This window comes from Rhodopseudomonas palustris BisB18 (assembly GCF_000013745.1).
Taxonomy (GTDB): Bacteria; Pseudomonadota; Alphaproteobacteria; order Rhizobiales; family Xanthobacteraceae; genus Rhodopseudomonas_A; species Rhodopseudomonas_A palustris_F.
This window is the reverse complement of record NC_007925.1, coordinates 3,798,322-3,911,756: the sequence shown is the minus strand read 5'-3', so window position 1 is coordinate 3,911,756 and position 113,435 is coordinate 3,798,322. Positions and strand designations below refer to the sequence as shown.

Below are 113,435 nucleotides of genomic sequence, written 5' to 3'. Positions count from 1 at the left end.
AGGTGATGGTGTCGGATCTGAAGTATTTTGACGGCAGCGTCGGGCAGATCGACCGTGTTCCCGACGATCTGAAGGCGCTGTACGCCACCGCCTTCGAAATCGACAGCGCCTGGTTGATCGAGGCTGCGGCACGGCGACAGAAGTGGATCGACCAGTCGCAGTCGCTCAACCTCTACCTTGCCAACCCGAATGGCAAGAAGCTCGATGCGCTGTATCGGCTCGCCTGGCGTCGCGGCTTGAAGACGACGTACTACCTGCGTTCACGTTCCGCCACCCATGTCGAGAAATCGACGCTCAAGGGCACCGACGGCAAGCTCAACGCGGTCTCCGCCGGGCTTGCCATGGATACCCCGCGTGCTGTCGCTGTGGCCTGCGGCGCAGTTGCCGGTCAAGCTTGCGCGATCGATGATCCGACCTGCGAGGTGTGCCAGTGAGCAGCAACAAGGAATCCATCACCATGCTCGACTGGTCCGAGACGAAAGCCGATCCGATCCGTGGTCTGCATCCCGCGCGCGCGGCTGCGCAGGCCAAGCCGATCGACGCGACCGGCCTCGGTGCGATCGATCGCAGCGGCGCGCGGGTGTCGATCGACGACAAGGCGATGATCAATTGCCGTGCCGACGTCAATCAACTGCTGCCGCTGAAGCACAGATGGGCCTGGGAAAAATACCTTGCGGCGTGCAACAACCACTGGATGCCGACCGAAGTCTCGATGCAGGCCGACATCGCGCTGTGGACGTCGCGGGACGGCCTGACCGAAGATGAACGCCGGGCGATCAAGCGCAATCTCGGCTTCTTCGCCACCTCGGAAAGTCTGGTCGCCAACAACATCGTGCTGGCGATCTATCGCCACCTGACCAATCCGGAATGCCGGCAGTACCTTCTGCGCCAGGCGTTCGAGGAGGCGGTGCATACCCATACGTTCCAGTACATCGTCGAGAGTCTCGGGCTCGACGAGGGCGAACTGTTCAACATGTACCGCGAAGTCCCCTCGATTACCGACAAGGCGGCATGGGCGCTCAAGCACACCCAGCATCTCGACGACCCGACTTTTGCGACCGGCACCGTGGAGGCCGATCGGGCATTCCTGCGGGATCTCGTCGCATTCTACGTCGTCTTCGAGGGCATGTGGTTCTATACCGGATTTGCGCAGATTCTATCGTTGGGTCGACGCAACAAGATGGTCGGGATCGCCGAGCAGTATCAGTACATCTTGCGCGACGAGAGCATTCACCTGAATTTCGGCATCGACGTCATCAATCAGATCAAGATCGAGAATCCCAAACTCTGGACCGCGGGCTTTCAGGAGGAGCTACGCGGAATGTTGCAGGAGGCTGCCGAGCTCGAAGCGGCGTACAGCCGAGACACCATGCCGCGCGGCTTCCTCGGCCTCAACGCGGCGCTGTGCGAGCAATACATGCACTTCATCACCAACCGCCGATGCGCTCAACTCGGTCTGGCACCGATCTTCGCGGAGGTCGAAAACCCCTTTCCGTGGATGTCGGAAACCATGGATCTCAAGAAGGAGAAGAATTTCTTCGAAACCCGTGTCATCGAGTACCAGAACGGTGGCGCTTTGACCTGGGACTAGCCGGGGTCAGAACCGCGTGCCGAAGCGCGCGAGGCCGCGTTGGTCGGCTGGAGCGAAGGTGGCTGTCCGAGGCGGGCCGCACGCAGCAAGTTTGTGTCCATTTGCCGAACGACTGCCAAATCTGCGTTCCTGCAATGCATCTTCGAAAGTCGGGTTAGATTGCAGAATCAACCTCGCGGCGGGAAGAGAGCATGCCGATCCGGCCAGGCAATGCGCGATGCCGCCGTTGACATCCGAGGAATCAAAAACTACAATATATAGTGTTACGGTCTCCACATGTTACATCATGTGGGGCTAAGAGGGAAGCCGGTGTGAATCCGGAGCTGCCCCCGCAACTGTCAGCGGCGAGCCGCCGTCCAGCGATATCACTGATGCCGCAAGGTGTTGGGAAGATTGGACGGAAGCTGTGACCCGTGAGCCAGGAGACCTGCCGTAGCAACGTGAAACGTCCTCGGCGGGGTGATCCGAAGCGACGCTTGCAGGTGCACGGCGCTCGCCGTCCGCATCAACCGCAAGTCGTCTGTCGGGCATGACGCCGATTCCAACCTAGGGATCGCCGATGTCTATCCATGCCGTTGCCACTCCGCCCCGACGCGTCATCAAGCGCAGCGGTGAACAGGCGCCGTTCGATCCCGCCAAGATCCACTCGGCGATCGAGCGGGCCGGCAAGGCAACAGCGGAATTCGACCGGCCCGAAGCCGATCTGCTCGGCATCCAAGCGATCAAGGTGATCAGCCACCGATTTATCGACCAGGCGCCGCACATCGAGCAAATCCAGGATGTGGTGGAGCAGGTGCTGATATCGGCCAATCATTTTGCCACGGCGCGCGCCTACATCGTCTACCGCGAACAGCGCGCCCGGCTGCGCCGCGATCGCCATACCGTGGTCGATGTCGAAACCTCGATCAACGAGTATCTCGACCGCGCCGACTGGCGGGTCAGCGCCAACGCCAATCAGGGCTATTCGTTGGGCGGTTTGATCCTCAACATCTCCGGCAAGATGGTCGCCAATTACTGGCTGTCGCACGTCTATCCGGCGGAAGTCGGCCGCGCCCATCGCGATGGCGACATTCATATCCACGATCTCGACATGCTGGCCGGCTATTGCGCCGGCTGGTCGCTGAGGATGCTGCTTGCCGAAGGCCTCAACGGCGTACCCGGCAAGGTCGAGGCCGGACCGCCGAAACATCTGTCCAGCGCGGTGGGCCAGATCGTCAATTTCCTCGGCACCTTGCAGAACGAATGGGCCGGCGCGCAGGCCTTCAGCTCGTTCGATACTTATATGGCGCCGTTTATCCGCAAGGATCGGCTCGATTATGCCGAGGTGCTGCAGTCGATTCAGGAACTGGTCTACAACCTCAACGTTCCCTCGCGTTGGGGCACCCAGACGCCGTTCACCAATCTGACCTTCGACTGGACCTGTCCGGAAGATTTGCGTGACCAGACCCCGGTGATCGGCGGCGAGGACATGCCGTTCGTCTACGGCGATCTGCAGCCGGAAATGGACATGATCAACCGCGCCTATATGGAGGTGATGACCAAAGGCGACGCCAAGGGTCGCGTCTTTACGTTTCCGATTCCGACCTACAACATCACCCCGGAGTTTTCCTGGGACACCGACAACGCCGAACGGTTGTTCGAGATGACCGCGAAATACGGCCTGCCGTATTTCCAGAATTTTCTCAATTCCGATCTGAAGCCGAACATGGTGCGCTCGATGTGCTGCCGCCTGCAGCTCGATCTTGGCGAACTGCTGAAGCGCGGCAACGGATTGTTCGGCAGCGCCGAGCAGACCGGCTCGACCGGCGTGGTGACGGTGAATTGTGCGAGGCTGGGCTATCTGCACAAATCCGACGAGGCGGCGCTGTTCGCAAGGCTCGATGAATTGCTGCAGATCGCCCGCACCAGCCTGGAGATCAAGCGCAAGGTGATCCAGCGCCACATGGATGAAGGGCTGTTTCCCTATACCAAGCGCTATCTCGGCACCTTGCGCAATCATTTCGTCACCCTCGGCGTCAACGGCGTCAACGAAATGATCCGCAATTTCACCGACGATCGTGAAGACATCTCGACCGACTGGGGGCATGGCTTTGCGGTGAGATTCTTGGATCACGTCCGCGCCCGCATCGTCGGCTTTCAGGAAGAAACCGGCCACCTCTACAATCTCGAGGCCACGCCGGCGGAGGGCACCACCTACCGGTTCGCGCGGGAAGACCAGAAGCGCTTCCCGGATATTCTGCAGGCCGGCACGCCGGATCAGCCCTACTACACCAATTCCAGCCAGCTTCCCGCCGGCTTCACCGATGATCCGTTCGAGGCGCTGGAACGGCAGGACGAACTGCAGTGCAAATACACCGGCGGCACCGTGCTGCATCTCTACATGGGCGAGCGGATTTCCTCGGCGGACGCCTGCAAGAAGCTGGTTCGCCGCGCGCTGGAAAACTTCCGGCTGCCTTACGTCACGATCACGCCGACCTTCTCGATCTGCCCCAAACACGGCTACATCGCCGGCGAACACGTGTTCTGTCCGAAATGCGACGCCGAACTGTTGGCGCGCAAGCAGCTTGAAACCGCTCATTAGCCCAAAGGAAAAATCATGGACCAAATTTGCGCAGCCGATCAGAACCTCACCATCGAACTCCGCGACGACGAACGGCAGCCGTGTGAAATCTGGACCCGCGTCATGGGCTATCACCGCCCGGTGTCGTCGTTCAATCGCGGCAAGAAGGGCGAGTTTTCCGAGCGCACCTATTTCAGGGAAGACCGTGCCAAGCTCGACTGAGATCAGGATCGGCGGCCTGTCCCGGCTATCGACTTGCGACTGGCCGGGCCAATTGGCCGCCACGGTGTTCTGCCAGGGCTGTCCGTGGGACTGCGCCTATTGCCACAATCCGCAGCTGTTGCCCGGCAAAGCCGACGCGGCATTGCCATGGTCAGAAGTGCTTCAGTTCCTACAGCGCCGACGCGGACTGCTCGACGCCGTGGTGTTTTCCGGCGGCGAGCCGACCCTGCAGACGGCGCTGCCGCGCGCGATCGAAGCGGTCCGCGCGATGGGATATCGCGTCGGCCTGCACACCGGCGGGGCCTATCCGCAGCGGCTGGCAAGCATCCTGCCGCTGCTGGATTGGGTCGGGTTCGACGTCAAGGCGCCGTTTGAAGATTATCAGCGGATCACCGGCGTCGCCGATAGCGGCGCTAGGGCACTGCAAAGCCTGCGTCACTTGCTGGGCAGCGGCGTCGCCTATCAGCTCCGTACTACCGTGCATCCGGCGCTGCTAAGCGCCGACGACCTTGCCAATCTGGCCGCGCAACTCGGCCGTCTCGGAGTCAGAGATCATACGATCCAGCCATTTCGCGCGCTGGGATCCCGTCTCGATCGCATTCGACCGCATTATGCAGAGCAACCAGCGCTTGCGCGGCAGTGAGCAGCGTTCAACGTCTCAAGACGAGGTCGCGTAGGGGGCAAAATGCGCGCGCGTCTCATCGACGTTGAGCGCATGACCAATCGGCGGGAAGGCCCGCTGGGGACAATTCGGCCGTTCGCAGACCTTGCAGCCCATGCCGATCGGCGTCGCGATTGCCGGATCGATGTCGAGTCCCTCCGAATAGACGACGCTACCGGCATGGCGGACGTCGCAGCCGAGTGCCACCGCGAAGGTTTTCCCGGGCGCCCGATAGCCGCCCTGGCTATGCGACACCGTGCGGGCGATCCAAAGGTAGGTTCGCCCGTCCGGCATTCGCGCCAACTGGGTGAGGATTCGTCCAGGACAGGCGAAGGCTTCATAGACGTTCCACAGCGGACAGGTGCCGCCGACCCGCGAAAAATGAAAGTCGGTCGCGGATTGACGTTTCGAAATATTGCCGGCCCGATCGACGCGAATGAAGAAGAACGGGACGCCCCGGGCATTGTGGCGCTGCAAGGTACTCAAGCGATGGCACGCGGTTTCAAATCCGACGCCGAAAGTGTGGCCGAGCAATTCGATATCGTAACGGCGGCGCTGCGCCTCTTGGAGGAACGCCGAGTAGGGCAACACCAGCGCGCCCGCGAAATAATGCGCGAGCCCGATCCGCGCGAGGCCACGCGATTCGTCGCTGGTGAATGCTGCGTTGCTGACGATTGAACGGATGGCGTCGTCGAAATCGAGAAAAGCGATGTGGGTTGCCAATTGGAAAGCTTGCTGTCCGGGGTGAAGGCTCGACGACAGCCGCACGGTGCGGGTTTGCCGATCAAACTCCCGCTGCAGACCGGATTCGGTGGAGCCGCCGATCAATATCGTCATGCCGCGATCTTCGAGAAAAGACGACAGAGCGGGCGCCATCCGTCCGGGCGGCAGGTTCATTCGCAAGGCGATTGCCTCGGCGGCTTCGTCGAGTTCGGGAATGTAGTTATGCTGGGCATAGAAGAAATCGCGGACCTCCTCGAACGGGGTCGAAGGCAGAATCGCCGAAGCGGCCTGGCGATCCTCCCCGAGCCGGGCGGAGAGCGCCGCGGACTGCTCGATGGCTTGGCGATATCTCTGCGACAGCGCAACCAGCGTCCGACCGATCGCCGGCATATTGAGTGCCAGTTCGCGCAGATCGGAGGTGGCGATGGTTTCGCCCAAGGCGGGATCGGCAACCGCCTCGCGCAAATCGGCAATCAAACGCGCTTCGTCGTCCTCTGAAAAAGACTGGATGTCGAGTCCGAACGTCTTGTTCAACGCCAGCGCCACCGGAAGCGTGAGCGGTCGCTGATTATTCTCCAACTGGTTGAGGTAACTCAGCGAAATACCAAGCTTGGCGGCGAGCGCGGCCTGGGTCAGGCGATGCTCCTCACGCAGCCGTTTCAACCGGACTCCGAGAAAGGTCTTTTTCATATCGCCTTCGCAAACTTCGCAAACTTCGCAAGCCGCAGGCCGAGGCTTCGCTAAACTACGCCAATTCAGCACTTCTCAGTCTGTGGCATTAGTAGATATTGCAAAGTGCATCGCAAGCACAAGCGACCAGGGCGGAAAAATGCGACAGGCCACGTTACCGATCGAATATCCGCCTGAAACCCGGTTCGTTGAAATGGTGTTTCCGGAGCAGGCCAATCACTATGGCACGCTGTTCGGCGGCAACGCGCTCAGCCTGATGGGAAAGGCGGCCTTTGTCGCCGCCACCCGTCGGGCGCGGGCCAGCGTCGTGATGGCGACGTCCGACAAGATCGCGTTTCACGAACCGATCCGGGTCGGTGAAATCGTCGAACTCGTGGCGCGCGTCGAGCGGGTCGGGCGATGTTCGATGACCGTCTCAGTGGAAATGATCCGCGAGGATCTGCTCACCGGGCTGCGGCGATCCGCCGTGCGCGGAACATTTGAAATGGTTGCCGTCGATCAGCGTGGCAGACCGGTGCCGATCACATCCAAAGCCAAATCGAATCCAACCGAAAAGGAATTCGTCTCTTGAAGCAGCACGGCGTTCGTACCTTCAGATCCACCGAACATCTTCCCCGCGCCGATCAGCTGGCTTGGAAGATCGCGGACGTCGCCTGCGATCCGGTGGCGGTCGAAACCGACGTCGCCGAGATGATCGGCAATCGGATCATCGACAACGCCGCGGTTGCAGCAGCGTCGCTGGCGCGACGCCCGGTCATCAGCGCGCGGTCGCAGGCCGAGGCACATCCTTCCAAGCCCGGGGCCACGGTGTTCGGTCTCAGCCGATCGTATCGGGTCTCCCCGGAATGGGCAGCCTGGGCCAACGGCGTCGCGGTGCGTGAACTGGATTTTCACGACACCTTTCTGGCCGCCGACTACTCGCATCCAGGCGACAATATTCCGCCACTGCTCGCGGTCGCGCAGCACTGCGGGCGCTCAGGGGCCGATTTGGTGCGAGGGTTGGCCACGGCCTATGAAATCCAGGTCGATCTTGTGAAAGGCATCTGCCTGCACGAGCACAAGATCGATCACATCGCCCATCTCGGTCCTTCCGCCGCCGCGGGAATCGGCGCGTTGCTCGGTTTGCCGACCGAGATCATCTATCAGGCGGTGCAGCAGGCGCTGCACGTCACCACCACGACGCGACAATCGCGGAAAGGCGAGATCTCCAGCTGGAAGGCCTACGCCCCGGCATTTGCCGGCAAGATGGCGGTCGAGGCGGTCGATCGTGCGATGCGCGGCGAGGGCGCGCCGTCACCTGCGTACGAAGGCGAAGACGGGTTCATCGCGTGGCTGCTCGGCGGTCCACAAGCGGAATACGTCGTTCCGCTTCCCGAGCGCGGGGAGCTGAAGCGGGCCATTCTTGACACCTACACCAAGCAGCATTCGGCGGAATACCAGAGTCAGGCGCTGATCGATCTGGCGCGGCGGCTCGGCCCGAGGATCGGCGATCTGTCGAAGATCGACAGCATCGTGATCCACACCAGCCATCACACCCACAATGTGATCGGCACCGGCGCCAACGATCCTCAGAAGATGGATCCGAATGCCAGCCGCGAAACGCTCGACCATTCGATCATGTACATTTTCGCTGTCGCGCTCGAAGATGGCAGTTGGCATCACGAGAGGTCATACGCGCCGCAGCGTGCCACGCGCGCATCGACGGTTGCACTGTGGCACAAGATTTCGACGGTCGAAGATCCGGAATGGACGCGTCGTTATCATAGCCACGATCCGGAGCTGAAGGCGTTTGGCGGCCGGGTCGTGGTCACCCGCAATGATGGGTCGGAGATCAGCGATACGATCGCGCTGGCCGACGCCCACCCGCTCGGGGCGCGGCCGTTCCGGCGAGCCGACTACGTTGAAAAATTCCGTACTTTGGCGGATCGCGTCATCGCGCGGCCGGAACAGGATCGCTTTCTCGCGGCGGCCGAACGGTTGACGTTGTTGCCGGCCGGAGAGCTCGGCGATCTGAGCTTTGCCGTCGCGCCTGAATTGCTGGAATCGGCCAATGCGCACGGCATCTTTGATTGGCCAAACCCGGGGCAGCGCAAGTCAGAGCCGTGGCGTTTTCAAGGAGCCAGCAGACCATGACGGATGTCAAACCTCCGCCCAAAAAGTCGGTCGCGCTGTCTGGCGTGATCGCGGGCAATACGGCGTTGTGCACGGTCGGACGGACCGGCAATGACCTGAAATATCGGGGCTACGACATCGGCGACCTCGCCGATGGCTGCGAATTCGAAGAGGTGGCCTACCTGCTGATCCATGGCGGTCTGCCGACCGTGTCGGAGTTGCGCAGCTACAAAGCAAAACTTGCAGCGCTGCGCGGGCTCCCCGTCAGCGTGGCGCGCACCCTCGAGCTGCTTCCGGCCGCCGCCCATCCGATGGACGTGCTACGCAGCGGGGTTTCGGCGCTCGGTTGCGTGCTGCCGGAGGCGCACGACCACAACGCCCCCGGCGCACGGGACATCGCCGACCGGCTGCTGGCGTCGCTCGGGTCGATGTTGCTATATTGGCATCACTATTCGCATCACGGACGCCGCGTCAACGTCGAAACCGACGACGCGTCGATCGGGTCGCATTTCCTGCATCTCCTGCATGGGCGCAAGCCGTCCGCCGCGCATGAGCGGGCGATGCACAGGTCGCTGATCCTCTATGCCGAACATGAATTCAATGCGTCGACATTCACGGCGCGATCGATCGCAGGGACCGGAGCCGACATGTATTCCGCCGTCACCGGCGCGATCGGCGCGTTGCGCGGTCCGAAACACGGCGGCGCCAACGAGCACGCTTTCGAAATCCAGAAGCGCTACGGCAGCGCCGATGAGGCGGAAGCCGATATCAGGCGTCGGATCGCCGGAAAAGAAGTGGTGATCGGGTTTGGCCATCCGGTCTACACGGTCGCTGATCCGCGCAACAGGGTCATCAAGGACGTTGCGCGTCAGCTCAGCGTTGAGAATGGCAGCACGCGCATGTACGAGATTGCCGAGCGGATCGAGGCGGTGATGGGCGAAAGCAAGAAGATGTTTGCCAATCTCGATTGGTTCAGTGCGGTATCGTATCACGCGATGGGAATACCCACGGCGATGTTTACGCCGTTGTTCGTGATCTCCCGGACGTCCGGTTGGGCTGCGCATGTGATCGAGCAACGGCTGGACAACAAGATCATTCGACCGGCGGCGAACTACATCGGTCCCGAAAATCAGGCGTTCGTGCCGCTGGAACATCGCGGCGCCGCTGCACTGGCGACCTACCTAGCATAAGGAAAGATAATGACTTACCTCATCGGAGCGAATGTGCCGGAGCAGCCCGCCGGAATTCGCTTCCGGGATTTGCTGAATCATCCCGGCATTCTGCGCATCCCGGGGACCCATAATGGCATGGCGGCGCTGCAGGCGCGCGATGCCGGGTTCGCGGCGGTGTATCTCTCTGGAGCCGCCATGACGGCGTCGATGGGGCTGCCGGACCTCGGCATCATATCGGTGGAGGAGGTGGCCTTCTTCGTCCGTCAGGTCTCGCGAGCGAGCGGACTTCCGGTCCTGGTCGATGGCGACACTGGCTACGGCGAAACCCTCAACGTGATGAATATGGTGAGGAGCTTTGAAGACGCCGGAGCGGCAGCGGTCCATATCGAAGACCAGTTGCTGCCGAAGAAGTGCGGGCATCTGAACGACAAAAGACTGGCCGATCCGCGCGACATGGCCGCGAAGGTCGCCGCGGCCGTCAGAGCGCGGCGCCATCTCTATGTCATCGCACGGACCGACGCGGCGGCGAGCGAGGGAATGGACGGGGCCGTGGCGCGGGCCAAGCTGTATCGCGAGGCTGGCGCCGACGCGATCTTTCCGGAAGCGCTGACGTCCGCCGACATGCTGCGGGAATTTGCGCGCCGCATGCCCGGCGTTCCGCTGCTCGCCAACATGACCGAGTTCGGCAAGACGCCGTTCTTTACGGCGGCGGAATTTGAAGGCATGGGGTATCGCATGGTGATCTGGCCCGTGTCATCGCTCCGCGTTGCGAACAAGGCCCAGGAGGCGTTATATGCGGCGATCAAACGCGACGGCGGCACCCAATACGTCGTCGAGCAGATGCAGACCAGGGCGGAACTATATGCGACGATCGGACTGCAGGACTACGAGGCGCTCGATGCCAGCATCGTTCAGACCATCATTCCGGAGGCGCCGTTGCCGAGGTGATCGCTCTACCTCTGGTCGCGGATGGCAATGAACGAGGTGAGGAGGCCGGCGCTATCGCTGCCGGCGGGCCATGCCAAGGTGCTGCTGCATTCGTGCTGCGCGCCGTGTTCGGGCGAAGTAATGGAAGCGATGCTGGCCGCTGGCATCGACTACACCGTGTTCTTTTACAATCCGAACATCCATCCCGAGCGCGAATACCTTCTGCGCAAGGATGAAAATGCACGATTTGCCGCCCGGCATGGCGTCGCGTTCGTGGACGCGGATTACGACGATGCTCTCTGGCTGGCACGAACCAAAGGACTGGAATGCGAGCCGGAACGTGGCGAGCGTTGCAGCATTTGCTTCGACATGAGGCTCGAGCGAACCGCGCTCTATGCGTATGAGCACGGCTTTTCAGTCATCACCAGTTCGCTCGGCATATCGCGGTGGAAGGATTTTGCGCAGGTCGTCGCAAGCGGAAAACGCGCCGTGTCGCGCTATGATGGCTTGGTCTATTGGGATCACAACTGGCGCAAGGCTGGAGGCTCGGCGCGGGCCGTGGAGATCGCCAAGCGTGAGAAATTCTACCAGCAATCCTATTGCGGTTGTCTGTACTCGCTGCGCGACGCCCATCATCGACGCGGCATTGCGCAGCGATCGTAGACCGGGACAGGAGATCTCCGCCGTTCAACTGCCGCTGCTGTGATGGTCAGATGACCAAGGCTGCGGCCGCACAAGTTGAAGGTTGACCGATCGAGGGAAGCTGCTTCATAAGTTAGCCATCGTGGTTCTCCGGGCAAGTCGTGCCCGGAGCTAAGAGGGAAGCCGGTGCGGCGCAAGCCAAGGCCGGTGCTGCCCCCGCAACTGTAAGCGGCGAGCCGCTGTCCAATAATGTCACTGAGACCGATCAGGTTTCGGGAAGGCCGGACAGCAGCGTTGACCCGTGAGCCAGGAGACCTGCCACGATGAAATGCAACGTCCACGGGCGGGGTGTCCCGGTGGTGCGATCGAGCCCGAGGCGGCGAATGTCCGTCCGGGGTCCGACGTGTCACTTCGGCCTTTTGCCCCCAATCTCTTGGGGTTCAAGCCATGTCTACTTCGATCATATCTACTTCAACCAAGTCTACTTCCACATTGTCTGTCGCAACCCTCGGCACGCCGAGGATGGGTCCACGCCGCGAACTCAAATTTGCGCTGGAGCGCTATTGGGCCGGTCAAACCGACGCGGAATCGCTGACCGCGACCGCAGCCAAACTTCGCGCCGCCAACTGGGCGCAACAAAAGTCACTCGGCGTCAACGTCATTCCATCGAATGACTTTTCTTTTTACGATCAGGTGCTCGATACCAGCGTGATGGTCGGCGCCATTCCTGATATCTATGGTTGGAAGGGTGGGCAGGTTTCTCTGGCGACCTATTTTGCGATGGCGCGTGGATCGCAAACGGCCGCCGTGGACCTCGCTTGCGCGCATGACGCCGACGGCCATGCAGAGGGGATGCCGGCGCAGGAAATGACGAAGTGGTTCGACACCAATTACCATTTCATGGTGCCGGAACTGACCAGCAATCAGCAGTTCGTGCTGTCGTCGCTGAAGCCAGTTGAAGAGTATCGCGAAGCGAAGGCGCTCGGCCATCGCACGCGGCCGGTTCTGCTCGGACCGGTGACATTTCTGAAGTTGAGCAAGAGCAAGGATCTGTCGCTCGATCCGCTGTCGTTGCTCGACCGATTGCTGCCGGTCTATGCCAGCGTATTGCAGCAGCTTGCAGCGGAGGGGGCCGACTGGGTGCAATGCGACGAGCCATGCCTGGTGCTCGATCTCAATGATGCCGACAGGGCCGCGCTTCAGCGCGCCTATGGGTTTCTCACCGCGGAGGTGCCGCAACTCAAGTTCATGCTGGCAACCTATTTCGGCGGGCTCGGAGACAATCTCGAGGCGGCGCTGTCGTTGCCGGTCGATGGTCTGCACCTCGATCTGGTTCGCGCCCCCAATCAGTTGGATGATGTTCTGGCCAAGGCCCACGACGATCTGGTGCTGTCGCTCGGTGTAATCGATGGCCGCAACATCTGGCGCGCGGACCTGCCGGCGCTGCTGGATTGGTTGGAGCCGATTGTTGCCGAGCGGGGAGCAGACCAAGTCCAGATCGCGCCATCATGTTCGATGCTGCATGTTCCTGTCGATCTGCATCAGGAGGCCGCGATCGATCCGGACCTCAAGAGCTGGTTGTCGTTCTCGGTTCAGAAGATGGCCGAGCTTGCGACGCTCGGCGCGGCGCTCGCGGGCGGCCGCCGCTCTGTGCAGGATGCACTGGCGGCGTCAGCCGCCGCCGCTGCGGCACGGAAGGCATCTCCGAAGGTCCACGATGCCAAAGTGGTAGAACGCGCCGCCGCCGTGACGCCGGCGATGTCAAAGCGCAGCTGTCCTTTTGAGCAGCGCGCCAGGACCCAGCGAAGCGAATTCAACCTTCCGGCATTTCCGACCACGACAATCGGGTCGTTTCCACAGACCCAGGAGGTGCGCGTGGCACGCGGCGCGCATGCCAAAGGAACTCTCAGCGACGCGGACTACAAGACATTTCTCCGAGAGGAGACTTCTCGCACCATTCGTTGGCAGGAGGAGATCGGGCTCGACGTGCTTGTGCATGGCGAGTTCGAGCGCAACGACATGGTGCAGTACTTCGGTGAACAACTTGCCGGCTTCGCTTTCACCGAGCATGGTTGGGTGCAGAGCTACGGTTCACGCTGCGTCCGGCCGCCGATCCTGTTTGGCGACGTTTTCCGGCCCAGCCCGATGACGGTGGAATGGTGGCAATTTGCGCAATCGCTTACGGCCAAGCCGGTGAAGGGAATGCTGACTGGGCCGGTGACGATCCTGAACTGGTCGTTCGTCCGGAACGATATTCCCCGTAGCGCGGCCTGTCGGCAAATCGCGTTGGCGATCCGCGATGAAGTCGCCGATCTGGAAGCGGCCGGAGCCAAAATGATCCAAATCGACGAGGCCGCCTTGCGTGAAGGACTGCCGCTGCGGCGCAGCGAGTGGAGCAGCTATCTCGACTGGGCCGTGGAATGTTTTCGTATCTGTTCGTCCGGGGTCAAGGACAGGACGCAGATCCACACCCATATGTGCTATTCGGAGTTCAATGATATCATCGATGCCATCGGCGCGATGGATGCGGACGTTATTTCGATCGAAACCTCCCGCTCCAAGATGGAGCTGCTCGACGCCTTCAAGACCTATCGCTATCCGAACGAAATCGGTCCTGGCGTCTACGACATTCATTCGCCGCGGGTCCCGAAAGTCGAGGAAATGACCGAGCTGCTCAGGCTGGCCCGTCTGAGGCTCGCGGATGATCAGCTTTGGATCAATCCGGATTGTGGGCTGAAGACCCGGAAATGGCAGGAAGTCCAACCGGCGTTGATGAATATGGTGGCTGCCGCCAACCAGATTCGCGCGACGGTCAGCTAACACGCGACGAGAGCGCGGTAGACGATGCCGCGCTCTCGTCGATGCGCCAGACTTTCGTTAGGGTGTGGCTGCGTCTGATTGAGGTGATCAATTGGGCGACGATTGGGTATTCCGTTGGTATACCCCTTGGTTTCGTCGTTCTTAGGCCGAGCGACGAGACTATTGGCGCGGTCGAGGGCGCGGCGTTGCTGGAGAGTTGAACGTCGGGCGACGCTTGCAAAGCCTTATCGCGGATGCGATAGTTAACATGATGGTGCCTCAATCTCGAGTCTGCGTGAGTGGATGCGATCTTGAGGATAATAGGGAACACGGTGCAAAACCGTGACTGCCCCCGCAACTGTAAGCGGTTAGCCTGTCGTCCGATACCACTGGGAATTTCGTTTCCTGGGAAGGTGACGATAGGTCAGCGAGCCGCGAGCCAGGAAACCTGCCATCGCACGATCAATTTCGGCTCGCCGGGTGAGGCGGTGCAGGAGGTATCATGATTATTTGCTCAGTATTCCGGCTGCGCTCCAGCTATCTGAGGCTGGTCGGCGCCTGATCGGCGGCGTTCGCCGCCGCCTGCGCGGTCGATGATCCGTATGACGTGACTGCCTGAATCGCCTGTGACGCCAGGTCGGTGCCGACGTGGGGCTGCGGCGTCGTGCGGTCTGGCCAGGTGGCGCGTTTATCTCACGCGTTTATCGGACGCCTCGACAAATTCACCAGCTATGGACCGGCGCCCGTGGTGGATGCCGCGACGATGTTTGCAGGAGACGGTCGCATGCGGATCGTTCTAATCCATCCTAACGGTCACCGCAGTGGCGCCGAGATCGCCGGCAAGCGCTTGCCGGCTAGGGTGACGTACCTGGCGGGCGTCCTGAAGGCGGCGGGTGACTCTGATACCTGGTCGGTCGATGCGCTGGCGGACAACGGGCCGGATGCGAGCGCCACCGAGGCTTGGAAGAGCGCGCCCAAGCGCGAGCAACAGGCATCGCCCACAGCGGCGGCTGCCGCTGCGATGCCGCCGTGCGGTGGCAGCATCGATCAACTCGACGAACAACCGCAGGTCAAGCCATGAGCGGGGCGCGGACCCGCCAGCGTCGGGACGGCAACGTTCCGGCTGACATTCCGGTTGCGATCGGGGCGGCGCAAACGGTGCCCGGACGGAGAGGCTTACGCCACGCTTCCGAGGTGGCTCCGACCGACGGCTCAGTGCGGCGCCCGGTCTGGCCGTTGCGAGGAGCGCCCGAGGGATTGTGGTGGCGGCTCAAATTCAGGTTTTGGCGCGGATTGGAAGCGGCTGTCGGCTGGATTGTTCTGGATCGTGCGCATCGCCGCGAAGTGCAGCAATCGGCGATTTCGCGCGTGGGCGCGGATGACGATTTCAGTCGGCGACAACTAAGTGTCGGACACGGCTGTCCGGGTCCGGATCTTCTGGTCGGGTCGGCGGATGCCGCTGGTCCGTCCTCGCATCGTGAGCCGGGGCCCCGTCAGATTGAAGTTTGCATCGTCGGCAACGGCACGGCGACGATGGAGTTGATCCGCTACCTGGTCATGCTGGGCGCAAATGTTCACGCGACGGCCGAGACGGTGGAAGACTACGTCTTGCTAACCGCAGAAGGCGCGACGCCACATCGTTTTGAGGATCTGCCGGCGGTGGCGACCGGGCTCGACGTTCTGATCTCGACCAGCCTGTCATGGTTTGTCGGAGCCAGCATCATCGCCCGTCTGCCGGAATGTGCCGTGATCGTCGATACCGCCGGCCCGCCCGGCAGTTGCGATTTCGAGACCTCGCGGCGGCTCGGGCGCGAGGTCCTCTGGGAACATGATTTCCTTGCGTCGCCGTTGTCGGGAGCGTCGGGCGAGACATGGAAGCTGATCCGCACCCTGATTAGCAAGCAACAACTTGACTCCGCCGCTGCGCAGCCCGGCAAGTAACGCCGCAAAGCACCACGGGGACTTTGTATGACTGAATGCACCGAACGGGAGCCGCGCTGCAACGCGTGGGGGCTGCCGTAACTGCGCTTTCCGTTATTGCGACGAGCGTGACCGTCGCCATGGCGGAAGAGGGTTTGGCGGAGCGCTCCCGACTCACTGGCGATTGGGGCGGCACGCGCACCGCGCTTCTGAATGCGTCACATTTCGTGTGATGCCTCGCGGCAGGCGCAAGCGCCGCCTCTTTATTGCTATTATAAACTACGACAATTGCCGATCCATTTGCATCGGGATATTGCGGGAATGGTCTGCAGCGCACCGCGCATTCCGGCGTGACATCGGTCCACACGTCTACCTGAATAATCTGCAATGAGAGGTCAAAATGAATTTTAGGGCAGTCGGCGTTTCGCTTCTGGCGACATGCTTCATCGCCGTCGGTGCGATGGCGAAGGAAGTTCCGATCGGGACTCCACAGGAGAAGAGTGGACTGCGCGTCGGCTTGGTCTATCTCCAGCCCATCGAGATCGACACTCCCGAGCTGATGCGGGATCCGAAACAGTCGGACTTGCACATGGAAGCGGACATCAAGGCCGCAAAGGGCAATCCGTGGGGTCTTGAGGAAGACAGCTGGTTTCCGGGCTTGCTCGTCAAGTATAAGATTACCAGCGTTGAAAATGGCGAGGCCGTGGAAGGCGAGCTGACGCCTGACGTCGCAACGGACGGCTTTGCCTATTGCAACAACATCAAGCTGCCGAACTCCCGCCCGGTCGGGAAGTACAAGGTGACGCTGACGGTGCTGCCGCCGAGCAAGAACCCGAAGCAGCGCATCGCGCGGCATGTCGATAAGGAGAACGGCGTGCCTGCCTGGTTCGAGCCGCTCTCCCTGGATTATGAATTCACATTCGCCGGCACCGGCAAGAAGGGCGCGTATTGACGCGTTGAGTGTCTCAAGAGACGCAGCCTACTGCGATCGACGAATTGCATTCGAGGCTTTGGCCTCGAATACAATTCGTCGATTGTGAGCATTGATCGCTCAGCGAAGAGCGACGGAAGAATGTCGGAAAGAGAGTTGGCATGAAGAAGTATTGCTGGATGGCAACCGCATTGTTGTTGGTGCTGACGCCGCCGGTGCAGAGCCGAGCCGATGAAGTCACCGTCGAGATCGAGATGAATAATGGTGTGATCACGCCACAGCGATTGGAAGTTCCGGCGAATACGCGCTTCCGACTCATTATCAAGAATACCGGCACGATGCCCGCGGAATTCGAATCCAAGGAATTGCACAAGGAAGAAGTCGTCGCGGCCGGCGCTACCGGGCGGATGATCTTCCGCAAGCTGGAGCCTGGCGAATATAGTTTCGTGGATGACTTCAGCCCGGACGCTCCGCCCGCCGTTCTGATTGCGAAATGACGGCGGCGCGCCGATGGATATCAACTGCGCTGGCTCTCTCACAGGCTGGCGATCGCCAGCAGCCGCGCGACAACCGCTGGTGTCTCAGTCAATCGCCGCGTTCCGAACACTGCGCGCACGTCCCCTCGATCTCGATGATCGGATGTGACGGCTTGAAGCCGGAGGATTTTGCGGCGCTGCGAAGCCCCCGGCCGACCAGCGCTGACGCCGCCTCTTGGACCACGCCGCATTGGCTGCACACCATGAACACGACGGTCTCGCCGTGCGCATGCCTGTGATCGCAGGCGAAATACGATGACCGCATCGCGAGGCGGTGGATGCAGCCAGCCTCCTGCAGGAAGTCCAAGGCGCGATAGACCTGAACGGCCTGCACTTTCTTGGTTTGGCTGAGCCGGTCGGCGATCTCATAGGCGGTGAGCGGGTGGTGTGAAGTTGAAACAAGCGTCAGAACGCGCTCACGCATGGCCGTGAAGGGCAGGCCTTTCGCCGTTGCGTAGGCTCGCGCCCGCGCCATGACGTCGTCACGCTGACAGTTTCCGTCGCCTGGTGCCTCGGCGCCGCTTGCGTTGTGATTTGCATGGTCACGCATTCAACAACCCGTGAGGTCCCGCGGCTGCAATGTCGCGACAGAGTATGCCGCAACATTACACCCCTGAGGGGAATGGCCAATGCCAGACCCGGTCGGCACAGCACCGTGGCCATCGATCATTTTGCGGCGGGCGTCGCGGCAGAATTGACGCCGGCTGCGTCAGGCAGCGTTGGTCCGTCCCCATCCCGGGAAGGGATCCGGCAGATGCCGATAGGCGCTCGGATCGAAACCCTCGGTGTCGGCGGGCTCCGCCAAGCATCGCTCCAGCATGGTGGTGATGCGCGCGCGGTTCATCGTTCCCAGCATGCCGATGAACACGATCTCCTGGCGCCGGTCGCCGTACACCAGATCGAATTTGCCGGTGATCTGCTGGCGGGCCTGAGCCTCTGCCGGCCAGCGGGAGGATGGCACCGCGGCCCACCAGAAGCCCAGCGGACGGGTGGTTGCCAAGGCGCCTGCAAGGCTGAACTCGCCAACCCAGTCGGGGCGCGTGGCGAGCCAGAAATGCCCCTTGGCGCGGATGACGCCGGGCAGCGGCGTCTGCAGAAACTCGTTGAAGCGTTCGGGAATCAGCGGGCGTCGCGCGTGCCAGACGAAGCTCGTCACGCCGTATTCGGCATCCTCCGGAACGTGATCTGCGAAGCCATAGAGTTCCCTGAACCACATCGGATGCTGGTGGGCGCGCTCGAAATCGAACAGGCCGGTGTCGAACAGGTCGGTCGGGGCGATACGCCCGTAGTCGGTCTCGATCAGGCGGGCATCAGGATTGAGTGCATGAATGATGGCGCGGGCGGCGTCGCGTTGCTGTGGCGTCGCATCGGATACCTTGTTCATCACGACGATGTCCGCGAATTCAATCTGTTCGACGAGAAGGTTCACCAGCGTACGTTCGTCGTCCGCCCCCGCGGTCTCGCCGCGATCGGCCAGAAAATCGGTCGATGAGTAGTCCTTCAAGAGATGGATGGTATCGACCACCGTTACCATCGCGTCCAGCCGCGCCACATCGGACAGGCTCTCGCCGGTCTCCTGGCGGAATTCGAAGGTCGCGGCCACCGGAAGCGGTTCGGAGACGCCGGTGCTTTCGATCAGCAGGTAGTCGAAGCGGCCCTCGTCGGCGAGCCGTCGCACTTCCTTCAAAAGGTCGTCGCGCAACGTGCAGCAGATGCAGCCGTTGGTGAGTTCGACGAGCTTTTCTTCAGAGCGGCTGAGCGCGGTCTCCTCGCGGACCAGGTCCGCGTCGATATTGACCTCGCTCATGTCGTTGACGATCACCGCGACGCGTCGCCCGTCGCGGTTGTTGAGCACGTGATTGAGAAGCGTGGTCTTCCCGGATCCGAGAAATCCGGACAGCACCGTGACCGGGAGGCGATTGTCAGCCGTCTCAACTTGCATCGTATGTGCACCGTATGTAATGTAATAACATTACATACGGTTATCTTGCAGCGACGGAGCGTTGTCAAGTGGCTGGTGGGATTGTTTCGCCCGAATTGGGACAAGGATTTCTCACCTTGCTCGTGGCCCGCGCCATGTTGAAAGCTTGCTGAGCTTCCTGCAGAACGAGCAGAATATCCTTACTCGTCGGTACGGTGACCTTTGCGTATGTGAAAGACATCTTCGGGGATGGGATAGTATGGAACGAACTGAACTATTTGCCGAAATCGCAGGCTGAGCACAGAAAGATCGTTCGGATGTGCCAGGCCGGACAGGAAAGCTGAGATGCGAGGCCTTCGTGAAGGTCACATCCGTCGAACCGGTGACGTCATTATAGGACATCTCGGGACGAAAGCTGGTGTCAAGGAGGCGAAGACGTCGTTGAAAGCGAGGCGTCCTGTCGGCGTAGTTTCTCGATAAGGAGGTCGCCCGTCGCCAAAATGTGATCTTTCAGGAGGCGGTGTGCCGGCTTTGTTTTGCGGGTCCGGCACAGTTCGAGGATTTGCCGATGCTCTTCCTGGGATTTGGCGCGATGCGATGTCGCGGTCCAGGTGTAACGCAGATATCTTTCGAAACTCGATCGCAGCGAAGAGATAAGGTAGTCAAGCTGGAGAGATTGGCTGTCGATCCGGGGCGAGCCGATGCCGATTGGCAGTTAAGGCACGCCTCTCGCGTGGGCCTTCGCTCGACGGCGCTTGAGGGTTTTAGGATAGGCGCAGCGGGTCTGCTGTGGCGGCTTTTTCAAAGAAGCGCGGGTTGTGCGGCGAGCGGTCATTGCGGATCCCAGCATCATGCTTGCAAATACGAATGATTCGTCGTATTAGGCCAATGCGTGCCAGGGCGCGCCGCACTGAGGCACGGCCTTTGCCGAAGCGCATCCGGAGCGGGTCGTTACACTTCGCTTTGGAGCGATCGTAAGCGTTCACGTTAGTCAACGCGCAACTTTGCGGCCTTCGCCAAGCATCAGGCGTACGATAGCAGTCGGAGGCGAAGCAACTGATCGGGCCGATGTCCGACGTGTAAGCGCCGACGCTGCAGTCGTGTCCTGGCTGTCTGTGCCCGGAAAGAGTCGTCCGCCGCCTGAAAGAACTGTGTCTGCTCATGACCCGCTCGCCCTCAAGGCAGCCGCTTGATCTCAATTTGCTGGTGACCCTTGACGCTCTTCTTTCGGAGGGCAGCGTCGCCGGCGCAGCCAATCGGATGAACCTGAGCCCGCCGGCCATGAGCCGGCAGTTGGCACGTATCCGTCACCTGATGAACGATCCTGTTCTGGTCCGCGCAGGCCGTGGATTGGTGGCGACGCCGCGTGCCGAGGCCGTCCGTGCCCAGGTGCGGCAACTCGTTCAGGACGCCGAAGGCTTGGTACGCGGCAATGCGGATCTCGATCCTGCGACGATCGAGCGGACGTTTACAATCCGGAGCAGCGACGGGTTCGTCGGGACGTTCGGCGCGGCGATCGTCGAATTGGTGGTGCAACAGGCACCCAACGCGAGATTGCGCTTTGTCGGCGAAGGCAACGAAGACGTCGATTCATTGCGCGATGGCCGCGTTGACCTCGATATCGGTGTGATTGATGGGATGGGTCCCGAGATTCGATTGCAGACGCTGTTCCGCGATCGTTATATCGGCGTGGTGCGTGCCGATCATCCGTTGGCGCAGGAGACCGTCACAATCGAGAACTTTGTCGCGTATCCGCACGTATCCGTTTCTCGCCGCGGCCGGTTCGAAGGGCCGGTCGACACGGCGTTGGCCCTGCAGGGGATGCGTCGAACGGTGTCTGTGGCGGTGGCGAACGTCGCGGACGGACTTTCCATCGTTTCCAGGTCGGACCACATCGTGCTTCTGCCCGGCCGCATAGCCGCCTGGTATCGTCGGGATTTCCATGGCTTCGAACTGCCGGTGGTGACCGACGAACTTCCTCCGATCTCGATTGCGTGGCACCCGCGTTTTGAGAAGGATGCGGCGCATCGATGGCTGAGGACGTGCGTAAGAGAGGGAGCTCTATAGGTGCATTCCGTGCACTCATAACCTAGCCGATATGCACTGGAATGCATGTGTTTAGAGGAAGATGGTCCCCGCTGAAAGGAGACCATCATGTACTTTCTAACCATGCCCGATCGGGGGACCCGACTTCCCAGCTTTAGTCAACTCTTCATCTATCTCGTCGGGTGTGTGGTCTTTGCCGCCGGCGCGTTCATGTTCATCTATTCGAATCTTGGTACTGATCCGCTCGACGTGTTCTCGCTTGGGCTCCAGCGATACCTGCCGATTACGATCGGTATCGCTCAGACGCTCATCGCGGTGATCTGCTTAGGCATCGTGGCACTGTGGACGCGCCGGCGACCGCTGCTTTCACCGATCTTCACGTTCTTCTTCTGCGGCAGCTTGATCGACCTTTTGAGATTGTTTCAGCCGGCGGACCTTCTCGGCATGAGTTCCATGTCCGTGATGCTGTTCGGCACGCTGCTCTGCGCCTATGGCTCATCGCTCATCATCATGAGTGGCTTTGGCATCCGTGGGATGGACCTGCTCGCGATCGAGATGACCAAGCATTGGCGCCTGCCATTCTGGTCGACCAAGGGCGCACTGGAGGCGGTCTTGCTGATTTCCGGCTGGCTGATGGGCGGCCCGGTCGGGGTCGGGACCCTGTCTTTTCTGATCGGCGTGAATGCCTTCATCCAACCGATGATGTGGGCCAACGCCCGAATCCTGCGTCTCAGGAATTTCGGTCTGCCGCCACGCGAAGCAATGGCGGAGACCCTGCCGATCTGACGGCTCACGCGGCCGATCAATCAGTGCGCTGGACGCACGTTCTTAGAACACAGCTGCACGCCGAATGTCGGAACAAGCGACCGACGTCCGTTGACCCATGACTTATAAGGAAAACAACATGACATCTACTGCTCGCAATTCCTTGCTCGACCCGAAAGTCCGCACCGTCATCGACCGGGTGTGGGCCATGCAGGCTGAACTGAATCCTCCTACTGTTGCTAAGCTAATGGCCGACATGGCCCAACGCGAGACGCCATATACGCATCGTGAGATTGTCGAGATCTTTGTGCCCGGCTCGTTCTCGTGCCCGCCGGAAACGGGCCGCAGCCTCTACGCATTGGTGCGGGCGATCCGGCCAAAGGTCGTGGTGGAGTTCGGTACGGCTCATGGCTTCTCGACCCTCCATATCGCCGCGGCCCTTCGGGACAACGGCGAGGGGCGGATCTACGGATCCGAAATGCACGCGCCGAAGGCGAAGGCGGCCCGGGATCATCTGGCCGAAGCGGGCCTTGGCGACTGGGCGGAAGTGTTGGAGGGCGACGCGAGCGAGTCGCTCGCCGCCGTCTCGAACGTCGATCTGCTGTATCTCGATGGCTGGGTCGATCACTATCTCGACGTGCTCCAAGCCGTTGAGCGCAATTTCCGCCCCGGCGCTTTCATTCAGGCCGACGATGTCGGCTTGGATTGGTCGAAGACGAGAGAGGGGACCAAGGCCTATCTCGCCTATGTCGGCGACCCCGGCAACGGCTACAGCTCCGTCACGTTCAGTGACTATCAGGGTTTTGTTCAGTCGTCTTTTGTGGGGCGTCCGTGATGTCGGACGCTCTCAGGTCGAATATTCCGACGATTGACGTGCCATCCTCTCCTCCGCAAACGCCCGTGCGCCGCTCCGCGATTCTCACGGTGATGGTGTCGTGCGCCGCGCTCGTGTTCAGCCTTGGGGCAAGCCTGAACCTTGCAATCGGGCGCATCTCCACAAGTGCGCTTCATCCGTCCGCAACGGAAGTGCTGTGGATCGTCGATACCTATCTGGTTGTTTTCGGGTGCCTGCTGATTCCGGCTGGAGCCATCGGCGATCGATACGGCCGCAAGCTGGCCATGCTGGCCGGCCTTGCATGTCTAGGTGTCGGCTCACTGCTCTCCGCAACCGCGGCCACCGTGCCGATGCTGCTGGTCGGTCGGGTGATCGCCGGCGCAGGGGCGGCACTGATTCTGCCGAACAGCCTCGCTCTCCTTTTGCATATCTATCCGGCCGACCAGAAATCTCACGCCATTGCGATGTGGACGGCGATGACCGGTCTAGGCGGCGCACTTGGGAATGCCCTCGGCGGCCTCGTCATGCAGTTTGCCGAATGGCAGGCCATCTTTGCGGTCTCAGTGCCGTTCGCAATGATAGGTTTTCTCCTGACGGCGTGGCTCGCGCCGCGTCAGGCAGGCCACCAGCACCCGATCGATTTTTTGGGCGCCGGCATCCTGATGCTCGGCATCTTCGCCCTGTTGACCGGCCTCATCGAAGGGCAGGACCAGGGCTGGGCGTCGGCGGAGGTTATCGGCAGTTTCGGCGCGGCGGTTTTGATCTTGGCTCTGTTTCTCTGGAGCTCAGCGAAGCGGAAGCATCCGGTCGTAGATCCACGAATCTTCAAAACGCCCGGCCTCCGCGCGGGGATGCTGGGCGTCACGGCATCGTTCATCGGCATGTATTCGATGTTCTACCTGAACGGTCAATATCTGATGAGCGTAAAGGGCTATCCGCCGCTCCTCGCCGGCCTTGCGATACTCCCGCTCGTTGCTGTGTTGTTCTGGGTTTCTCCGCGAAGTGTCAAGCTCGCCCGGCATCTTGGTGCGCGAACGGTGGTGACGGTCGGGCTTGCGCTGTTGATTCTGGGCCTAGGTCTTCTGCGGCTCTGCGGGCCGGACTCCTCATACTGGCTGTTCGCGCTCAGTATCTGCGTTGTTGGCGTCGGTATCGGCTTGTCAAATCCCGTTCTTTCGACGGCAATCATCGGCTCGCTGCCGCCGCATCAAGCAGGCGTCGGTTCCGGCATCAACAGCTTTGCGCGGGAAATTGGTGGCGCGTTAGGCGTCGCTCTCTTCGGCAGCTTATTGGGAACCGCACTCCCGTCATATTTGCCCGATTCCCTCGCTGACGCGCCCAGCCGCGCGAAGCAAACCGTTGGCGCTGCCTTGGCCTATGTCGATGCTGTTCCTGCTCTGAGCAATCAAGTCCACGTTGTGCGCGAGGCATTTGCGGGGGCGACGGCACAATCTCTACTGGTCGTAATGCTGCTGTTGGGTGTCGCGACTTTGGTAGTCGCATTGTGGTATCCAGTCAGCCCGAAGGAGCCGCGCGGCGGGTAGTCCGCCTCCGCCGTTAAATACACGCGCGGGGCGCAGTGATGTAATCAAGCGATGTGATCTCCAAAGGGCGCCTGTTCGCGATGACGCGGATGAGGTTGCCGGATTAGCAGTCAGGCCGTCGGCGCCATAACTAGAAGTCGTCGTGATGGACCGCGAGGGGCAAAACCCGTTCGGTCCGAATAGCTTGGCTGTGTCCCGCGCGGCCTCGGATCGACCGGCTGTGGCAGCGATGCTTGGCCGAACTACGCGCGCACCAACACCGCTCTCGACTTCGCACGACTCTCCAGCCAGTTCGCGAAGCCGTCGAGAAGCTCCGTCATGACCTCGCCGTCGCTGCGTCCGAAGCGGGCCGGGACGTGGAAGCCGTGATCGGCCTGCTCGATCCAGTGCAGCGTCGCGATCGAGGCGAGGCCTTGGACGACGGGACCGAGCAGGCCCGGTTCGGCGAGCTTGTCGCGGGTGCCCTGGATGAACAGCATCGGGATCTCGATTTCGGCCAGGTGCTCGGCCCGCGTCACCGAAGGCTTGCCGGACGGGTGCAGCGGAAAGCCCAGAAAGGCGAGGCCTTGCACGGCCTCGAGCGGCAGCAAGGCCTGCGCCTGCGAGGTCATGCGTCCGCCGAACGATTTGCCGCCGGCGATCAGCGGACAGCCGCGGCAGCGCCGCGCGGCCTCGGCGACCGCGGCGCGCACCGCGGTCTGCGCGACCGCCGGCGAATCCGGGCGCTTGCTGCCCTTCTCCATGAACGGAAACTGATAGCGCAGCGTGGCGATGCCGCGCGCGTACAGCCCGGTCGCGACCTGTTCCATGAAAATGTGCGACATGCCGGCACCGGCGCCGTGCGCGAAGACGTAACAGGCGCGCGCCTTGGCCGGCTTCAGTAGCAGCGCCGACAGCGGCGTCTCGCCGCCGATTGTCACGGCTGTGGCGCGTGGCGCAGTCATTTCGTGGGCAAGCTCCGCTCCGGCGCCAGATCCTCCTCCAAGCCGAACACCGAGCGGCCGCCGAGCGCCGGCGAGGCCTTGCGTTCGGCGGCGACGAAATCCTCGAAGTCCGGCCCGCGGGCAGTCCGCTCCAGTCGCCGCGCGTGGTCGTCGAGCCGCCGCAGCGTCTGCATCTCCTCGTCGCGGCCGAGCTTGGCCTTTTGCACCGCAGACTTCAGCACCCGGATGGTCTCGTCATAGACCTTGATCGGGACCGGGTAGGGGTGACGGTCCTTGCCGCCATGCGCCAGCGAGAACCGCGCCGGATCGGCGAAGCGGTAGGGCGCGCCGTGCACCACCTCGGCGACCATCGCCAACGACTGCACGGTGCGCGCGCCGACCCCGGGCGTCAGCAGCAGTTCGGGAAAGTCGACCGGGCCGCGCTCGGCGGCGGCGGCCAGCGTGCCGTGCAGCCGTCGCGTGAACACGTCGCTGCCACGCACCTCGTGATGCGCCGGCATCACCAGATGCGGCAACATCGGCTGCGCCGGCGGCAGCGTGGTCAGCGCGGTGTATTCGCGGACGATGCTGTCGGGTCCGAGCTCGGTGAGCAGTTCAAGCTGTGCGCCGCGCGACGAGGCGGCGAGCTTGTCGGTGAGGTTGACGATCTCGCCCTGCTGCGGCCCGTCGATCGCGCTGTGCGGCGCCTCGACGAAGCTTGACAGGTTTTCCGAATGCCAATGGTAGCGGCGGGCCTGCCGCTTGTCCGCGTTCATGCCCTGCTGCACCACGGTCCATTGGCCGTCGGCGGCGGCGAAGAAGCCGTGCAGATAAAGGTCGAAGCCGTCCTGCACCGCGGCGCTGTCGACCTTGGCGACCAGCCGGCTCGCCCGGGTCAGGGCGGCGCCGTCGAAGCCGACGCGGTCACCGAGCGCCATCAGTTCGTCCGGAGTGCGGCGCGAATGCCGGCCGCGGCCGCCGCACACATAAATGCCGAGTTCGTCGCCGAGCGGCGCCAGCCCGCGCTTCAGCGCGCCGATCACGCTGGTGGTGATGCCGGAGGAATGCCAGTCCATGCCCATTACCGCGCCGAACGACTGGAACCAGAACGGATGCGCCAGCCGCGCCAGCAGTTCTTCGCGGCCGTAGTGGTGGACGATGGCCTGACAGACCACGGCGCCCAGCGTTGACATGCGGTCGGCCAGCCATTGCGGCACCCGGCCGCCATGCAGCGGAAGGTCGGCGCTGCCGCCGCGTCGGGTCATGCGATCGGATGCTGCCGGGACATCATGACGTCACCCTAGCATCGGAGCGGTGCGGTGACCAAGTGGGCGCGGGTCGCCGGGCGCCGCATCGGGGACGCCGGCATGACGGCCCTTGGCCGGTGGGGCACGAGGCCTGGCTGCCGGTCGTGCCCGGCCGCGCCATCACCGGTTTGATTTGTTGAAAATGCCGCGCGATTGGTTCAGCGCTGCACGGCCACATGCGCGCGAAGCGTTTGTGGGTTGCGGGCAGCCGTGCGACAAGACCGCTGATCGTCGTCGGTCGAGTTCGGCCGGCGATGCCGTGGAGGACAAAACGGGAATATGGGCGAGCGTGGCGCAATACCGATGTCGAATCTTCCGATGATGCGGCCATGACCAGACCTCGCCTGCCATCCTTGATTGCGTTGCGCGCGTTTGAAGCCGTCGGCCGCACCGGCAGCGTGCGTGCCGCCGGCGACGAACTCGCGGTCAGCCACACCGTGGTGTCGCGGCATCTGCAGAATTTGCAAAAGAGCCTCGGCGTGGTGCTGGTGCGCGGCGAGGGCCGCGGGGTGATGCTGACCTCGGCCGGGTTGGCGTTTCACAGCCAGATCTCCCAGGCGTTCGATATCATCGCCCGCGCCACGATGTCGGCGCGGCCGACGCCGCGGCCGACGCTGAACATCTGGTGCATCCCGGGAATCGCCAATCGCCTGCTGCTATCCCGCCTGCCGGAATTGACCGGACCTCCGCGCAACTGGGAGGTCAACATGCAGCCGACGCTATCGCATCCGGATCTCGCCCGCGGCGAAGCCGATGCCGAGATCGTCTATGCCGACGTGGTGGCGTCGCCGGGCGCGGTGATGGCGGAGGCGCTGGTGCGGCCGCGGGTGTTTCCGGTTGCAAGCCCGGCTTACCTCGCGCGTTATCCGGCGATCTCGAGCCTCGAAGATCTCTCGGAGATCGCGCTGATCCACGAAGAATCCACCGCGCAATGGGGGCGCTGGTTTGAACTCGCCGGGCTCGCTGATCTGCCGCCGCTAAGCGGCCAGCGGCTGTGGCACGCCCATCTCGCCATCGAAGCGGCGCGGCTCGGCCAGGGCGTCGCGCTCGGCAACGACGTGCTGGTCGAAGACGATCTGCGCTCCGGTGCGCTGGTCGAAGTGATTAGTTCATCGGTCTATATGGAGACCTATCAGCTGGTGGCACTCAAGGAACGCTGGAGCGATCCCGCCATCGTTGCGCTGCGCGAGTGGCTGAAGCGGGTGCTGGTGGGGCGTTAGACCGCCGCACGCGCCAGCCCCGGCGACTCACCGACTGCCGCGCCCGGCCGGCGACATGCCGCGAGCCGCCTTTGAACCGCGCCCACGACCGACCGGACGCGCGTCTTGCGTGCCATGCGTGAATCGCGGGGTGATCGATTTGCGGGCGCCGTTGGCTGCGCTTTAGGCGGTTCGCTCAATAGAATATCAGCATTTGCCCGCATTGAAGCAACCTCTCTCGACTGGTGCATGCAAGTCACCAGAGCGAACTGACAAGCTGATTGAGTGCGGCGATCGGCGATCTACGCTGGCGATCAGTGCAGGAGAGAGCTGATGACCAATGCGGATTTGTTGACGCGCAGACAAGCGGCGGTGGTGCGGGGCGTCAGCCACGCCACCCCGATTTTTGCGGAGCGGGCGCTGAATAGCGAAGTGTGGGACGTCGAAGGCAAGCGCTACGTCGACTTCGCCGGCGGCATCGCGGTGCTCAATACCGGCCACTGCCATCCGCACATCGTGCAGGCGATCCGCGACCAACTCGATCGTTTCACGCACACCTGCTTCCAGGTGCTGCCATATGAATCCTACGTCGAGCTCGCCGAGCGGCTGAACGCCTTGGCGCCGATCAACGGGCCGTTGAAATCCATTTTGCTGAGCACCGGCGCCGAAGCTACCGAGAACGCCGTCAAGATAGCACGCGCCGCCACCGGTCGTAGCGGCGTAATCGCGTTCACCGGCAGCTTCCACGGCCGCACCGCCTTTGCCTCGGCGATGACCGGCAAGGTCATTCCCTACAAGAAGCTGTTGGGACCGCCGTTGCCCGGCGTCTGGCACGTGCCGTTTCCGGCGGCGGGCGGCGACGTCAGCGTCGACGACGCGCTGCGCGCCATCGCCTTCATCTTCAAGGCCGACATCGACGCCTCGCAAGTCGCGGCGATCATCATCGAACCGGTGCAGGGCGAGGGCGGCTTTCATCAGGCGCCCGACGAACTGATGCGCGGGCTGCGCCGGATCTGCGACGAGAACGGCATCGTGCTGATCGCCGACGAGGTGCAGACCGGATACGGCCGCACCGGCAAGATGTTCGCGATGGAGCATTTCGACGTGCAGGCCGACATCGTCTGCGTGGCGAAGAGCCTCGCCGGCGGCATGCCGTTGTCCGCGGTGATCGGCCGCGCGGCGATCATGGACGCCGCCGAACCGGGCGGGCTCGGCGGGACCTATGCGGGCCATCCGTTGGCCTGCGCCGCGGCGCTCGCGGTGCTCGATGTGTTTGAAAAGGAAAATCTGGTGGCGCGCGCCAATCAGATCGGCGAGCGGCTGCGCGCCGGCATCGACCGCTTCGCGCTGTCCAACACCCTGCTGCCGACCTCGGCGGCGCGCGGGCCGGGCGCCATGGTGGCGTTCGACATTCTCAAACACCGCGACAGCAACGAGCCGGATGCCGCGGCGACCAAGCGCGTCACCAAGCTCGCCTATGAGAACGGCTTGATCCTGCTGTCCTGCGGCACCACCGCCAACACCATTCGCATCCTGGTGCCGCTGACCGCATCGGACGCCATCATCGACGAGGGGCTGGCGATTCTGGAACGCTGTCTCGCCGCTTAACGGCGGCACTGAGTAACTGACACTGAGCAACCGGCGCGCCGAACCGCGCCGCACCATCGGGAATGATCGAGATGCTGAAGCCGAGTGATCCGGGCCTGTTGGCCGAGCGCTGCCTGATCGGCGGCGAGTGGAGCGGTGAGCCGGTCGACGCCGTGTTCAACCCGGCCACCGGCGAACGCATCGGCGCGGTGCCGCGGTTCGGCGCCGACGAAGCCGAGGATGCGGTGCATGCCGCGGGCGTGGCGTTCCGGCAATGGTCGAAGCTGCTGGCCAAGCAACGCGCCGCACTGCTGCGCGTCTGGTTCGACCTGATCATCGCGCACCGCGACGAGCTGGCGCGGCTGTTGACCGCGGAGCAGGGCAAGCCATTGGCCGAAGCGCTGGGCGAAATCGATTACGCCGCGTCGTTCGTGGAGTTCTACGCCGAGGAGGCGCGGCGCATCTACGGTGAAACCATCCCGTCGCACCGCGCCGATTCCCGCACGCTGGTGATCCGGCAGCCGGTCGGCGTGGTCGCCGCGATCACGCCGTGGAATTTTCCCGCCGCGATGATCACCCGCAAGGTCGCGCCGGCGCTCGCCGCCGGCTGCACCGTGGTGGTCAAGCCGGCGCCGGAGACGCCGTTCACCGCGCTGGCGCTCGGCGTGCTGGCGCAGCGCGCCGGAATTCCGCCGGGCGTGATCAACATCATCACCGGCGACGCGCCGGCGATCGGCCGTGTGTTGACCGAGCATCCTTTGGTGCGCGCGATCAGCTTCACCGGCTCGACCGCGGTCGGCAAGATTTTGATGCGGCAGGCCGCGTCCACCGTGAAGCGAGTCGGGCTCGAACTCGGCGGCAACGCGCCGTTCATCGTGTTCGACGATGCCGATCTCGACGCCGCGGTCGAAGGCGTGCTGGTGTCGAAGTTTCGCAACATGGGACAGACCTGCGTTTGCGCCAATCGAATCTACGCGCAGGACAGCATCTACGACGCCTTCGTGCAGAAATTGACCGAAAAGGTCGCGGCGCTGAAGGTTGGCAACGGCCTCGAGGCCGGCGTCACCCAGGGTCCGCTGATCAACAAGCAGGCGGTCGACAAGGTCGAGCGGCACATCGCCAATGCCACCGCCAACGGCGCCAAGGTGCTGTTCGGCGGCAAGCGGCACGCACTCGGCCGCACCTTCTTCGAGCCGACGGTTCTATCGGGCGTCACCACCGACATGGTGATCACCCACGAGGAAACCTTCGGCCCGGTGGCGCCGGTGTATCGCTTCAGCGATGAGGCCGACGTGATCGCCAAGGCCAACGCCTCGCCGTTCGGGCTGGCGGCCTATTTCTACGCCCGCGATCTCGGCCGCGTATTCCGGGTCGCCGAGGCGCTGGAGGCCGGCATGGTCGGCGTCAACTCGGCGCTGCTCGGCGCCGACGTGGTGCCGTTCGGCGGCGTCAAGGAGTCGGGGCTGGGCCGCGAAGGCTCGCATCACGGCATCGAGGAATATGTCGACATCAAATACATCATGCTCGGCGGGCTTGACCGCTGAGCTGATCGATTACGGCACGCGATGATTTTCTAATCCCAAGGAGGCGGACACGTGGCTGCAGAAACACCGATGAAACCCGATCAGATCACCGAGGCGCTGCGCGCCGCAGTGAACGCGAATTTCGAGAATCAGGTCGGGTTTCTGTCGCGCATGGTGCAGTTTCGCAGCCTGCGCGGCGAGGAGACGCCGCAGCAAGACTGGCTGGCGCAGCAATTCGCCGACCGCGGCTACAAGGTCGACACCTTCAGCCTCGCCGATGTCGACCTGCAAAGCCATCCCAAGGCGGCGCCGCTCGACGGCATCGATGCCGCCGGCTCCAAGCAGGTGGTCGCGACCTATGACAGCGAGGGCAAAGGCCGCAGCCTGATCCTGCAGGGCCACATCGACGTGGTGCCGGAAGGCCCCGCCGATCTGTGGAGCGATCAGCCCTATAGCGGCGCGGTGCGCGACGGCTGGATGTTCGGCCGCGGCGCGCTCGACATGAAGGCCGGCGTCTCGGCGATGATCTTCGCGCTCGATGCGATCCGCAGCGCCGGCTACGCGCCGGATGCCAGGGTGCATCTGCAGACGGTGACCGAAGAGGAGAGCACCGGCAACGGCGCGCTCGCCACCTTGATCCGCGGCTATCGCGCCGACGCCTGCCTGATCCCGGAGCCGACCGGCCACACCCTGACCCGCGCGCAGGTCGGCACCATCTGGTTCCGGCTGCGGGTGCGCGGCACCCCGGTGCATGTGGCTTATTCGGAGACCGGCACCAGCGCCATTCTGTCGGCGATGCATCTGATCCGCGCGTTCCAGGACTACACCAAGACGCTCAACGCCAAGGCGGTTCGCGATCCCTGGTTCAGCCAGGTCAAGAACCCGATCAAGTTCAACGTCGGCATCATCAAGGGTGGCGACTGGGCGAGCTCCACCGCGGCGTGGTGCGAATTGGATTGCCGGCTCGGTCTGCTCACCGACGAGACGCCGCAGCAGGCGATGCGCGGCATCGAACAGTGCCTTGCCGCGGCGCAGGCCGCCGACAGTTTCCTGTCGGAAAATCCCGCCGAGCTGATCTGGAGCGGCTTCCAGGCCGATCCCGCGGTGTGCGAGCCGGGCGGTGTCGCCGAGGCGGTGCTCACCGACGCGCATCAGGCGGCGTTCCAGGCGCCGCTCGACGTGCGGCTCTCCACCGCGGTCAACGACACCCGTTACTACTGCGTTGACTACGGCATTCCTGCGTTGTGCTACGGCCCCTATGGCACAGGCCCGCACGCCTTCGACGAAAAGGTCGATCTGGAAAGCCTGCGCAAGACCACGCTCAGCATCGCGCTGTTCGTCGCCAAATGGTGCGGAGTGAGCAAGCTGTGATGGATAGGCCCGTGTCCCCCGCGACGTCGAGCGCGCAGACCATGACCGGTGCCGACCGGTTGTGCGACGCGCTGCTCGCCCACGAGGTCGACGTCTGCTTCGCCAATCCAGGCACCTCGGAAATGCATTTCGTTGCGGCGCTGGATCGCCAGCCGCGCATGAAGTGCATCCTCGGCCTCTTCGAGGGCGTCGTGACCGGCGCCGCCGACGGCTATGCGCGGATGCGCGACCGCCCGGCGGTGACGCTGCTGCATCTCGGCCCCGGCCTCGCCAACGGCTTGGCCAATATCCACAACGCGCGGCGCGCCAATTCGCCGATGATCAACATCGTCGGCGATCACGCGGTCGAGCATCTGCCGCTGGATTCGCCGCTCACCAGCGACATCGACTCCTTGGCGCGGCCGATGTCGCGCTGGGTGCGCCGCATCGCCGACCCGGTGCAGATCGACAGCGACGTCGCCGAGGCCTGGTCGCAGAGCCTGACGCCTGGCATTTCCACGCTGATCCTGCCCGCCGACATGGCGTGGAACGAGCATCGCTACACCGCGGCGTTGGCGCGCGGCCAGCGGCCGCAGCGCGAGCCGCTCAACCCGGACAGCATCACCCGGATCGGCGCGGCGCTGCGCGGCAAGCGCAAGGTGGCGCTGCTGCTCACCGGCGCGGCGCTGCGCGACGCGCCCTTGCAGCTCGCCGCCCGCATCAGCAGCGCCACCGGCGCGGAAATCTTCGCGCAGGGCGCCAACGGCCGGATCGAGCGCGGCCGCGGCCGGACGCCGATCGCGAAGTTGCAGCTCACCCACGAGGTCGGCGGCCGGATGCTGCGCGATGTCGAGATGCTGGTGCTGATCGGCAGCCAGGAGCCGGTGTCGTTCTTTGCCTATCCGAACCAGCCGGGCCGGCTGGCGCAGCCGTCGTGTGAGATCGTGCAGCTGGCGCGTGCCGATCAGGATCTGGTGCAGGCGCTGCAATGGCTGGCCGACGAGGTCAAAGCGCCGGCATCGCCGCTGGCCTTGCCCGCGCCGACGGCTGCTGCGCCGGTCGGGCCGGGCGACGCGCTGACCATTGCCGCGGTGAACCGGCTGGTCGCCGACCGGCTGCCCGAACAGGCGATCGTCTGCGACGAGGCGCTGACCTCGTCGGGCTTCTACGATTGCTCCTACGAGTCCGAGCCGCACGATTATCTGCAGATCACCGGCGGGGCGATCGGCATCGGCATTCCGATGGCGGCGGGCGCCGCGGTGGCCTGCCCGAACCGCAAGGTGATCAACCTGCAGGCCGACGGCAGCGGCATGTACACCGTGCAGGGGCTGTGGACCCACGCCCGCGAAAATCTCGACGTGCTGACCATCGTGTTCTCCAACCGCTCCTACGCGACGTTGTGGGGCGAGATGCACAAGGTCGGCGCGCAGGTGCCGGGCCGCAACGCCGAGCGGATGCTGCGGCTGGATCAGCCGGACCTCGATTGGGCCAAGCTCGCCGAGGGCATGGGCGTCGAGGCCAGCCGCGCCGCCACCGTCACCGCATTTTCCAAAGCGCTCGATGCCGCGCTGAGCCGCCGCGGCCCCTGCCTGATCGAGGCCATCGTTTGATCAACCCGACATCCCGACATCCATTTCTCTCAAAGCGAGGACGCCATGAACAGACGTGAATTTGCCAAATTGGGTCTGGCCGCGGGCATGGTCAGCATCGGCGGTTTTCCGATCGGCGTGACCCGTGCGGCGGGACAGAGCCGCGGCGGCACGCTCAACACCATCATCCAGCCGGAGCCGCCGATCCTGGTCACCGCGCTCAATCAGCAGCAGCCGACGCTGACGCTCGGCGGCAAGATCTATGAGAGCCTGCTGCGCTACGATTTCGATCTGAAGCCGATGCCCGGCCTGGCGCAGTCCTGGGAGATCTCGCCGGACCGGCTGACCTACACCTTCAAGCTGTATCCGAACATCACCTTCCACGACGGCACGCCGCTGACCTCCGAGGACGTGGTGTTCTCGGTGATGAAGATTCTGATCGAGAACCACTCCCGCGCCCGCAGCACCTTCTCGCGGATCGACAAGGCGGAGGCGCCGGACCCGGTCACCGTGGTGTTCAAGCTGAAAGCGCCGTTCTCGCCGTTCCTCACCGCGTTCGATTGCACCACCGCGCCGATCGTGCCGAAGCACATCTATGAAGGCACCGACTTCCGCAAGAACCCGGCCAATGCGCGAGCAATCGGCTGCGGTCCGTTCAAGCTGAAGGAATGGGTGCGCGGCTCGCACGTGCATCTGGTCAGGCACGAGGGCTACTATCGTCCCGGCGAACCCTATCTCGACGAGATCATCTATCGGGTGATCCCGGATTCGGCGTCGCGCTCGGTGGCGCTGGAGCAGGGCACCGTGCAGCTGACGCAGTGGTCGGACGTGGAGTCGTTCGAGGTGCAGCGGCTGTCGAAGCTGCCCAATCTCGCGATGACCACCAAAGGCTATGAATTCTTCGCGCCGCATCAGTGGCTGGAATTCAACAACCGCATCGCGCCGATGAACGACAAGCGCTTCCGCCAGGCGGTGCTGTTCGCGATCGATCGCAAGGCGCTGCTCAATCGGGTGTATTTCGGCCTCGGCAAGGTCGCCACCGGGCCGGTGTCGTCGAAGACCAAATTCTACGAGAAGGACGTCAAGCCCTACGACTACTCGCTCGACAAGGCTAAGGCGCTGCTCGACGAGATGGGCCTGAAGCCCGGTGCCGACGGCAAGCGCGTCAGCATTCCCTATCTGGTGCCGCCTTACGGCGAATCGCATCAGCGCACCGCGGAGTTCATTCGCCAGTCGCTGGCGCGCGTCGGCATCGACCTGCAGCTGCAGGGCATCGATCTCGCCGGCTGGGCCGACAAGTACAGCAACTGGGATTTCTCGATGACCGCGACCGTGGTCTATCAGTTCGGCGATCCGGCGCTCGGCGTGGCGCGGACCTACGTCTCCTCCAACATCCACAAGGGCATTCTGTTCTCCAACACCGCCGGCTATTCCAATCCGGAGGTCGACCGGCTGTTCGAGGAAGCCGCGGTAGCGGGCGACGATGCCAAGCGCCAGCAATGCTACAGCGACGCGCAGAAGCTGATCGTCGAGGACGTCCCGGTGGCCTGGCTGCTGGAGATGGATTATCCGAATTTCATGGATAAGCGGCTGAAGAACGTCATCACCACCGCGATCGGCGTGCACGACACCTTCGGCACGGTCTCGTTCGCATGAGCGTGATGGCGCTGGATACGAAGGTGGGCCGCGGCGTCGCCGTGGCCCTGGCGATCGCGGGCTGGTTCGCGCGGTTCGTCGCGGTGGTGCTGGTGATCGCGACGTTCAACTTTGTTCTGGTGCACGCCGCGCCCGGCGATCCGGCGCAGGTGATCGCCGGCCAGAGCGGCTCGGCGGACGCCAAATTGCTGGCGCAGCTGCGCGCCGAATACGGCCTCGACAAGCCGTATCCGGTGCAACTCGCCACCTATCTGAAACGCATCGTGACGCTCGATCTCGGCTATTCCTATCGCCAGCAGCGCAGCGTGCTGTCGCTGCTCGGCGAGCGGCTGCCGGCGACCTTGCTGTTGACCTGCACGGCGTTCTTTCTGGCGCTGGCCGCCGGCGTGCTGCTCGGCACGTTGGCCGGAATGCGCGCCGGCAAATGGAGCGACACCGCGCTGACCATCGTGTCGCTGCTGCTCTACGCCATGCCGGTGTTCTGGCTCGGGCTGATGCTGGTGCTGCTGTTCTCGGTCAAGCTCGATTGGCTGCCGGCGTTCGGCTACGTCACCATCGGCGTCGAGATGACGGCGTTCGAGCGGATGCGCGACGTCGCCTCGCATCTGGTGTTGCCGGCGGTATCGCTCGCGGCGGTGCATATGGCGATCTACGCCCGGCTGATGCGCTCCTCGGTGATCGAACTCGCGCATCAGGACTTCATCAAGACCGCGCGCGCCAAGGGCTTGAAGCAGGGCCGCATCGTCGCCCATCACATCCTGCGCAACGCCATCCTGCCGGTGGTCACGGTGGCCGGGATGCAGGCCGGCGCGCTGGTCGGCGGCGCGGTGGTGATCGAGACGGTGTTCGCCTGGCCGGGGCTCGGCCGGTTGACCTACGACGCGGTGCTGCAGCGCGACTATCCGGTGATGCTCGGCATCTTCCTGATGATGTCGGTGATCGTCATCCTGCTCAACCTGGTGACCGACGCGATCTATCGGCTGGTCGATCCGCGCGTCTCGCTGCGTGCGGCCTCATGAGCGGAGTTTGATCATGGATACGCTCAAAGCTTTCCTGCGCCACCCGACCGGCCTGATCGGCTTCGTCATCCTGCTCGCGGTGATCGCGCTCGCGGCGGCGGCGCCGGCGCTGTTTCCCGAGGATCCCTGGGAAATGATCGGCGCGCCGTTCCAGCCGCCGTTCAGCGAGGGGCTGTGGCTCGGATCCGACATGCTCGGCCGCGACATCGCCGCCGGCATCGCCCACGGCGCGCGGGTGTCGCTCTCCATCGGCGTCGCCTCGACGCTGGCCGCGGTGTGCATCGGCGTCGTGGTCGGCGCCATCGCCGGCTATTTCGGCGGCAAGGTCGACGACCTGATGATGCGCGTCACCGAACTGTTCCAGACCATCCCCGGCTTCATCCTGGCGATCCTGCTGGTGGCGACGCTGGGGCCGACGCTGAGCAACGTCATCATCGCAATCGGCGCGGTGAGCTGGCCGCCATTGGCGCGCCTGACCCGCGCGGAGTTTCTGCGGCTGCGCGGCCGGGAATTCGTCCAGGCCGCGGTGTGCCAGGGCCAGCCGCCGATGGTGGTGGTGCTGCGCCACATCCTGCCCAACGCGATCTCGCCGATCATCGTCACCGGTTCGCTGACCATCGCCACCGCGATCCTGATCGAGAGCGCGCTGAGCTTCCTCGGGCTCGGCGATCCCAACCTGATGTCCTGGGGCTTCATGATCGGCGCCTCGCGCACCGTGATGCGCCAGGCCTGGTGGATGAGCGTGTTTCCCGGCATCGCCATCCTGCTCACCGTGCTGGCCATCAATCTGGTCGGCGAGGGACTGAACGACACGCTGAACCCGCGCATCTCCCGAAGGGGCCGAACCGTATGACCGACGATGTCCTGCTGTCGATCGAGAATCTGTCGGTGGCGCTGCCGCAGGGTGGCGACCGCGGCTTCGCGGTGGAGGAGGTGTCGCTGAGCGTGCGCCGCAACGAGATCGTCTGCCTGGTCGGCGAATCCGGCTCCGGCAAGTCGATCACCGCGCACGCCGTGCTGCGGCTGTTGCCCGCCAACCTCGACGTCGCCTCCGGCGCCATCCGCTTCCATGGTGCCGACCTCGCCGCCGCCGACGAGGCCACCATGCGGGGCTTGCGCGGCGGCCCGATCTCGATGATCTTCCAGGAGCCGCTCTCCGCACTCAATCCGCTGGCGCGGGTCGGCGATCAGATCGCCGAAGCCATCCTCACCCACACCAAGCCGCGGCCGAGCAAAGCCGCGCTTGACGCAAGGGTGCTGGAACTGGTCGCCGCGGTCGGCTTACCGGACCCGGCGACGCTGGTGCGCAGCTATCCGTTTCAATTGTCGGGCGGCCAGCGCCAGCGCATCATGATCGCGATGGCGATGTCGAACAACCCGGCGCTGCTGCTCGCCGACGAGCCGACCACCGCGCTCGACGTCACCACCCAGAAGCAGATCCTGCTGCTGATCCGCAAATTGCAGGCCGAGCGCGGCATGGGCGTGTTGTTCATCACCCATGATTTCGGCGTCGTCGCCGACATCGCCGACCGCGTCGTGGTGATGCGCGGCGGCCGCGTGGTCGAGCAGGGCAGTGTCGACGAGGTGTTGCGCGCGCCGAAGGATGACTACACCAAGGCGCTGATCGCCGCGGTGCCGGGCTCGCGGCCGGCCTCGACCCTCGATCGCGGCATCGGCGGCGACCCGTTGCTCGACGCGCAGGGTCTGAACAAGAGCTTCGTCACCGGACAGGGGCTGTTTCGCCCGGATCGCCGGGTCGCGGCGGTGCATGACGTAGCGCTGACGTTGCGGCCGCGTGAGACCGTGGCGGTGGTCGGCGAATCCGGTTCCGGCAAATCGACGCTCGGCCGCATCATCATGCGGCTGATCGAGCCCGACAGCGGCGCGATCGATTTCGACGGCACGGATTTCCTTCAGCTGCGCGGCGTGCAGCTGCGCTCGATGCGCCGCAAGGTGCAGATCGTGTTCCAGGACCCTTATGCGGCGCTCGACCCGCGGCAGAAGGTCGGCGACGCCATCGCCCGCGGGCCGATGGCTTACGGCGTGCCGGCGGTCGAGGCGATCGCCGACGCCAAGCGGCTGTTGGCCCGCGTCGGCCTCAAGGACAGCGCCATTGAACGCTATCCGCACGAATTTTCCGGCGGCCAGCGGCAACGCATCTGCATCGCCCGGGCACTGGCGCTGAAGCCCCTGGTGCTGGTGGCGGACGAAGCGGTCTCCGCGCTCGACGTCTCGGTGCAGGCGCAGATCCTGGCGCTGCTCGCCGAACTGCGCGAGGAGATGAATTTGGCGATGCTGTTCATCACCCATGATCTGCGGGTGGCCGCCGAAATCGCCGACCGCATCGTGGTGATGCGGCGCGGCGAGATCGTCGAGCAGGGCGAAACCCGCTCGGTGTTCAGCGCGCCGCAGCACGCCTATACCCGCGCGCTGCTCGACGCGATTCCGGGGCGCAGCCTGTTCGCCGGTCCGCAGGCGGTGGAGCTGCCAGGCGCTATGATCGCCTGATCGCGGCTTGCGCTGCTATTTGCCGTCGCCGTTGCTCGCGGCGGCGGCCGCCGCGGCGCCACGTTGGCAATCCATCGAGAACACCAGTTCGCCGCGCGCGGTGCGGCCGATCGGTTGGCACGGCGGGAAGCGATCGTCGGCATCGGCGGCGGCCGGCGCGAGGCTGGTCGCCGCCGGTTCGGTGGCGGCCTCGCTGCTCGGTGCCGCTGGGCCAAACACCGATGTGTTGCGCATCAGGTAGAGCGAGCCGAAGCCGATCACGCCGGCGACGATCGCCAGCCGCAGCGCCCATGTGGCGAAAACGTGAAAATATTGCATGCCCGCACTCCGAACCACGCCCAAGACCGGGCGACGGGGACCGCGCAATTACGCGCTGTCGGCCGCGCGGCGCAATAAGGCTTCAGCCTAAGGCAGGCGTCCCGACAGGTGGCCAGTTGGGGCGGATTGCCAACAATGTGATTTTGGTTTTTCGCCGGTTTCCGCATGGTGGGTGGTGGAAACGCCAATCGGGTGCAGATGTCACGCCGTCGCCGCCGCTTGCATACTGAAGGGGGACCGACCGTCGGCCTGGCCGTCCTCGCCGCCATTTTGCTGTTGCTCGGCCTCGGCCACGAGCGCGCCCGCGCGGGACCGGAGCCGCGCTTTTCCGGCATCACGCAATATTTCGACGGCGAGGTCGCGGCCGGCCGGTTGCCCGGCGCGGTGGTACTGATCCAGCGCCACGGGGTGCCGGTCTATCTGCGCTGCTTCGGCGTCCGCGAGGTCGGCAGCGGCGTGGCGATGACGCCCGACACGCTGTTCGCGCTGCATTCGATGACCAAGCCGATCACCAGCTTCGCCGCGATGCTGCTGATCGACGCCGGCCGCCTCGCGCTCGCCGATCCAGTGGCGAAATTCATCCCGGCGTTCGCCGCGGTCGAGGTCGGCGTCGAGACCGTCGATGCGGCGGGCCATCCGGTGCTGCAGCGGGTGCCGCCAAAGCGTCCCGTGACGATCGCCGATCTGTTGCGCCACACCTCGGGCATCACCTACGGCTATATCGGCGGCGACTTGATCAAACAGGCCTATGCGGACGGCCATCTGTTCGATGGCGCGTTCGACAACGCCACCTTCGCCGAGCGCATCGCCCGGCTGCCATTGGCGCGGCAGCCCGGCACGCTGTGGCGCTACGGCCATTCCACCGACGTGCTCGGCCGCGTCATCGAGATCGTCTCCGGGCAGCCGCTCGGCGAGTTCTTGCAGCAGCGGATTTTCGCGCCGCTCGGCATGACCAGCACCAGCTTCGGGATGAGCGATCCGGCCGACCGCGCGCGGATGGCGGAGCCGTTGCCGGGCGACGGCATCCTGCAACGCTCCGAAGCGATGCGCCGCGCCCATCCGGAATGGCAGTCCGGCGGCGGCGGGCTGGTTTCCACCGCGCCGGACTACGCCCGCTTCGCGCAGATGCTGCTCGATGGCGGCGTGTGGGACGGCCGCCGTCTGATCAGCGAGGCCGCCTTCAAGGCGATGACCAGCGACCAGATCGGGCCTGGCTCCGGCGTGGCGCGCGACTTCTTCTATTTCCCCGGCGATGGCTTCGGCTTCGGCTACGGCCTCGCGGTCCGGGTCGAGCCCGGCACCGCGCGGCCGCCGCCGCCGGGCTCGCTCGGCGAATTGAAATGGGACAGCGGCAGCGGCACCTTGTTCGGCGTCGACCCCAAGCTCGACATGGTGTTCGTCTTGATGCAGCAGACCCAGGCCGAACGCGGCAAGAACACCGTGGCGTTCAAGAAGCTGCTGTATGACGCGGTGCTGGCGCAGCCGTAACGCTGGCCGCAGGCAGCGTGGGCTGCGAGGAAGACGCCGACCCGCGCCTGCATGATGTCCAATTCTGAAAAGGGGAGAGACGGCGGCCGGATCAGGCAGCCAGCCGCGCGCCGAGATGCCGGATCAGCGCCAGCGCTTCCGGCGGCGGCTGCCGCTCGACGCGGCGATAGTCGCTGCCGTCCGGCTTCCGGGTCAGCCAGCCGCCGTCGACCAGCTCGCGCCGCAGCAGCGCGTAGTCGCCGAACTGATGCAGTGCCTCGATCTGGGCGTTGATCGCCTTTTCGCTGAAGGACTGCCGCGGCGTCAGCCGCGACCACACCATCCACAGACACGGCACCCGGTGGCTGGCCTTGGACGGCCAGCGCGTGAGCAGCCCCTGCGCATCGAAATAGCGCGCGAGCCTTTCCAGCTTGGCGTGATCGATTGCGGCAGGCGTGGGCGGCGGCGGCGCTTGCAGCCGCTCCTCGGCCTCTTGCGAGGCGCGGAAATGCTGATAGTTGCGAAAGCCGGCGGCGCGCGCCAGCATGTTCAGCCATGTGACATGGCCGGGCTTGTCGTCAGCCTGCGCGAGCTGCGCGTGCAGCGAGCGCGCCAGCACCGAAATATCGCCCACGGCGAACGGAAATACGGATCTCGACATCGCTTATCCTCACGATGTGCCTTTCCAGATCGGAAACGTCGGTGGTCGCCGGCTTACGACTGAGGCACGGGATAAGGTGTCCGTCGAAGTATTCTAACTGGCAGGTTTAGCTCCCCTTGCGGGGCGGCGACGCCTTGGTGAACTGCCGACCGGGATTGCAGCTACTCCCGGACGCGCAAAATTGCAAGCGGGATTTGTTCGCCGCGAACGACGCGGGAGCGCGGACTACCTGCCGCGCCGCGCCGCCGGCTTGTCCGTCTTCGCCGCGGTGCAGAGCGCCGCCGCCGCGACGTCGACCACGCGGTCGATCACGCCGTCGATGTCGTCGAGATCGCAGCGGCCGTCGGAGAGTTTTTGCAGGCGCTCGCCGTCGCGGATGGTCTGGTGCGCCATCGCCAGCGCGAAATGCAGGCCCCAGAATATCTCCACCTCGCCAACGCCGGGCAGCGCGCGGCGCATCGCCGCGGCGAATTTGCGCAAATGATCGATCTCGCGGTTGCGGATCTTGCGGATCGGCGCGATCGCCTCGACCGAGGCGCGGATCATGAAGCGCGCGGCGTCGGAGCGCTGCTGGTCGGCTCCGAGGCAGCCGCGCAGCGTCGGCCCGACCAGCGCGCGCAGCACCTCTTCGATCGGCGCGCTTCCGCCGCCGGCTAATTCCGCCGCCTTCAACTCGTTGAGCCGTTCGCGGTTGGTGGCGAGCGAGCGGCTGACGAACAATTCGGTGATCAATTCGTCCTTGGAGCCGAAATGGTAGTTCACCGCGGCGAGGTTGACGTTGGCTTCCGCCACGATGTCGCGCAGCGTGACGTCGGCGAAGCCGCGCGCGGCATAGAGCCGCTCGGCCGCCGTGAGGATCGCGCTGCGGGTGTCGCTCGACATGGAGTCCAAGGTGGGAGGGCGGGGATCTTGCAATTCAAACGCTTGTATGAAACCATCGTTCGATCAGCGGGACTTGTCAATGCGCGTCGCCGCGCGTCGATCGGTCCCGCGCAAGAATTCCGTCCGGCGGTCTCCGCATTGGCCCAGGCGCATGGCGCAAAAGGGCCTTGCGGGGGAGGCGCGACGGGGAGACAGTGCCGCCAAACAATTTCCGCAAAAAACCTGAGGAACGCTCGATGGATTTCACCATGTCCGACCGCCAGCGCGAATGGCTCGATCGCGTCAACGCTTTCATGGACGCGCATGTGCGGCCGGCGGTTCCGATCTATCGGGAACAGGACGAAGCCGGCGAGCGCTGGAAGGTGATCCCGATCCTCGAGGATCTGAAGAAGAAGGCCAAGGCCGAGGGGCTGTGGAATTTGTTCATGCCGCCGTCGTCGCACGAAGACGACGAATTTCGCGGCGCAGGCCTCAGCAATCTGGAATACGCGTTGCTTGCCGAACAGATGGGCCGCATCGGCTTTGCCTCCGAAGTGTTCAACTGCTCGGCGCCGGACACCGGCAACATGGAAGTGCTGATGCGCTACGGCACCAAGGAGCACAAGCGCAAATGGCTGCGGCCATTGATGGACGGCGAGATTCGCTCCGCCTTCCTGATGACCGAGCCGGCGGTGGCCTCGTCGGACGCCACCAACATCGAGACATCGATCGTGCGCGACGGCGACGACTACGTGATCAACGGCCGCAAATGGTGGTCGTCCGGGGTCGGCGATCCGCGCTGCCAAGTGCTGATCGTGATGGGCAAGACTGATCCGTCGGCGGCGCGGCATCAACAGCAATCGCAGATTCTGGTGCCGCGTGACGCCAAGGGCATCACCGTGGAAAAGATGCTGCCGGTGTTCGGCTTCGACGACGCACCGCACGGCCACGGCCAGGTGCTGCTGGACAACGTCCGCGTTCCGGCCGGCAACATCCTGCTCGGCGAGGGCAGGGGCTTCGAGATCGCGCAGGGCCGGCTCGGCCCCGGCCGCATCCATCATTGCATGCGCACCATCGGCAAGGCCGAGGAGGCGCTGGAGAAGATGGTGAAGCGGCTGTCGTCGCGCACCGCGTTCGGCAAGAAGATCATCGAATTCTCGGTGTGGGAGCAGCGCATCGCCGAGGCCCGCACCGACATCGAGATGAACCGGCTATTGTGCCTGAAGGCCGCCGACATGATGGACAAGGTCGGCAACAAGACCGCGCAGCTCGAAATCGCGATGATCAAGGTGGCGGCGCCGAACATGGCGCTGCGCATCATCGACAACGCGATCCAGGCGTTCGGCGGTGCCGGCGTTTCCGACGATGCCGGGCTCGCCAAGGACTACGCCCATATGCGCACCATGCGTCTCGCCGACGGCCCCGACGAGGTGCACAACCGCGCCATCGCCCGGCTGGAATTGCGCAAATACGCCAACGCCGCGGCCAAGCACTAAGCGGGGACAGCGTGAGCGAAGCCGTGCGCAGGGACGAAGAATTCTCCGGCACCAAGCCGGTCGAGGAGCGGCATCGCATCGATGAAGCTGGCCTCGATCGCTGGTTGGCGGAGCACGTCGAAGGCTATGCCGGCCCGTTGAGCGTGCTGCAGTTCAAGGGCGGCCAGTCGAACCCGACCTATCGGCTGGATACGCCGGGCCGCGCCTACGTGATGCGGCGCAAGCCGTTCGGCAAATTGCTGCCGTCGGCGCATGCGGTGGACCGCGAGTTCAAGGTGATCGCGGCATTAGGCAAGCAGGGCTTTCCTGTCGCCAAGGCCTACGCGCTATGCCTGGATGATACGGTGATCGGCGCTGCGTTCTACATCATGTCGATGGAGGAGGGCCGGATCTTCTGGGATCCGGCGCTGCCGCAGCTTCCCCGCGATGAGCGCCGCGCCATCTTCACCGCCAAGATCGAAACGCTGGCCAAGCTGCACAGCTACGAGCCGGACAAAATCGGGCTCGGCGATTTCGGCAAGCCGGGCAATTACTTCGCCCGCCAGGTCGATCGCTGGACCAAGCAGTATCGCGCCTCGGAGACCCAGAGCATTCCGGAGATGGACCGGCTGATCGACTGGCTGCCGCGCAGCGTGCCGGAGCAGGCCGGCGTCTGCGTGGTGCATGGCGACTTCCGCATCGACAACATGGTGTTTCACTTAACCGAACCGCGGGTGCAGGCGGTGCTGGATTGGGAGCTCTCCACGCTCGGCGATCCGATGGCGGATTTCACTTACCTGTTGATGCAGTGGACCATGCCGGGGCTCGCCGACATCGATTTCGCCGGGCTCAACATTCCGACCATGGAAGAAGCTGCCGAGATCTACTGCAAGGCCTCCGGCCGCCCCGAGGTGCCGGATCTGAACTGGTACTTCGCCTACAACCTGTTTCGCCTCGCCGGCATCACGCAAGGCATCGCCGGCCGAATCCGCGATGGCACTGCGGCTTCAGCGAAGGCGATGGAAACCGCCGCCCGCACCGTGCCGCTGGCGAAGGCGGCGTGGGGCTACGCGCAGAAGGCGGGGGCGGAGTAGGCCGCGGGCAGCGCGCTCGCAGCCGCATCCTTCGAGGCTCGCCTCAGCTGACTTCGCGGCGACGCTGCCGCGGTCGCCGGCTCGCACCTCAGGATGACGGCGCGCGTGGAGGAGTTGCCGCAATGGCGGTGAGGTCGTCCGAAGAGGTCATCCCGAGCAGCTCATCCTGAGCAACCTCGTCCTGAGCGCCGTCATCCTGAGGTGCCGGAGCGGAGCGAGGGCCTCGAAGGATGCGGCCGCGCCGCTGCGGCGCCACGGCCCTCGCGGCCATCCTTCGAGACGCCCGGCTTCGCGCGATGCGCTTCGCCGGGCTCCTCAGGATGACGGCGCCGCCTCAAATCGGCTTGCCCACATAAGGCATCGACGCGGTCAAGCCGCCGTCGACCGCGATCGCCTGGCCGTTGACGTAGGACGCCTCGTCGCTCGCCAGGAACAGCCCCATCGCGGCGAGTTCGTGCGGCTGGCCGGCGCGCTTCAGCGGGTTGATCTGGCCGATCTTGTGCGCGGTGCCGCGCGCGCGGGCGTGGTCGAACACCGGCTGGGTCATTCCGGTCTCGATCAGCCCGGGGCACACCGCGTTGATCCGCACCCCGGTGCCGGACAGCGAATAGGCCGTGGTCTGCACCAGGCTGATCACCCCGGCTTTTGAGGCCGCGTAAGGATGCCCCGAGGCGCCGGCCTTGAGCCCGGCGACCGAGGCGGTCAAGACGATCGCGCCGGACTCCTGCGCGATCATCTGCGGCATGGCGTGCTTGATCGCCAGGAACGGCCCGATCAGGTTGATCCGCAGCACCTCCTGCCAGTGCTCGACGGTCTGCTCCTCGAGCGGCACCAGGCCGCCGCTGACCCCGGCATTGGCCCAGATCGCGTCGAGCCGGCCATGGGTCGCCACCGCCTTGGCGACGAAGGCTTTGACGTCGCGCTCGCAGCCGGCATCGGCGACCACGGCTTCGGCGGTGCCGCCCTGCCGGTGCACCAGCTCGACGGTGTCGTGCACGGCGTCGGAGCGATCCACCGCGATCAGCTGTGCGCCCTCTTTGGTGAATAGCAGCGCTGCGGCGCGGCCGATGCCGCTGCCGGCGCCAGTGATGATGACAGATTTGCCCTCCAGGCGGCCCATGCGGATCTCCCTTTTTGTTGGCGCGCGGCGTTTGCCGCATCGCGGAATTGCAATTCGCATTTGTCAGTACCTGCGACTTCAGACAACAGATACAATGACGTCCAGCGATCGTGGAACAGCAAAGGGTTATAGCGAATGTCCGATCCCGCCAAGCCTGCTGACGTGACGATTCCCGAGGTCGAGCCGTCCGGCGTGAAGCCGCCCTTCGTTGCGCAACACGCGATCCCGGCCGGTGTGGTCGCAACGCGGTGGTGGTGGGTGCGGCACGCACCGGTGCGCGAGGACGGCGGCTGCATCTACGGTCAGTCCGACATCGGCTGCGACACCAGCGACCGCGTGGTGTTCGACGCGGTCGGCCGCGTGCTGCCGCGCAACGCGGTGTGGTACGCGAGCACGTTGCGGCGCACCCATCAGACCGCCCACGCGATCTGGGACGCCGGCTTTCCGAGGCCAGGGGAGCTGGTGCACGAGGCCGGGCTGGCCGAGCAGCATCTCGGCGACTGGCAGGGACTGAACCGCGCCGAATTCTTTGCCAGCCGCCCGATCGCGGTCGGCAGCTATTGGTTCGCCCCGATCGACGACCCGGCGCCGAATGGCGAGAGTTTCATGGACCTGTACAATCGCGTCGCCAATGCCATTCGGCGCATCACCGAAACGCACGCCGGCCGCGACGTGATCGCGGTCGCGCACGGCGGATCGATCAAGGCGGCGATCGGCCTGGCGCTCGGCAACCAGCCGGAGCGCGGCCTCGCTTTCACCATCGACAATTGCTCGATCACAAGACTCGATCATCTTTCCAGCGCCGGACACAGCGGCTGGCGGATTCCGATGGTCAATCAGCAGCCGTGGATCGCCGATCCGTCGCACGCCGCCATGCATCAGCCCGCCGGTGCGGAAGTCGGAACGCCGAACAAGCTGGGCTGAGCTTTGCGGGGTGGCAGCCGCAGCCTGATCAACGACCGGCGCAACCGCCGGGTCATCTGGGGGAGAGACTTATGAGTTTGTTCGATCTGTCGGGAAAAGTCGCGGTGATCACCGGCTCGTCGCGCGGCATCGGCCGCGCCATCGCCGAGCGGATGGCCGAGCACGGCGCCAATGTGGTGATCTCGTCGCGCAAGCAGCAGGCCTGCGACGAGGTCGCGCACGCCATCAACGAGAAGATCGGCAGCCGCGTCGCGCTGCCGGTCGCCGCCAACATCTCGACCAAGGACGACCTCAAGAACCTGGTCGAGGAGACCAACCGGGTGTTCGGTCCGATCGACACGCTGGTGTGCAACGCCGCGTCGAATCCGTATTACGGGCCGCAGGCGGAGATTTCCGACGATCAGTTCCGCAAGATCCTCGACAACAACATCGTCGCCAATCACTGGCTGATCAGCCTGGTGGCGCCGCAGATGATCGAGCGCCGCGACGGCTCGATCACCATCGTGTCGTCGATCGGCGGGCTGAAGGGCTCCACCGTGATCGGCGCCTATTGCATTTCCAAGGCCGCCGACATGCAGCTCGCCCGCAACCTCGCCTGCGAATACGGTCCGCATAATGTCCGCGTCAACTGCATTGCGCCTGGACTGATCAAGACCGATTTCGCCAAGGCGCTGTGGGACAATCCGGAGACGCTGAAGGCCTCCACCGCGCGCTCGCCGCTATTGCGGATCGGCGAGCCCGACGAGATCGCCGGCGCCGCGGTGTTCCTGGCCTCCGCCGCCGGCACCTTCATGACCGGTCAGACCATGGTGATCGACGGCGGCGCGACGATTAGTTAGCGACGTCATCCTGAGGCGCTCGCCGCTCTTGCGGCGAGCCTCGAAGGATGACGGGAGACGGTGTCTGAGGCTCATCCTTCGAGACGCCCGGCTTCGCTCCGCTTCGCCGGGCTCCTCAGGATGACGCTGGTGCTGCAGCGAGCGCAGTTACTCCACCGCGGCGTAGACCAGGCTGCGCGCCAGATTGCGGAAATGCTCGCGCTGCCCCGGGCCCTGCGACATGAACACCGCGAACAGATCTTCGGTGGGATCGATCCAGAAGAAGGTGCCGGCGATGCCGCTCCAGAAAAACTGGCCGACCGAGCCGGCGAACGGCGCGAGGCCCTGGTGGGTGCGCACCGCAAAGCCGAGACCGAAGCCGTGGCCGGGCGGCAGGATATAGCTGTCGGCGGGGACGTGGGCACCGAGATGGTTCGACGCCATCAGCTGCAGGGTCTTGCGGCCGATGATGCGGCTGCCGTCCAGCGTGCCGCCGTTCAACAGCATCTGGCAGAACCGCGCGTAGTCCATCGTCGTTGAGGTCAGCCCGCCGCCGCCGGACTGCATGGTCGGCCGCTCCAGCATGTCGAACAGCTTGACCGGCTCGCCGCTCCACGGATCTTTTGCGAACGGCTCGGCGAGGCGCGAGGCATTCTCAGGCCCGGTGTGGAACGCGGTTTCGTTCATCTGCAGCGGCGCCAGCACGCGCTCGTGCAACACCGCGCCCAGCGTTTGGCCGGTCACCACTTCGAGTACGCGGCCGAGAATGTCGGTGGAGCGGCTGTAGTTGAACGCGGCGCCGGGTTGGCACAGCAGCGGCACGCCGGCGACCAGCCGCGCGTGTTCGGCGTTGCTGATTTTGCGGCTGCCGAGCTTGGCCTCAAGGTACATTTTCTGGATCGGTCCGGCGCCGATATGTTCGTAGCCGATGCCGGAGGTGTGGCGCAGCAGGTCCTGAATGGTGATCGCGCGGGTGGGCGTCACCAGATCGAGCCGGCCGTCGCGCTCGACGCCGACTTTCTGCGTGGCGAATTCCGGAATGAAGGTCGCCAGCGCATCGTCGAGCAGCAACGCGCCGTCCTCGACCAGCTGCATGACGGCGATCGAGACGATCGGCTTGGTCATCGAGAAAATCCGGAAGATGCTGTCCTTGGTCATCGGCGCGGCGCCGACCGGGCTCTGCCGTCCCAGCGCCTCGAACCAGGCGACCTCGCCGCGGCGGGCGACCAGCACGGTGACGCCGGGAATGTTGCCCTTGTCGATCTCGCGCTTGAAGGCGTCCGACATGGCGGCGAGGCGCGGCGTCGACAGCCCGAGCGCTTCGGGTTTGCCGCGCGGCAGCGGCGGGGTCGACGAGGCGGCAAGCGTTGCGGTGTGCGCGGTCGCTGGACTGGTCATGGCCTCTCCCGATTCAACATGATGTGCGCGGCCCGATGGGGGCTTCTTCGCAGTGTCGCAATAGATTGAACCAGAATGCCGCGCTTGAACAGGCCGCGGCGCGCGAACGCTCGGATCGTTCGATCGGCAGAGCTGTGCGGGGAAAGCTGTTTTGAATTTCCGCCGCGACACAGCGTTTCAGGCCGTATCGCGGCGCTGTTGCCGCGGAGCGGGTCGCCGACGCGCCGCGGCGAAGACTACGCCGCGCGGACGTCGCGCAGGAACGCGTCGACCTGGCTTCGCAGCATCTCGCCGTTGCGCGACAATTCCGTCGAGGAGTCGACGACGCGGGAGGCCGCGACTCCGGTCTGCTCGGCGGCGCGGTGGACGCCTGCGATTTTGTCGGAGACTTCGCTGGAGCCGCGCGCGGCCTCGCTGACATTCTGCGCGATCTCGCGGGTGGCTGCGCTCTGTTGCTCGACGGCGGCGGCGATCGCCGAGGCGATCTCGCTGACCTGGCCGATGGTGGAGGTGATGCCGCCGATCGCATCGACCGAGAGTTGCGTGGCACTCTGAATTGCCAGCACCTGGGCGGAGATCTCGTCGGTGGCCTTGGAGGTCTGGGTAGCCAGCGCCTTGACCTCGGAGGCGACAACAGCGAAGCCGCGACCGGCGTCGCCGGCGCGGGCGGCTTCGATGGTGGCGTTGAGCGCCAACAGATTGGTCTGCGCCGCGATCTCGCTGATCAGCTTGACGACGTCGCCGATGCGTTGCGCGGCGTCGGCCAGTCCGTTGATTTGCGCGTTGGTGCTGTTGGCCTGACCGAGCGCGGAGCCAGCGACCTTGGCGGATTCGTTGACGCGCTGCGCGATTTCGTTGACCGAGGCGTTGAGTTCTTCGATCGCAGCCGCGACGGCTTGTGCGTTTTTCGTCGCCACCTCGGAAGAAGCCGCGACGGCTATGGTCTGGCTGGAGGCTTCCTCGGCATTATGTGCCATCGATTGCGCGGTGCTGCGCAGATCCACCGCGGCCGATCCGACCGCGGCGACGATGCCGCCGACGCCGGATTCGAAACGCGCCGCCAGCGTTTGCAGCGTGTTCCGCCGTTCGGCCTCGGCCTCGGCGCGCTGCTGCTCCTGGTCGCCGCGCAACCGCGCGGCTTCGCCGAGTCCATCCTTGAGGACCTCGACCTCACGGGCCATCGCGCCGATTTCGTCGTTGCGCTGCGAACCGGGGACGGTGACATCGCGGTGCCCGGCGGTGATCTGTGCCATCGCGCCTTCGAGTGCTCGGATCGGCTGACCGATGCTCCGCCCGAGCCAGGCGGCGATCAGCGCTGCGATCAACACGGCGGCCGAGGTCGCGCCGGCGAACCACAGCATCGAGGTGTGCCGGAGCGCCTGATAGGCGCTGGTGTCACGGACGATCTCGACCACGGCGACCGGCTGTCCGGAGAAATTCTTGATCGGGCCGAACGTGGCCGCGGTCGGGCGTCCGTCGGCGTCGTCGGTCTGAATGATGGTTTCGCCGTTCAGTGCGCGTTGCAGCACGGCCTTTTGCGGCGCTGCTGTCGACAGGGTGGACGCCAGCGTCTTGACCGCGTCGTCCTTCAGCTGATGGATCGCGATATCGACGCCGAAGCGGGCCTTCATGGTTTTGACGAATGTCGCGCCGAACGGCGCGCCGGTATCGACGGTGCCGAGCATGGCGTCGCCGTCGAGCACCGGCGCGGTTCCGAAGATGTTCAGCGCCTCGAAGCCGGCCTCCACGCCGCCGGCGGATTTCTTGGTCTCGAACACCTGCACGATCATCTTCCGGCGCCTGACGTCGTCGCCGAATGAGGCGGGTTTATGCAGCCGGGCGAGGGTCACGAGCGGCGGCACCTGGACGGTGAGCAATTCTAGACCCAGCGGTTTGATGTCCCGCAGCGCGTCCTTCAGCAGCGCCAGCACGCCGGCTCGGTCGCCGGCGCGGACCGCGGCCTTGAGTTGCGGCATCGTCGCCAGGCTGTGACTGACCGCCAGCGCGGTCCGGGTCTCGCCATCCAAGGCCCCGAGAATGTTCGCGTAGTCGGTCTGCAATTCGCGGTGTAACGCCAGATCGACGGCTTCCTGCTGACGCCAGACGCCAAAACCGGCGAGGGCGACGCAGGACACCGCGCTGACCAGCGAGATGGCGACCATAATTCGGACGGAAACGGACTTAGGGCTTAGCAAGGACACGGCTCGACAGACCTTCAACAAGGATTTTCGTCGGGTGTCTTAGCTCTCAGTCGTCAACGTCGAATTAAGGGAATCGAAACCGCTTCACCCGTGGCCCGCGAGCGGGGTGCGCTGGCGCGGCTGCGGACAACTGCAAAATATAGCACTCCCGCCGTTGTTACGCGGCGCGCACTTCGCGCAGGAACACGTCGACCTGGGTCCGCAACTGGTCGCCGTTGCGCGACAATTCCGCCGAGGAGTCGACCACCCGGGCCGCGGCGACGCCGGTCTGCTCAGCGGCGCGGCGGACGCCCTCGATATTGTCCGAGACTTCGCTGGAGCCGCGCGCGGCTTCGCTGACGTTCTGCGCGATCTCGCGGGTGGCGGCGCTCTGTTGCTCGACCGCGGCGGCGATCGCCGAGGCGATCTCGCTGACCTGGCCGATGGTGGAGGTGATGCCGCCGATCGCGTCGACTGACAGTTGGGTGGCGTTCTGGATCGCCAGTACCTGGGCGGAGATCTCGTCGGTGGCCTTCGATGTCTGCGTTGCCAGCGCTTTGACTTCGGAAGCGACCACCGCAAAGCCGCGGCCGGCGTCGCCGGCGCGGGCGGCTTCGATGGTGGCGTTGAGCGCCAACAGATTGGTCTGCGCGGCGATCTCGCTGATCAGCTTGACGACGTCGCCGATGCGTTGCGCGGCCTCGGCCAAGGCGTTGATCTGGGTGTTGGTGCTGGTGGCCTGATCAAGGGCGGAGCCGGCGACCTTGGCGGATTCGTTGACGCGCTGCGCGATTTCGTTGACCGAGGCGTTGAGCTCTTCGATCGCGGCGGCAACCGCTTGCGCGTTCTGCGTGGCCACTTCCGAGGAGGCGGCGACGGCAGTGGTCTGGCTGGAGGCTTCCTCGGCATTGCTGGCCATCGATTGCGCGGTGGTGCGCAGATCGACCGCGGCCGCGCCGACCGCGGCGACGATGCCGCCGACGCCGGACTCGAAGCGCGTCGCCAGCGCCTGCAGCGTGCTCTGCCGTTCGCCCTCGGCCTGGGCGCGTTGCTGCTCCTGGTCGCCGCGCAGCCGTGCGGTCTCGGCGAGACCGTCCTTGAACACTTCGACGGCGCGCGCCATCGAGCCGATCTCGTCGCTGCGCTTGGCACCGGGCACGACGACGTCCTGTCGGCCCGAACTGATCTGGCGCATCGCGTCTTCCAGCGCGCGAATCGGCCGGCCAAGGCCGCGGCCGAGCCAGGCGGCGACCAGCGCGGCAATCAGCACCGCGATCGCGGTGACGCTGGCGAACCAGATCATCGATTGCCGCGCGACGGCCTGGTAGGCGGTGGTGTCGCGGACGATTTCCACAACGGCGACCGGATCGCCGGAAAAATTCTTGATCGGCCCGAAGGTGCGGCCGTCGCTGCCGCGCGTCTCGATGATGGTCTGGCCGGCCAGCGCGCGCTGGATCAGCTCGATCGACGGCGCAGCCTCGGCGAGGGTGGTCGCCAGCGTCTTGACCTTGCCGGCGTCGAGCTGATGAATCGCGACGTCGACGCCGAACCGGGATTTCATCGCTTTCACGAAGGTGTCGCCGAACGGCGCGCCGATATCGACGGCGCCGACCAGGGTGGCGCCGTCCATGATCGGCGTGGTGGCGAAGACATTCAGCACGTCGCGTCCGGTTTCGACGCCGCCGATCGCCTTTTTGGTCTGGAACGCCTGCACCACCATCTTGCGGCGGGCCGAGACGTCGTCGCCGAATGCGGTCGGATTGTGCACCCGCGCCAGCGCCAGCGCCGGCGGGACCTGGATGGTGATCAACTCAAGGCCGAGCGGCTTGATATCGCGCAGCGCGTCGTTGAGCATCGCCAACAGGCCCGGCCGATCGCCGGCACGGACCAGGGCTTTCAGCTGCGGCATCGTGGCGAGTGCCTTGCTGACGGCGAGCGCGGTGCGGGTCTCGCTGTCCAGGGCCGCCAGCATAGTGGCGTAATCGTCGCGCAATTCGCGTTCGAGTGCCAGATCGACCGTGGTCTGCTGCCGCCAGATGCCGAATCCCGCCAGCGCGGCGCAGGACACCGCCCCGACCAGCGATATCGCCACCATGATGCGGACGGAAATGGATTTGATGCCGAGCATCGGGGCCCCCGAAATGCGTGTGAAAGCGATTTTCAATCTCGTCGGGTCTAATACCGCGGCGTCAACTTTGGCTTAACATTCTGAAAAGACTTGACTCTCTATGGGGTCGCGGGCCCGACAGCGGTTCGCAGGGCGATCGGGCGCAGCGTCAAATTTGCCGAAAGGGGGACGTGACGGCGGCAATTCCCTTCGCTATAGAGACGTCACGTAGGAGTGTAGCTCAATTGGTAGAGCACCGGTCTCCAAAACCGGGGGTCGTAGGTTCGAGCCCTACCACTCCTGCCAGCGATATCAGCCGGTTACGTCAAATTGCGGGGGGCGTCTGGGGCTGTGCCGCGATGCCGCGCGAGGGCGGCCTGCAAACCGCCTCGCCGTCCAGCGCAAAGCACTTCGCGGTCTCGGTGAAGCCGCCGGCTGGGCAAGCGGGCGGCGGTTGGCGATCTTGACCTTGGCGCCTGACCGCAGTAAACAGCGGCACTCGCTGTCGGCCCGGTTTAACGGATTTCCGACGCGGCTTTGTTTTCCCGAAAAAAGAGCCCGCTTGGCGGCTCATCCTTGGCAAAGGGTTGTCTTTGGCAAAGGATTGGGCGCAAGAGGGCTGTTCGGATTCCCGAAACCCTTACGACCTGACCACGGACGCGGATCACGACGATGGCCTTTAGCCCGTTCAAATTCCTGCAAGAAGTGCGGACCGAGACCTCCAAGGTCACTTGGCCGTCGCGCCGCGAAACCACGATCACCACGATCATGGTGTTCGTGATGGTGGCGCTGGCCTCGATCTTCTTCTTTTTCGCCGATCAGATTATTCGGCTGTTCATCACCTTCCTACTTGGCATCCACTAACGGCAGGCGCACGGAATTCACATCATGAGCATGCGCTGGTACATCGTTCACGCCTATTCGAACTTCGAGAAGAAGGTCGCGGAGTCGATTCGCGAGCAGGCCAAGCAACGCGGACTGGAGGACCTGTTCGAGCAGGTGCTGGTCCCGACCGAGAAGGTCACCGAGGTTCGCCGCGGCCGCAAGATCGACGCTGAGCGCAAATTCTTCCCGGGCTACGTGCTGGTGAAGATGAAACTCACCGACGAAGCGTTTCATCTGATCAAGAACACCCCGAAGGTCACTGGCTTCCTCGGCGCCGAGAACAAGCCGATGCCGATCTCCGAACCCGAAGCGATGCGCATTCTGCACCAGGTGCAGGAGGGCGTGGAGCGGCCGAAGGCGTCGGTGTCATTCGAAATCGGCGAGAACGTCCGGGTGGCCGATGGTCCGTTCGCCTCGTTCTCCGGCGTGGTCGAGGAAATCGACGAGGGCCGCTCGCGGGTCAAGGTCGCGGTGTCGATCTTCGGCCGCGCGACGCCGGTGGAATTGGAATTCGGTCAGGTCGAGAAGGTTTAAAGTCGCGAATGGCGAATAGGGAATAGCGAATAGGGAACAGGAGACGCGGTAGCACCATTCGCTATTCGCTACTCCCTATTCGCTTTTATCGTGGAAGGTGAGGGCGGTCGCCAGCCGCTCGCAGCCGCACCACTAACAAGGAGAAGAGCATGGCAAAGAAAGTGACCGGATACCTGAAATTGCAGGTGCCGGCCGGTGCGGCGAATCCTTCGCCCCCGATCGGTCCCGCGCTTGGTCAGCGCGGCCTCAACATCATGGAGTTCTGCAAGGCGTTCAACGCGCAGACCCAGAAGGAAGAGAAGAACACCCCGATTCCGGTGGTGATCACGATCTACGCCGATCGTTCGTTCACCTTCGAAATGAAGACCCCGCCGATGTCGTTCTTTCTCAAGCAGGCCGCCAACGTCAAGTCCGGCTCGAAGCTGCCGGGCCGCGACGTCGCCGGCAAGGTGACCTCCGCGCAGGTGCGTGAGATCGCCGAGCGGAAGATGAAGGATTTGAATTGCGACTCCATCGAAGCGGCCATGAAAATGGTCGAGGGCTCCGCCCGTTCGATGGGCCTTCAAGTAGCGGGGTAACGGGTCATGGCAATCGGAAAACGTTTGAAGAAGGCCCGTGAAGGCGTCGATCGCGAGAAGCTCTATCCGCTCGCCGACGCCATCAAGATGGTGAAGGAACGCGCCGTCTCGAAGTTCGACGAGACCATCGAAATCGCCATCAATCTCGGCGTCGATCCGCGTCACGCCGACCAGATGGTGCGCGGCGTGGTGACGCTGCCGAACGGCACCGGCCGCACCTTGCGCGTCGGCGTGTTCGCGCGCGGCGCCAAGGCCGACGAAGCCCGGGCTGCCGGCGCCGACGTGGTCGGTGCGGAAGACCTGGTGGAGAAGGTGCAGGGCGGCACGATCGAGTTCGATCGTTGTATCGCCACGCCCGACATGATGCCGCTGGTCGGTCGTCTCGGTAAGGTGCTCGGCCCGCGTGGCATGATGCCGAACCCGAAGATCGGCACCGTCACCATGGACATCACCAACGCCGTCAAGGGCGCCAAGGGCGGTTCGGTCGAGTTCCGCGTCGAGAAGGCCGGCATCGTGCAGGCCGGCATCGGCAAGGCCTCGTTCGGCGAGGACAAGCTGGTCGAGAACATCAAGGCGCTGACCGACGCGGTTTCCAAGGCGAAACCCGCCGGTGCCAAGGGCACCTACATCCAGCGCGTCGCGGTCTCCTCGACGATGGGCCCGGGCGTCAAGGTCGAGCCGGGCAGCATCCTCGGCTGAGCCTGAAAATCTTGCGACAAACCAGGGGCGAAATCGGGGCAACCGATTTCGCCCCTTTTTTATGCTCGAGGGAGGTATCTGGCTATGGACGGCAAGGTTCTGATCTATTCCCCGTTCTCGAAAGCGATGCTGACGCGGATCGCCGCGCGCTTCGAGCTGATCGACGCCGAAGGCAAACTGCCGCGCGAGGCGTTCAGCGCCGACGAGCTCGGTGACGTTCGCGCGGTGATCACCGCCGGCGCCGAGCCGCTCGGCCGCGCGGTGATGCAGAGCCTGCCGAAGCTCGGCGCGATCGTCTGCTACGGCACCGGCTTTGACGGCATCGACCGCGCCGCCGCGGCCGAGCGCGGCATCGTGATCGGCCACAGCCCGGCGGCCAATGCGGCGGCGGTCGCGGACCTGGCGATGACGCTGCTGCTGGCGGTGACACGGCAGTTACTTCCGGCCGACGCTTACATCCGCAGCGGCGGCTGGGCGGCGGGGCAGCCGTCGCTGCGGTTGGCGCCGCCACGCGGAATGACCGGCCGCCGCGTCGGCGTCTACGGCATGGGCGAGATCGGCCGCAAGATCGCGGCGCGTGCCGCTGCGTTCGAGACCGAGGTCGGTTACTACAGCCGCTCGCAGCACGACGTGCCTTATACTTATCATGCGAGCCTGGAAGCGCTGGTCGAGTGGTGCGACGTGCTGATGATCGCGGTGCGCGCCGGCCCCGCGACACGGCACATCATCGACGCCGCGATGCTGCAGCGGCTCGGCCAGGGCGGCATCGTGATCAACATCTCCCGCGGCTCGGTGATCGATCAGGCCGCATTGCTGGCGGCGCTGCAGGATCACGCCATCGCCGGCGCCGGGCTCGACGTGTTCGAGGTCGAGCCGCTCGCGCCGGGTGCGCTCAGTGCCTTGTCCAACGTGGTGCTGACCCCGCATCTCGGCGGCCACACCGCCGAATCCCACATCGCGATGCAGGACTGCGTGATCGGAAACCTCGCGGCGTTCTTTGCCGGGCGGCCGCTGCCGCATCAGGTTGAGCTGGCGGCGCGCGCGTAAGCAACCGGCGCACGCCGGAAAATTGCGGAGCGTCGTAGCAGCCCCGATTGGCGCCGCCGCTTCCGCTCAACCATCGCAGGGGTCGCGTCATCCCGAACGCGAGGGACGCTCCGCGGCCTCTTGCCTGGCGCGGCGCTTTAGAATATATTCATTCGAATGAATTAATTGTGCGCTGCCAGGAACACCCATGCATCGGTCGCAACAGAAGTCGGAGTCGGAACCCAACGGCCAGGAGGTGCGCAGTCGGGAGACCCGCGCGAAGATGATCGAAGCGGCGATCGAGCTGTTTGCGACGGTCGGCTACGAGGCCGCGAGCACCCGCGCCCTTGCGGAGCAGGCCGGAGTTAATCAGGCCGCGATCCCCTACCATTTCGGCGGCAAGCGCGAACTGTACCTCGCCGCGGCGCAAACCCTGGCAGAGCACGCCCGCGAGCGGATCGCGCCGATCGTCGCGCAGCTTCGGCAAGCGCATCAGACGGATCCTCGGAGCGTGGTGGAGGAGGCGCTGAGACGTGTTTTTCGACTGTTCGCCAGCGGTTCGGAATCCCTGGCCTGGGTGACGTTTGTCATTCGCTCCCAGTATGAGGCACTGGAAGGTTTTCGCATCATCCATGAAGAACTCGCCCCGTTGGAACGCGAACTGAAACGCGTCATCGGCGAGGCCACGGGAGAAACGGACCAGCAACGGCTCGGCATGAAACTAACCGTGGCGCTGGCTCCGATTTTCAGCTTCCGCCCCCTTCAGCAATTCAACCTCAGCGTCCTGGGTTGGGACAAGCCCGCGCCGCATCTGCTCGACAAGTTCGAAACGGTCATCGTCGAAGCCGCCCTCCGCGAGCTCTTCACCGAGCTTCCGCAGGCCGTCGATCTCGCGCGTGGCAGACGGGGGCCCGGTGAAAAAACACTGGCTGACAGAGCCAGCCCATCAACGAAAGGAAGACGCTCATGTCCGATCAAAGCTTGATGCACGACACGATCGGGTGGGCCAAGCAGAAGTTGGATGAAACCGATGCCCTGCTGGCCTCGCTGCAAAAATCCGCGGGACAATTGCAAGCCGATTCCCGCCACCAAGCCAATCGCGCCATCGGCGACATGCATGCCGTGCGCATCGCTTTCGCCCAACAACTCGATGCCGCGCGCGCCGACGCATCGGCCGTCAAAGGCATCGCGGAGCACGCGCTGACCGACCTGAGAGAAGAGTGGAAGAAGGTCGATCTGTCGTTCCAGGCTTTCCTCACCGCGGCGGCCGATCAGACCGACGTCGTCAACGCGGCGTTGGCGGCAAGGGCCGCCGCTCAGCTGAAAGGTTGGGAGACCGCATTGCAGCCGGTGCGTTCCGCCGCCACCGCCGCGATCGAGCGGGCGCGGCGGGATCTCGACGCTGCGATGAGCCAATTGGCGGCCGAGCAGTTGCGCCTGGGCGGAATCTCCGTGGCCGGCGATGAGGCATGGAAGGCGCTGCGAGCCGGCCTCGACGAAACCCGCGCCATCTACGACCGGACCTGGGCGACGGTGACGGACGTCTTGAAGAAGGCGGATTAGGCGAGGTGGCAATGCCGCGTGACATCGCACGGCGCGGGCGATCCGCGTCGCGTGGTGCTGCCGGCGGCTTGGCCCGACACGCCGCAAGGCAGGACACGCGATGACAGACCGCAACCCCGAACCAGAGGCCGTGCGCCGGATGACCGAGAGGCCGGTGGGCACCGAAACAGCGAGGGCGAAGCCGGGCGGCGGGCGCGCTTGGATCGGGGCGAGCCTGCGCGTCGTGCTGCTCGCCGTCGCGCTGCCCTGTCTGTCGCCGCTGTCGATCGCCAGCGCCGTGGCGCTCCCCGTTGCTGCGAGTTCGGCCCCTCTGACCGCGGCCTCCGGCGACCCGCAGATCGACGACCGAACGCTCGATCGCGAGATGGCGTCGTTCCGCGCCGCCGCAATATCGTTGCGACAGGCGATGACGATCGCTCAGCAACAGCATGCGAATTCGAAGATCGCCGACATCAGCTTCGACGGCTCATTGGACCGGCCGGCCTACAAGGTGAAAACCCTTCAGGGCGACCATGTGCTGGAACAGTCGGTCGACGCCGAGACCGGCGCGGTGTTCGGCGGCGAGATCGTCACACCGCTGCGCGAACTCGATCCCGACGTCCGCGCCAATCTGGCGGCGTTGCGCGGCGCCGGGGCGCAACTGGCCGAAGCGGTGATCGTGGCGGAGCGGGTGACGGCGGGGCGGGCGGTCAGCGGCGGAATGACGCGAGACGCCGGCAAGCTGAGCTTTGCGATCGTGGTGCTGAGCCCCGACGGCCTGAAGCAGGTCATCCTCGAACCGCCCCGGCGCGGCAAACGCTAGAGCACTCTTTGTTAGTTAGGATTGATGCGGTCCAAGAGTCCCCGGCCGGCATTCCGGGGCACGAGCAGCTTCGCTGCGAGTGAGCCCGGAATCTATGACCACCGCCGGGAGTATGGATCGCGGACTTGCTCGTTCTGACGAACTCGCAATCCGGAATGACGCGTTATTGGATGCCGTCCTTCCAGCCGGAATGCCCCGGCAAGGACGGCGCTGCGATCCGGCGCCGCACGCGCTTCCGTAGCCCGGATGAGCGAAGCGACATCCGGGAATTGCGTCGTCGAAGCAGAAAGACCCGGATTGCGCTTCGCTCCATCCGGGCTACGCTTGCTTTGGTATGTTTGAATCGCAAGTGGCGTTTCAGCGCCCCACATCGCGATGCAGCTAGTTCAGCCCGTAGCCCGGATGAAGCGAAGCGAAATCCGGGAGCTGCGGCGTTGAATCAAGAAGGCCCGGGTGTCGCTGCGCTCACCCGGGCTACGCTTGCTCCATCCGGGCTACGCCTGCTTAGTGCGACACCGACTGGGAGAACATGTTCACTACGACCACACCTCCCACGATCATAGCGATCCCTGCGATAGCCGGCATGTCCAGAGACTGTTTAAGGACGACCACGCTGATGATGGCGGTCAGCACGATGCCCAGGCCGCCCCAGATCGCATAGGCGATCCCGAGGGGGATGCTCTTCAGTGCCTGCGAAAGCAGGAAGAATGATCCGGCGTAGAACGCCGCCATGATCAGCGTCGGGACGAGTCGGCTGAACTGCTCGGACCTCTGCAGAAATGTCGTGCCAATGACTTCGCAGACAATGGCCCCCGTCAGGGCGGCATAGGAAATCATGAGCGGGTTCACAGGCGACCTATTGCTGGAGTTTTGATCTCGAAGATAGCTTTTGGTATGTTTGAATCGCAAGTGGCGTTTCAGCGCCCCACATCGCGATGCAGCTAGTTCAGCCCGTAGCCCGGATGAAGCGAAGCGAAATCCGGGAGCTGCGTCGTTGAACCAGAAGACCCGGATTGCGCTTCGCTCCATCCGGGCTACGCTTGCTTTTGGTATGTTTGAATCGCAAGTGGCGTTTCAGCGCCCCACATCGCGATGCAGCTAGTTCAGCCGTAGCCCGGATGAAGCGAAGCGAAATCCGGGAACTGCGTCGTCGAATCAGAAAAACCCGGATTGCGCTTCGCTCCATCCGGGCTACGCTTGCTACGCCTGCTTTTGGTATGTTTGAATCGCAAGTGGCGTTGCAGCGCCCCACATCGCGATGCAGCTAGTTCAGCCCGTAGCCCGGATGAAGCGAAGCGAAATCCGGGAGCTGCGTCGTCGAATCAGAAAAACCCGGATTACGCTTCGCTCCATCCGGGCTACGCTTGCTGTTCGCTCGTCAGGTGAGCGCGGCGGCGCGTCGCCGCAATGACCATCTCCTTTCGTTCCCCATCACCCCTCACAAATTCTTGTGAGTTGCTGTTTAGAAGCATTCGCATCTAGTTTGCCGCTTCGCTTCGGGAGAACGGCAATGACGGCCTATACGCTCAACATCAACGGACAGTCCCACGCCATCGACGTCGATCCCGGCACGCCTTTGCTGTGGGCGATCCGCGACGGCGCTAAGCTGACCGGCACGAAGTATGGCTGCGGCGTCGCGCAATGCGGGGCGTGTACGGTGTATCTCGACAACCAGCCGGTGCGCTCCTGTTCGCTGCCGGTGTCGGCGGTCGGCGACAGCCAGATCACCACCATCGAAGGCGTCGGCGGCCGCGAGGCGGCGGCGGTGCAGGCGCAGTGGGTCAAGCTCGACGTGCCGCAATGCGGCTACTGTCAGTCCGGCCAGATCATGAGCGCCGTGGCGCTGTTGACGCGTAACCCGAAACCGAGCGACCGCGATATCGATCTGGCGATGGTCGGCAACATCTGCCGTTGCGCTACTTACGTCCGCATCCGCGCCGCGATCCACGGCGCCGCGAAATCGTTGGAGGGCTGAGGCCATGATCCATGACCGCGCCATCCACGACCGGACCACGCAGGCCAAATCCGCTCCCACGCTGTCGCGCCGCGCGCTGCTGCAGGCCGGCGCTGGCCTGGCGATCGGCGTCTATATCGCCGGCCGCACGCCGTCGTTCGCGCAGAACCGGCCGGCGCCGCAAAGCGTCAACATCGTGCCGAACACCTTTTTGATCATCGCGCCGGATGACACCGTGACGGTGCTGTGCAAGGCGATCGAATTCGGCCAGGGGCCGTTCACCGGCTTTGCCACGCTGGTCGCCGAAGAACTCGACGCCGACTGGTCGCAGATGCGCGCCGCGCACGCGCCGTCCAATCCGGCGCTGTACAAAAATCTGTTGTTCGGCGTGCAGGGCACCGGCGGCTCCAGCGCGATCGCCAATTCCTTCGAGCAGATGCGCAAGGTCGGCGCCGCCGCGCGGCAGATGTTGGTCGCCACGGCGGCCGAGCGCTGGCGGGTCGAGGCTTCCGAGATCAGCGTCGAGAACGGCGTGATCAAGCACGCGTCCGGCAAGCAGGGCCGGTTCGGCGAATTCGCAACTGAAGCGATGCAGCGGCCGGTGCCGGGCGATCCGAAGTTGAAGGATCCGGCCGACTTCAAGCTGATCGGCAAAGAGGGCGCGGTGCAGCGGCTCGACAGTGCCGCGAAATCGAACGGCTCGGCGATCTTCACGCTCGACCTCGACGAGCCCGACATGCTCACCGTGCTGATCGCGCGCTCGCCGAAATTCGGTGGCGTGGTGAGTTCGTTCGATGCCGGCGCCGCCAAGCAGATCGCCGGCGTGGTCGACGTCAAACAGGTGCCGACCGGCGTCGCGGTCTATGCCAAGGGTTTTTGGCCGGCGAAGACTGGTCGCGACGCGTTGAAGATCGTCTGGGACGACAGCAAGGCGGAGCAGCGCGGCACGCCCGAGATTCTGTCGCAGTTTCGCGCGCTGGCGAAGACGCCGGGCAAGACCGTGAAGCAGCACGGCGACGTCGACGCCGAATTCGCCAAGGGCGGCCGGCTGATCGAAGCGGAATATGTGTTTCCCTATCTGGCGCATGCGGCGATGGAGCCGCTCAACGGCTTCATCAAATGGGACGGCGACACCGCGCTGGCGCGCTACGGCTGCCAGTTTCCCACCCCCGATCACGGCGCCATTGCGCAGGTCCTAGGGATCGGCGTCGACAAGGTGAAGCTGGAAGTGCTGCTGGCCGGCGGCAGCTTCGGCCGCCGCGCGCAGCAGACCGTGCACGCCGCGATTGAACTCGCCGAAGTCGCCAAGGCGATCGGGCCGGGCAAGCCGCTGAAACTGGTGTGGACCCGCGAGGACGACATGCGCGGCGGTTATTACCGGCCGTTCGGCGTGCATCGGATGCGCGGCGTGGTGCGCGACGGCAAGATCGAGGGCTGGACCGACACCATCGTCGGGCAGTCGATCATGAAGGGCACGCCGTTCGAGGCGATGACCTTCAAGGACGGCATGGATTCCACCACCTATGAGGGCTCCAACGAGATCCCCTACGAGGTGGCGAATTTCCGCTGCGATCTGCATCAGGTCGATGTCGGCGTCCCGGTGCTGTGGTGGCGCTCGGTCGGCCACACCCACACCGGCTACGCGGTCGAAGCTTTTATCGACGAGTTGCTGGAGGTCGCCGGGCAGGACCCGGTCGACGGCCGGCTGGCGCTGATGGGCGATCGGAAGCCGCGGCATGCTGGCGTGCTGAAGGCGGTCGCCGAATTGGCGAACTGGAAGGGCGCCAAGATTGAAGCCGGACGCGCCCGCGGCGTCGCGGTGGTCGAGAGCTTCAACACTTTCGTGGCGCAGGTGGTCGAGCTGTCGATGACCGCGGAGGGGCCGAAGCTGCACAAGGTGTGGTGCGCGGTGGATTGCGGCGTCGCGGTCAATCCGGACATCATCCGCGCCCAGATGGAGGGCGGCATCGGCTTTGCGCTCGGCCACATCCTCTATGCCGAGCAGACCATCGAGGCGGGCGCGCCGGTGGCCGGCAATTTCGACAAATATCGCTCGCTGCGCATCAACGAGATGCCCGAAGTCGAAGTGGTGATCGTCAACTCCGGCGAAAAGCCGACCGGGGTCGGCGAGCCCGGCGTGCCGCCGCTCGGACCGGCAGTGGCGAATGCGATGGCGAAACTGGGACTGCCGCGGCCGCGGCAATTGCCGATCGTGCCGGGAGCCACCGCATGAGCCGGCTGCGTCAATCGCTGCTGGCGCTCGGTGCCGGCGGTTTAGCGGCTGTGGTGCTGGCGCTGGTGGCGCCGTCGTTTGACGGTGTGGCGGATGCGGCCAACAACCCCGCGACCAATCCGGCGCTGCTGCAGCCGGTCAAGGCATTCGCCGGCATCAAGAACAAGGAGCAGCGCGCCGCGGCGCTGTTTCAGGAGGCCGGCAAGGTGATTAGTTCGCCGCGCTGCATGAACTGCCATCCGGCCGGCGAGCGGCCGACCCAGAGCGACCGTATGCTGCCGCATCAGCCGCTGGTGGTGCGCGGCCCGCATGGCACCGGCGAAGTCGGCGGCACCGCCTGTGCGACCTGTCACCACGAGGCCAATTTCGATGCCGCCGGCGTGCCGGGCAATCCGAAATGGGCGGTGGCCCCGATCGAGATGGCCTGGCAGGGCAAGTCGCTCTCGCAGATCTGCGTGCAGATCAAGGACCGCGCTCGCAACGGCGACAAGACCATGGCGGCCTTGGTGCATCACATGGCCGACGACGAATTGGTCGGCTGGGGCTGGAATCCGGGGGCAGGGCGCACGCCGGCGCCCGGCACGCAAAAGCAGTTCGGCGAGCTGATCAAGGCCTGGGCCGATGCGGGCGCCGCGTGCCCGAAGGGGTGAGGGGCGCGTTGGCGGTGCACGAGCTGAAGATGCTGCCGGTTGATTTGGACCACAAAGCGGTCCAGATTTATCCTCCAGGTGAGGACGTCAGCGATGCAGGTTTCCTTGACGGAAGCGAAGGAGCAACTAACAGAACTGGTTCGGCGCGCCGAGGCAGGAGATGAGGTCATCCTGACGCAGAATGGCCATGCCGCCGTGCGGCTTGTGCCCGTCAAGGCGGCGCAAGACGCAACATCCCGGCGCGCGCTGCTGGAAGCCGTGCGCGCCGCTGGGGCGGCCAAGGCCACGGCCCGACCGAGTGCTGCGCGTAGTCAGGATTTTCTCTACGGGTAATCCAGAAATTCCGGCTTTGTCATTCCGGGGCGCGAGTTCGCAGAACGAGCGAACCCGGAATCTTGCGCCGCGCGGCGGCGTGCGACACGCGCGGCAGATTCCGGGTTCGCTCGCAGCTTGCGCTGCGCGCGCCCCGGAATGACGGCGTTGGGCGTTCAGAACGCCTTGTTGATCGACACCGCCATCGCCTGGGTGACGATGTGGCCGGACCTGTTGCCGCTGAGGATGTCGGTGTCGGTGTAGCCTTGTCGACTGCCTTGGCCCCCTTGGCTCCCCTTGGCCCCGGCTTTGCTCTTGCATAAAAGGTGCCGGGAACCAAAAACTCCTTGGCAAGCCCGTTCAGACTCGTTAAGAACTGCTCTCCGGACGTGCTGGCCGTAGCTGGCACGTCTGTGCGCGCATTCTGAAAACCCGAAACGAGTGGAGACCATTCCTTCAAGACATCCGCAGGGATCTCGAAGGAAAGGAAACCCGACGCTTTGGAGAATGCGGGCAGGGGTCTCAAGTCCATCGTGCTGGTTCGCCAGCATGAGGGGCCAAATAGATCCCGATCCTGTCCGAGACTGCAGGCGCCCGCGTCGAAACCTCGTGTTTCTTCAAGGGCTTAATTCACTGCCTGCATAGACGGGTGAAGACCGGATTTCGCCAGCGCGGCCTCGCGTCGCGGGCAACGGATCAGGTTCGAACCTCGACACCCCGAGGCTTTGCCGGCTCAGCCGGCGGCGTTTCGGGAGGGCAGGCTTTTCAAAACTCGTCGTGCCCGACGTGTCTTTAGACCGTGTGTCTTGAGGTCAGGTTCGGGCAGGACGATGGGTGCAACCCGGCGGCCCTGCCTTTCGGCAAAGGTCGCCAACCGGAGAGAGCTTGCTGTGGAAAAAGCGGCAAAAAAAGAGGCGGTCGAATCGCTGAACGGTCTGTTCAAGACCACCAGCGTTGCGGTCGTGGCTCACTATTCCGGCCTCACCGTTGCCCAGATGCAGAAGCTGCGTACGCAGATGAAGCTCGCTGGCGCCTCGGTGAAGGTCTCGAAGAACCGGCTCGCCAAAATTGCTCTTGAAGGCACAGACGTCGTTGCCATCGGCTCCCTGCTGAAGGGGCCGACCGTGATCGCCACTTCCGACGATCCGGTGGCGGCGCCGAAGGTGGCCGTCGAATTCGCCAAGGCGAACGAAAAGTTCGTCATCCTCGGCGGCTCGATGGGTACCACCGTCCTGAATGTCGACAGCGTCAAGGCTCTCGCCGCGCTGCCGTCGCTCGATGAACTGCGCGGGAAGCTGGTCGGCCTGTTGGTCGCCCCGGCAACCAAGATCGCTCAGCTCTCGACCGCGCCCGCGGCCAAGCTCGCGCGCGTCGTTCAGGCCTATGCCTCAAAGAGCGAAGCGGCCTGACGCCCTTCGCACATCAACCCTGGTTCGAACTGATACGCTTAAGGAAACAGATCAATGGCTGACTTACAGAAGATTGTTGACGACCTCTCGAGCCTCACCGTTCTCGAAGCCGCCGAGCTCGCCAAGCTGCTCGAAGAAAAGTGGGGCGTGTCCGCCGCTGCCGCCGTCGCGGTTGCCGGCCCGGCCGCTGCCGCCGCCGCCCCCGCTGAAGAGAAGACCGAGTTCACTGTCGTTCTCGCCGCCGCCGGCGAGAAGAAGATCGAAGTGATCAAGGAAGTGCGCGCGATCACCGGCCTCGGCCTCAAGGAAGCCAAGGACCTGGTCGAAGGCGCGCCGAAGCCGGTCAAGGAAGGCGTCAACAAGGACGAAGCCGACAAGATCAAGGCCCAGCTCGAAAAGGCCGGCGCCAAGGTCGAACTCAAGTAAGCATTGCTTGGGTCGGCGCTGCCGGGTCGCCTCGCGCGGCCCGGCGCCCGCGTTCAACATTGTGACGGTCGGGCCCGCTCGGCCGTCGCGGTGTTCCATCGGAACAGGAACACATTGTTCCATTGGAACACAAGATTGTGTGGGGATTGTTGGGGTTCGCCCCTCGAATCTCCATATTCGCCGTCCCATATCGGAACGGCAGCACGAAAGCACGGTTTGCCGCCTGGACGACGTGGTCTGGCGCAAGCCGTTGGGAGATTTGCAATTTCGGGCTTTTTCGGTCCGTAACGAGATGGTTGGACGGGCGGGTGCAGTTAGGTGCTCCGCACGTCGTTTTGCGTTCTCGGAATCCAATGCGCGTGCTCGGGATTTGTTTCCTGGCGTGTGCGGGACGCCCGAGACCGTTCGGTATTCAACCCGGGGGCGATGCCAATCGCGCTTCGGAAGCATCGCCCCGGCGGGCGACGAAATGAGAGGCCACGATGGCGCAGCAGACGTTCACCGGTCGCAAACGGGTTCGCAAGTTCTTCGGTCACATTCGGGAAGTCGCCGAAATGCCGAACCTCATCGAGGTTCAGAAGGCATCTTATGACCAATTCCTGATGGTCGACGAACCAGTCGGCGGGCGGCTGGACGAGGGCCTGCAGGCGGTCTTCCGTTCGGTGTTTCCGATCTCGGATTTCTCCAATACCTCGATGTTGGAATTCGTCCGCTACGAATTCGAACCGCCGAAATACGATGTCGACGAGTGCCGCCAGCGCGGCATGACCTATGCTGCGCCGCTGAAGGTGACGCTGCGCCTCATCGTGTTCGATATCGACGAAGAAACCGGCGCCCGCTCGGTCAAGGACATCAAGGAGCAGGACGTCTACATGGGCGATATCCCGCTCATGACCATGAACGGCACCTTCGTCGTCAACGGCACCGAGCGCGTCATCGTCTCGCAGATGCACCGTTCGCCGGGCGTGTTCTTCGACCACGACAAGGGCAAGACCCATTCGTCGGGCAAGCTGCTGTTCGCCGCCCGCGTGATTCCGTATCGCGGCTCCTGGCTCGACATCGAGTTCGACGCCAAGGACATCGTGTTCGCGCGCATCGATCGTCGCCGCAAGATTCCGGTGACTTCGCTGATGTTCGCGCTGGGTCTCGACGGCGAGGAGATCCTCAGCACGTTCTACAAGAAGATCCAGTACAAGAAGATCAAGGAAGGCTGGCGCGTTCCGTTCGATTCCAACCGCTTCCGCGGTTATTCGACCATCAACGACCTGATCGACGCCGACACCGGCAAGGTGGTGCTTGAGGCCGGCAAGAAGCTGACCGTGCGCGCCGCCCGCCAGCTGCAGGAAAAGGGCCTCAAGGCACTGCGTCTGAGCGATGAGGAATTGGTCGGCAACTATCTCGCCGAAGACCTGGTCAACCCGAAGACCGGCGAAATCTACGCCGAGGCCGGCGAGGAAATCACCGAGAAGTCGCTGAAGGGCCTGAACGAGCAGGGCTACAAGGAACTGCCGCTGCTCGACATCGACCACGTCAACATCGGCGCCTACATCCGCAACACGCTGGCCGCCGACAAGAACATGACGCGTGAAGACGCGCTGTTCGACATCTACCGGGTGATGCGTCCGGGCGAGCCGCCGACCATCGATTCGGCGCAGAACATGTTCCAGTCGCTGTTCTTCGACAGTGAGCGCTACGACCTGTCCGCGGTCGGCCGCGTCAAGATGAACATGCGCCTCGAGCTGGATGCGCCCGACACCCATCGCACGCTGCGCAAGGAAGACATCCTCGCCGTCATCAAGACCCTGGTGGGTCTGCGCGACGGCCGCGGCGAAATCGACGACATCGACCATCTCGGCAACCGCCGGGTGCGCTCGGTCGGCGAATTGATGGAGAACCAGTACCGCATCGGCCTGCTGCGCATGGAGCGCGCGATCAAGGAGCGGATGTCCAGTGTCGATATCGACACCGTGATGCCGCAGGACCTGATCAACGCCAAGCCGGCGGCCGCCGCGGTGCGCGAATTCTTCGGCTCCTCGCAGCTGTCGCAGTTCATGGACCAGACCAACCCGCTGTCGGAAATCACCCACAAGCGCCGCCTCTCGGCGCTCGGCCCGGGCGGTCTGACCCGCGAGCGCGCCGGCTTCGAAGTCCGCGACGTGCATCCGACGCATTACGGCCGGATCTGCCCGATCGAGACGCCGGAAGGTCCGAACATCGGCCTGATCAACTCGCTGGCGACCTTCGCCCGCGTCAACAAATACGGCTTCGTCGAGACGCCCTATCGCCGCTGCAAGGACGGCCGCGTCACCGACGAGGTGGTGTATCTGTCGGCGATGGAAGAGGGCCGCTACTCGGTGGCGCAGGCCAACGTGCAGCTCGATCCCAAGGGCCGCTTCGTCGAAGACCTGATCGTCTGCCGCGACGGCGGCACCCGCGACGTGGTGCTGATCCCGGCCGACAAGGTCGACTTCATGGACGTGTCGCCGAAGCAGCTGGTTTCGGTCGCCGCGGCCTTGATCCCGTTCCTCGAGAACGACGACGCCAACCGCGCGCTGATGGGCTCCAACATGCAGCGTCAGGCCGTGCCGTTGGTGCGCGCCGAAGCGCCGTTCGTCGGCACCGGCATGGAAGGCGTGGTTGCGCGTGACTCTGGCGCTGCGATCGCCGCACGCCGCACCGGCGTGATCGACCAGATCGACGCCACCCGTATTGTTATCCGCGCCACCGACGATCTCGACCCGACCAAGTCCGGCGTCGATATCTACCGGCTGATGAAGTACCAGCGCTCCAACCAGTCGACCTGCATCAACCAGCGTCCGCTGGTGAAGGTCGGCGACATGGTGGCGAAGGGCGACATCATCGCCGACGGTCCGTCGACCGATCTCGGCGAGTTGGCGCTCGGCCGCAACGTGCTGGTCGCGTTCATGCCGTGGAATGGCTACAACTTCGAAGACTCGATCCTGCTGTCGGAGCGGATCGTCAAGGACGACGTCTTCACCTCGATCCACATCGAGGAATTCGAAGTCATGGCCCGCGACACCAAGCTCGGCCCCGAGGAAATCACCCGCGACATTCCGAACGTCTCGGAAGAAGCGCTGAAGAACCTCGACGAAGCCGGCATCGTCTACATCGGCGCGGAAGTGCGCGCCGGCGACATCCTGGTCGGCAAGATCACGCCGAAGGGCGAAAGCCCGATGACGCCGGAAGAAAAGCTGTTGCGCGCGATCTTCGGCGAAAAGGCCTCCGACGTCCGCGACACCTCGCTGCGCGTGCCTCCGGGCGTGCAGGGCACCATCGTCGAAGTCCGCGTCTTCAACCGGCACGGCGTCGACAAGGACGAGCGCGCTCTGGCGATCGAACGGGAAGAGATCGAACGGCTCGCCAAGGACCGCGACGACGAACAGGCTATTCTCGACCGTAACGTTTACGGCCGTCTCGCCGACCTGCTGGAAAACCGTCAGGGCATCGCCGGCCCCAAGGGCTTCAAGAAGGACACCAAGATCACCCGCGCGGTGATCGAGGAGTATCCGAAGTCGCAGTGGTGGTTGTTCGCCTCGCCGAACGACAAGCTGATGGCCGAAATCGAAGCCATGCGGAAGCAGTACGACGAGTCGAAGAAGGGCCTTGAACAGCGCTTCCTCGACAAGGTCGAAAAGCTGCAGCGCGGCGACGAATTGCCGCCCGGCGTGATGAAGATGGTCAAGGTCTTCGTCGCGGTGAAGCGCAAGATCCAGCCGGGCGACAAGATGGCCGGCCGCCACGGCAACAAGGGCGTGGTGTCGAAGATCGTGCCGATCGAAGACATGCCGTTCCTGGAAGACGGCACCCACGCCGACATCGTGCTCAACCCGCTCGGCGTGCCGAGCCGGATGAACGTCGGTCAGATCTTGGAGACCCATCTCGGTTGGGCCTGCGCCGGCCTCGGCAAGCGCATCGGCCAGACCATCGACGCCTACTATCAGAAGCAGGATCTCAAGCCGATGCGCGAGACGCTGCGGAAGATCTACGGCGAAGATGAAACCATCAAGTCGCTGAACGACGCCGAGTTGCTCGAGCTCGCCCGCAATCTGAAGCCTGGTGTCCCGATCGCCACTCCGGTGTTCGACGGCGCCAAGGAAGCCGATATCGAGGAGATGCTGAAGCTCGCCGGTCTCGATGCCTCCGGACAATCGACCGTCTATGACGGCCGCACCGGCGACACCTTCGACCGCAAGGTGACGGTTGGGTACATCTACATGCTCAAGCTGCACCATCTCGTCGACGACAAGATCCATGCCCGTTCGATCGGCCCGTACTCGCTGGTCACCCAGCAGCCGCTCGGCGGCAAGGCGCAGTTCGGCGGACAGCGGTTCGGTGAAATGGAAGTGTGGGCGCTCGAGGCTTACGGCGCGGCGTACACGCTCCAGGAAATGCTGACCGTGAAATCGGACGACGTCGCCGGCCGTACCAAGGTGTACGAGGCGATCGTGCGCGGCGACGACACCTTCGAAGCCGGCATCCCGGAATCGTTCAACGTGCTGGTCAAGGAAATGCGCTCGCTCGGCCTCAACGTCGATCTGCACAATTCCAAGCTGGCGACGCCGACCTCCGAGGCGGCCGAGTGATGCGCGGCTTGCCGCGCATCGGCGAATAGCGAATAGCGAATAGGGAATACCGAACAGAATGCGGATCATGACGAATGGCGATTGAGGCGAACTACTCGCTAATCGCCATTCGCTATTCGCTTCTCCGAAGGAGAATAGTATGAACCAAGAAATTATGAATCTGTTTAATCCGACGACGCCGGCTCAGGTCTTCGACCAGATCCGCATTTCGATCGCGTCGCCGGAAAAGATTCTGTCGTGGTCCTACGGCGAGATCAAGAAGCCGGAAACCATCAATTACCGCACCTTCAAGCCGGAGCGCGACGGGCTGTTCTGCGCCCGCATTTTCGGGCCGATCAAGGATTACGAGTGCTTGTGCGGCAAGTACAAGCGGATGAAGTACAAGGGCATCATCTGCGAGAAGTGCTCGGTCGAAGTGACGTTGTCCCGCGTCCGTCGCGAGCGCATGGGCCACATCGAGCTCGCCGCCCCGGTCGCCCACATCTGGTTCCTGAAATCCTTGCCGTCGCGGATCGGGCTTCTGCTCGACATGACGCTGAAGGATCTCGAACGGATTCTGTATTTCGAATATTACGTCGTCCTCGAGCCGGGTCTGACCGCGCTGAAGGATCGGCAACTGCTGTCCGAAGAAGAGTATCTGCGCGCGCAGGACGAATACGGCCAGGATTCCTTCACCGCCATGATCGGCGCCGAAGCGATCCGCGAGCTGTTGAAGGGCTTGGAGCTGGAGAAGCTCGAGGCCTCGCTGCGCGTCGAGATGCAGGAAACCGAATCCGACATCAAGCACAAGAAGCTCGCCAAGCGCTTGAAGATCGTCGAGGCGTTCCGCTTCTCCGGCAACAAGCCGGAATGGATGATCCTGACCGTGGTGCCGGTGATTCCGCCGGACCTGCGCCCCTTGGTGCCGCTCGACGGCGGCCGCTTTGCGACCTCCGATCTGAATGATCTCTATCGCCGCGTCATCAACCGTAACAACCGCTTGAAGCGGCTGATGGAGCTGCGCGCGCCGGACATCATCATCCGCAACGAAAAGCGCATGCTGCAGGAGGCCGTCGACGCACTGTTCGACAACGGTCGCCGCGGCCGCGTCATCACCGGCGCCAACAAGCGTCCGCTGAAGTCGCTCGCCGACATGCTGAAGGGCAAGCAGGGTCGGTTCCGGCAGAACCTGCTCGGCAAGCGCGTCGACTATTCCGGCCGTTCGGTGATCACCGTGGGTCCGGAACTGCGGCTGCATCAGTGCGGCCTGCCGAAGAAGATGGCGCTCGAACTGTTCAAGCCGTTCATCTATTCGCGGCTCGACGCCAAGGGGCTGTCGACCACGGTCAAGCAGGCCAAGAAGCTCGTGGAAAAAGAGCGTCCCGAGGTTTGGGACATCCTCGACGAGGTGATCCGCGAACACCCGATCCTGTTGAACCGCGCGCCGACGCTGCATCGGCTCGGCATTCAGGCGTTCGAGCCGGTGTTGATCGAGGGCAAGGCGATCCAGCTTCACCCGCTGGTTTGCGCCGCGTTCAACGCCGACTTCGACGGCGACCAGATGGCGGTGCACGTGCCGCTGTCGCTGGAAGCCCAGCTCGAAGCCCGCGTCTTGATGATGTCGACCAACAACATCCTGCATCCGGCCAATGGTCTGCCGATCATCGTGCCGTCGCAGGACATCGTGCTCGGCCTGTACTACCTGTCGATCCTGCGTGAAGGATTGCCGGGCGAGGGCAAGCTGTTCGGCGAGGCCGCCGAGATCGAGCACGCGCTGCACGCCAAGGTCATCCACCTGCACACCAAGATCAAGTATCGCTGGGAAGGCCTCGACGAGAATGGCAAGCAGGTCAGCCGCTGGTACGAGACCACGGCCGGACGCACCATGCTCGGCCAGGTGCTGCCGAAGTCGGTGAAGATGCCGTTCGACGTCATCAACAAGCTGATGACCAAGAAGGAAATCTCCGGCGTCATCGATCAGGTGTATCGCCACTGCGGTCAGAAAGAGACCGTGATGTTCTGCGACCGCATCATGGCGCTCGGCTTCTACAACGCGTTCAAGGCCGGCATTTCGTTCGGCAAGGACGACATGGTGGTGCCGGCGTCGAAGTGGAAGACCGTCGAGGATACCCGCACGCTCGCCAAGGAATTCGAGCAGCAGTACAATGACGGCCTGATCACCCACGGCGAAAAGTACAACAAGGTGGTCGACGCCTGGTCGAAGTGCACCAAGAAGATCTCGGAAGACATGATGACGGAAATCTCCGCCGTCAAAAAGAATCCGAAGGGCGGCGAAGCCCAGATCAACTCGATCTTCATGATGTCGAACTCCGGCGCCCGTGGTTCGCAGGACCAGATGCGCCAGCTCGCCGGCATGCGCGGCCTGATGGCCAAGCCGTCGGGCGAGATCATCGAGACGCCGATCATCTCGAACTTCAAGGAAGGCCTCTCGGTTCTCGAATACTTCAACTCGACCCACGGCGCCCGTAAGGGTCTGGCCGACACCGCGTTGAAGACCGCGAACTCCGGCTACCTGACGCGGCGTCTGGTCGACGTCGCGCAGGACTGCATCATCACCGCGGACGATTGCGGCACCAAGCTCGGCATCAAGATGCGCGCCATCATCGACGCCGGCACCGTGGTGGCGTCGTTGGCCTCGCGGATTCTCGGCCGCACCGCGGGCGAGGATCTGCGCGATCCGTTGACCAACAAGGTGGTGGTGAAGCGCGGCACGCTGATGGAAGAGAGCCACGTCGACGCGCTGCAGCAGGCCGGCATCCAGGAAGTGAAGATCCGCTCGGCTTTGACCTGCGAACTGGTCAACGGCATCTGCGGCAAGTGCTACGGGCGCGATCTCGCCCGCGGCACCCCGGTCAACCACGGCGAGGCTGTCGGCGTCATCGCCGCGCAGTCGATCGGCGAGCCCGGCACCCAGCTGACGATGCGCACGTTCCACATCGGCGGCGCGGCGCAGATCAACGAGCAGTCGTTCATCGAGTCGAACTTCGACGGCAAGGTGACGATCAAGAACAAGGCGATCGCCAAGAACGGCGAGGGCCATCTGGTGGCGATGGTGCGCAACATGGTCGTTGCGGTCACCGACGCCGACGGCACCGAACGCGCCACCCATCGCATCCAGTACGGCGCGCGGATGCGCGTCGACGAAGGCGACATGGTGAAGCGCGGCCAGCGCATCGCCGAGTGGGATCCCTACACCCGCCCGGTGCTGACCGAAGTGGAAGGCATCATCGGCTTCGAGGATCTGGTCGAAGGCCAGTCGATCTCGGAGACGCTGGACGAATCCACCGGCATCGCCAAGCGCGTGGTGATCGACTGGCGCAGCCAGCGCGGTGGCGCTGACCTGCGTCCGGCGATCGTCATCAAGGGCAAGGACGGCAAGATCCTCAAGCTCGCGCGTGGCGGCGAAGCCCGCTACATGCTGTCGGTCGACGCCATTCTGTCGGTCGACGTCGGCGCCAAGGTGAAGACCGGCGACATCCTCGCCCGTATCTCCACCGAAAGCGCCAAGACCCGCGACATCACCGGCGGTCTGCCGCGGGTGGCGGAACTGTTCGAGGCCCGCAAGCCGAAGGACGCCGCCATCATCGCGGAAATCTCCGGCACCATCCGGTTCGGACGCGACTACAAGAACAAGCGTCGGATTTCGATCGAGCCGGTGGACACCACCGAGGAGACCCGCGAGTACTTGATCCCGAAGGGCAAGCACATCCATCTGCAGGACGGCGACATCGTCGAAAAGGGCGATTTCATCGTCGAAGGCAATCCGGCGCCGCACGACATTCTGGCGATCAAGGGCATCGAGGAACTCGCTGCCTATCTGGTCAACGAAATCCAGGAGGTCTATCGGCTGCAGGGCGTGTTGATCAACGACAAGCACATCGAGGTGATCGTTCGCCAGATGCTGCAGAAGGTCGAGGTCACCGATCAGGGCGAGACCGACATGATTTCGGGCGAGCAGATCGACAAGATCGAATTCGACCAGATCAACGCCAAGGCCAAGGAAGAGGGCAAGAAGATCGCCACCGGCACCCCGGTGCTGCTCGGCATCACCAAGGCCTCTCTGCAGACCCGCTCGTTCTTCTCGGCGGCGTCGTTCCAGGAGACCACCCGCGTGCTCACCGAAGCCGCCGTCAACGGCAAGGTGGATCCGCTGGAAGGCCTCAAGGAGAACGTCATCGTCGGCCGGCTGATCCCGGCGGGCACCGGCGCCTCGATGGCCAAGATCCGCGAAGTGGCGGTGAAGCGCGACAAGCTGATTCTCGACGAGCGCGAGAAGCAGGCGACCATCGTGCCGAGCGCCCCGGAACCGGAACCGCTGGCGCTGCCGACCCCCGAACAGAGCTAAATTGAGCAAAACATGACCGAAAAGGCCGGCGCAAGCCGGCCTTTTTTGCGTTTTGACGCTTTTTGTTGCTGGATTACCGTTTGTTCATCTTCCCTTCAGGTGAAAAGGGCTTTTGCTAGCGTCGACCTCACGCGATCCGGACCGCCGGCTCCAATCCGCCGGAATTCCCGGATAAATGATTGAAGATTCGGGGCTGCTGCTCCGAAACCGAATCCTCCGGACCGCTGATGGATGGGAAGCGTCGCGTGGCCGAAGGCTGCGCGGCCATGATGCGGCGAAAGATGAACATGTTCGATCTTGCAATTGTCGGTGGTGGTCCGGGCGGACTGATGAGCGCTTGGTACCTGAAGAAGAAGCTTGGCGAGTTGTGCCGCGTCACCATCTATGAGGCCTCCGATCGGATCGGCGGCAAGATCGTCACCCGGACCTTCGATTCCGCGCCGGCGATGTACGAGGCCGGCGTCGCCGAATTGTACGACTACTCGATGTCCGGCCCGGATCCGTTGCGCGAATTGGTGCAGCATTTCGGCCTGCAGACCATTCCGATGGATGCCGAGCAGGTGATGCTCGACGGCGAGTTGCTCAACGACGTGCCGGGGATGCGCAAGAAATACGGCGACGTCACCGCCGACGCGATCGAGGCGTTCCGCAAGCTGTGCGGCAAGATGATCACGCCGATCGAATATTACGAAGGCGTCGGCACCCACGACAACGAACATCCCTGGGCCTGGACCAATTGCGAGCAATTGCTCGACAAGGAGGTCGCCGACCCCACCGCCAAGCGCTTCTTCAAGGCGATGGCGCGCTCCGACATCGCCACCGAGGCCCACAACACCAACGGCCTCAACGCGCTGAAGAACTTCGTGATGGATATCGACGGCTATATCGGGCTGTATTCGATCCAGAACGGCAACGAGCAGCTGGTGTCCTGCCTGCATTCCGAAGTCGACGCCACGGTGAAGCTCAACCACCGCGTGCTCAAGGTCGGCAAGACCGACGCGGGCCGCTATCAGCTCAACATGATGAACGGCAAGGGCCCGGAGACCAAGGACTTCGACCTGGTGCTGATGTGCCTGCCGCACAACTGGCTGGCGACGATCGGCTGGGGCAACGAGCAGTTGCGCCGCGCGATGGTCAAGCACGTCGCCTATTTCGATCGCCCGGCGCACTATCTGCGGGTGTCGATCCTGTTCGATAGTCCGTTCTGGGGCGAACAGATCCCGGGCTCCTGGTTCATGTCGGAAGCGTTCGGCGGCTGCTGCATCTACAACGAGGGCTCGCGCCACGACGTCGGCAAATACGGCGTGCTGAACTGGCTGATTCCCGGCTCCGATGCGCTGGCCTATTCCAACCTCACCGACGACGAGCTGATCGATCTGGCGCTGAAGTCGCTGCCGGCCTCGCTCGGCGACGCGCGGTCGCATTTCATGGAAGGCAAGACCCATCGCTGGCTGTCGTCGGTCAACGCGATTCCCGGCGGCCTGCCGACCCGCGACGTGATGACCAACCATCGCCCAGAGCCGAAGAATCATCCCGGCCTGGTGGTGGTCGGCGACTATCTGTTCGACTCCACGCTGAACGGGCTGTTTGACTCCTCGGATGCCGCCACCGACATCATCCTCACTGAGATGATCAAGCTGCGCAGGCTTCGTTCGCAGCAGGAGGGCAAGCCGGTCTCCGACAAGATCGACCGCGACTATTTCAAGAACTATCGCGGGCTCGGGCCGTATCACCAGGTCTGGAGCCAGTTCACCAATCCGGACTATCTGCTCGAACTGATCAAGATCGTGTGGAATCCGGCGCCCGGCGCCCGCCTGCTGGTCGCGGGCTCCGCCAGCGGCGAACTGGTCGGTGCGTTGCGCGAGCGCGGCATCGACGCTTACGGCATCGAGAACAACCGCGGCATCCACGCCAAGACGCCGGAGCCGCTCAAGGAGTTCAACCGGCTGGGCTCGGTGGTCGATCTGCCGTTCAAGGACGGCGAGTTCGACTTCGTGTTCGAGACCTGCCTGTGCCACGTGCCGGAAAAGCGCGTGCCGCGGGCGATCGCCGAACTCAACCGCGTGGTGAAGACTGGGCTGGTGTTCGGCTCGGTGACCAGCGACATGGCACCGGCGGTGATCGACCGCTACGACCTGTTGCGCGGCGTCAAGAAGCTCGGCACCTGGTGGGAATGGTCGGAACTGTTCTTCGCCAACGGCTTCGACCTGTCGATGCACCGCGCCGATTGCACCGATGCGGTGTGGGCGGCGACGCTCAAAGCCAACAAGGGGCCGGGCAACTGGTACGCCGACTCCGACAGCCTGCGCTATTCGTTCTTCGACAAGGTGGCGGCCGAGTAGATATTTGCGGCTCGCCGCGGCGCCACGCCGATCCCAATCGCCGCGCACGGTTCGGCGGCGTGGCTTCATCGAACTGTCATAGGAACAGAGGATGGAACACGGCGCGCGCTTTGCCGAAGCCGCGCCGATCGCGTAGCATCCGACTCGTGGTCCGACCACGCCTCATTTCTTTTTTTGCGGCGCCTGCGCCGTTCAGCATCGGTTTGATCGGTTTGAGTCATGGCGCCCAAGCGACCCCCGTCGGACAACGAAGATCGCGCGCCGGCGACCGATCCGACGTCGCCGCTCGACAAGAAATTCGCCCTCCCGGTCGGCGTCTCCGCCAGCCCGGTGCAAGGCATCAAGCCGCCGGGACCGGGCAAGCCCGCGGCTCCCGCCAAGGTCAGTTCAGGCGGGGAGAAGAAGCCGGCTGCCGACAAGAAGCCGGCGGGCAAACCCGCGCCCGACGATGACGATGACGACGAAGCTGACGATGGTCCCGAGATCGACGACGATGACGACGACGAGGAACTGGTCGTTTTCACCGCCAAGGAAGCCGCCGGCGCGCTCGCGACGATCTACCGTTTCACCAAGCCGTTCCTGATCAATTACAAGAAGATCATCGTCTTCGTCTCGATCGGCGTGGTGATCGAGACGTTGTTCAACGTCATCATGCCGCTCTCGCTGAAATACCTGATCGACGACGCGCTCGGCGAGGAGGATTTCGAGGCGCTGATCACCATCCTGTCGGTGCTGGCGGTGGCCGGCATCTTCACCTCGATCGTCGCGGTGTGGTACGAGCGCTGGGATGCGCGGCTGGCGGCGGCGGTGGTCGCCGACGTGCGCGGCCGGCTGTTCGAGCACATCCAGAATCTGCCCTCGGCGTATTTCGCCCGCACCAAGCGCGGCGAGATCCTGTCGCGGTTCTCGATCGATCTGTCGGCCTATGAAGGCTCGGTGAAGAGCTTCTCCAACAGCGCGGCGCTGCCGTTCCTGGAACTGATTGCCGGCATCGTGCTGCTGCTGTTCTTGAACTGGCAGCTCGCCGCGGTGGCGCTGTTGGTGTTTCCGATCACGCTGATCGGGCCGCGGATCCTGACGCCGAAGGCGGTGCAGGCCAATTACGAGCAGAAGCAGCAGGAATCCGCGCTGCTCGGCATGGTGCAGGAAAACGTCGCAGCCCAGGCGGTGGTCAAGGCGTTCAGCCTGCAGCGTAAGATGCTCGGCTTCTTCCGGCTGCGCAACGACGACGCGAGGCGCAAGATCGCCGAGGCGACGTTCCTGTCGACCATGGTGGAGCGCACCGTCACCATCTCGGTTTTGCTGTTGCACCTCGTCGTGCTGGCGATCGGCGCCTACCTCGCCACCAAGGGCCAGATCACCGTCGGCACCTTCGTCACCTTCGAGAGCGCGTTCTGGGAGGTGTCGTACAACATCGCCCATGTGATGCATTTCATCCCGGTGTCGATCGCCTCGGCGGCCGCGGTGCGCCACATCGACGAGCTGCTCGACGAGCCGACTCGCGGCGCCGACCTGCCGGCGGCGCCGGAATTGCCGCGCATCACCCACGACATCTCGTTTGAGCGCGTCAGCTTCAAATACGAGGGCAGCCAGACCCCGGTGTTGGACAACCTCAGCCTCAAGCTCGACGTCGGCAAGACCATCGCCATCGTCGGCCCGTCGGGCTCCGGCAAGAGCACGCTGCTGAACCTGATCCTGCGGCTGTATCTGCCGGACGAGGGCCGGCTCACCATCGACGGCGTCGACATCCGCAAGGTGACGCGGGAGTCGCTGCGGCGCTCGATGGCGGTGGTGTTCCAGGAGAACATGCTGTTCAACGTCTCGATCCGCGAGAACATCCGGCTCGGCAAGGAGGACGCCAGCGACGAGGAAGTCGAGCAGGCGGCGCGCAAGGCCGAGATCCACCGCTACATCATGAGCCTGCCGGACAAATACGACACCCAGGTCGGCGAGCGCGGCGATACGCTGTCCGGCGGCCAGCGCCAGCGCATCGCGATCGCCCGCGCCATCATCCGCAATCCGTCGGTGCTGCTGCTCGACGAGGCCACCTCGGCGCTTGACCAGACCACCGAGGCCGCGATCAACCGCACGCTGCTGAAAGTCGCCAAGGACCGCACCATGATCTTCTCCACCCACCGTTTGACCTCGGTGGTGGAGATGGACGAGATCATCGTGATCTCCGGCGGCCGCGCCATCGAGCGCGGCTCGCACAAGCAGCTGCTGGCGGCCAACGGCATGTACCGCCAGCTGTGGGACGACCAGAACCACGTGCCGCACCAGTCCGACACGCCGGCCGATGCCGACGACGACGATGATGACGAGGACGACGACGAGTAGCGCGGCTAGGCAGGGTCGAGCCGTCATCCCGCGGGCAGCTTTGACACCGTCATTCCGGGGCGCGAGAGCGATAGCTCGAGCGAACCCGGAATCTCGCAACGGGCAGGGTCCCGCACGCGCAGCAAGATTCCGGGTTCGCACGCCGCTGACGCGGCTTGCGCCCCGGAATGACAGCTCTCAAAGCTAGAAGGCGACAGCGCCTCTCGTCAGCAACCCGCGACTTAACCGGATCGCAAGGCTGTTGCGATCACACTTGCGGCCCAGCATGTCATCGGGTCGCCGCGGATGATTTCGGTTACGATTTGTTCACCAGAACGGGCCGCAGCCGCGCCGTGGGACGATCTGGTGCGGCGCGCCTCGCCCAACGTGTTCATGAATCCGGCGGCGCTGCGCGCGGCGCAGGACTGCGGCTTCGCCGACATCCGGGTGCTGCTGGCCTTCGACGAGGCCGCCTCGCCGCGGGCGCTGGTCGGGCTGTGGGCGCTGCAGCGCCGCGTGGTCGCGCCGCTGCTGCCGGCGATCCTCGAGGCCTTGCCGTTCTACTATGCCTTCCTGTCGAGCCCGGTGGTCGATCCGGGGTTCGCCGACGAGGTGATGCCGGCGTTCCTCGCGGCGATCGAACGCGATCCCGCGCTGCCCCGGGTGATCACGCTGAAATCGCTCGACGCCGAAGCGCCGAGCTATGCCGCGCTGCGCACCGCGTTGAGCGGGAAGGGCGGCGCGCAGCTCGCGCTGAAACAATTCGCCCGGCCGTTCGCCACCAAGGACCACGGCATCAAGCGTTCCGGCTCGACCCGCAAGAAGCTGCGGCAGGACTGGAACCGGCTTTCCGCGCTCGGCGCCGTCGAGCTGGTCAACGACCGCTCGGCCGCTGGCGTCGCGGCGGCATTCGAGAGCTTTCTGGCGCTGGAGGCGGGCGGCTGGAAGGGCGCGCGGGGCACCGCGCTGACCTGCGATCCGCGCCATGCCCGCTTTACCCGCGAATTGATCCGGGCGCTGGCGGCGCGCGGCGACGCCAGCGTGGCGCTGCTGCGGGTCGAGGGACGGGCGATCGCGGCGCAAGTGCTGATGTATTGTGGAACCAGCGCCTACACCTGGAAGACCGGCTACGACGCCGAATTCGCCAAATTCTCGCCGGGCGCGCTGTTGATCGACAAGCTCGCCGAAGCGCTGTTCGCCGACGGGGTGATCGACACCATCGATTCTTGCTCGGTGCAGGACAGCTTCATGGCGCAGCTGTGGAGCGGCCGGCGCGCCATGGTCGACCTAGTGGTCGACGTCGGGCCGGGCCGCTCGTTCGGATTCGCCGTCGAGACCGCGCGGCAGCGCGGCATCGCGCGGCTGCGAGAACTCCGCAACCGGCTGCGGGCCTGGCGGGCAGTCCCGCCGGCGCCGAAGAAGCCGCCGGTGCCGCGCGAGGCGTGAGGCCAGCCTCCGAGCGGCTGGCCGAAACTGCTGCGCAGGCGGCTCGAGGCGCGATACGGACGATTCGGAACTTTCAGCGCGCGATTCGTTGATTCTTAATCTTTCTTCCGGCGAGTCGGCGGCTCGCCGCCGCCAGATTCGGACGATTCGACGCCTCCCGGGGTATTTACTGGACTTCAGCGGGCGGCGCGGTGTCCAACACCGTGCCGAAATGACCATCCCGGCGCCGGTGCGAGCCATCGCCGAGCCCTGTTTTGGCAGGCTTTGCGGGTGTTTTGCGGCAAACGCCAGAAGTGCTTCTGCCACACCGCTTTAGCCTTGACTTGGCAATGGTGCGCCGATAAAACCCGCGCACTCAACGACAGGCGGTGAGCTTCGCCAACGTCGGAACGGATCACCCACTCGCTCCTCTGGACATGTTCCTGCGGATCAAGTCGGGCACCAACCTCGACGCATGTTGCTCAAACGCTGTCGCTTATAGCTAGGCAATGCCAGGACGACAGTCGTTCTCCAGAGCGAAATCTCTTGAGATCGGTATCGGGTGCATGACCTCGGTGGAGGCCAATCGGTGCAAACCGGGCGGTCAGGATCGCGGTCCTCTGTGGCGTCGAAGCGCTTTCCGCTCAGCAATGAGTGGTCGGCGTGATTTTCGCTTTGCGCGGTGAATTGCCGTGCAATGCGGCTCGTGGGGCGAGTGGCTCCGAACGAATTTGCGAAGCCGATTAGGGTTTCGCGCGAACAAGGGTGAAGGCGAAGATGCCGACGATCAACCAGCTGATCGCAAGTCCGCGCGTCGTACAGAAGTCGCGCAAGAAGGTGCCGGCGCTGCAGCAGTCGCCGCAGAAGCGCGGCGTTTGCACGCGGGTCTACACGACGACCCCGAAGAAGCCGAACTCGGCGCTTCGTAAGGTCGCCAAGGTTCGTCTGACCAATGGCTTCGAAGTCATTGGCTACATTCCTGGTGAAGGCCACAACCTTCAAGAGCACTCCGTGGTCATGATCCGCGGCGGCCGCGTCAAGGATTTGCCCGGCGTGCGCTACCACATTCTCCGCGGCGTCCTCGATACCCAGGGCGTCAAGAACCGTAAGCAGCGTCGTTCCAAGTACGGCGCGAAGCGTCCGAAATAAGCGGGAAATTGATCGATGTCTCGTCGCCATTCTGCTGAAAAGCGCGAAGTCAATCCGGATCCGAAGTTCGGAAACGTGATCCTGACCAAGTTCATGAACTCGGTGATGTACGCCGGGAAGAAGTCGGTCGCCGAGGGCATCGTTTACGGTGCGCTCGAGATCATCGAAGCCAAGACCAAGCAGGGTCCGCTGCCGGTGTTCGAGCAGGCGTTGGAAAACGTCATGCCGACCATCGAAGTGCGGTCCCGCCGCGTCGGCGGCGCGACCTACCAGGTGCCGGTCGAAGTGCGCAGCGTGCGGCGCCAGGCGCTCGGCATTCGCTGGCTGATCTCGGCGGCGCGCGACCGCAACGAAAAGACCATGACGGAGCGGCTCTCTGCCGAGCTGCTCGATGCCTCGAACGGCCGCGGTAACGCCGTCAAGAAGCGCGAAGACGTGCATCGGATGGCGGAAGCCAACCGCGCCTTCTCGCACTATCGCTGGTAACGGCGAAACACCGGATTCAAGGATAACCCTATGCCCCGCGTTCATGCCATTGAGGACTACCGCAACTTCGGTATCATGGCGCATATCGATGCCGGTAAGACGACAACGACCGAGCGCATCCTGTATTACACCGGCAAGAGCCACAAAATCGGCGAAGTGCACGAAGGTGCCGCGACGATGGACTGGATGGAGCAGGAGCAGGAACGCGGCATCACCATCACTTCGGCCGCGACCACCGCGTTCTGGAACGGCAAGCGTCTGAACATCATCGATACGCCCGGCCACGTCGACTTCACCATCGAAGTCGAGCGTTCGCTGCGGGTGCTCGACGGTGCGGTCGTCGTTCTCGACGGCAACCAGGGCGTTGAGCCGCAGACCGAAACGGTCTGGCGCCAGGGCGACAAGTATCGCGTTCCGCGCATCGTCTTCGCCAACAAGATGGATAAGACCGGCGCCGACTTCTACAAGTGTCTGCAGGACATCATCGACCGTCTCGGCGCCAAGCCGATTGCGATCCAGTTGCCGATCGGCGAGGAGAGCAACTTCAAGGGTCTGGTCGATCTGGTCCGCATGAAGGGCGTGATCTGGGAAGACGAAGCCCTGGGCGCGAACTTCAAGGACATCGACATTCCGGCGGACTTGGTCGAGAAGGCCAAGGAATATCGCGAGAAGCTGGTGGAAGCCGCCGTCGAACTCGACGACGAGGTTCTGACCGCTTTCCTCGATGGCGTTGAGCCGGACGAAGCCACCCTCAAGCGCCTGATCCGCAAGGCCGTGCTGACCAGCGCGTTCTATCCGGTTTTGTGCGGTTCGGCCTTCAAGAACAAGGGCGTGCAGCCGCTGCTCGACGCGGTTGTGGATTATCTGCCGTCGCCGGTCGACGTTCCCGCCATCAAGGGCGTGGACGACGACGGCAACGAGATCATCCGGCTGCCGAACGACAGCGAGCCGCTCGCGCTGCTCGCCTTCAAGATCATGGACGATCCGTTCGTCGGCACCATCACGTTCTGCCGGATCTATTCCGGCACGCTGATTTCCGGCACCGGCGTCGTCAACTCGACGCGCGACCGCAAGGAGCGCATCGGCCGCATGTTGCTGATGCACGCCAACAACCGCGAAGACATCAAGGAAGCCTATGCCGGCGACATTGTCGCGCTGGCCGGCCTGAAGGAAGCCCGCACCGGTGACACCCTGTGCGACGCCAACAAGCCGGTGATCCTTGAGAAGATGGAATTCCCGGAGCCGGTGATCGAGATCGCGATCGAGCCGAAGACCAAGGCCGACCAGGAGAAGCTGGGCGTCGCTTTGGCGAAGCTCGCGGCGGAAGATCCGTCGTTCCGCGTTTCCACCGACTTGGAGTCCGGCCAGACCATTCTCAAGGGCATGGGCGAACTGCATCTCGACATCAAGGTCGACATCCTGCGCCGCACCTACAAGGTCGACGCCAACATCGGCGCGCCGCAGGTGGCGTTCCGTGAGCGCGTGACCAAGAAGGCCGAAGTCGATTACACCCACAAGAAGCAGACCGGTGGTACCGGTCAGTTCGCGCGGGTCAAGTTCATCGTCGAGCCGAACGAGCCGGGCAAGGGTTTCGAGTTCGAATCCAAGGTGGTTGGCGGTGCGGTGCCGAAGGAATACATCCCCGGCGTCGAAAAGGGCCTCAACAGCGTGCTGAGTTCGGGCGTGGTCGCCGGCTTCCCGGTGGTCGACGTCAAGGTGACGCTGATCGACGGTGCCTACCACGACGTCGACTCCTCGGCGCTGGCCTTCGAAATCGCCTCGCGGGCTGCGTTCCGCGAAGCGCTGCAGAAGGGCAAGTCGGTTCTGCTCGAGCCGATCATGAAGGTCGAATGCGTGACCCCGGAAGACTACACCGGCTCGGTCATCGGCGACTTGAATTCTCGGCGCGGCCAGATCCAGGGCCAGGACATGCGCGGCAATGCCAACGTCATCAATGCGATGGTGCCGCTCATGAATATGTTTGGGTACGTGAACAACCTGCGCTCGATGAGCCAGGGCCGCGCGACCTTTACGATGCAGTTCGATCACTACGCGGAAGCGCCGGCCAATGTGTCGGCAGAAGTCCAAAAGAAGTTTGCCTGATTGTCGTTGATGACAGTCAACGACTGAACGGAGAAGTCTCATGGCCAAAGCTAAGTTTGAACGAAACAAGCCGCATTGCAACATCGGTACCATCGGTCACGTCGACCATGGCAAGACGTCGCTGACCGCGGCGATTACCAAGGTGTTGGCGGAAACGGGCGGTGCGACGTTCACGGCCTATGACCAGATCGACAAGGCCCCTGAAGAGAAGGCCCGCGGCATCACCATCTCGACCGCGCACGTCGAATACGAGACCGCGAACCGGCATTACGCCCACGTCGATTGTCCCGGCCACGCCGACTATGTGAAGAACATGATCACCGGCGCGGCGCAGATGGACGGCGCGATCCTGGTGGTTTCGGCCGCCGACGGCCCGATGCCGCAGACCCGCGAGCACATCCTGCTCGCCCGCCAGGTCGGCGTGCCGGCGCTGGTGGTGTTCCTCAACAAGTGCGACATGGTCGACGATCCGGAATTGCTCGAACTGGTCGAGATGGAAGTTCGCGAACTTCTCTCCAAGTACGACTTCCCGGGCGACGACATTCCGATCGTCAAGGGTTCGGCGCTGGCCGCTCTGGAAAACAAGGACCCGAAGCTCGGTCATGACGCGATCCTGGAGCTGATGAAGGCGGTCGACGCCTACATCCCGCAGCCGGAACGCCCGATCGACCAGCCGTTCCTGATGCCGGTGGAAGACGTGTTCTCGATCTCCGGCCGCGGCACCGTGGTGACCGGCCGCGTCGAGCGCGGCATCGTCAAGGTCGGCGAGGAAATCGAAATCGTCGGTCTGCGCGACACCCAGAAGACCATCGTCACCGGCGTGGAAATGTTCCGCAAGCTGCTCGATCAGGGCCAGGCTGGCGACAACATCGGCGCGCTGCTGCGCGGCACCAAGCGCGAGGAAGTCGAGCGCGGTCAGGTGCTGTGCAAGCCGGGTTCGGTCAAGCCGCACACCAAGTTCAAGGCCGAGGCCTACATCTTGACGAAGGAAGAGGGCGGTCGTCACACTCCGTTCTTCACCAACTATCGTCCGCAGTTCTACTTCCGCACCACCGACGTCACCGGCGTCGTGCATCTGCCGGAAGGCACCGAAATGGTGATGCCGGGCGACAACATCGCCATGGAAGTTCACCTGATCGTGCCGATCGCGATGGAAGAAAAGCTGCGCTTCGCGATCCGCGAAGGCGGCCGCACCGTCGGCGCCGGCGTGGTGGCCTCGATCATCGAGTAAGGCGAATAGCGAATAGGGAGTAGCGAACGGGAGTTTCCCGTTTGCTACTCGCCACTCGCTACTCACCATTCGCGCTCTAAAGAAAGACACGGCAATGAACGGCCAGAATATTCGCATCCGCCTCAAGGCGTTCGATCATCGGATCCTCGATTCGTCGACGCGTGAGATCGTGAACACCGCGAAGCGAACCGGCGCGCAGGTCCGTGGACCGATCCCGCTGCCGACGCGCATCGAGAAGTTCACCGTCAACCGTTCGCCGCACGTCGACAAGAAGAGCCGCGAGCAGTTCGAGATGCGCACCCACAAGCGCCTCCTCGATATCGTCGATCCGACCCCGCAGACCGTCGACGCTTTGATGAAGCTCGACCTGGCCGCCGGTGTCGACGTCGAGATCAAGCTTTAAGATTTTTTGGATTCCCGTCCGAATTTAGCGGACAGAAAGAACAGGAAGCACGCCGATGCGCTCCGGAGTGATCGCACAAAAGGTCGGGATGACGCGGGTCTTTACAGAGACCGGCGAACATATCCCAGTGACCGTGCTCAAGCTGGGCAATTGCCAGGTATTGGGTCATCGCACCACCGAGAAGAACGGCTACGTCGCTATGCAGCTCGGTTCGGGCACGCGGAAGACCGTTTATCTGCCGAAGGCGGAACGCGGCCAGTTCGCGGTCGCCAAGGTCGAGCCGAAGCGTAAGGTCGCGGAATTCCGCGTGTCGGAAGACGCGCTGATCCCGGTCGGCGCCGAAATTCAGGCCGACCATTTCGTGGTCGGGCAGTTCGTCGACGTCACCGGCACCTCGGTCGGTAAGGGCTTCGCCGGCGGCATCAAGCGCTGGAATTTCGGCGGCTTGCGCGCCACCCACGGCGTCTCGGTGTCGCATCGTTCGATCGGTTCGACCGGCGGCCGGCAAGATCCCGGCAAGACCTTCAAGAACAAGAAGATGCCCGGTCATATGGGTGTCGATCGCATCACCACGCTGAATTTGCGCGTGGTCCAGACCGACGTTGCGCGCGGCCTGATCCTCGTCGAAGGCGCCGTTCCCGGCTCCAAGGGCGGATGGATCGCGGTGCGTGACGCGGTGAAAAAGGTGTTGCCGGCGGATGCGCCGAAGCCTGGCAAGTTCCGCCTGGCTGATGGCGGAGGCGAGCAGACTGCCGCTGCGCCTGCCGCCGAGCAGGAGGGCGTGTGAGATGGAATTGAAAGTCACCACGCTCGAGGGCAAGGAAGCTGGCTCGGTTCAGCTCTCCGACGAGATCTTCGGTCTCGACCCCCGGGTCGATATCATTCAGCGTTGCGTCAACTGGCAGCTCGCAAAGCGCCAGGCCGGCACCCACAAGGCCAAGGGCCGTGCGGAAGTCTGGCGCACCGGCAAGAAGATGTACAAGCAGAAGGGCACCGGTGGTGCGCGTCACGGTTCGCAGCGGGTGCCGCAGTTCCGCGGCGGTGGCCGTGCCTTCGGACCGGTGGTTCGTTCGCACGCCTTCGATCTGCCGAAGAAGGTTCGTGCGCTGGCGCTGAAGCATGCGCTGTCCGCCAAGGCCAAGGACGGCGGGCTGATCGTGATCGAATCCGCGACGCTGGAAGCCGCCAAGACCAAGGCTTTGGTCGGGCACTTCTCGGGTCTGGGTTTGACCAGCGCGCTGATCATCGACGGTGCCGAGCTCAACAACGGTTTCGCGGTTGCGGCTCGCAACATTCCGAACATCGACGTGCTGCCGATCCAGGGCATCAACGTCTATGACATTCTTCGTCGTCAGAAGCTGGTTTTGACCAAGGCGGCGGTCGATGCGTTGGAGGCGCGCTTCAAATGAAGACTATTGATCCGCGCCACTACGACGTGATCGTCGCCCCTGTGGTGACCGAAAAGGCCACCATCGCTTCCGAACACAACAAGGTGGTGTTCAAGGTCGCGAGCAAGGCCACCAAGCCGCAGATCAAAGAAGCGGTTGAGAAGTTGTTCGACGTCAAGGTGAAGAGCGTGAACACGCTGGTTCGCAAAGGCAAGACCAAGGTCTTCCGCGGCCAGTTCGGTTCGCAGTCCGACGTCAAGCGTGCGATCGTGACCCTCGAAGAGGGCCACCGCATCGACGTCACCACCGGGCTATGAGGCGGATACGACGATGGCACTGAAAAAATTCAATCCGACGACGCCGGGCCAGCGCCAGCTGGTGATGGTCGATCGTTCGGCGCTGTACAAGGGCAAGCCGGTCAAGTCGCTGACCGAGGGCAAGCATTCGGCGGGCGGTCGTAACAACACCGGTCGCATCGTGGTGCGGTTCCGCGGCGGCGGTCACAAGCAGACCTACCGGATCGTCGACTTCAAGCGCACCAAGGTCGATATGCCGGCCGTGGTCGAGCGGTTGGAATACGATCCGAACCGCACCGCGTTCATCGCGCTGATCAAGTACACCGACGGCACCCAGGCCTATATCCTGGCGCCGCAGCGCTTGGCAGTCGGCGACACCGTGCTGGCCGGCGCCTATGTCGACGTCAAGCCGGGCAACGTGATGCCGCTCGGCAACATGCCGATCGGCACCATCGTCCACAACGTCGAACTGAAGATCGGCAAGGGCGGTCAGATCGCGCGCTCTGCGGGCACCTATGCCCAGCTGGTCGGCCGCGACCACGATTACGTCATCGTCCGGTTGAACTCGGGCGAACAGCGTCTGGTTCACGGCCGCTGCACCGCGACGATCGGTGCGGTGTCGAACCCGGACCACATGAACATCTCGATCGGCAAGGCCGGTCGGTCGCGCTGGCTCGGCCGCAAGCCGCATAACCGCGGCGTCACCATGAACCCGGTCGACCATCCGCACGGCGGCGGTGAAGGCCGCACCTCGGGCGGTCGCCATCCGGTGACCCCGTGGGGCAAGCCGACCAAGGGCAAGAAGACGCGGTCGAACAAGTCGACCAACAAGTTCATTCTCATCAGCCGCCACAAGCGGAAGAAGTAAGGATAGCCGGACATGGTTCGCTCAGTCTGGAAAGGCCCGTTCGTCGAGGGCTCGCTGCTGAAGAAGGCGGATGTCGCTCGGTCCTCGGGCCGGCACGACGTCATCAAGATCTGGAGCCGTCGGTCGACGATCCTTCCGCAATTCGTCGGCCTGGTGTTCGGGGTCTATAACGGCCAGAAGCACGTGCCGGTGTCGGTCAACGAGGAAATGGTCGGGCACAAGTTCGGCGAGTTCTCGCCGACCCGGACCTTCCACGGCCATTCGGGCGACAAGAAAGCCAAGAAGGCTTGAGGATCTAGTTATGAGCAAACCAAAGCGCGAACGGAGCCTCCCCGATAACGAGGCCAAGGCGATTGCCCGGATGCTTCGGGTGAGCCCGCAGAAGTTGAATCTGGTCGCGCAGCTGATTCGCGGCCGAAAGGCTTCGGCTGCGCTCGCCGACCTGCAGTTTTCCCGCAAGCGGATCGCGGTCGATGTTAAGAAGTGCCTCGAATCGGCGATCGCGAATGCCGAGAACAACCACGACCTCGACGTCGACGCGCTGATCGTTTCGGAAGCGCATGTCGGCAAGGGCATCGTGATGAAGCGTTTCGCACCGCGCGGCCGTGGCCGTTCGGGCCGTATTTTTAAACCGTTCGCGCAGCTGACGATTGTCGTTCGTCAGGTCGAAGCCGAAGCAAGCGCTTAAAGCCAGGGCGCGGGAGACTTTCGATGGGTCAGAAGATCAATCCAATCGGGCTGCGCCTCGGCATCAACCGGACGTGGGATTCCCGTTGGTACGCCGGCAAGAACGAATACGGCAAGCTGTTGCACGAGGACGTCAAGATCCGCGAGATCCTGCACAAGGAGCTGAAGCAGGCTGCCGTGGCGCGGATCGTGATCGAGCGTCCGCACAAGAAGTGCCGGGTGACGATCCACTCGGCGCGTCCGGGCGTCGTGATCGGCAAAAAGGGCGCCGACATCGACAAGCTTCGCAAGAAGGTTGCCGACATCACCGCCTCCGACGTCGTGATCAACATCGTCGAAATCCGCAAGCCGGAGCTCGACGCCACGCTGGTCGCGGAATCGATCGCCCAGCAGCTGGAGCGCCGCGTCGCGTTCCGTCGCGCCATGAAGCGCGCGGTGCAGTCGGCGATGCGTCTCGGCGCCGAAGGCATTCGTATCAATTGTTCGGGCCGTCTCGGCGGCGCGGAAATCGCCCGCATGGAATGGTACCGTGAAGGTCGGGTGCCGCTGCACACGCTGCGCGCCGACATCGACTACGGTGTCGCCACCGCGTTCACCACGTTCGGCACCTGCGGCGTCAAGGTCTGGATCTTCAAGGGCGAGATCCTCGAGCACGACCCGATGGCGCAGGACAAGCGGATGGCCGAAGGCGACAATTCCCGGCCGCGCCGCGACGCCGCTTGATCGGTCTGATAGAAGGTTTGAGGGCGTAAGCCATGATGCAACCAAAGAAGACGAAGTTCCGCAAGGCGCATAAGGGCCGCATTCACGGCGTGGCGACCTCGGGTGCGACGTTGTCGTTCGGCCAGTTCGGCCTGAAGGCGATGGCGCCCGAGCGGATCACCGCCCGGCAGATCGAAGCCGCGCGTCGTGCGCTGACCCGTCACATGAAGCGCGCCGGCCGCGTCTGGATCCGCATCTTCCCGGATCTGCCGGTGTCGAAGAAGCCCGCCGAAGTGCGAATGGGCTCCGGCAAGGGCACCCCGGAATTGTGGGTGGCCCGCGTCAAGCCCGGCCGGGTGATTTTCGAGATCGACGGCGTCAACGTTCAGGTCGCCAAGGAGGCGCTGACGCTCGCCGCCGCCAAGTTGCCGATCAAGACGCGCTTCGTTGCGCGCATCGCGGAGTAAGGATTCAGGTGATGGCTGAGATGAAGACCGCCGATATCCGCGCGATGAGCCCTGATCAGAAAGACGACGCCGTCGCCGAGCTGAAGAAGGAACGTTTCAATCTGCGCTTCCAGCGCGCCACCGGGCAGCTCGAGAACACCTCGCGGCTGCGCGAGGCCCGCCGCGACATCGCACGCATCAAGACCATCGCCGCGCAGCAGCGCGACGCGAAGAAGTAAGGGGCCGACATGCCAAAACGTACGCTGCAGGGCGTGGTCGTCAGCGACAAGCAAGCCAAGACGGTTGTGGTGCGCGTCGACCGCCGCTTCACCCACCCGATCTACAAGAAGACCATCCGCCGTTCCAAGAACTACCACGCCCATGACGAGAACAACGAGTTCAAGCCGGGCGATGTGGTGTGGATCGAGGAAAGCAAGCCGATCTCGAAGCTGAAGCGCTGGACCGTGGTCCGGGGCGAACAGAAAAAAACCGCCTAAGCGCGACTTTGCGCATCAGAAAGAGGACGAGGTGCATCAATGATTCAGATGCAGACCAACCTCGACGTGGCCGATAATTCCGGCGCACGCCGTGTCATGTGCATCAAGGTGCTTGGAGGTTCCAAGCGCCGGTATGCCACCGTTGGCGATGTCATTGTCGTGTCGATCAAGGAAGCCATCCCGCGAGGGAAGGTGAAGAAGGGCGACGTGATGAAGGCCGTGGTGGTGCGGGTCCGCAAGGACATCCGCCGCGCCGACGGTTCGGTGATCCGGTTCGACCGGAACGCCGCCGTGCTGATCAACAATCAGTCGGAGCCGGTCGGGACCCGTATTTTCGGGCCGGTGCCGCGCGAACTGCGCGCCAAAAACCACATGAAGATCATTTCGCTCGCGCCGGAGGTGCTGTGATGGCTGCCAAGATCCGGAAGGGTGACAAGGTTATCGTGCTGAACGGTCGCGACAAGGGTCGCACCGGCGAAGTGTTCGAGGTGCGTCCCACCGAGAACAAGGCGCTGGTTCGTGGCGTCAATCTGGTGAAGCGTCACCAGAAGCAGACCCAGGCCCAGGAAGGTGGCATCATCTCGAAAGAGGCGGCGATCCACCTGTCCAACATCGCAATCGTCGGCAAGGACGGCAAGCCGACCCGCGTCGGCTTCAAGATTCAGGCGGATGGCAAGAAGGTACGCATCGCCAAACGCTCGGGAGCAGAGATCGATGGCTGAGACCGCATACGTTCCGCGTTTACGCGAGCAGTTCGACCGGGAAATCCGCGGCAAGCTGACCGAACAATTCGGTTATGCCAATGTGATGCAGGTTCCGCGGCTCGACAAGGTGGTGCTCAACATGGGCATCGGCGAGGCCGTCAACGACCGCAAGAAGGCGGAGACGGCGGCTGCCGATCTCGCGCTGATCGCCGGCCAGAAGCCGATCGTGACCTATTCGCGCGTCGCCATCGCGACCTTCAAGCTGCGTGAAAACCAGCCGATCGGCGCCAAGGTGACGCTGCGCAAGGCCAAGATGTACGAGTTCATCGACCGGCTGATCAACGTCGCGCTGCCGCGCGTCCGAGATTTCCGCGGGCTGAACCCGAAGAGCTTCGACGGCCGCGGCAACTACTCGCTCGGCATCAAAGAGCACATCATTTTCCCCGAAATCGACTTCGACAAGATGGGGGAGACGTGGGGTATGGACGTCACGGTGTGCACCACCGCACGCACCGACGACGAAGCCCGCGCGTTGTTGACAGCCTTCAATTTCCCGTTCCGGCAGTGAGACGCTGAAAAGCTCTCAAACGCGGTAACTCAGGAGCCAAGCATGGCAAAGAAAAGTTCGATCGAGAAGAATAACCGGCGCAAGCGGTTGACCAAGAACGCGGCGCCGAAGCGGGCGAAGCTGAAGGCGATCATCGCCGACAAGTCGAAGCCGATGGAAGAGCGGTTCGCCGCGACGCTGAAATTGTCCGAGATGCCCCGCAACTCGTCGGCGACCAGGATCCGCAACCGTTGCGAGATCACCGGCCGCGCGCGTTCGGTGTATCGCAAGAACAAGCTCAGCCGTATCGCGATCCGCGATCTCGGGTCCCGGGGCCTGGTCCCGGGTCTCGTGAAGTCCAGTTGGTAAGGGGGCGGGCATGTCAACGCACGATCCAATCAGCGATCTGATCACCCGTATCCGCAACGCGCAGATGCGCGCCAAGTCCAAGGTCTCGACCCCGGGCTCGAAGATGCGCGCCAACGTTCTCGAAGTTCTGAAGAACGAAGGCTACATCCGCGGCTACGCCAGCGTCGATCACGCTTCCGGCCGCAGCGAGCTCGAGATCGAACTCAAGTATTTCGACGGCGAGCCGGTGATCCGCGAAATCGAGCGGGTGTCGAAGCCGGGACGTCGGGTCTACGCGTCGGTGAAGAACCTGCCGCGCGTGAACAACGGCCTCGGAATTTCGGTTTTGTCGACGCCCAAGGGAATTATGGCCGACCACGAAGCGCGTGACGCGAACGTGGGCGGTGAAGTTCTCTTCACGGTGTTCTGAGGAAGGATTAGCCATGTCACGTGTTGGCAAAAAGCCCGTCGTGGTCCCCTCGGGAGTAACCGCGAGCGTCCAGGGACAGATCGTCACCATGAAGGGGCCGAAAGGTCAGCTTCAGTTCATCGTGCACGACGACGTCGAAGTGCAGTTCGAAAACGGCTCGGTCACGGTGAAGCCGCGGGTCGAGACCAATCGCGCGCGGGCGCTGTACGGCACCGCGCGGGCTCAGGTCGCGAACCTGCTCGAAGGCGTCACCAAGGGCTTCGAGAAGAAGCTCGACATCACCGGCGTCGGCTATCGCGCAGCATTGCAGGGCAAGAAGCTGCAGCTCGCGCTCGGCTACAGCCACGATGTGGTTTACGACATTCCGGACGGCATCACCATTACGGTGCCGAAGCCGACCGAGATCTTCATCTCGGGCAACGATTCGCAGCGCGTCGGTCAGGTAGCGGCAGAGATCCGCAGCTATCGCCCGCCGGAGCCCTATAAGGGCAAGGGCGTGCGTTATTCCGACGAGTTTATCTTCCGCAAGGAAGGCAAGAAGAAGTAACGGAGCCGGTCATGTCGAAACTCAAGATTACGAATGCCCGGCGCAAGCAACGCGTGAGGCTGTCGTTGCGCCGGATCGCCAATGGTCGGCCGCGGCTCTCGGTGTTCCGCTCGTCGAAGCACATCTACGCGCAGGTCATCGACGACCTCAAGGGCGAGACCCTGGCGTCGGCGTCGTCGCTGGAGAAGGCGATGCGCGACACCGGCAACACCGGCGCCAACATCGACGCCGCCAAGGCCGTCGGCAAGCTGCTGGCGGAACGCGCGGTGAAGAACGGCGTCACCGAAGTGGTGTTCGATCGCGGCGGCTATCTGTATCACGGGCGCATCAAGGCGCTTGCCGATGCGGCGCGCGAGAGCGGACTGAGCTTCTAAGTTTTGGATAACGGACACAAGGTCGGGGGCGCAAGCCTCTCAAGGATTGGAAAACACCATGGCAGGTGAACGCGAACGCGGTGGAGGCCACCGGGGCCCCCGGGAAGAGCGCGACAGCGAATTCGTCGACAAGCTCGTCCACATCAACCGGGTTGCGAAGGTCGTCAAGGGCGGCAAGCGGTTCGGCTTTGCCGCGCTGGTCGTGATCGGCGATCAGAAGGGCAGGGTCGGTTTCGGTCACGGCAAGGCGCGCGAAGTGCCGGAAGCGATCCGCAAGGCGACCGAGTCCGCGAAGCGCAATCTGACCCGCGTGCCGTTGCGCGAAGGTCGGACGCTGCATCACGATATCGCCGGCCGCCACGGTGCGGGTCGGGTCTATCTGCGTGCGGCCCCGGCCGGTACCGGCATCATCGCCGGCGGCCCGATGCGTGCGGTGTTCGAAACCCTCGGCATCCAGGACGTGGTGGCGAAGTCGATCGGCTCCTCGAACCCCTACAACATGGTTCGCGCCACTTTCGACGCGCTGAAGCATCAGGACTCGCCGCGTTCGGTCGCGGCGCGCCGTAACCTCAAGGTCTCCACCCTGCAGTCGCGCCGTGTCGGTGGCGACGCCGAAGTGGTCGCCGAATAACAACCTGGCACGATCCGGAGAAACCGCTACGGTTGCTCCGGGCCGATCGTGCCGAGCTCGACAAGATGCGATCTGGAGTTGATGACGATGGCCAACGCCGCAAAGACAATCACGGTCGAACAGATCGGCAGCGCTATTCGCCGCCATCATTCGCAGCGCGCGACGCTGATCGGCCTCAATCTCAATAAGATCGGTCGTACCGCCGAACTGCAGGACACCCCTGAGGTTCGCGGCATGATCACCAAGGTTCAGCACCTCGTTCGCATCGTCGACGAGAAATAAGGAGACAGGGCGATGAAGCTCAGCGATATCGCCGACAACGCCGGCTCGCGCAAGAAGCGTATGCGCGTCGGCCGTGGCATCGGTTCCGGCAAGGGCAAGACCGCCGGCCGTGGCGGCAAGGGCCAGACCGCGCGCTCCGGCGTGCGCATCAAGGGCTTCGAAGGCGGCCAGATGCCGCTGCATCGGCGTCTGCCGAAGCGCGGCTTCAACAACATCTTCCGGCTCGACTTCGCCGAGATCAACCTCGACCGGCTGCAGGAAGCCGTCGACGCCAAGACCATCGACGGGTCGGGCGTGATCAACGCCGAGACGCTGGTTGCCTCCGGCGTGCTGCGTCGCGCCAAGGACGGCGTGCGGCTGCTCGGTCGCGGTGAACTCAAGGCCAAGTTGACCATCGAAGTGCACGGCGCCACCAAGACGGCGATCGAAGCAGTCGAGAAGGCCGGCGGGACCGTGAAGATCCTGGCGCCGGCGAAGAAGGACGAAGGCGAGGCTGCGTAACATCCGCGTCATCCGCTTGCCAAAACGCAGGCGGTAACGTCGCGACGGTGGATTTTCGCTACCCGAGCCCCAATTTGATGTCCGGCGTCAACCTCATGTCCGGACGGGCATGACGGTGCGAGCGGCGCAGGAGAAAGCCGAACATGGTCTCTGCAGCGGAACAACTTGCAGCCAATCTCAACTTCTCGGCGCTCGGTAAAGCCGAGGAGTTGAAGAAGCGCATCTGGTTTACCCTCGGTGCGCTGTTGGTCTATCGGCTGGGCACCTACATTCCGCTGCCGGGCATCGACCCGCACATCTGGGACCAGGTGTTCAAGTCGCAGGCCGGCGGCATCCTCGGCATGTTCAACATGTTCGCGGGCGGCGGCATCAATCGCATGGCGATTTTTGCCCTCAACATCATGCCCTACATCTCCGCCTCGATCATCATTCAGCTGCTGACGACGGTGTCGCCGCAGCTCGAAGCGCTGAAGAAAGAGGGCGAGTCGGGCCGCAAGACCATCAACCAATACACCCGCTATCTCACCGTGGTGCTCGCCGCGTTCCAGTCCTACGGCATCGCCGTCGGTCTGCAGGGCGCCGGCAACGTGGTCAGCGAGCCCGGGATGTTCTTCCTGATTTCGACCGCAGTGACGCTGACCGGCGGCACCATGTTCCTGATGTGGCTCGGTGAGCAGATCACCTCGCGCGGCATCGGCAACGGCATTTCGCTGATCATTCTCGCCGGCATCGTCGCCGAATTGCCTTCGGCGCTGGCCGGGATGCTCGAACTGGGCCGCCAGGGCGCGCTGTCGACCGGCATCATCCTGGTCGTGCTGGTGATGGCCGTGGTCGTGATCGCCTTCATCGTGTTCATGGAGCGGGCGCAGCGCCGGCTCTTGATCCAGTATCCGAAGCGCCAGGTCGGCAACAAGATGTTCGAGGGCCAGTCCTCGCATCTGCCGTTGAAGCTCAACACCTCGGGCGTGATCCCGCCGATCTTCGCCTCGTCGCTGTTGTTGCTGCCCGCCACCGTGGCGAACTTCAACGCCGGCAGCGGCCCGGAGTGGTTTCAGTGGATCACCACCCAGCTCGGCCACGGCCGTCCGCTGTTCCTGTTGTTCTACATCGGCATGATCGTGTTCTTCGCGTTCTTCTACACCGCGATCGTGTTCAACCCGACCGAGACCGCCGACAATCTGAAGAAGCACGGCGGCTTCATCCCGGGCATTCGTCCGGGTGAGCGCACCGCCGAATATATCGATTTCGTGCTGTCGCGCATCACCGTGATCGGCGCCGCCTATCTGGCGATCGTCTGCCTGATCCCGGAAATCCTGATCTCCTATGCGGCGGTGCCGTTCTACTTCGGCGGCACCTCGTTGTTGATCGTGGTCAGTGTGACCATGGATACGGTGGCCCAGGTGCAGGGCTATCTGTTGGCGCATCAGTATGAAGGACTGATCCGCAAGTCGAAACTAAGGGGCCGCCGCAAATGAGACTGATCCTTCTTGGACCGCCGGGTGCGGGCAAGGGAACACAGGCGCTTCGGCTGGTTCAACGTTACGGCATCGTACAGCTCTCCACCGGCGACATGCTGCGCGCCGCGGTTAAGGCGCAGACCCCGATCGGGTTGAAGGCCAAGGACATCATGGCGAGCGGCGCGCTGGTGCCGGACGAGGTGGTGGTCGGTATCATCTCCGACCGGCTGGATCAGCCGGATGCGGCGAACGGCTTCATTCTCGACGGCTTTCCGCGTACCGTGCCGCAGGCCGAGGCGCTCGACCTGCTGCTCAAGGCCAAGCAGCTGAAGCTCGATGCGGTGGTCGAATTGCGCGTCAACGAGGGCGCGCTGCTGGCGCGGGTCGAGACCCGGGTCGCGGAAATGCAGGCGCGCGGCGAAGCGGTGCGCGCCGACGATACGCCGGAGGTGCTGTCGAAGCGCCTCGCCAGCTATCGCAGCCAGACCGAGCCGTTGATCCATTACTATTCCGAGCAGCGCAAGCTTTTGACCGTCGACGGCATGATGACCATCGAAGAGGTCACCAAGGAGATCGACCGGGTGCTGGCAGCGATTCGCAGCGCCGACGCCAAGAAGACGGTCGCCAAGGCAGCCGCGGCGAAATCCGCGCGCCGAGCCTCGAAGGCGATCGGCACGGCGGCGCGCAAGCCATCGCGCAAGGCCGCCGATTCGGCCGCCAAGCCGGCCAAGCCGGCGACGAAGACGGTCGCAAAACCGTCCGCGAAGTCCAAGGCGCCTGCCAAGAAGACCACGAAGACGACCACGAAGTCAGCGGCCAAGGCTGCTGCCAAGACCAAGAAGCCTGCCGCCAAGACCAAAAAGCCCAGCGCAAAGGCCAACAAGCCCGCCGCGAAGGCGAAAAAGCCGGTTTCCAAGACCAAGACCCCGGGCGCCAAGGCGGCCAAGACCGCCAAGACGGCGTCCCGCAAGGCGGCCGGTAAATCCGGCAAAAAGGTCACGAAACGGCGAGCGAAGGCCTAGAGTCGGTTGACGAAACCGAGTCGAGTCCTTTAATAAGGCCCCATTCCGTCGGATTTTCGGACGATGCCGGGCCCCAAGATGAGCAAGGGGAGGGCGTCGTGTTCGCCGTTGGCGAGCAACCGCCCGAGTTAGCGAAGAACAGCCGGTCCAAGTGGCCGGCGACAGGAGAGAAGTCTGTGGCCCGTATAGCCGGCGTGAACATTCCGACCAACAAGCGCGTCCTGATCGCGCTGCAGTATATCCATGGCATCGGCCAGAAGAACGCGGCCGAAATCCTGGAGAAGGTCAAGATCGCTGATGACAAGCGCGTCAATCAGCTGAGCGACCAGGAAGTCTTGCAGATCCGCGAAGTGATCGACCGCGACTATATGGTCGAGGGCGATCTTCGTCGCGAGACCGGCATGAACATCAAGCGGTTGATGGATCTCGGCTGCTATCGCGGCCTGCGCCATCGTCGCGGTCTGCCGGTGCGCGGTCAGCGCACCCATACCAATGCGCGCACCCGCAAGGGTCCGGCGAAGTCGATCGCCGGCAAGAAGAAGTAATTTGCGCGAATAGCGATTGGCGAATGGCGAATAGGGGAGTGCCTCTATTCGCTGTTCGCTACTCGCCATTCGCTGTTTCGGTGTAGCCGCTGGCATTACGGCGGCGTTGAGATCTGTAGAAAGGTAGAGAATGGGCAAGGAAGCCACCCGCGTTCGCCGCCGTGAGCGCAAGAACATCGCGTCCGGCATCGCGCACGTCAATTCGTCGTTCAACAACACCACCATCACCATCACCGACGCGCAGGGCAACACCATTGCCTGGTCGTCGGCCGGCACGATGGGCTTCAAGGGTTCGCGCAAGTCGACCCCCTATGCGGCGCAGGTCGCCGCTGAAGACGTCTCCAAGAAGGCGCAGGAACACGGTATGCGCACGCTGGAAGTCGAAGTCGCGGGTCCGGGTTCGGGCCGTGAATCGGCGCTGCGCGCGTTGCAGGCCGCGGGCTTCACCGTCACCTCGATCCGCGACGTGACCACGATCCCGCACAATGGTTGCCGCCCGCGCAAGCGTCGGCGGGTCTGATATTTCAATCGCTGGCGGCCCGGCCGCCAGCGTTTCGTTTTGATGCTATCGCGCGGACTGCTCCGCGATCTCCAACGCCAGAGATTTTCATTGGCATGGGTGAAACAGTGACGATCCAGAAAAATTGGCAAGAACTGATTCGGCCGAACAAGCTCGTGGTCACGCCGGGCTCCGACCCGACGCGTTTTGCGACCCTCGTTGCCGAACCGCTCGAGCGCGGCTTCGGCCAGACGCTGGGCAACGCGCTGCGGCGCGTGCTGCTGTCATCGCTGCAGGGTGCCGCGGTGCAGTCGGTTCATATCGACGGCGTGCTGCATGAGTTCTCCTCGATCGCCGGCGTGCGCGAAGACGTTACCGACATCGTGCTGAACATTAAGGACATCTCGATCAAGATGCAGGGCGAAGGCCCGAAGCGCATGGTCGTGAAGAAGCAGGGTCCCGGCACCGTCACCGCCGGCGACATCCAGACCGTCGGCGACGTCGTGGTGCTCAATCCGGACTTGCAGATCTGCACGCTGGACGAGGGCGCCGAGATCCGCATGGAATTCACCGTGGCCGGCGGCAAGGGCTACGTCGCCGCCGAGCGCAACCGTCCCGAGGACGCGCCGATCGGCCTGATCCCGGTCGACAGCCTGTTCTCCCCGGTGCGCAAGGTCTCCTACAAGGTCGAGAACACCCGCGAGGGCCAGATCCTCGACTACGACAAATTGACCATGACGATCGAGACCAACGGCGCGATCTCGCCGGACGACGCGGTGGCCTATGCCGCCCGCATCCTGCAGGATCAGCTCAACGTGTTCGTCAACTTCGAAGAGCCGCGCAAGGAAGTCACCCAGGAGATCATCCCGGATCTGGCGTTCAACCCGGCGTTCCTCAAGAAGGTCGACGAGTTGGAGTTGTCGGTGCGTTCGGCGAACTGCCTGAAGAACGATAACATCGTCTATATCGGCGACCTGGTGCAGAAGTCGGAAGCGGAAATGCTGCGCACCCCGAACTTCGGCCGCAAGTCGCTCAACGAGATCAAGGAAGTGCTGGCCCAGATGGGTCTGCATCTCGGCATGGAAGTGCCGGGCTGGCCGCCGGAAAACATCGACGAATTGGCCAAGCGCTTCGAGGATCATTACTGAGCGAATAGGGAGTAGCGAATAGCGAATAGATCTTCTGACTACTCGCCATTCGCTATTCGCCATTCGCTGACTTGGGCGAACGCAGGCAGCCCACCTGAGCAAAAAGTCCGACGGACCGTCGCGACAGTTTGAAATTTTGAGGACTAGAAAATGCGTCACGGCAAGGTTCATCGCAAGCTCAACCGCACCGCCGAACATCGCAAGGCGATGTTTGCCAACATGTGCGCGTCGCTGATCAAGCACGAGCAGATCGTCACCACGCTGCCGAAGGCCAAGGAGCTCCGCCCGATCGTGGAGAAGCTGGTCACCCTCGGCAAGAAGGGCGGCCTCGCGCTGCGCCGCCAGGCGATCAGCGAGATGAAGGATCAGGATCAGGTCCGCAAGCTGTTCGACGTGCTGGCCAAGCGCTACGCCGACCGTCAGGGCGGCTACACCCGCATCATCAAGGCCGGCTTCCGCTACGGCGACAACGCGCCGATGGCGGTGATCGAATTCGTCGACCGCGACGAAAACGCCAAGGGCCTCGACTCCGGCCAGGCCGAAGAGAAGGCCGCGTAAGCGGGCCGAGAATCGGATAAGCTGTCTTCGGAGAAATCCTTTAGGGGAGTTTCTTTTGCGGAAGATAACGGTCAACGGCGAGCTCGATCATCTGTTTAGCGATGATCGGGACTCCCGGATTGAAGGGCTCGCGGAAAAGCTCCGCGTTCCCTCCTATGGCGGCAATAATCTTTACCGGCCGAGTCGGGCGCTGTCCGAAGCCGAGAGCGAACTGATCAACCGGATAGGGACGGTTGCGCCGCCGGTGGGCACCACGACATAGTCCGTCATATCGCTCAATTGAAGTGTGACCTGTGCCGGATGATTTCATCACACTCTATCGGCCAGATGTTTTTGAACGATTTCGCGGCGACGGTTTTACCGAGCCGGCTGACGCGAAGCAGTGGTTCGCGTCCTGCATAGCCTTCCAATACGACGATATCGCCAAGCGCCATCTGTGTGAACTTCGGATCTCACCGACCAGGCTGGAAGAGGCGCGGCTGCTGTGGAAGCGCGACACCGGACGCATCGATATCCTCGGCGATACCATCCCGGATCATTTCAAACAGGCCGGATTTCTTGCCTATTGGCTGCGCCGACGGATGGTCGTCGGTTGGTGGCAGCGTAATCTCGTCGATCACGCCTCGGAGGAGCAGGACAAATTTCTGCTGTCGGTCAACGAGGTGTGCGCATTCTTTGTCGGTTTGCGGCTGTGCGTGTATTTCGAGATGAAATCGCAGATCGACGAAAACGATCATATCGGTCACGCGCTTCAGGACATCAATCTCGGCAGTGATCTGAAGTTCGACGTCGCGACGCTGTTGAAACACAAGAATGTTTCGCCCCATGCGTTGTACTTGATCTATCGCACTCTGTTCTATGATCTGAGCAAGCCGCCGCGGAAAGCGACGGTGCTGTCGCTGGTCCGCTAGGGCGTCGGCGTTTGTGCGGGAAACGGTCGCCTGCCGATTGCGGCCGCGGCCCGCGCACCCGATATCTCCGGCATCAACCACGGAGATAGCAGATGAAGATCGATCTTTCCGGCAAGACCGCGCTGGTGACCGGCTCCACCGCCGGCATCGGCCACGCCATCGCCAAGGGCCTCGCCGCCGCGGGCGCCAGCGTGGTGGTCAATGGCCGCAGCCAGGGCAAGGTCGACGCCGCGGTCGCGGCGATCGGCAAGGTCGCCGCCGGCGGCAAGATCATCGGCGTCGCCGCCGACGTCTCCACCGCGGACGGCTGCGACGCGCTGGTCACCGCCTATCCGGACGTCGACATCCTGATCAACAATGCCGGCATCTTCGAGCCGAAGGGTTTCTTCGACATTCCCGACGAGGACTGGGCGCGGTTCTTCGACGTCAACGTGATGAGCGGGATAAGGCTGTCGCGCGCCTATATGCCGGCGATGCTGAGCCGCAACTGGGGCCGCATCGTCTTCATCGCCTCGGAATCCGCGATCATGATTCCGAAGGAGATGATCCACTACGGCATGACCAAGACCGCCCAGCTCTCGGTCTCGCGCGGGCTCGCCGAGCTGACCCGCGGCACCGCGGTCACCGTCAACGCGGTGATGCCGGGGCCGACGATGTCGGAAGGCGTGCAGACCTTCGTCGCCGATCTCGCCAGGCAGAACGGCGAATCCGAAGCCGAGGCCGCGGCGAACTTCGTCAAACAGCACCGCCCAGGCTCGCTGATCCAGCGCTTCGCCAGCGTCGAGGAGGTCGCCAACATGGTGGTGTATGTCAGCTCGAAAGAGGCCTCCGCCACCAACGGCGCCGCGCTGCGCGTCGAGGGCGGGCTGATCCAGACCATCGCGTGAAGGCAATTGAATCGAGGAAGGTCATGAATGCAAAAGCCTCTGCCGTCGAGGGAAGCTGCAGATGCGGACAGGTGCGGATCAGGATCAGCGCTCCGCCGCTGCTGACCATGGCCTGCCACTGCACCGGATGTCAGAAGATGTCAGCCAGCGCCTTTTCGCTCAGCGCTGCGTTTCCCAGCGCGGCGTTTGCGGTCACCCAAGGTGAGCCTGTCATTGGCGGGTTGCACGGAGCGGCCCGCCACTATTTCTGCCCGCATTGCATGAGCTGGATGTTCACCCGGCCGGAGGGGATCGATTTTCTGGTCAATGTTCGCGCGACGATGCTGGAGGACGCCCACGGCTTCACGCCATTCATCGAGACCTTCACCAGCGAGAAACTGCCTTGGGCGACGACGCCCGCTGTCCATAGCTTTCCAGCATTCCCAGCACTTGATCAATATGAAGGACTGACGAAGGCTTATGCCGAGGCGACCGCCGCGCCGAGCTAGTCAAGGTCGCCGCGGCGGCTTTGCCGCTGCAGGTCTCTTCGCCCCTACCACCCCTCCAGCACGATCTTGCCGACCGAAGTACCGGACTCGATCTGCGCATGCGCCTTTATCAAGTTGGCGGCGTTGATGGCGCCGAAGCTGCGGTCGAGCGTGGTGCGCAAGACGCCCTTGTCGATCAGGTCGGAGACGTCGTTAAGTAGCTGATGCTGCGCGATCATGTCGGCGGTCTGGTAGGTCGAGCGGGCGAACATCGCCTCCCAATGCAGCGACGCCGATTTGGCCTTCAGCGGCATGGCATCCAACGTCGCGGGATCGTCGATCAGCGCGATCTTGCCCTGCGGCGCCAAAATCTCGATCAGCGCCGGGAAATGCTGCTCGGTGCCGGTGAGGCTGGCGATCAGCGCCACCGGCGGCAGCTTCAATGCGGCGATCTGCGCCGGCAGCGGCTTGGAATGATCGACGACATGATGCGCGCCGAGCTGCAGGCACCATTGGCTGCTCTGCGGCCGCGACGCGGTCGCCACCACGGTGAGGCCGGTCAACCGTCGCGCCAGCTGGATCAGGATCGAGCCGACGCCGCCGGCGCCGCCCACGATCAACAGCGTGCGCGGATCAAAGCTCTTGCCGGGCGCCACGCCGAGCCGGTCGAACAGCAGCTCCCAGGCGGTGATCGAGGTCAGCGGCAGGGCCGCGGCCTGCGCGAACGACAGCGTCGCGGGCTTGTTGCCGACGATGCGTTCGTCGACCAGATGGAATTCCGAATTGGTGCCCGGCCGCACGATCGAGCCGGCGTACCACACCTCGTCGCCGGGCTTGAACAGCGTCACTTCCGGGCCGACCGCGTCGACGATGCCTGCGGCGTCGTAGCCGAGAATCTTGCGCTCGCCGGCCGGCGCCGCGGCGCGCTTGCGCACCTTGGTGTCGACCGGATTGACCGACACCGCGCGCACCGCGACGCGCAGGTCGCGCCCCAGCGGCGTCGGGATCGCGGTCTCGAAATCGACCAAGGCTTCGGCGTGGTCGATGGGAAGGGGATTGCTGTAGCCGACGGCTTTCATGCGACGCTCCATATGCTGCGGCCGTAGCCTGTCCTCGGGCCGCTCGCATTGCAAGTACTGTCATTTCGGGGATATAGTCACCGATCGGATACTATTGGACCAACACGCATGAAGCGGCGCGATTTCAACTGCGGTCCCGGTTGCCCGGTGGAGGTCACGCTCGACCTGATCGACGGCAAGTGGAAGGGCGTGATCCTGTATCATCTGCAGGAGGGCCGGCTGCGGTTCGGCGAATTGCGCAAGAAGATGCCGGGCATCACCCAGCGGATGCTGACCAAGCAGCTGCGGGCCTTGGAAGACGACGCTCTGGTCACCCGCAAGGTGTTCGCCGAGGTGCCGCCGCGGGTGGAATATGCGCTGTCGGAGACCGGGCTGCGGTTGCGGCCGGTGATCGACGCGCTGAGGCGCTGGGGCGAGGATCACCAGGCCCGGCAAGCGGCCGGCGCGCAGCCCAGCGCCGCGGCCGACGCCGACCATGCCGCGGTCGCGGCGGACCGCAGCCTGTGATCGCGCCGCAGCGTTTGCTTCTCTTGAGCCGTCCGCGCGCCTATATCTCATCGCTCAACAGCGGGATTCTTTCATGACTTCGACACGCGCGCTCACCGCCCTGGTGCTGGCCTTGATTCTCTCCGTTCCGGCGCAGGCGCAGCCGCAGGATCGCCGGGTGCCGTCCTCGCCCGCCGAACTGAAGCTCAGCTACGCGCCGATCGTGCAGCGGGTGCAGCCGGCGGTGGTCAACGTCTACGCCGCCAAGGTGGTGCAGAACCGCAACCCGCTGTTGGAGGATCCGATCTTCCGCCGCTTCTTCGGCGTGCCCGGCCAGCAGCCGGAGCAGATGCAGCGCTCGCTCGGCTCGGGCGTGATGGTCGATCCGTCGGGCCTGGTGGTGACCAACAACCACGTCATCGAGGGCGCCGATCAGGTCAAGGTGTCTTTGTCCGACAAGCGGGAATTCGAGGCCGAGATCGTGCTGAAGGACAGCCGCACCGACCTCGCGGTGCTGCGGCTGAAAGAGGTCGCCGGCGAGAAATTCCCGACGCTGGATTTCTCCAACTCCGATGAACTCTTGGTCGGCGACGTGGTGCTGGCGATCGGCAATCCGTTCGGCGTCGGCCAGACCGTGACCCACGGCATCATCTCGGCGTTGGCGCGCACCCAGGTCGGCATCACCGACTACCAATTCTTCATTCAGACCGACGCCGCGATCAATCCCGGCAATTCCGGCGGCGCCTTGGTCGACGTCAACGGCCGGCTGGTCGGCATCAACACGGCTATCTTCTCGCGCTCCGGCGGCTCGCAGGGCATCGGCTTTGCGATTCCGGCCAACATGGTGCGGGTGGTGGTGGCTTCGGCGAAGAGCGGCGGCAAGGAGGTCAAGCGGCCGTGGCTCGGCGCGCGGCTGCAGGCGGTGACGCCGGAGATCGCCGAAACGCTCGGTCTCAAGCTGCCGAGCGGCGCGCTGGTGGCGAGCGTCACCGCGGGCAGCCCCTCGGCCCGCGCAGGATTGAAACTCTCCGACCTGATCATTGCCATCGACGGCTTCACCGTCGACGACCCCAACGCGTTCGATTATCGCTTCGTCACCAGGCCGCTCGGCGGCGCCGCGCAGGTCGACGTGCAGCGCGGCGGCAAGCTGGTCAAGCTGGCGATCCCGCTGGAGACCGCGCCGGACACCGGGCGCGACGAAATCGTGGTGAAGTCGCGCTCGCCGTTCCAGGGCGCCAAGGTCGCCAACATCTCGCCGGCGCTGGCGGACGAATTGCGGCTCGATCCCAGCGTCGAGGGCGTGGTGGTGATCGATCTCGCCGACGATGCGACGGCCGCCGGCGTCGGCTTCCAGAAGGGCGACATCATCATCGCCGTCAACAACAAGAGGATCGCCCGCACCGCCGACCTCGAGCGGATCGCCGCCGAACCCTCGCGGCTGTGGCGCATCACCGTGGTGCGCGGCGGCCAGCAGATCAACGTCACGCTCGGCGGATGAGGCGCGCAACCGATCTCCTCTTCACCCTCCCCCTTGCGGGGAGGGTGGACCGGCGTAGCGAAGCGAAGCCGGGCCGGGTGGGGGTAGCCACAGGCGCAGTGCTCGCATTACCCCCACCCGGCCGGCCCAAGAGGGCCGGCCACCCTCCCCGCAAGGGGGAGGGTGACTCGCGGCCATCGCCGTCGGTCCATCACGACCGTGCTTGCGGGGAGAGGGAGAAAGCGCGCCGATGAGCCCGAAGCGCCCACAGCCATCGGACAACCTGTTCGCCGCGGCGGGCATGGAGCGGGATGCGCCGCATCCGTTGCCGGACCGGCTGCGGCCGCGCGCGCTCGAAGACGTGGTCGGGCAGGATCACATTCTCGGCCCCGACGGCGCGCTGACAAGGATGCTGGAGACCCGCACGCTCGGCTCGCTGGTGTTCTGGGGGCCGCCCGGCACCGGCAAGACCACGGTCGCGCGGTTGTTGGCCGACACCACCGAACTGCATTTCGAGCAGATCTCCGCGGTGTTCTCCGGCGTCGCCGATCTGAAGAAAGTGTTCGACGCCGCCCGTGCCCGCCGCCAGACCGGCCGCGGCACGCTGTTGTTCGTCGACGAGGTGCACCGCTTCAACAAGGCGCAGCAGGATTCCTTTCTGCCGGTGATGGAAGACGGCACCGTGGTGCTGGTCGGCGCCACCACCGAGAATCCGTCGTTCGAACTCAACGCCGCGCTGCTGTCGCGCGCGCGCGTGCTGGTGTTTCATTCGCTCGACGCGCAAGCGATCGAGAAGCTCTACGCCCACGCCGAAACGGTGGAAGCCAAGAAGCTGCCGCTCGATGCCGAGGCGAGGGCGGTGCTGGTGCGGATGGCGGATGGCGACGGCCGCGCCGCGCTGACGCTCGCCGAAGAGGTGTGGCGCGCCGCGCGCGCCGATGAGGTGTTCAACGCCGAGCAGCTGCAGGAGATCCTGCAGCGCCGCGCGCCGATCTACGACAAATCCGCCGACGGCCATTACAATCTGATTTCGGCGCTGCATAAATCGGTGCGCGGCTCAGATCCCGATGCGGCGTTGTACTATCTGTGCCGGATGCTCGACGCCGGCGAAGATCCGTTGTTCCTGGCGCGCCGCGTGGTGCGGATGGCAGTCGAGGACATTGGCCTCGCCGATCCGCAAGCGCTGGTGATCTGCAACGCCGCCAAGGACGCTTATGATTTCTTGGGCTCGCCCGAGGGCGAGTTGGCGATCGCGCAGGCGGTGATTTATCTGGCCACCGCGCCGAAATCCAACGCCGCCTACAAGGCCTACAAGGCCGCAATGCGCGCGGCGAAGCAGGGCGGCTCGCTGCTGCCGCCGAAACACATTCTCAACGCCCCGACCAAACTGATGAAATCCGAGGACTACGGCGCGGGCTATCAATACGATCACGACACCCCGGAAGGCTTTTCCGGCCAGGAGTACTTTCCCGACGCGCTCGGTCACCAGACCTTCTACGATCCGCCGGACCGCGGCTTCGAGCGCGAAATCCGCAAGCGGCTGGATTACTGGGCGAAGCTGCGCAACAGCAAAACCTAGGGCCTTCGGTTGGGATTGACTCGTCCAACCAAAATCGGCGTCATTCCGGATTGCGAGTTCGAAGAACGAGCAGGTCCGGAATTCATAATCCCTGCGGTGGTTTTGAATTCCGGGTTTACTCGCAGCTGACGCGGCTCGTGCCCCGGAATGACGACCTCGGTCGGGAAGCGCGTCACCTCAGTTTGCTCGGTCTGCATCGGATGGACAACCGATGGAAAGCTCAGATCGAGCGCCCGGTCCACTGTTTGAGGTTGGTGAAAATCTCGGGGGTGATGCGCAGGCCGCGGTTGACGAAATCGCCGGTGGTATGCACGGCGATCACATAGCGTTGCTTCGTTTGGTCGTCGTAGAAGTACACCGGGCTGCCGCTCTGTCCGCCTTCGGTATCGACCATGTATTCCACGAAGCTCGGTCCCATTTTGCGGATGCGTCCGGCATTGTACCACAGCGTTCCATACGGCTTGTCGGCCTCGTAGGGATAGCCGGCGTTGTTGACGAACAGCATCTGCGCCTTGTTTTCGCTGTCCTCGTCGGCGAAGCATTTCAGGCCGAAATAGCCCAGCCGGTCGGCCGAGGTCAGCCCGTCGCACTCCGACTGCTCGGGAAACTGGATGACGGCGTAATCCGCCGCGGCGGCGGTGTCTCCGATGGTGTCGCTGGCCTGCCGCCACTGCTCCGGAATGATGCAGCGGTCGAGACTGGTCACGAAGTAACCATAGGGCGCGGTGGTTCCGTTGCGGCCGGGGATGACGCGGATGTTGCGCGCCCTGCGGTTGTTGCCGCCGGTGTTGTTGTAGATCACGTGGGCGGCGGTCAGCACGGCCTTCGGCCCGATGATGAATCCGGTGCCGAAACCCACCGGTCCGGATTCGTACTCCACCTCCAGATGGCAGATGCAGCGCCAGGGGGTGGTGGAGGTGTCCGGCACCATCGCGCGGTTGTCGACGCCCATGACGTTCTCCGGCTTGGCGGCGAAGGCGCGGGCCTGCGGGGACGGCGACAGCGGCGGCGTGCCTTCGGAAAAGAACCCACCGTCCGGCCGTGCCAGCACGGTGGTCGGACCGGCGACGCGCTTGCTCTCGAATCCCGAAGTGATGGCGCGGAAGATGTTGAAGCCCGGCACCTGCTCGGCGGAGCCGCCGCCGTTGGTCTCAGACATGAAACTCGGCAGCACCCACGGGTCGTGCTGCGGATCGGAGACCGCCTTATGCTGCTCGATTGTTGCCATGCTGCTGGCTGGCTCGCTCTGGGTCGCGGCGCGCGGCGATCGCCGCTGCCGAGGCGTCGCGGGCTTCCTGGGTGCCTGGGCCATCAAGTTTCTCCGAGGAATTCGGCGAGAGATATGCGGCTGTAGCCCCGCGGCGTCCCGGCCTCTTCGCCCGCCCTGACCACCTTGATCGGCAACGTGCTCTCGGTGCTGCGCGAGCGATTGCGTGCGACCTGATCCCAGTCGTACTGGAACAGCTCGGCGAAGTACGCGTTGGCGTCGGCGTTCCAGATCACCAGGCTGGCATCGCGGTTGGGTCCGGTGCCCGCCGCGGTCCAGTTCTGCGAGCCGAGCACAGCGATGTCGTCGTCGATCACGATGCCCTTGGTGTGGCACTTGTCGAAGTAGCGGACGTGATCAGCATCGGTCTCGAGCCCGAAGGTCTTCATCTGCCGCAGCGTATCGCGCTCGTTGCCGAAGCCGCTGCGGAAGATCACGCGCACGTCGCGGATCTTGTTCTGGCGGTCCTTCACCGCTTTGACGATGTCGAGGAAATGCGCGGGCGTGCTGGCGATGTCCTTCCATAGCGAGAACGACTGATTCTCGATCAGCACGCGGTGCTTGGCCTTGGAAATCAGTTCGACGATCACTTCCGGATAGTTGTCCGGCGTCAGCAGCGGCTGGACCTTGATCCTGCCTTTCAGGAGCTTGGGCTTGAACGGCTTGAAGGCGCGCGCCCGCGGCGCTTCCTCGATCAGGCCGAGCGGAACCAGCACCTCGGGCATCACCGGCTGCGGCGCCTCTTGTTCTGCCGCCGCTCTGTTGTCCTCGAAGTCCTGTTCGAGATGATTGCGGAAGGTGGCGGCGAGCCCTGCATGGGTCACCAGAGCGTGCCATTCGCGGTTGTAGCGCTGGACCTCGTCCTGGGTGACCTCTCCGATCTCATCGACGCTCCGCTCGATCGGCGCCTGGTTGGAGGATTGCCAGTTGCCGCTGGAGAGCCAGAACATCCGGTCGGTCGGTCCGTCGCGGCCGGAGGTCGCGCTCCAGACCGCGACCTTGATGTGATAGGCGGTCGGGAACAAGCCGCCGCGGCCGAGTGAGGCGGGGGCCCACGCGAAGCGAGTCTCGGCGATGTCGCTGAGGTTGTCGAGCGTGTCGGCTTCCGGAATGTCCTGGGCTTTGGTATCGCCGCCGATATCGTCGGGGATGTCGGCGTCGCCGCGCTGGCGGTCGAGCGTGAGTACGATCTTGCTGTCGCCGCGCTGCGCGATCGCCTCGATCGCCTCGACCACATGCGGCGCGGTCATGTGATACATGCCGATGGTGAGCTGATTGCTATCCTTGTCGCCCAGGAACTGCCGCAGCACCGGCCACCCGGCCTCGGGGCTGACATGCAGCAGGATCGTCATGTCGTCGGTGACCGGATCGAGGTTGAAGCGCGGGTCGGTCCGGTCGCGCTGGTAGTTGGCCTGGCGCCCGGCGAACGACTCGGTGTCGAACGCGAGACGCTGCTCGGCGATGGTGCGCGGATCGGCGGTTTCCACCGCGATGGCCACGCCGTCCTGCGTGCTTTTCAGATCGAACGAGGCGGGGTCGATCGTGGTGCCGGGGGCGACGCCGACGATGACGCCGAAGTCGTCGGTGATGACGCCGTTGCTGAACAGGTAGTCCGCCTTTACCGACAGCACGTCCGTTTGCCCGAGCAAATGCTGCCGCACTGTCTCCGCGGCGGCCGTCGCCGCCTCGCGGTCGGTGCGCCGCGGCGGCGCCTGATCCGCTCGCACCACGGGCGGATCGACCGATGCTGCGCTGATGGTCCGGGCGAGGCCGCCGAGCCGGACCGAGATCTCCAGCGGAATGCTGAAGGTGATCGCGCCGTCGGACGCCAACGCGGACGCCAGCGCGGGCGCCGGCAGTTGCGCAGCGTCGCGAGGTGCCGCCGGCGGCGCGGCGCGCGTCGTGTCGGCAGAGCGGGCCGCCGCTTCGGTCTGCCAGGGCCGCTTGAGGAGGATGCGCGCCAGATCGCTCGCCGGCACCGCGTAATTGGTGTCGAACGCCGTGCCGGCGAAATGCAGGCCGACGGCGCGGCCGGTCGTCACGTCGACGACGACGGAGCCGGAGCTTCCTGGAAGGGTGGAGCAATCATAGGTCGCGCTGCTGCCGCGGCGGCCGCTGTAGAAGCCCGGCGAGAACCGCTTTTTCCCGGTCACCGCCCCGAACAGCTTCTGGAACGGCGCCGGATCGTAGCCGTTGTTCGACCCGGGAAAACCGATCACCGCGACCATCTGGTCGTCGCTCAGCGGAGCGGTGAACAGCTTGACCGGCGGATCGATCCGATCGGTCCCGGCGGTGCGGGCGACGCGCAGCAGGCACATGTCGAGTGAGTCGTCGCCGGAGATCCAGATGATCTCCGTGATCGGAAATTCGCGCGCCGAGCCGCCGGTCACTTCCTCGCGGAAATCGATCCGCGCCGATTGCCGCACCGAGCCGTCCGGCACGCCGGGACGAAACACGTAGCCCGCGCCGGAGCGCGCACCGAATTCGCTGCCGACATGGGCGTTGGTGACGATGATGTCGCTGCCGAGATCGCTGCCGACGATCCACCCGGTCCCGACCCACGGATAGCGCACGTTGTTGACGAGTTCGATCCGCCCGACCGAGCGGATCACCGGATCGAGCACGCTGCGTCGCTTCTCCAGTTCGGCCAGCAGCGCCTTCGAGGCGGCTTCGTTGGGGTCCTGGAATCGCGGATCGCCGTCGGGCGACCGGCTGGAGGTCACGAAACGATCGTCGGTGACCGCAAGCACAGGGCGATACCAGCGCACCACTGCCTCGAGGGACGCCGTCTCCGGTCTTGCGAGGGTTGCCGTCGCCGGATCGGCTCCCGGCATTTCCGTCGCCGACATGCCCTCCATGCCGGGGCTCTTGCGCAAGATCTGCTCGGCCTTGCGACGCAGCAGGCTGAGGTACTCCCGGTCGTCGCCCATGGCGTAGCGCTCCGAAAATGCAACCTATGTTTGCATTGTTTCCGCGGACTCGCAAGGCGAGTTTGTTGTCGGTTGGCGAACAACACGCGTGGTAGTCAGCCTCTGCGCCCGCTTGGCGCGGCATAGTACCTGATTGAACGTGCCGCTTCGTCGTCCCGGTGGCGACACGGACGCCATTGAGACGCCGGATCATGGGAGAACCAACAGCTCCGGCGCCCATCACTATCTTACCGTGCCGGGGCCGCTCATGGCCTCGTCGACTGCGTCCGTCTCGCCGGGCCGGCTGAGATTGTCGGATTTTGAGCTACGTCATGGGCTGGCGCTGCAGAGACTGCTCAGCTTCCGAGGTCAACAGCTTCGGATGCCGACCATGACGACATCAATCCTGTCCCGCGCTTTCGCCACCGGCCTCGCTGCCGCCCTCGCGACGACGCCGGCGCTGGCCTGTACCCGGCTGCTCTATCACGGCGCCAACAACCAGGTGATCACCGCGCGGTCGATGGACTGGCGGTTCGAGATGCCGACCGATCTGTGGAGTTTTCCGCGCGGCATCGCGCGCTCCGGCGAGGTCGGGCCGAACTCGCTGAAATGGACGTCGAAATACGGCAGCGTGATCGCGTCGGGCTACGACGTGTCGAGTTCGGACGGCATCAACGAGGCGGGCCTGGTCGCCAATCTGCTGTGGCTTTCGGAATCGCAATATCCGAAGTTCGAGCCTG

General features: G+C 64.0%; 106 protein-coding genes, 1 tRNA gene, 1 pseudogene and 3 riboswitches (2 of these 111 only partly in view). Of the genes and pseudogenes, 91 read left to right on the top strand and 17 right to left on the bottom strand.

All coding sequences use genetic code 11. The features are described from left to right. The 4 genes and pseudogenes from RPC_RS17675 to RPC_RS17655 all read left to right on the top strand — a co-directional run. A protein-coding gene (locus RPC_RS17675) for a ribonucleoside-diphosphate reductase subunit alpha (protein WP_011473946.1) crosses the window boundary here: on the top strand, window positions 1-434 show its 3' end. Its footprint begins 2,449 nt before the window's first position; the window shows 434 of its 2,883 coding nt (coding positions 2,450-2,883); the start codon falls outside the window, past its left edge; it ends in the stop codon at window positions 432-434. Window positions 435-457: 23 nt separating this feature from the next. After that, window positions 458-1,591 carry a ribonucleotide-diphosphate reductase subunit beta gene (locus tag RPC_RS17670; protein WP_080507398.1) on the top strand — a complete coding sequence of 378 codons (1,134 nt, stop codon included), beginning with the start codon at window positions 458-460 and terminating at the stop codon, window positions 1,589-1,591. A 249-nt stretch (window positions 1,592-1,840) separates the two neighbouring features. Beyond that, a riboswitch (cobalamin riboswitch) is annotated at window positions 1,841-2,041 on the top strand. A 109-nt stretch (window positions 2,042-2,150) separates the two neighbouring features. Beyond that, a pseudogene (locus RPC_RS17665) lies at window positions 2,151-4,373 on the top strand (ribonucleoside triphosphate reductase). After that, window positions 4,357-5,016 carry an anaerobic ribonucleoside-triphosphate reductase activating protein gene (locus RPC_RS17655; RefSeq protein WP_011473942.1) on the top strand — a complete coding sequence of 220 codons (660 nt, stop codon included), beginning with the start codon at window positions 4,357-4,359 and terminating at the stop codon, window positions 5,014-5,016. The pseudogene RPC_RS17665 and the gene RPC_RS17655 overlap by 17 nt, the downstream one beginning before the upstream one ends. Before the next feature lie 15 nt (window positions 5,017-5,031). Here the strand turns inward: RPC_RS17655 and RPC_RS17650 are convergent, their stop codons facing one another. Beyond that, window positions 5,032-6,447, bottom strand: a complete 1,416-nt coding sequence (locus tag RPC_RS17650; RefSeq protein ID WP_011473941.1) for a short-chain fatty acyl-CoA regulator family protein — start codon at window positions 6,445-6,447, stop codon at window positions 5,032-5,034. A 139-nt stretch (window positions 6,448-6,586) separates the two neighbouring features. Here RPC_RS17650 and RPC_RS17645 point away from each other — a divergent pair, with 139 nt between their 5' ends. The 10 genes from RPC_RS17645 to RPC_RS17600 all read left to right on the top strand — a co-directional run bounded on the left by RPC_RS17645 (window position 6,587) and on the right by RPC_RS17600 (window position 17,447). Next, window positions 6,587-7,018, top strand: a complete 432-nt coding sequence (locus RPC_RS17645) for an acyl-CoA thioesterase (protein ID WP_011473940.1) — start codon at window positions 6,587-6,589, stop codon at window positions 7,016-7,018. Then, window positions 7,015-8,580, top strand: coding sequence for an MmgE/PrpD family protein (locus RPC_RS17640; RefSeq protein WP_011473939.1), 1,566 nt, complete (start codon window positions 7,015-7,017; stop codon window positions 8,578-8,580). Before RPC_RS17645 ends, RPC_RS17640 begins: the two co-directional genes overlap by 4 nt. Then, a complete protein-coding gene (gene prpC, locus RPC_RS17635; RefSeq protein ID WP_011473938.1) occupies window positions 8,577-9,749 on the top strand; it encodes a bifunctional 2-methylcitrate synthase/citrate synthase in 1,173 nt (390 codons plus the stop codon). The genes RPC_RS17640 and prpC overlap by 4 nt, the downstream gene beginning before the upstream one ends. 9 nt (window positions 9,750-9,758) lie before the next feature. Next, window positions 9,759-10,679: a methylisocitrate lyase gene (prpB, locus tag RPC_RS17630; protein ID WP_011473937.1), complete on the top strand. Its 921-nt coding sequence runs from the start codon at window positions 9,759-9,761 to the stop codon at window positions 10,677-10,679. A gap of 27 nt (window positions 10,680-10,706) precedes the next feature. Then, on the top strand, window positions 10,707-11,321 hold the full coding sequence (locus RPC_RS17625; protein WP_049766120.1) for an epoxyqueuosine reductase QueH: 615 nt from the start codon (window positions 10,707-10,709) through the stop codon (window positions 11,319-11,321). A 105-nt stretch (window positions 11,322-11,426) separates the two neighbouring features. Further along, window positions 11,427-11,638, top strand: a riboswitch (cobalamin riboswitch). 124 nt (window positions 11,639-11,762) lie between these two features. Further along, window positions 11,763-14,120 carry a 5-methyltetrahydropteroyltriglutamate--homocysteine S-methyltransferase gene (metE, locus tag RPC_RS17620; protein ID WP_208855667.1) on the top strand — a complete coding sequence of 786 codons (2,358 nt, stop codon included), beginning with the start codon at window positions 11,763-11,765 and terminating at the stop codon, window positions 14,118-14,120. Window positions 14,121-14,354: 234 nt separating this feature from the next. Further along, window positions 14,355-14,570: riboswitch (cobalamin riboswitch) on the top strand. A 208-nt stretch (window positions 14,571-14,778) separates the two neighbouring features. Beyond that, on the top strand, window positions 14,779-15,180 hold the full coding sequence (locus tag RPC_RS17615; protein WP_157043239.1) for a hypothetical protein: 402 nt from the start codon (window positions 14,779-14,781) through the stop codon (window positions 15,178-15,180). Between the two features lie 176 nt (window positions 15,181-15,356). Continuing rightward, on the top strand, window positions 15,357-16,040 hold the full coding sequence (locus RPC_RS26295; RefSeq protein ID WP_157043238.1) for a hypothetical protein: 684 nt from the start codon (window positions 15,357-15,359) through the stop codon (window positions 16,038-16,040). A 379-nt stretch (window positions 16,041-16,419) separates the two neighbouring features. Further along, window positions 16,420-16,971, top strand: coding sequence for an iron transporter (locus tag RPC_RS17605; protein WP_011473932.1), 552 nt, complete (start codon window positions 16,420-16,422; stop codon window positions 16,969-16,971). A gap of 140 nt (window positions 16,972-17,111) precedes the next feature. Then, window positions 17,112-17,447 (top strand): cupredoxin domain-containing protein, encoded by a 336-nt coding sequence (locus RPC_RS17600; protein ID WP_011473931.1) that lies wholly within the window; start codon window positions 17,112-17,114, stop codon window positions 17,445-17,447. An 88-nt stretch (window positions 17,448-17,535) separates the two neighbouring features. Here RPC_RS17600 and RPC_RS17595 read toward each other — a convergent pair whose 3' ends face one another. The 3 genes from RPC_RS17595 to RPC_RS25580 form a co-directional block, all read right to left on the bottom strand. Continuing rightward, window positions 17,536-18,036 (bottom strand): Fur family transcriptional regulator, encoded by a 501-nt coding sequence (locus RPC_RS17595; protein ID WP_011473930.1) that lies wholly within the window; start codon window positions 18,034-18,036, stop codon window positions 17,536-17,538. Between the two features lie 159 nt (window positions 18,037-18,195). Next, the gene (locus RPC_RS17590) at window positions 18,196-19,428 is read right to left on the bottom strand and encodes a GTP-binding protein (RefSeq protein WP_011473929.1); all 1,233 of its coding nucleotides are present in this window, start codon (window positions 19,426-19,428) and stop codon (window positions 18,196-18,198) included. A 400-nt stretch (window positions 19,429-19,828) separates the two neighbouring features. Then, complete coding sequence (locus tag RPC_RS25580; protein WP_415914845.1) at window positions 19,829-20,062, bottom strand: FCD domain-containing protein; 234 nt, start codon at window positions 20,060-20,062, stop codon at window positions 19,829-19,831. A 506-nt stretch (window positions 20,063-20,568) separates the two neighbouring features. On the opposite strand from RPC_RS25580, the gene RPC_RS17585 reads away from it, so the two are divergent. The 4 genes from RPC_RS17585 (at window position 20,569) to RPC_RS17570 (ending at window position 24,597) form a co-directional block, all read left to right on the top strand. Continuing rightward, entirely contained in the window at window positions 20,569-21,474 is a 906-nt protein-coding gene (locus tag RPC_RS17585) for a LysR family transcriptional regulator (protein ID WP_011473928.1), read from the top strand. Window positions 21,475-21,561: 87 nt separating this feature from the next. Beyond that, entirely contained in the window at window positions 21,562-22,239 is a 678-nt protein-coding gene (locus RPC_RS17580) for a YczE/YyaS/YitT family protein (protein WP_011473927.1), read from the top strand. A gap of 118 nt (window positions 22,240-22,357) precedes the next feature. Next, window positions 22,358-23,053, top strand: a complete 696-nt coding sequence (locus tag RPC_RS17575) for an O-methyltransferase (RefSeq protein ID WP_011473926.1) — start codon at window positions 22,358-22,360, stop codon at window positions 23,051-23,053. After that, window positions 23,053-24,597 carry an MFS transporter gene (locus tag RPC_RS17570; RefSeq protein WP_011473925.1) on the top strand — a complete coding sequence of 515 codons (1,545 nt, stop codon included), beginning with the start codon at window positions 23,053-23,055 and terminating at the stop codon, window positions 24,595-24,597. Before RPC_RS17575 ends, RPC_RS17570 begins: the two co-directional genes overlap by 1 nt. Before the next feature lie 242 nt (window positions 24,598-24,839). On the opposite strand, the gene RPC_RS17565 is transcribed toward RPC_RS17570, so the two are convergent. Both RPC_RS17565 and RPC_RS17560 read right to left on the bottom strand, forming a co-directional pair. Then, window positions 24,840-25,541, bottom strand: coding sequence for an alpha/beta hydrolase family protein (locus RPC_RS17565; protein ID WP_011473924.1), 702 nt, complete (start codon window positions 25,539-25,541; stop codon window positions 24,840-24,842). Continuing rightward, window positions 25,538-26,785 carry a DUF763 domain-containing protein gene (locus RPC_RS17560; protein ID WP_011473923.1) on the bottom strand — a complete coding sequence of 416 codons (1,248 nt, stop codon included), beginning with the start codon at window positions 26,783-26,785 and terminating at the stop codon, window positions 25,538-25,540. Before RPC_RS17560 ends, RPC_RS17565 begins: the two co-directional genes overlap by 4 nt. Before the next feature lie 371 nt (window positions 26,786-27,156). Here RPC_RS17560 and RPC_RS17555 point away from each other — a divergent pair, with 371 nt between their 5' ends. The 9 genes from RPC_RS17555 (at window position 27,157) to RPC_RS17515 (ending at window position 39,258) form a co-directional block, all read left to right on the top strand. After that, on the top strand, window positions 27,157-28,047 hold the full coding sequence (locus tag RPC_RS17555) for a LysR substrate-binding domain-containing protein (protein WP_011473922.1): 891 nt from the start codon (window positions 27,157-27,159) through the stop codon (window positions 28,045-28,047). A gap of 312 nt (window positions 28,048-28,359) precedes the next feature. After that, window positions 28,360-29,634 (top strand): 4-aminobutyrate--2-oxoglutarate transaminase, encoded by a 1,275-nt coding sequence (gabT, locus tag RPC_RS17550; RefSeq protein ID WP_011473921.1) that lies wholly within the window; start codon window positions 28,360-28,362, stop codon window positions 29,632-29,634. 71 nt (window positions 29,635-29,705) lie between these two features. Beyond that, a complete protein-coding gene (locus tag RPC_RS17545; RefSeq protein WP_011473920.1) occupies window positions 29,706-31,157 on the top strand; it encodes an NAD-dependent succinate-semialdehyde dehydrogenase in 1,452 nt (483 codons plus the stop codon). A gap of 51 nt (window positions 31,158-31,208) precedes the next feature. Then, a complete protein-coding gene (locus tag RPC_RS17540; protein WP_011473919.1) occupies window positions 31,209-32,507 on the top strand; it encodes an ArgE/DapE family deacylase in 1,299 nt (432 codons plus the stop codon). 41 nt (window positions 32,508-32,548) lie between these two features. Further along, window positions 32,549-34,096 carry an acetolactate synthase large subunit gene (locus RPC_RS17535; RefSeq protein ID WP_041803015.1) on the top strand — a complete coding sequence of 516 codons (1,548 nt, stop codon included), beginning with the start codon at window positions 32,549-32,551 and terminating at the stop codon, window positions 34,094-34,096. Window positions 34,097-34,141: 45 nt separating this feature from the next. After that, window positions 34,142-35,731: an ABC transporter substrate-binding protein gene (locus RPC_RS17530; RefSeq protein ID WP_011473917.1), complete on the top strand. Its 1,590-nt coding sequence runs from the start codon at window positions 34,142-34,144 to the stop codon at window positions 35,729-35,731. Continuing rightward, complete coding sequence (locus RPC_RS17525) at window positions 35,728-36,750, top strand: ABC transporter permease (protein ID WP_011473916.1); 1,023 nt, start codon at window positions 35,728-35,730, stop codon at window positions 36,748-36,750. Before RPC_RS17530 ends, RPC_RS17525 begins: the two co-directional genes overlap by 4 nt. Window positions 36,751-36,763: 13 nt before the next feature. Beyond that, entirely contained in the window at window positions 36,764-37,603 is an 840-nt protein-coding gene (locus tag RPC_RS17520; RefSeq protein ID WP_011473915.1) for an ABC transporter permease, read from the top strand. After that, window positions 37,600-39,258 (top strand): dipeptide ABC transporter ATP-binding protein, encoded by a 1,659-nt coding sequence (locus RPC_RS17515; RefSeq protein WP_011473914.1) that lies wholly within the window; start codon window positions 37,600-37,602, stop codon window positions 39,256-39,258. The genes RPC_RS17520 and RPC_RS17515 overlap by 4 nt, the downstream gene beginning before the upstream one ends. A gap of 15 nt (window positions 39,259-39,273) precedes the next feature. Here RPC_RS17515 and RPC_RS17510 read toward each other — a convergent pair whose 3' ends face one another. Continuing rightward, the gene (locus tag RPC_RS17510) at window positions 39,274-39,576 is read right to left on the bottom strand and encodes a hypothetical protein (protein WP_011473913.1); all 303 of its coding nucleotides are present in this window, start codon (window positions 39,574-39,576) and stop codon (window positions 39,274-39,276) included. A 198-nt stretch (window positions 39,577-39,774) separates the two neighbouring features. Between RPC_RS17510 and RPC_RS17505 the strand changes: the two genes are divergently transcribed. Beyond that, window positions 39,775-41,064: a serine hydrolase domain-containing protein gene (locus RPC_RS17505; protein ID WP_157043237.1), complete on the top strand. Its 1,290-nt coding sequence runs from the start codon at window positions 39,775-39,777 to the stop codon at window positions 41,062-41,064. 91 nt (window positions 41,065-41,155) lie between these two features. Here RPC_RS17505 and RPC_RS17500 read toward each other — a convergent pair whose 3' ends face one another. Both RPC_RS17500 and RPC_RS17495 read right to left on the bottom strand, forming a co-directional pair. After that, the gene (locus RPC_RS17500) at window positions 41,156-41,704 is read right to left on the bottom strand and encodes a DUF2087 domain-containing protein (RefSeq protein WP_011473911.1); all 549 of its coding nucleotides are present in this window, start codon (window positions 41,702-41,704) and stop codon (window positions 41,156-41,158) included. A gap of 225 nt (window positions 41,705-41,929) precedes the next feature. Further along, window positions 41,930-42,586 carry a TetR/AcrR family transcriptional regulator gene (locus RPC_RS17495; RefSeq protein WP_011473910.1) on the bottom strand — a complete coding sequence of 219 codons (657 nt, stop codon included), beginning with the start codon at window positions 42,584-42,586 and terminating at the stop codon, window positions 41,930-41,932. A 236-nt stretch (window positions 42,587-42,822) separates the two neighbouring features. Between RPC_RS17495 and RPC_RS17490 the strand changes: the two genes are divergently transcribed. Beyond that, window positions 42,823-44,061, top strand: a complete 1,239-nt coding sequence (locus RPC_RS17490; RefSeq protein ID WP_011473909.1) for an acyl-CoA dehydrogenase family protein — start codon at window positions 42,823-42,825, stop codon at window positions 44,059-44,061. A gap of 11 nt (window positions 44,062-44,072) precedes the next feature. Further along, complete coding sequence (locus tag RPC_RS17485; protein ID WP_011473908.1) at window positions 44,073-45,134, top strand: phosphotransferase; 1,062 nt, start codon at window positions 44,073-44,075, stop codon at window positions 45,132-45,134. Window positions 45,135-45,468: 334 nt separating this feature from the next. Here RPC_RS17485 and RPC_RS17480 read toward each other — a convergent pair whose 3' ends face one another. Next, a complete protein-coding gene (locus tag RPC_RS17480; protein WP_041802004.1) occupies window positions 45,469-46,254 on the bottom strand; it encodes an SDR family NAD(P)-dependent oxidoreductase in 786 nt (261 codons plus the stop codon). Window positions 46,255-46,389: 135 nt separating this feature from the next. Here RPC_RS17480 and RPC_RS17475 point away from each other — a divergent pair, with 135 nt between their 5' ends. Continuing rightward, complete coding sequence (locus RPC_RS17475; protein ID WP_011473906.1) at window positions 46,390-47,178, top strand: histidine phosphatase family protein; 789 nt, start codon at window positions 46,390-46,392, stop codon at window positions 47,176-47,178. A gap of 71 nt (window positions 47,179-47,249) precedes the next feature. Next, a complete protein-coding gene (locus RPC_RS17470) occupies window positions 47,250-48,017 on the top strand; it encodes an SDR family NAD(P)-dependent oxidoreductase (protein WP_011473905.1) in 768 nt (255 codons plus the stop codon). Between the two features lie 147 nt (window positions 48,018-48,164). Here RPC_RS17470 and RPC_RS17465 read toward each other — a convergent pair whose 3' ends face one another. The 3 genes from RPC_RS17465 to RPC_RS17455 form a co-directional block, all read right to left on the bottom strand. Beyond that, entirely contained in the window at window positions 48,165-49,394 is a 1,230-nt protein-coding gene (locus RPC_RS17465) for a serine hydrolase domain-containing protein (RefSeq protein WP_011473904.1), read from the bottom strand. A 236-nt stretch (window positions 49,395-49,630) separates the two neighbouring features. After that, window positions 49,631-51,556, bottom strand: a complete 1,926-nt coding sequence (locus tag RPC_RS17460; RefSeq protein WP_011473903.1) for a methyl-accepting chemotaxis protein — start codon at window positions 51,554-51,556, stop codon at window positions 49,631-49,633. A gap of 196 nt (window positions 51,557-51,752) precedes the next feature. Continuing rightward, on the bottom strand, window positions 51,753-53,702 hold the full coding sequence (locus tag RPC_RS17455; RefSeq protein ID WP_011473902.1) for a methyl-accepting chemotaxis protein: 1,950 nt from the start codon (window positions 53,700-53,702) through the stop codon (window positions 51,753-51,755). A 209-nt stretch (window positions 53,703-53,911) separates the two neighbouring features. Here RPC_RS17455 and RPC_RS17450 point away from each other — a divergent pair. The 9 genes from RPC_RS17450 (at window position 53,912) to RPC_RS17410 (ending at window position 59,768) form a co-directional block, all read left to right on the top strand. Further along, window positions 53,912-53,987: transfer RNA gene (locus tag RPC_RS17450), tRNA-Trp, on the top strand. 366 nt (window positions 53,988-54,353) lie between these two features. Next, entirely contained in the window at window positions 54,354-54,545 is a 192-nt protein-coding gene (secE, locus tag RPC_RS17445) for a preprotein translocase subunit SecE (protein WP_011473901.1), read from the top strand. A gap of 24 nt (window positions 54,546-54,569) precedes the next feature. Beyond that, complete coding sequence (nusG, locus tag RPC_RS17440) at window positions 54,570-55,100, top strand: transcription termination/antitermination protein NusG (RefSeq protein ID WP_011473900.1); 531 nt, start codon at window positions 54,570-54,572, stop codon at window positions 55,098-55,100. Window positions 55,101-55,249: 149 nt separating this feature from the next. Then, complete coding sequence (rplK, locus tag RPC_RS17435; protein ID WP_011473899.1) at window positions 55,250-55,678, top strand: 50S ribosomal protein L11; 429 nt, start codon at window positions 55,250-55,252, stop codon at window positions 55,676-55,678. Window positions 55,679-55,684: 6 nt separating this feature from the next. After that, window positions 55,685-56,377: a 50S ribosomal protein L1 gene (gene rplA, locus RPC_RS17430; RefSeq protein ID WP_011473898.1), complete on the top strand. Its 693-nt coding sequence runs from the start codon at window positions 55,685-55,687 to the stop codon at window positions 56,375-56,377. 84 nt (window positions 56,378-56,461) lie between these two features. Next, a complete protein-coding gene (locus RPC_RS17425; protein ID WP_011473897.1) occupies window positions 56,462-57,424 on the top strand; it encodes a 2-hydroxyacid dehydrogenase in 963 nt (320 codons plus the stop codon). Between the two features lie 187 nt (window positions 57,425-57,611). Next, window positions 57,612-58,388 (top strand): CerR family C-terminal domain-containing protein, encoded by a 777-nt coding sequence (locus RPC_RS17420; RefSeq protein WP_011473896.1) that lies wholly within the window; start codon window positions 57,612-57,614, stop codon window positions 58,386-58,388. Continuing rightward, entirely contained in the window at window positions 58,370-58,966 is a 597-nt protein-coding gene (locus RPC_RS17415) for a hypothetical protein (protein WP_011473895.1), read from the top strand. Before RPC_RS17420 ends, RPC_RS17415 begins: the two co-directional genes overlap by 19 nt. A gap of 154 nt (window positions 58,967-59,120) precedes the next feature. After that, window positions 59,121-59,768, top strand: a complete 648-nt coding sequence (locus RPC_RS17410; protein WP_415914734.1) for a PepSY domain-containing protein — start codon at window positions 59,121-59,123, stop codon at window positions 59,766-59,768. 504 nt (window positions 59,769-60,272) lie between these two features. On the opposite strand, the gene RPC_RS17405 is transcribed toward RPC_RS17410, so the two are convergent. Next, entirely contained in the window at window positions 60,273-60,605 is a 333-nt protein-coding gene (locus RPC_RS17405) for a DMT family transporter (protein WP_011473893.1), read from the bottom strand. Between the two features lie 673 nt (window positions 60,606-61,278). Between RPC_RS17405 and RPC_RS17400 the strand changes: the two genes are divergently transcribed. From RPC_RS17400 to RPC_RS17175, 46 genes are all read left to right on the top strand, one after another. Then, window positions 61,279-61,743: a (2Fe-2S)-binding protein gene (locus tag RPC_RS17400; RefSeq protein WP_011473892.1), complete on the top strand. Its 465-nt coding sequence runs from the start codon at window positions 61,279-61,281 to the stop codon at window positions 61,741-61,743. A 4-nt stretch (window positions 61,744-61,747) separates the two neighbouring features. After that, entirely contained in the window at window positions 61,748-63,955 is a 2,208-nt protein-coding gene (locus RPC_RS17395; RefSeq protein WP_011473891.1) for a xanthine dehydrogenase family protein molybdopterin-binding subunit, read from the top strand. Beyond that, window positions 63,952-64,605 carry a hypothetical protein gene (locus RPC_RS17390; protein WP_011473890.1) on the top strand — a complete coding sequence of 218 codons (654 nt, stop codon included), beginning with the start codon at window positions 63,952-63,954 and terminating at the stop codon, window positions 64,603-64,605. The genes RPC_RS17395 and RPC_RS17390 overlap by 4 nt, the downstream gene beginning before the upstream one ends. Before the next feature lie 93 nt (window positions 64,606-64,698). Beyond that, on the top strand, window positions 64,699-64,938 hold the full coding sequence (locus RPC_RS17385; protein ID WP_011473889.1) for a type II toxin-antitoxin system Phd/YefM family antitoxin: 240 nt from the start codon (window positions 64,699-64,701) through the stop codon (window positions 64,936-64,938). Between the two features lie 869 nt (window positions 64,939-65,807). Continuing rightward, window positions 65,808-66,326 carry a 50S ribosomal protein L10 gene (rplJ, locus tag RPC_RS17380; RefSeq protein ID WP_011473887.1) on the top strand — a complete coding sequence of 173 codons (519 nt, stop codon included), beginning with the start codon at window positions 65,808-65,810 and terminating at the stop codon, window positions 66,324-66,326. Window positions 66,327-66,380: 54 nt separating this feature from the next. Beyond that, window positions 66,381-66,752: a 50S ribosomal protein L7/L12 gene (gene rplL / locus RPC_RS17375; RefSeq protein ID WP_011473886.1), complete on the top strand. Its 372-nt coding sequence runs from the start codon at window positions 66,381-66,383 to the stop codon at window positions 66,750-66,752. A gap of 482 nt (window positions 66,753-67,234) precedes the next feature. After that, window positions 67,235-71,356 (top strand): DNA-directed RNA polymerase subunit beta, encoded by a 4,122-nt coding sequence (rpoB, locus tag RPC_RS17370; protein WP_011473885.1) that lies wholly within the window; start codon window positions 67,235-67,237, stop codon window positions 71,354-71,356. 139 nt (window positions 71,357-71,495) lie between these two features. Next, the gene (gene rpoC / locus RPC_RS17365) at window positions 71,496-75,701 is read left to right on the top strand and encodes a DNA-directed RNA polymerase subunit beta' (protein WP_011473884.1); all 4,206 of its coding nucleotides are present in this window, start codon (window positions 71,496-71,498) and stop codon (window positions 75,699-75,701) included. A gap of 287 nt (window positions 75,702-75,988) precedes the next feature. Further along, window positions 75,989-78,043: an FAD-dependent oxidoreductase gene (locus tag RPC_RS17360; RefSeq protein WP_041803003.1), complete on the top strand. Its 2,055-nt coding sequence runs from the start codon at window positions 75,989-75,991 to the stop codon at window positions 78,041-78,043. 219 nt (window positions 78,044-78,262) lie between these two features. Further along, window positions 78,263-80,380: an ABC transporter ATP-binding protein gene (locus RPC_RS17355; protein ID WP_011473882.1), complete on the top strand. Its 2,118-nt coding sequence runs from the start codon at window positions 78,263-78,265 to the stop codon at window positions 80,378-80,380. 285 nt (window positions 80,381-80,665) lie between these two features. Then, a complete protein-coding gene (locus RPC_RS17350) occupies window positions 80,666-81,805 on the top strand; it encodes a GNAT family N-acetyltransferase (RefSeq protein WP_011473881.1) in 1,140 nt (379 codons plus the stop codon). 756 nt (window positions 81,806-82,561) lie between these two features. Further along, window positions 82,562-82,933 carry a 30S ribosomal protein S12 gene (gene rpsL / locus RPC_RS17345; protein WP_011473880.1) on the top strand — a complete coding sequence of 124 codons (372 nt, stop codon included), beginning with the start codon at window positions 82,562-82,564 and terminating at the stop codon, window positions 82,931-82,933. A gap of 15 nt (window positions 82,934-82,948) precedes the next feature. Beyond that, entirely contained in the window at window positions 82,949-83,419 is a 471-nt protein-coding gene (gene rpsG / locus RPC_RS17340) for a 30S ribosomal protein S7 (protein ID WP_011473879.1), read from the top strand. Window positions 83,420-83,449: 30 nt separating this feature from the next. Next, on the top strand, window positions 83,450-85,522 hold the full coding sequence (gene fusA, locus RPC_RS17335) for an elongation factor G (protein WP_011473878.1): 2,073 nt from the start codon (window positions 83,450-83,452) through the stop codon (window positions 85,520-85,522). A gap of 40 nt (window positions 85,523-85,562) precedes the next feature. Continuing rightward, a complete protein-coding gene (gene tuf / locus RPC_RS17330; protein WP_011473877.1) occupies window positions 85,563-86,753 on the top strand; it encodes an elongation factor Tu in 1,191 nt (396 codons plus the stop codon). Window positions 86,754-86,847: 94 nt separating this feature from the next. Then, entirely contained in the window at window positions 86,848-87,156 is a 309-nt protein-coding gene (gene rpsJ, locus RPC_RS17325) for a 30S ribosomal protein S10 (protein WP_011473876.1), read from the top strand. A 55-nt stretch (window positions 87,157-87,211) separates the two neighbouring features. Next, a complete protein-coding gene (rplC, locus tag RPC_RS17320) occupies window positions 87,212-87,943 on the top strand; it encodes a 50S ribosomal protein L3 (RefSeq protein WP_011473875.1) in 732 nt (243 codons plus the stop codon). A 1-nt stretch (window position 87,944) separates the two neighbouring features. Then, window positions 87,945-88,565, top strand: a complete 621-nt coding sequence (rplD, locus tag RPC_RS17315) for a 50S ribosomal protein L4 (protein ID WP_011473874.1) — start codon at window positions 87,945-87,947, stop codon at window positions 88,563-88,565. Continuing rightward, complete coding sequence (locus RPC_RS17310; protein ID WP_011473873.1) at window positions 88,562-88,861, top strand: 50S ribosomal protein L23; 300 nt, start codon at window positions 88,562-88,564, stop codon at window positions 88,859-88,861. Before rplD ends, RPC_RS17310 begins: the two co-directional genes overlap by 4 nt. Before the next feature lie 13 nt (window positions 88,862-88,874). Next, window positions 88,875-89,708: a 50S ribosomal protein L2 gene (gene rplB, locus RPC_RS17305; RefSeq protein WP_011473872.1), complete on the top strand. Its 834-nt coding sequence runs from the start codon at window positions 88,875-88,877 to the stop codon at window positions 89,706-89,708. A 12-nt stretch (window positions 89,709-89,720) separates the two neighbouring features. Then, complete coding sequence (gene rpsS / locus RPC_RS17300; RefSeq protein WP_011473871.1) at window positions 89,721-89,999, top strand: 30S ribosomal protein S19; 279 nt, start codon at window positions 89,721-89,723, stop codon at window positions 89,997-89,999. A 10-nt stretch (window positions 90,000-90,009) separates the two neighbouring features. Further along, entirely contained in the window at window positions 90,010-90,396 is a 387-nt protein-coding gene (gene rplV / locus RPC_RS17295) for a 50S ribosomal protein L22 (protein ID WP_011473870.1), read from the top strand. A gap of 23 nt (window positions 90,397-90,419) precedes the next feature. Continuing rightward, window positions 90,420-91,118, top strand: a complete 699-nt coding sequence (rpsC, locus tag RPC_RS17290) for a 30S ribosomal protein S3 (RefSeq protein WP_011473869.1) — start codon at window positions 90,420-90,422, stop codon at window positions 91,116-91,118. A 32-nt stretch (window positions 91,119-91,150) separates the two neighbouring features. Further along, complete coding sequence (gene rplP, locus RPC_RS17285) at window positions 91,151-91,564, top strand: 50S ribosomal protein L16 (RefSeq protein ID WP_011473868.1); 414 nt, start codon at window positions 91,151-91,153, stop codon at window positions 91,562-91,564. A gap of 11 nt (window positions 91,565-91,575) precedes the next feature. Continuing rightward, on the top strand, window positions 91,576-91,782 hold the full coding sequence (gene rpmC / locus RPC_RS17280) for a 50S ribosomal protein L29 (RefSeq protein ID WP_011473867.1): 207 nt from the start codon (window positions 91,576-91,578) through the stop codon (window positions 91,780-91,782). A 9-nt stretch (window positions 91,783-91,791) separates the two neighbouring features. Continuing rightward, window positions 91,792-92,040: a 30S ribosomal protein S17 gene (gene rpsQ, locus RPC_RS17275; RefSeq protein ID WP_011473866.1), complete on the top strand. Its 249-nt coding sequence runs from the start codon at window positions 91,792-91,794 to the stop codon at window positions 92,038-92,040. A 39-nt stretch (window positions 92,041-92,079) separates the two neighbouring features. Continuing rightward, window positions 92,080-92,448 (top strand): 50S ribosomal protein L14, encoded by a 369-nt coding sequence (gene rplN / locus RPC_RS17270; RefSeq protein WP_011473865.1) that lies wholly within the window; start codon window positions 92,080-92,082, stop codon window positions 92,446-92,448. Next, entirely contained in the window at window positions 92,448-92,762 is a 315-nt protein-coding gene (gene rplX, locus RPC_RS17265) for a 50S ribosomal protein L24 (protein WP_011473864.1), read from the top strand. The genes rplN and rplX overlap by 1 nt, the downstream gene beginning before the upstream one ends. Next, entirely contained in the window at window positions 92,755-93,312 is a 558-nt protein-coding gene (gene rplE / locus RPC_RS17260; RefSeq protein ID WP_011473863.1) for a 50S ribosomal protein L5, read from the top strand. Before rplX ends, rplE begins: the two co-directional genes overlap by 8 nt. A 42-nt stretch (window positions 93,313-93,354) precedes the next feature. Next, window positions 93,355-93,660, top strand: a complete 306-nt coding sequence (gene rpsN, locus RPC_RS17255) for a 30S ribosomal protein S14 (RefSeq protein WP_011473862.1) — start codon at window positions 93,355-93,357, stop codon at window positions 93,658-93,660. Between the two features lie 10 nt (window positions 93,661-93,670). Then, entirely contained in the window at window positions 93,671-94,069 is a 399-nt protein-coding gene (gene rpsH, locus RPC_RS17250) for a 30S ribosomal protein S8 (RefSeq protein WP_011473861.1), read from the top strand. A gap of 13 nt (window positions 94,070-94,082) precedes the next feature. Then, entirely contained in the window at window positions 94,083-94,616 is a 534-nt protein-coding gene (rplF, locus tag RPC_RS17245) for a 50S ribosomal protein L6 (RefSeq protein WP_011473860.1), read from the top strand. An 11-nt stretch (window positions 94,617-94,627) separates the two neighbouring features. Further along, a complete protein-coding gene (rplR, locus tag RPC_RS17240) occupies window positions 94,628-94,990 on the top strand; it encodes a 50S ribosomal protein L18 (protein WP_011473859.1) in 363 nt (120 codons plus the stop codon). A 58-nt stretch (window positions 94,991-95,048) separates the two neighbouring features. Continuing rightward, window positions 95,049-95,621, top strand: coding sequence for a 30S ribosomal protein S5 (gene rpsE, locus RPC_RS17235; protein WP_011473858.1), 573 nt, complete (start codon window positions 95,049-95,051; stop codon window positions 95,619-95,621). Between the two features lie 87 nt (window positions 95,622-95,708). Further along, window positions 95,709-95,903 carry a 50S ribosomal protein L30 gene (gene rpmD, locus RPC_RS17230; RefSeq protein ID WP_011473857.1) on the top strand — a complete coding sequence of 65 codons (195 nt, stop codon included), beginning with the start codon at window positions 95,709-95,711 and terminating at the stop codon, window positions 95,901-95,903. 12 nt (window positions 95,904-95,915) lie between these two features. Next, on the top strand, window positions 95,916-96,404 hold the full coding sequence (gene rplO / locus RPC_RS17225; protein WP_011473856.1) for a 50S ribosomal protein L15: 489 nt from the start codon (window positions 95,916-95,918) through the stop codon (window positions 96,402-96,404). A gap of 143 nt (window positions 96,405-96,547) precedes the next feature. Beyond that, a complete protein-coding gene (secY, locus tag RPC_RS17220; protein ID WP_011473855.1) occupies window positions 96,548-97,879 on the top strand; it encodes a preprotein translocase subunit SecY in 1,332 nt (443 codons plus the stop codon). Further along, a complete protein-coding gene (locus RPC_RS17215) occupies window positions 97,876-98,883 on the top strand; it encodes an adenylate kinase (protein WP_011473854.1) in 1,008 nt (335 codons plus the stop codon). The genes secY and RPC_RS17215 overlap by 4 nt, the downstream gene beginning before the upstream one ends. Window positions 98,884-99,059: 176 nt before the next feature. Beyond that, window positions 99,060-99,428 (top strand): 30S ribosomal protein S13, encoded by a 369-nt coding sequence (gene rpsM / locus RPC_RS17210; protein ID WP_011473853.1) that lies wholly within the window; start codon window positions 99,060-99,062, stop codon window positions 99,426-99,428. Window positions 99,429-99,558: 130 nt separating this feature from the next. Continuing rightward, window positions 99,559-99,948 carry a 30S ribosomal protein S11 gene (gene rpsK / locus RPC_RS17205; RefSeq protein WP_006021048.1) on the top strand — a complete coding sequence of 130 codons (390 nt, stop codon included), beginning with the start codon at window positions 99,559-99,561 and terminating at the stop codon, window positions 99,946-99,948. Between the two features lie 95 nt (window positions 99,949-100,043). Then, complete coding sequence (locus RPC_RS17200) at window positions 100,044-101,075, top strand: DNA-directed RNA polymerase subunit alpha (RefSeq protein ID WP_041801997.1); 1,032 nt, start codon at window positions 100,044-100,046, stop codon at window positions 101,073-101,075. A 150-nt stretch (window positions 101,076-101,225) separates the two neighbouring features. Beyond that, the gene (gene rplQ, locus RPC_RS17195) at window positions 101,226-101,633 is read left to right on the top strand and encodes a 50S ribosomal protein L17 (RefSeq protein ID WP_011473851.1); all 408 of its coding nucleotides are present in this window, start codon (window positions 101,226-101,228) and stop codon (window positions 101,631-101,633) included. Between the two features lie 55 nt (window positions 101,634-101,688). Continuing rightward, window positions 101,689-101,895, top strand: a complete 207-nt coding sequence (locus tag RPC_RS17190; RefSeq protein ID WP_041801994.1) for a hypothetical protein — start codon at window positions 101,689-101,691, stop codon at window positions 101,893-101,895. 31 nt (window positions 101,896-101,926) lie between these two features. Continuing rightward, the gene (locus RPC_RS17185) at window positions 101,927-102,544 is read left to right on the top strand and encodes a hypothetical protein (RefSeq protein ID WP_011473850.1); all 618 of its coding nucleotides are present in this window, start codon (window positions 101,927-101,929) and stop codon (window positions 102,542-102,544) included. A gap of 92 nt (window positions 102,545-102,636) precedes the next feature. After that, window positions 102,637-103,431 (top strand): SDR family NAD(P)-dependent oxidoreductase, encoded by a 795-nt coding sequence (locus tag RPC_RS17180; RefSeq protein ID WP_011473849.1) that lies wholly within the window; start codon window positions 102,637-102,639, stop codon window positions 103,429-103,431. 23 nt (window positions 103,432-103,454) lie between these two features. Then, window positions 103,455-103,919 (top strand): GFA family protein, encoded by a 465-nt coding sequence (locus tag RPC_RS17175; protein WP_011473848.1) that lies wholly within the window; start codon window positions 103,455-103,457, stop codon window positions 103,917-103,919. Between the two features lie 44 nt (window positions 103,920-103,963). Here the strand turns inward: RPC_RS17175 and RPC_RS17170 are convergent, their stop codons facing one another. Further along, entirely contained in the window at window positions 103,964-104,977 is a 1,014-nt protein-coding gene (locus RPC_RS17170) for a zinc-binding alcohol dehydrogenase family protein (protein ID WP_011473847.1), read from the bottom strand. Between the two features lie 108 nt (window positions 104,978-105,085). Here RPC_RS17170 and RPC_RS17165 point away from each other — a divergent pair, with 108 nt between their 5' ends. The 3 genes from RPC_RS17165 to RPC_RS17155 all read left to right on the top strand — a co-directional run bounded on the left by RPC_RS17165 (window position 105,086) and on the right by RPC_RS17155 (window position 108,519). Then, window positions 105,086-105,484: a winged helix-turn-helix transcriptional regulator gene (locus RPC_RS17165; RefSeq protein ID WP_011473846.1), complete on the top strand. Its 399-nt coding sequence runs from the start codon at window positions 105,086-105,088 to the stop codon at window positions 105,482-105,484. 73 nt (window positions 105,485-105,557) lie between these two features. Then, a complete protein-coding gene (locus RPC_RS17160) occupies window positions 105,558-106,961 on the top strand; it encodes a DegQ family serine endoprotease (RefSeq protein ID WP_011473845.1) in 1,404 nt (467 codons plus the stop codon). Window positions 106,962-107,190: 229 nt separating this feature from the next. Continuing rightward, complete coding sequence (locus tag RPC_RS17155) at window positions 107,191-108,519, top strand: replication-associated recombination protein A (RefSeq protein ID WP_011473844.1); 1,329 nt, start codon at window positions 107,191-107,193, stop codon at window positions 108,517-108,519. Between the two features lie 220 nt (window positions 108,520-108,739). On the opposite strand, the gene RPC_RS17150 is transcribed toward RPC_RS17155, so the two are convergent. Together RPC_RS17150 and RPC_RS17145 are read right to left on the bottom strand one after the other, a co-directional pair. Further along, the gene (locus tag RPC_RS17150; protein ID WP_041801992.1) at window positions 108,740-109,747 is read right to left on the bottom strand and encodes a trypsin-like serine peptidase; all 1,008 of its coding nucleotides are present in this window, start codon (window positions 109,745-109,747) and stop codon (window positions 108,740-108,742) included. Window positions 109,748-109,830: 83 nt separating this feature from the next. Then, on the bottom strand, window positions 109,831-112,716 hold the full coding sequence (locus RPC_RS17145) for a phospholipase D-like domain-containing protein (protein ID WP_011473841.1): 2,886 nt from the start codon (window positions 112,714-112,716) through the stop codon (window positions 109,831-109,833). Window positions 112,717-113,077: 361 nt separating this feature from the next. Between RPC_RS17145 and RPC_RS17140 the strand changes: the two genes are divergently transcribed. Next, window positions 113,078-113,435: the start of a linear amide C-N hydrolase gene (locus RPC_RS17140; protein ID WP_011473840.1), read on the top strand. 716 nt of this gene lie beyond the right edge of the window; 358 of the gene's 1,074 nt are visible here — the first part of the coding sequence; it begins with the start codon at window positions 113,078-113,080; its stop codon lies off the right edge, out of view.

What these genes read in the sequence shown, in the direction of transcription:
- RPC_RS17670 (WP_080507398.1), top strand. Translation starts at nt 458, where the DNA reads ATGCTCGACTGGTCCGAGACGAAAGCCGATCCGATCCGTGGTCTGCAT.
- RPC_RS17650 (WP_011473941.1), bottom strand. Translation starts at nt 6,447, where the DNA reads ATGAAAAAGACCTTTCTCGGAGTCCGGTTGAAACGGCTGCGTGAGGAG.
- RPC_RS17645 (WP_011473940.1), top strand. Translation starts at nt 6,587, where the DNA reads ATGCGACAGGCCACGTTACCGATCGAATATCCGCCTGAAACCCGGTTC.
- prpC (WP_011473938.1), top strand. Translation starts at nt 8,577, where the DNA reads ATGACGGATGTCAAACCTCCGCCCAAAAAGTCGGTCGCGCTGTCTGGC.
- prpB (WP_011473937.1), top strand. Translation starts at nt 9,759, where the DNA reads ATGACTTACCTCATCGGAGCGAATGTGCCGGAGCAGCCCGCCGGAATT.
- RPC_RS17625 (WP_049766120.1), top strand. Translation starts at nt 10,707, where the DNA reads ATGAACGAGGTGAGGAGGCCGGCGCTATCGCTGCCGGCGGGCCATGCC.
- RPC_RS17605 (WP_011473932.1), top strand. Translation starts at nt 16,420, where the DNA reads ATGAATTTTAGGGCAGTCGGCGTTTCGCTTCTGGCGACATGCTTCATC.
- RPC_RS17600 (WP_011473931.1), top strand. Translation starts at nt 17,112, where the DNA reads ATGAAGAAGTATTGCTGGATGGCAACCGCATTGTTGTTGGTGCTGACG.
- RPC_RS17595 (WP_011473930.1), bottom strand. Translation starts at nt 18,036, where the DNA reads ATGCGTGACCATGCAAATCACAACGCAAGCGGCGCCGAGGCACCAGGC.
- RPC_RS17590 (WP_011473929.1), bottom strand. Translation starts at nt 19,428, where the DNA reads ATGCAAGTTGAGACGGCTGACAATCGCCTCCCGGTCACGGTGCTGTCC.
- RPC_RS17585 (WP_011473928.1), top strand. Translation starts at nt 20,569, where the DNA reads ATGACCCGCTCGCCCTCAAGGCAGCCGCTTGATCTCAATTTGCTGGTG.
- RPC_RS17580 (WP_011473927.1), top strand. Translation starts at nt 21,562, where the DNA reads ATGTACTTTCTAACCATGCCCGATCGGGGGACCCGACTTCCCAGCTTT.
- RPC_RS17575 (WP_011473926.1), top strand. Translation starts at nt 22,358, where the DNA reads ATGACATCTACTGCTCGCAATTCCTTGCTCGACCCGAAAGTCCGCACC.
- RPC_RS17570 (WP_011473925.1), top strand. Translation starts at nt 23,053, where the DNA reads ATGTCGGACGCTCTCAGGTCGAATATTCCGACGATTGACGTGCCATCC.
- RPC_RS17565 (WP_011473924.1), bottom strand. Translation starts at nt 25,541, where the DNA reads ATGACTGCGCCACGCGCCACAGCCGTGACAATCGGCGGCGAGACGCCG.
- RPC_RS17560 (WP_011473923.1), bottom strand. Translation starts at nt 26,785, where the DNA reads ATGACCCGACGCGGCGGCAGCGCCGACCTTCCGCTGCATGGCGGCCGG.
- RPC_RS17555 (WP_011473922.1), top strand. Translation starts at nt 27,157, where the DNA reads ATGACCAGACCTCGCCTGCCATCCTTGATTGCGTTGCGCGCGTTTGAA.
- gabT (WP_011473921.1), top strand. Translation starts at nt 28,360, where the DNA reads ATGACCAATGCGGATTTGTTGACGCGCAGACAAGCGGCGGTGGTGCGG.
- RPC_RS17545 (WP_011473920.1), top strand. Translation starts at nt 29,706, where the DNA reads ATGCTGAAGCCGAGTGATCCGGGCCTGTTGGCCGAGCGCTGCCTGATC.
- RPC_RS17535 (WP_041803015.1), top strand. Translation starts at nt 32,549, where the DNA reads ATGACCGGTGCCGACCGGTTGTGCGACGCGCTGCTCGCCCACGAGGTC.
- RPC_RS17530 (WP_011473917.1), top strand. Translation starts at nt 34,142, where the DNA reads ATGAACAGACGTGAATTTGCCAAATTGGGTCTGGCCGCGGGCATGGTC.
- RPC_RS17525 (WP_011473916.1), top strand. Translation starts at nt 35,728, where the DNA reads ATGAGCGTGATGGCGCTGGATACGAAGGTGGGCCGCGGCGTCGCCGTG.
- RPC_RS17520 (WP_011473915.1), top strand. Translation starts at nt 36,764, where the DNA reads ATGGATACGCTCAAAGCTTTCCTGCGCCACCCGACCGGCCTGATCGGC.
- RPC_RS17515 (WP_011473914.1), top strand. Translation starts at nt 37,600, where the DNA reads ATGACCGACGATGTCCTGCTGTCGATCGAGAATCTGTCGGTGGCGCTG.
- RPC_RS17510 (WP_011473913.1), bottom strand. Translation starts at nt 39,576, where the DNA reads ATGCAATATTTTCACGTTTTCGCCACATGGGCGCTGCGGCTGGCGATC.
- RPC_RS17505 (WP_157043237.1), top strand. Translation starts at nt 39,775, where the DNA reads ATGTCACGCCGTCGCCGCCGCTTGCATACTGAAGGGGGACCGACCGTC.
- RPC_RS17500 (WP_011473911.1), bottom strand. Translation starts at nt 41,704, where the DNA reads ATGTCGAGATCCGTATTTCCGTTCGCCGTGGGCGATATTTCGGTGCTG.
- RPC_RS17495 (WP_011473910.1), bottom strand. Translation starts at nt 42,586, where the DNA reads ATGTCGAGCGACACCCGCAGCGCGATCCTCACGGCGGCCGAGCGGCTC.
- RPC_RS17490 (WP_011473909.1), top strand. Translation starts at nt 42,823, where the DNA reads ATGGATTTCACCATGTCCGACCGCCAGCGCGAATGGCTCGATCGCGTC.
- RPC_RS17480 (WP_041802004.1), bottom strand. Translation starts at nt 46,254, where the DNA reads ATGGGCCGCCTGGAGGGCAAATCTGTCATCATCACTGGCGCCGGCAGC.
- RPC_RS17475 (WP_011473906.1), top strand. Translation starts at nt 46,390, where the DNA reads ATGTCCGATCCCGCCAAGCCTGCTGACGTGACGATTCCCGAGGTCGAG.
- RPC_RS17470 (WP_011473905.1), top strand. Translation starts at nt 47,250, where the DNA reads ATGAGTTTGTTCGATCTGTCGGGAAAAGTCGCGGTGATCACCGGCTCG.
- RPC_RS17465 (WP_011473904.1), bottom strand. Translation starts at nt 49,394, where the DNA reads ATGACCAGTCCAGCGACCGCGCACACCGCAACGCTTGCCGCCTCGTCG.
- RPC_RS17460 (WP_011473903.1), bottom strand. Translation starts at nt 51,556, where the DNA reads ATGGTCGCCATCTCGCTGGTCAGCGCGGTGTCCTGCGTCGCCCTCGCC.
- RPC_RS17455 (WP_011473902.1), bottom strand. Translation starts at nt 53,702, where the DNA reads ATGCTCGGCATCAAATCCATTTCCGTCCGCATCATGGTGGCGATATCG.
- secE (WP_011473901.1), top strand. Translation starts at nt 54,354, where the DNA reads ATGGCCTTTAGCCCGTTCAAATTCCTGCAAGAAGTGCGGACCGAGACC.
- nusG (WP_011473900.1), top strand. Translation starts at nt 54,570, where the DNA reads ATGAGCATGCGCTGGTACATCGTTCACGCCTATTCGAACTTCGAGAAG.
- rplK (WP_011473899.1), top strand. Translation starts at nt 55,250, where the DNA reads ATGGCAAAGAAAGTGACCGGATACCTGAAATTGCAGGTGCCGGCCGGT.
- rplA (WP_011473898.1), top strand. Translation starts at nt 55,685, where the DNA reads ATGGCAATCGGAAAACGTTTGAAGAAGGCCCGTGAAGGCGTCGATCGC.
- RPC_RS17425 (WP_011473897.1), top strand. Translation starts at nt 56,462, where the DNA reads ATGGACGGCAAGGTTCTGATCTATTCCCCGTTCTCGAAAGCGATGCTG.
- RPC_RS17420 (WP_011473896.1), top strand. Translation starts at nt 57,612, where the DNA reads ATGCATCGGTCGCAACAGAAGTCGGAGTCGGAACCCAACGGCCAGGAG.
- RPC_RS17415 (WP_011473895.1), top strand. Translation starts at nt 58,370, where the DNA reads ATGTCCGATCAAAGCTTGATGCACGACACGATCGGGTGGGCCAAGCAG.
- RPC_RS17405 (WP_011473893.1), bottom strand. Translation starts at nt 60,605, where the DNA reads ATGATTTCCTATGCCGCCCTGACGGGGGCCATTGTCTGCGAAGTCATT.
- RPC_RS17400 (WP_011473892.1), top strand. Translation starts at nt 61,279, where the DNA reads ATGACGGCCTATACGCTCAACATCAACGGACAGTCCCACGCCATCGAC.
- RPC_RS17395 (WP_011473891.1), top strand. Translation starts at nt 61,748, where the DNA reads ATGATCCATGACCGCGCCATCCACGACCGGACCACGCAGGCCAAATCC.
- RPC_RS17390 (WP_011473890.1), top strand. Translation starts at nt 63,952, where the DNA reads ATGAGCCGGCTGCGTCAATCGCTGCTGGCGCTCGGTGCCGGCGGTTTA.
- RPC_RS17385 (WP_011473889.1), top strand. Translation starts at nt 64,699, where the DNA reads ATGCAGGTTTCCTTGACGGAAGCGAAGGAGCAACTAACAGAACTGGTT.
- rplL (WP_011473886.1), top strand. Translation starts at nt 66,381, where the DNA reads ATGGCTGACTTACAGAAGATTGTTGACGACCTCTCGAGCCTCACCGTT.
- rpoB (WP_011473885.1), top strand. Translation starts at nt 67,235, where the DNA reads ATGGCGCAGCAGACGTTCACCGGTCGCAAACGGGTTCGCAAGTTCTTC.
- rpoC (WP_011473884.1), top strand. Translation starts at nt 71,496, where the DNA reads ATGAACCAAGAAATTATGAATCTGTTTAATCCGACGACGCCGGCTCAG.
- RPC_RS17360 (WP_041803003.1), top strand. Translation starts at nt 75,989, where the DNA reads ATGTTCGATCTTGCAATTGTCGGTGGTGGTCCGGGCGGACTGATGAGC.
- RPC_RS17355 (WP_011473882.1), top strand. Translation starts at nt 78,263, where the DNA reads ATGGCGCCCAAGCGACCCCCGTCGGACAACGAAGATCGCGCGCCGGCG.
- RPC_RS17350 (WP_011473881.1), top strand. Translation starts at nt 80,666, where the DNA reads ATGATTTCGGTTACGATTTGTTCACCAGAACGGGCCGCAGCCGCGCCG.
- rpsL (WP_011473880.1), top strand. Translation starts at nt 82,562, where the DNA reads ATGCCGACGATCAACCAGCTGATCGCAAGTCCGCGCGTCGTACAGAAG.
- rpsG (WP_011473879.1), top strand. Translation starts at nt 82,949, where the DNA reads ATGTCTCGTCGCCATTCTGCTGAAAAGCGCGAAGTCAATCCGGATCCG.
- fusA (WP_011473878.1), top strand. Translation starts at nt 83,450, where the DNA reads ATGCCCCGCGTTCATGCCATTGAGGACTACCGCAACTTCGGTATCATG.
- tuf (WP_011473877.1), top strand. Translation starts at nt 85,563, where the DNA reads ATGGCCAAAGCTAAGTTTGAACGAAACAAGCCGCATTGCAACATCGGT.
- rpsJ (WP_011473876.1), top strand. Translation starts at nt 86,848, where the DNA reads ATGAACGGCCAGAATATTCGCATCCGCCTCAAGGCGTTCGATCATCGG.
- rplC (WP_011473875.1), top strand. Translation starts at nt 87,212, where the DNA reads ATGCGCTCCGGAGTGATCGCACAAAAGGTCGGGATGACGCGGGTCTTT.
- rplD (WP_011473874.1), top strand. Translation starts at nt 87,945, where the DNA reads ATGGAATTGAAAGTCACCACGCTCGAGGGCAAGGAAGCTGGCTCGGTT.
- RPC_RS17310 (WP_011473873.1), top strand. Translation starts at nt 88,562, where the DNA reads ATGAAGACTATTGATCCGCGCCACTACGACGTGATCGTCGCCCCTGTG.
- rplB (WP_011473872.1), top strand. Translation starts at nt 88,875, where the DNA reads ATGGCACTGAAAAAATTCAATCCGACGACGCCGGGCCAGCGCCAGCTG.
- rpsS (WP_011473871.1), top strand. Translation starts at nt 89,721, where the DNA reads ATGGTTCGCTCAGTCTGGAAAGGCCCGTTCGTCGAGGGCTCGCTGCTG.
- rplV (WP_011473870.1), top strand. Translation starts at nt 90,010, where the DNA reads ATGAGCAAACCAAAGCGCGAACGGAGCCTCCCCGATAACGAGGCCAAG.
- rpsC (WP_011473869.1), top strand. Translation starts at nt 90,420, where the DNA reads ATGGGTCAGAAGATCAATCCAATCGGGCTGCGCCTCGGCATCAACCGG.
- rplP (WP_011473868.1), top strand. Translation starts at nt 91,151, where the DNA reads ATGATGCAACCAAAGAAGACGAAGTTCCGCAAGGCGCATAAGGGCCGC.
- rpmC (WP_011473867.1), top strand. Translation starts at nt 91,576, where the DNA reads ATGGCTGAGATGAAGACCGCCGATATCCGCGCGATGAGCCCTGATCAG.
- rpsQ (WP_011473866.1), top strand. Translation starts at nt 91,792, where the DNA reads ATGCCAAAACGTACGCTGCAGGGCGTGGTCGTCAGCGACAAGCAAGCC.
- rplN (WP_011473865.1), top strand. Translation starts at nt 92,080, where the DNA reads ATGATTCAGATGCAGACCAACCTCGACGTGGCCGATAATTCCGGCGCA.
- rplX (WP_011473864.1), top strand. Translation starts at nt 92,448, where the DNA reads ATGGCTGCCAAGATCCGGAAGGGTGACAAGGTTATCGTGCTGAACGGT.
- rplE (WP_011473863.1), top strand. Translation starts at nt 92,755, where the DNA reads ATGGCTGAGACCGCATACGTTCCGCGTTTACGCGAGCAGTTCGACCGG.
- rpsN (WP_011473862.1), top strand. Translation starts at nt 93,355, where the DNA reads ATGGCAAAGAAAAGTTCGATCGAGAAGAATAACCGGCGCAAGCGGTTG.
- rpsH (WP_011473861.1), top strand. Translation starts at nt 93,671, where the DNA reads ATGTCAACGCACGATCCAATCAGCGATCTGATCACCCGTATCCGCAAC.
- rplF (WP_011473860.1), top strand. Translation starts at nt 94,083, where the DNA reads ATGTCACGTGTTGGCAAAAAGCCCGTCGTGGTCCCCTCGGGAGTAACC.
- rplR (WP_011473859.1), top strand. Translation starts at nt 94,628, where the DNA reads ATGTCGAAACTCAAGATTACGAATGCCCGGCGCAAGCAACGCGTGAGG.
- rpsE (WP_011473858.1), top strand. Translation starts at nt 95,049, where the DNA reads ATGGCAGGTGAACGCGAACGCGGTGGAGGCCACCGGGGCCCCCGGGAA.
- rpmD (WP_011473857.1), top strand. Translation starts at nt 95,709, where the DNA reads ATGGCCAACGCCGCAAAGACAATCACGGTCGAACAGATCGGCAGCGCT.
- rplO (WP_011473856.1), top strand. Translation starts at nt 95,916, where the DNA reads ATGAAGCTCAGCGATATCGCCGACAACGCCGGCTCGCGCAAGAAGCGT.
- secY (WP_011473855.1), top strand. Translation starts at nt 96,548, where the DNA reads ATGGTCTCTGCAGCGGAACAACTTGCAGCCAATCTCAACTTCTCGGCG.
- RPC_RS17215 (WP_011473854.1), top strand. Translation starts at nt 97,876, where the DNA reads ATGAGACTGATCCTTCTTGGACCGCCGGGTGCGGGCAAGGGAACACAG.
- rpsK (WP_006021048.1), top strand. Translation starts at nt 99,559, where the DNA reads ATGGGCAAGGAAGCCACCCGCGTTCGCCGCCGTGAGCGCAAGAACATC.
- RPC_RS17200 (WP_041801997.1), top strand. Translation starts at nt 100,044, where the DNA reads ATGGGTGAAACAGTGACGATCCAGAAAAATTGGCAAGAACTGATTCGG.
- rplQ (WP_011473851.1), top strand. Translation starts at nt 101,226, where the DNA reads ATGCGTCACGGCAAGGTTCATCGCAAGCTCAACCGCACCGCCGAACAT.
- RPC_RS17180 (WP_011473849.1), top strand. Translation starts at nt 102,637, where the DNA reads ATGAAGATCGATCTTTCCGGCAAGACCGCGCTGGTGACCGGCTCCACC.
- RPC_RS17175 (WP_011473848.1), top strand. Translation starts at nt 103,455, where the DNA reads ATGAATGCAAAAGCCTCTGCCGTCGAGGGAAGCTGCAGATGCGGACAG.
- RPC_RS17170 (WP_011473847.1), bottom strand. Translation starts at nt 104,977, where the DNA reads ATGAAAGCCGTCGGCTACAGCAATCCCCTTCCCATCGACCACGCCGAA.
- RPC_RS17165 (WP_011473846.1), top strand. Translation starts at nt 105,086, where the DNA reads ATGAAGCGGCGCGATTTCAACTGCGGTCCCGGTTGCCCGGTGGAGGTC.
- RPC_RS17160 (WP_011473845.1), top strand. Translation starts at nt 105,558, where the DNA reads ATGACTTCGACACGCGCGCTCACCGCCCTGGTGCTGGCCTTGATTCTC.
- RPC_RS17155 (WP_011473844.1), top strand. Translation starts at nt 107,191, where the DNA reads ATGAGCCCGAAGCGCCCACAGCCATCGGACAACCTGTTCGCCGCGGCG.
- RPC_RS17150 (WP_041801992.1), bottom strand. Translation starts at nt 109,747, where the DNA reads ATGGCAACAATCGAGCAGCATAAGGCGGTCTCCGATCCGCAGCACGAC.
- RPC_RS17145 (WP_011473841.1), bottom strand. Translation starts at nt 112,716, where the DNA reads ATGGGCGACGACCGGGAGTACCTCAGCCTGCTGCGTCGCAAGGCCGAG.